The 112517-nt window shown below is 64.5% G+C and carries 104 protein-coding genes and 2 pseudogenes (2 of these 106 cut by a window edge); 71 read left to right on the top strand and 35 right to left on the bottom strand.

Annotation, left to right across the window (positions count from 1 at the left end):
* The 5 genes in view from CBY09_RS09895 to CBY09_RS09875 are tightly spaced (at most 52 nt apart) and all read right to left on the bottom strand, a layout consistent with a single transcriptional unit that may run on beyond the window.
* Positions 1 to 430: the 5' end (the start) of an ethanolamine ammonia-lyase subunit EutB gene (locus tag CBY09_RS09895; protein WP_094289005.1), read on the bottom strand. 965 nt of this gene lie to the left of the window's left edge; 430 of the gene's 1395 nt are visible here — the first part of the coding sequence; the start codon lies at positions 428 to 430; its stop codon lies off the left edge, out of view.
* 26 nt (positions 431 to 456) lie between these two features.
* On the bottom strand, positions 457 to 1233 hold the full coding sequence (locus tag CBY09_RS09890) for a DeoR/GlpR family DNA-binding transcription regulator (RefSeq protein WP_094289003.1): 777 nt from the start codon (positions 1231 to 1233) through the stop codon (positions 457 to 459).
* Between the two features lie 10 nt (positions 1234 to 1243).
* Positions 1244 to 2911 (bottom strand): ABC transporter permease subunit, encoded by a 1668-nt coding sequence (locus CBY09_RS09885; RefSeq protein ID WP_094289001.1) that lies wholly within the window; start codon positions 2909 to 2911, stop codon positions 1244 to 1246.
* A complete protein-coding gene (locus CBY09_RS09880; RefSeq protein WP_094288999.1) occupies positions 2908 to 3915 on the bottom strand; it encodes an ABC transporter ATP-binding protein in 1008 nt (335 codons plus the stop codon). Before CBY09_RS09880 ends, CBY09_RS09885 begins: the two co-directional genes overlap by 4 nt.
* Positions 3916 to 3967: 52 nt before the next feature.
* Complete coding sequence (locus tag CBY09_RS09875) at positions 3968 to 4993, bottom strand: ABC transporter substrate-binding protein (RefSeq protein ID WP_094288997.1); 1026 nt, start codon at positions 4991 to 4993, stop codon at positions 3968 to 3970.
* Between the two features lie 217 nt (positions 4994 to 5210).
* Here CBY09_RS09875 and hisN point away from each other — a divergent pair, with 217 nt between their 5' ends.
* From hisN to trxC, 3 genes are all read left to right on the top strand, one after another.
* The gene (gene hisN / locus CBY09_RS09870) at positions 5211 to 6035 is read left to right on the top strand and encodes a histidinol-phosphatase (protein WP_094288995.1); all 825 of its coding nucleotides are present in this window, start codon (positions 5211 to 5213) and stop codon (positions 6033 to 6035) included.
* A 32-nt stretch (positions 6036 to 6067) separates the two neighbouring features.
* A complete protein-coding gene (locus CBY09_RS09865) occupies positions 6068 to 6262 on the top strand; it encodes a DUF2905 domain-containing protein (RefSeq protein ID WP_094288993.1) in 195 nt (64 codons plus the stop codon).
* A 72-nt stretch (positions 6263 to 6334) separates the two neighbouring features.
* The gene (gene trxC, locus CBY09_RS09860; protein WP_094288991.1) at positions 6335 to 6772 is read left to right on the top strand and encodes a thioredoxin TrxC; all 438 of its coding nucleotides are present in this window, start codon (positions 6335 to 6337) and stop codon (positions 6770 to 6772) included.
* Between the two features lie 21 nt (positions 6773 to 6793).
* Here the strand turns inward: trxC and CBY09_RS09855 are convergent, their stop codons facing one another.
* The 4 genes from CBY09_RS09855 to CBY09_RS09840 form a co-directional block, all read right to left on the bottom strand.
* Positions 6794 to 7219 carry a DoxX family protein gene (locus tag CBY09_RS09855; protein ID WP_240515678.1) on the bottom strand — a complete coding sequence of 142 codons (426 nt, stop codon included), beginning with the start codon at positions 7217 to 7219 and terminating at the stop codon, positions 6794 to 6796.
* 70 nt (positions 7220 to 7289) lie between these two features.
* Positions 7290 to 8060, bottom strand: a complete 771-nt coding sequence (locus CBY09_RS09850) for an HvfC/BufC N-terminal domain-containing protein (protein WP_094288987.1) — start codon at positions 8058 to 8060, stop codon at positions 7290 to 7292.
* Positions 8051 to 8902, bottom strand: a complete 852-nt coding sequence (gene bufB / locus CBY09_RS09845) for an MNIO family bufferin maturase (RefSeq protein WP_094288985.1) — start codon at positions 8900 to 8902, stop codon at positions 8051 to 8053. Before bufB ends, CBY09_RS09850 begins: the two co-directional genes overlap by 10 nt.
* Before the next feature lie 3 nt (positions 8903 to 8905).
* Positions 8906 to 9199 carry a BufA1 family periplasmic bufferin-type metallophore gene (locus tag CBY09_RS09840; protein WP_094288983.1) on the bottom strand — a complete coding sequence of 98 codons (294 nt, stop codon included), beginning with the start codon at positions 9197 to 9199 and terminating at the stop codon, positions 8906 to 8908.
* Between the two features lie 211 nt (positions 9200 to 9410).
* Here CBY09_RS09840 and CBY09_RS09835 point away from each other — a divergent pair, with 211 nt between their 5' ends.
* Positions 9411 to 10055, top strand: a complete 645-nt coding sequence (locus CBY09_RS09835; protein WP_276208272.1) for a sigma-70 family RNA polymerase sigma factor — start codon at positions 9411 to 9413, stop codon at positions 10053 to 10055.
* Between the two features lies 1 nt (position 10056).
* The gene (locus CBY09_RS09830) at positions 10057 to 10698 is read left to right on the top strand and encodes an NrsF family protein (protein WP_094288979.1); all 642 of its coding nucleotides are present in this window, start codon (positions 10057 to 10059) and stop codon (positions 10696 to 10698) included.
* 28 nt (positions 10699 to 10726) lie between these two features.
* Here CBY09_RS09830 and CBY09_RS09825 read toward each other — a convergent pair whose 3' ends face one another.
* A complete protein-coding gene (locus CBY09_RS09825) occupies positions 10727 to 11977 on the bottom strand; it encodes a multifunctional CCA addition/repair protein (RefSeq protein WP_094288977.1) in 1251 nt (416 codons plus the stop codon).
* 44 nt (positions 11978 to 12021) lie between these two features.
* Here CBY09_RS09825 and CBY09_RS09820 point away from each other — a divergent pair, with 44 nt between their 5' ends.
* Positions 12022 to 12477 (top strand): hypothetical protein, encoded by a 456-nt coding sequence (locus CBY09_RS09820; protein ID WP_094288975.1) that lies wholly within the window; start codon positions 12022 to 12024, stop codon positions 12475 to 12477.
* Positions 12478 to 12501: 24 nt separating this feature from the next.
* Here the strand turns inward: CBY09_RS09820 and CBY09_RS09815 are convergent, their stop codons facing one another.
* From CBY09_RS09815 to CBY09_RS09805, 3 genes are all read right to left on the bottom strand, one after another.
* Positions 12502 to 12810, bottom strand: a complete 309-nt coding sequence (locus tag CBY09_RS09815) for an NIPSNAP family protein (protein ID WP_094288973.1) — start codon at positions 12808 to 12810, stop codon at positions 12502 to 12504.
* A gap of 8 nt (positions 12811 to 12818) precedes the next feature.
* Positions 12819 to 13511, bottom strand: coding sequence for a glutathione S-transferase family protein (locus tag CBY09_RS09810; protein ID WP_094288971.1), 693 nt, complete (start codon positions 13509 to 13511; stop codon positions 12819 to 12821).
* A 170-nt stretch (positions 13512 to 13681) separates the two neighbouring features.
* The gene (locus CBY09_RS09805; RefSeq protein ID WP_094288969.1) at positions 13682 to 14254 is read right to left on the bottom strand and encodes a 5-formyltetrahydrofolate cyclo-ligase; all 573 of its coding nucleotides are present in this window, start codon (positions 14252 to 14254) and stop codon (positions 13682 to 13684) included.
* A gap of 14 nt (positions 14255 to 14268) precedes the next feature.
* On the opposite strand from CBY09_RS09805, the gene CBY09_RS09800 reads away from it, so the two are divergent.
* The 3 genes from CBY09_RS09800 (at position 14269) to CBY09_RS23680 (ending at position 17329) form a co-directional block, all read left to right on the top strand.
* Positions 14269 to 16254, top strand: coding sequence for a lytic transglycosylase domain-containing protein (locus CBY09_RS09800; RefSeq protein WP_094288967.1), 1986 nt, complete (start codon positions 14269 to 14271; stop codon positions 16252 to 16254).
* Between the two features lie 142 nt (positions 16255 to 16396).
* Positions 16397 to 16966 carry a DUF4124 domain-containing protein gene (locus tag CBY09_RS09795; RefSeq protein ID WP_094288965.1) on the top strand — a complete coding sequence of 190 codons (570 nt, stop codon included), beginning with the start codon at positions 16397 to 16399 and terminating at the stop codon, positions 16964 to 16966.
* 117 nt (positions 16967 to 17083) lie between these two features.
* Entirely contained in the window at positions 17084 to 17329 is a 246-nt protein-coding gene (locus CBY09_RS23680) for a hypothetical protein (protein WP_133066270.1), read from the top strand.
* 50 nt (positions 17330 to 17379) lie between these two features.
* On the opposite strand, the gene CBY09_RS09790 is transcribed toward CBY09_RS23680, so the two are convergent.
* The 9 genes from CBY09_RS09790 to CBY09_RS09750 all read right to left on the bottom strand — a co-directional run bounded on the left by CBY09_RS09790 (position 17380) and on the right by CBY09_RS09750 (position 27319).
* Positions 17380 to 18312: an MBL fold metallo-hydrolase gene (locus CBY09_RS09790; protein WP_094288963.1), complete on the bottom strand. Its 933-nt coding sequence runs from the start codon at positions 18310 to 18312 to the stop codon at positions 17380 to 17382.
* A 99-nt stretch (positions 18313 to 18411) separates the two neighbouring features.
* Positions 18412 to 18801: a D-ribose pyranase gene (gene rbsD / locus CBY09_RS09785; protein WP_094288961.1), complete on the bottom strand. Its 390-nt coding sequence runs from the start codon at positions 18799 to 18801 to the stop codon at positions 18412 to 18414.
* On the bottom strand, positions 18798 to 19742 hold the full coding sequence (gene rbsK / locus CBY09_RS09780) for a ribokinase (protein ID WP_094288959.1): 945 nt from the start codon (positions 19740 to 19742) through the stop codon (positions 18798 to 18800). The genes rbsD and rbsK overlap by 4 nt, the downstream gene beginning before the upstream one ends.
* Positions 19739 to 20761, bottom strand: a complete 1023-nt coding sequence (locus CBY09_RS09775; protein ID WP_094288957.1) for a LacI family DNA-binding transcriptional regulator — start codon at positions 20759 to 20761, stop codon at positions 19739 to 19741. The genes rbsK and CBY09_RS09775 overlap by 4 nt, the downstream gene beginning before the upstream one ends.
* A gap of 56 nt (positions 20762 to 20817) precedes the next feature.
* Positions 20818 to 21810: an ABC transporter permease gene (locus CBY09_RS09770; RefSeq protein ID WP_094288955.1), complete on the bottom strand. Its 993-nt coding sequence runs from the start codon at positions 21808 to 21810 to the stop codon at positions 20818 to 20820.
* Entirely contained in the window at positions 21807 to 23468 is a 1662-nt protein-coding gene (locus CBY09_RS09765) for a sugar ABC transporter ATP-binding protein (RefSeq protein WP_094288953.1), read from the bottom strand. Before CBY09_RS09765 ends, CBY09_RS09770 begins: the two co-directional genes overlap by 4 nt.
* Before the next feature lie 87 nt (positions 23469 to 23555).
* Positions 23556 to 24509, bottom strand: coding sequence for a sugar ABC transporter substrate-binding protein (locus CBY09_RS09760; protein WP_094288951.1), 954 nt, complete (start codon positions 24507 to 24509; stop codon positions 23556 to 23558).
* Between the two features lie 301 nt (positions 24510 to 24810).
* Positions 24811 to 26493, bottom strand: coding sequence for an AMP-binding protein (locus tag CBY09_RS09755; RefSeq protein WP_094288949.1), 1683 nt, complete (start codon positions 26491 to 26493; stop codon positions 24811 to 24813).
* Positions 26494 to 26572: 79 nt separating this feature from the next.
* Positions 26573 to 27319 (bottom strand): FFLEELY motif protein, encoded by a 747-nt coding sequence (locus tag CBY09_RS09750; protein WP_094288947.1) that lies wholly within the window; start codon positions 27317 to 27319, stop codon positions 26573 to 26575.
* Between the two features lie 97 nt (positions 27320 to 27416).
* Here CBY09_RS09750 and CBY09_RS09745 point away from each other — a divergent pair, with 97 nt between their 5' ends.
* Entirely contained in the window at positions 27417 to 28313 is an 897-nt protein-coding gene (locus CBY09_RS09745) for an esterase/lipase family protein (RefSeq protein ID WP_094288945.1), read from the top strand.
* Positions 28314 to 29259: 946 nt separating this feature from the next.
* Here the strand turns inward: CBY09_RS09745 and phhA are convergent.
* From phhA to CBY09_RS09720, 5 genes are all read right to left on the bottom strand, one after another.
* A complete protein-coding gene (gene phhA / locus CBY09_RS09740) occupies positions 29260 to 30099 on the bottom strand; it encodes a phenylalanine 4-monooxygenase (RefSeq protein WP_094289407.1) in 840 nt (279 codons plus the stop codon).
* A 61-nt stretch (positions 30100 to 30160) separates the two neighbouring features.
* Positions 30161 to 31129, bottom strand: coding sequence for a Bug family tripartite tricarboxylate transporter substrate binding protein (locus tag CBY09_RS09735; protein ID WP_094288943.1), 969 nt, complete (start codon positions 31127 to 31129; stop codon positions 30161 to 30163).
* A 73-nt stretch (positions 31130 to 31202) separates the two neighbouring features.
* Positions 31203 to 32315: a 4-hydroxyphenylpyruvate dioxygenase gene (gene hppD, locus CBY09_RS09730; RefSeq protein WP_094288941.1), complete on the bottom strand. Its 1113-nt coding sequence runs from the start codon at positions 32313 to 32315 to the stop codon at positions 31203 to 31205.
* Positions 32316 to 32511: 196 nt separating this feature from the next.
* Positions 32512 to 33501, bottom strand: coding sequence for a lipase secretion chaperone (locus CBY09_RS09725; RefSeq protein ID WP_094288939.1), 990 nt, complete (start codon positions 33499 to 33501; stop codon positions 32512 to 32514).
* A 3-nt stretch (positions 33502 to 33504) separates the two neighbouring features.
* Positions 33505 to 34446, bottom strand: a complete 942-nt coding sequence (locus tag CBY09_RS09720; RefSeq protein ID WP_094288937.1) for an esterase/lipase family protein — start codon at positions 34444 to 34446, stop codon at positions 33505 to 33507.
* A gap of 165 nt (positions 34447 to 34611) precedes the next feature.
* Here CBY09_RS09720 and CBY09_RS09715 point away from each other — a divergent pair, with 165 nt between their 5' ends.
* The 6 genes from CBY09_RS09715 (at position 34612) to fabB (ending at position 40676) form a co-directional block, all read left to right on the top strand.
* Positions 34612 to 35094: an Lrp/AsnC family transcriptional regulator gene (locus CBY09_RS09715; protein WP_094288935.1), complete on the top strand. Its 483-nt coding sequence runs from the start codon at positions 34612 to 34614 to the stop codon at positions 35092 to 35094.
* Between the two features lie 341 nt (positions 35095 to 35435).
* Positions 35436 to 36176: a GNAT family N-acetyltransferase gene (locus tag CBY09_RS09710; RefSeq protein ID WP_094288933.1), complete on the top strand. Its 741-nt coding sequence runs from the start codon at positions 35436 to 35438 to the stop codon at positions 36174 to 36176.
* 100 nt (positions 36177 to 36276) lie between these two features.
* The gene (locus CBY09_RS09705) at positions 36277 to 37152 is read left to right on the top strand and encodes an HlyC/CorC family transporter (protein WP_094288931.1); all 876 of its coding nucleotides are present in this window, start codon (positions 36277 to 36279) and stop codon (positions 37150 to 37152) included.
* Complete coding sequence (lnt, locus tag CBY09_RS09700; protein WP_094288929.1) at positions 37152 to 38765, top strand: apolipoprotein N-acyltransferase; 1614 nt, start codon at positions 37152 to 37154, stop codon at positions 38763 to 38765. The genes CBY09_RS09705 and lnt overlap by 1 nt, the downstream gene beginning before the upstream one ends.
* Positions 38766 to 38925: 160 nt before the next feature.
* A complete protein-coding gene (gene fabA / locus CBY09_RS09695) occupies positions 38926 to 39450 on the top strand; it encodes a 3-hydroxyacyl-[acyl-carrier-protein] dehydratase FabA (protein ID WP_094288927.1) in 525 nt (174 codons plus the stop codon).
* The gene (gene fabB / locus CBY09_RS09690) at positions 39447 to 40676 is read left to right on the top strand and encodes a beta-ketoacyl-ACP synthase I (protein ID WP_094288925.1); all 1230 of its coding nucleotides are present in this window, start codon (positions 39447 to 39449) and stop codon (positions 40674 to 40676) included. Before fabA ends, fabB begins: the two co-directional genes overlap by 4 nt.
* A 74-nt stretch (positions 40677 to 40750) precedes the next feature.
* Here the strand turns inward: fabB and CBY09_RS09685 are convergent, their stop codons facing one another.
* Positions 40751 to 41659: a LysR family transcriptional regulator gene (locus CBY09_RS09685; RefSeq protein ID WP_094288923.1), complete on the bottom strand. Its 909-nt coding sequence runs from the start codon at positions 41657 to 41659 to the stop codon at positions 40751 to 40753.
* Between the two features lie 179 nt (positions 41660 to 41838).
* Here CBY09_RS09685 and CBY09_RS09680 point away from each other — a divergent pair, with 179 nt between their 5' ends.
* From CBY09_RS09680 to CBY09_RS09650, 7 genes are all read left to right on the top strand, one after another.
* Positions 41839 to 42927: a type II asparaginase gene (locus CBY09_RS09680; protein WP_094288921.1), complete on the top strand. Its 1089-nt coding sequence runs from the start codon at positions 41839 to 41841 to the stop codon at positions 42925 to 42927.
* A gap of 241 nt (positions 42928 to 43168) precedes the next feature.
* Entirely contained in the window at positions 43169 to 44074 is a 906-nt protein-coding gene (gene glyQ / locus CBY09_RS09675) for a glycine--tRNA ligase subunit alpha (protein ID WP_094288919.1), read from the top strand.
* Between the two features lie 11 nt (positions 44075 to 44085).
* Positions 44086 to 46227: a glycine--tRNA ligase subunit beta gene (glyS, locus tag CBY09_RS09670; RefSeq protein ID WP_094288917.1), complete on the top strand. Its 2142-nt coding sequence runs from the start codon at positions 44086 to 44088 to the stop codon at positions 46225 to 46227.
* Positions 46228 to 46276: 49 nt separating this feature from the next.
* Complete coding sequence (gene gmhB / locus CBY09_RS09665) at positions 46277 to 46888, top strand: D-glycero-beta-D-manno-heptose 1,7-bisphosphate 7-phosphatase (protein WP_094288915.1); 612 nt, start codon at positions 46277 to 46279, stop codon at positions 46886 to 46888.
* 66 nt (positions 46889 to 46954) lie between these two features.
* Positions 46955 to 47740, top strand: coding sequence for a lysophospholipid acyltransferase family protein (locus tag CBY09_RS09660; RefSeq protein ID WP_094288913.1), 786 nt, complete (start codon positions 46955 to 46957; stop codon positions 47738 to 47740).
* Between the two features lie 10 nt (positions 47741 to 47750).
* A complete protein-coding gene (locus tag CBY09_RS09655; RefSeq protein WP_094288908.1) occupies positions 47751 to 48707 on the top strand; it encodes a M48 family metallopeptidase in 957 nt (318 codons plus the stop codon).
* Between the two features lie 16 nt (positions 48708 to 48723).
* Positions 48724 to 49140: a rhodanese-like domain-containing protein gene (locus CBY09_RS09650; protein WP_094288906.1), complete on the top strand. Its 417-nt coding sequence runs from the start codon at positions 48724 to 48726 to the stop codon at positions 49138 to 49140.
* Positions 49141 to 49341: 201 nt separating this feature from the next.
* Here CBY09_RS09650 and lysM read toward each other — a convergent pair whose 3' ends face one another.
* Positions 49342 to 49827 carry a peptidoglycan-binding protein LysM gene (lysM, locus tag CBY09_RS09645; RefSeq protein WP_094288904.1) on the bottom strand — a complete coding sequence of 162 codons (486 nt, stop codon included), beginning with the start codon at positions 49825 to 49827 and terminating at the stop codon, positions 49342 to 49344.
* A 173-nt stretch (positions 49828 to 50000) separates the two neighbouring features.
* On the opposite strand from lysM, the gene CBY09_RS09640 reads away from it, so the two are divergent.
* Positions 50001 to 50768 carry a type III pantothenate kinase gene (locus CBY09_RS09640; RefSeq protein WP_094288902.1) on the top strand — a complete coding sequence of 256 codons (768 nt, stop codon included), beginning with the start codon at positions 50001 to 50003 and terminating at the stop codon, positions 50766 to 50768.
* A 192-nt stretch (positions 50769 to 50960) separates the two neighbouring features.
* On the opposite strand, the gene CBY09_RS09635 is transcribed toward CBY09_RS09640, so the two are convergent.
* From CBY09_RS09635 to CBY09_RS09625, 3 genes are all read right to left on the bottom strand, one after another.
* A complete protein-coding gene (locus tag CBY09_RS09635; protein WP_094289405.1) occupies positions 50961 to 51737 on the bottom strand; it encodes a tetratricopeptide repeat protein in 777 nt (258 codons plus the stop codon).
* Between the two features lie 52 nt (positions 51738 to 51789).
* Positions 51790 to 52452 carry a TetR/AcrR family transcriptional regulator gene (locus CBY09_RS09630; protein ID WP_094288900.1) on the bottom strand — a complete coding sequence of 221 codons (663 nt, stop codon included), beginning with the start codon at positions 52450 to 52452 and terminating at the stop codon, positions 51790 to 51792.
* 239 nt (positions 52453 to 52691) lie between these two features.
* Positions 52692 to 53285 (bottom strand): phasin family protein, encoded by a 594-nt coding sequence (locus CBY09_RS09625; RefSeq protein ID WP_094288898.1) that lies wholly within the window; start codon positions 53283 to 53285, stop codon positions 52692 to 52694.
* A gap of 227 nt (positions 53286 to 53512) precedes the next feature.
* Between CBY09_RS09625 and CBY09_RS09620 the strand changes: the two genes are divergently transcribed.
* The 5 genes from CBY09_RS09620 (at position 53513) to rfbC (ending at position 59054) form a co-directional block, all read left to right on the top strand.
* Complete coding sequence (locus tag CBY09_RS09620) at positions 53513 to 55501, top strand: SDR family oxidoreductase (RefSeq protein ID WP_094288896.1); 1989 nt, start codon at positions 53513 to 53515, stop codon at positions 55499 to 55501.
* A gap of 110 nt (positions 55502 to 55611) precedes the next feature.
* Entirely contained in the window at positions 55612 to 56700 is a 1089-nt protein-coding gene (gene rfbB, locus CBY09_RS09615) for a dTDP-glucose 4,6-dehydratase (RefSeq protein ID WP_094288894.1), read from the top strand.
* The gene (rfbD, locus tag CBY09_RS09610; protein WP_094288892.1) at positions 56697 to 57587 is read left to right on the top strand and encodes a dTDP-4-dehydrorhamnose reductase; all 891 of its coding nucleotides are present in this window, start codon (positions 56697 to 56699) and stop codon (positions 57585 to 57587) included. Before rfbB ends, rfbD begins: the two co-directional genes overlap by 4 nt.
* 13 nt (positions 57588 to 57600) lie before the next feature.
* Positions 57601 to 58485, top strand: a complete 885-nt coding sequence (gene rfbA / locus CBY09_RS09605; protein ID WP_094288890.1) for a glucose-1-phosphate thymidylyltransferase RfbA — start codon at positions 57601 to 57603, stop codon at positions 58483 to 58485.
* Between the two features lie 20 nt (positions 58486 to 58505).
* On the top strand, positions 58506 to 59054 hold the full coding sequence (gene rfbC, locus CBY09_RS09600; RefSeq protein ID WP_094288888.1) for a dTDP-4-dehydrorhamnose 3,5-epimerase: 549 nt from the start codon (positions 58506 to 58508) through the stop codon (positions 59052 to 59054).
* Positions 59055 to 59107: 53 nt separating this feature from the next.
* Here rfbC and CBY09_RS09595 read toward each other — a convergent pair whose 3' ends face one another.
* On the bottom strand, positions 59108 to 61036 hold the full coding sequence (locus CBY09_RS09595; protein WP_240515659.1) for a hypothetical protein: 1929 nt from the start codon (positions 61034 to 61036) through the stop codon (positions 59108 to 59110).
* 300 nt (positions 61037 to 61336) lie between these two features.
* Here CBY09_RS09595 and CBY09_RS09590 point away from each other — a divergent pair, with 300 nt between their 5' ends.
* From CBY09_RS09590 to CBY09_RS09495, 19 genes and pseudogenes are all read left to right on the top strand, one after another.
* Positions 61337 to 63007: a GspE/PulE family protein gene (locus tag CBY09_RS09590; protein ID WP_240515677.1), complete on the top strand. Its 1671-nt coding sequence runs from the start codon at positions 61337 to 61339 to the stop codon at positions 63005 to 63007.
* Positions 63000 to 64253 (top strand): type II secretion system F family protein, encoded by a 1254-nt coding sequence (locus CBY09_RS09585; protein ID WP_094288886.1) that lies wholly within the window; start codon positions 63000 to 63002, stop codon positions 64251 to 64253. The genes CBY09_RS09590 and CBY09_RS09585 overlap by 8 nt, the downstream gene beginning before the upstream one ends.
* Positions 64254 to 64329: 76 nt before the next feature.
* On the top strand, positions 64330 to 64743 hold the full coding sequence (gene gspG, locus CBY09_RS09580) for a type II secretion system major pseudopilin GspG (protein WP_094288884.1): 414 nt from the start codon (positions 64330 to 64332) through the stop codon (positions 64741 to 64743).
* A 68-nt stretch (positions 64744 to 64811) separates the two neighbouring features.
* On the top strand, positions 64812 to 65276 hold the full coding sequence (locus tag CBY09_RS09575) for a GspH/FimT family pseudopilin (RefSeq protein WP_094288882.1): 465 nt from the start codon (positions 64812 to 64814) through the stop codon (positions 65274 to 65276).
* Complete coding sequence (locus tag CBY09_RS09570; protein ID WP_094288880.1) at positions 65273 to 65713, top strand: type II secretion system protein; 441 nt, start codon at positions 65273 to 65275, stop codon at positions 65711 to 65713. The genes CBY09_RS09575 and CBY09_RS09570 overlap by 4 nt, the downstream gene beginning before the upstream one ends.
* A complete protein-coding gene (locus CBY09_RS09565) occupies positions 65713 to 66423 on the top strand; it encodes a prepilin-type N-terminal cleavage/methylation domain-containing protein (protein WP_094288879.1) in 711 nt (236 codons plus the stop codon). Before CBY09_RS09570 ends, CBY09_RS09565 begins: the two co-directional genes overlap by 1 nt.
* A 92-nt stretch (positions 66424 to 66515) precedes the next feature.
* Complete coding sequence (locus tag CBY09_RS09560) at positions 66516 to 67331, top strand: type II secretion system minor pseudopilin (protein ID WP_094288877.1); 816 nt, start codon at positions 66516 to 66518, stop codon at positions 67329 to 67331.
* 15 nt (positions 67332 to 67346) lie between these two features.
* Positions 67347 to 68519 carry a PilN domain-containing protein gene (locus tag CBY09_RS23485; protein ID WP_108723915.1) on the top strand — a complete coding sequence of 391 codons (1173 nt, stop codon included), beginning with the start codon at positions 67347 to 67349 and terminating at the stop codon, positions 68517 to 68519.
* Entirely contained in the window at positions 68516 to 69085 is a 570-nt protein-coding gene (gspM, locus tag CBY09_RS09550; protein WP_094288873.1) for a type II secretion system protein GspM, read from the top strand. The genes CBY09_RS23485 and gspM overlap by 4 nt, the downstream gene beginning before the upstream one ends.
* Positions 69086 to 69788: 703 nt before the next feature.
* Positions 69789 to 72134 carry a type II secretion system secretin GspD gene (gene gspD / locus CBY09_RS09540; RefSeq protein WP_094288869.1) on the top strand — a complete coding sequence of 782 codons (2346 nt, stop codon included), beginning with the start codon at positions 69789 to 69791 and terminating at the stop codon, positions 72132 to 72134.
* Positions 72135 to 72263: 129 nt separating this feature from the next.
* Positions 72264 to 72725: a hypothetical protein gene (locus tag CBY09_RS09535; RefSeq protein ID WP_205734120.1), complete on the top strand. Its 462-nt coding sequence runs from the start codon at positions 72264 to 72266 to the stop codon at positions 72723 to 72725.
* Between the two features lie 293 nt (positions 72726 to 73018).
* Complete coding sequence (locus tag CBY09_RS09530) at positions 73019 to 74767, top strand: hypothetical protein (RefSeq protein ID WP_094288865.1); 1749 nt, start codon at positions 73019 to 73021, stop codon at positions 74765 to 74767.
* Positions 74768 to 74988: 221 nt separating this feature from the next.
* Positions 74989 to 75879 carry a peptidylprolyl isomerase gene (locus tag CBY09_RS09525; RefSeq protein WP_240515657.1) on the top strand — a complete coding sequence of 297 codons (891 nt, stop codon included), beginning with the start codon at positions 74989 to 74991 and terminating at the stop codon, positions 75877 to 75879.
* A gap of 152 nt (positions 75880 to 76031) precedes the next feature.
* Positions 76032 to 76835 carry an ABC transporter permease gene (locus tag CBY09_RS09520; protein ID WP_205734119.1) on the top strand — a complete coding sequence of 268 codons (804 nt, stop codon included), beginning with the start codon at positions 76032 to 76034 and terminating at the stop codon, positions 76833 to 76835.
* A complete protein-coding gene (locus CBY09_RS09515; protein WP_094288863.1) occupies positions 76832 to 78100 on the top strand; it encodes an ABC transporter ATP-binding protein in 1269 nt (422 codons plus the stop codon). Before CBY09_RS09520 ends, CBY09_RS09515 begins: the two co-directional genes overlap by 4 nt.
* 106 nt (positions 78101 to 78206) lie before the next feature.
* The gene (locus tag CBY09_RS09510) at positions 78207 to 79106 is read left to right on the top strand and encodes a class I SAM-dependent methyltransferase (RefSeq protein WP_094288861.1); all 900 of its coding nucleotides are present in this window, start codon (positions 78207 to 78209) and stop codon (positions 79104 to 79106) included.
* Complete coding sequence (locus CBY09_RS09505; RefSeq protein ID WP_094288859.1) at positions 79103 to 79987, top strand: class I SAM-dependent methyltransferase; 885 nt, start codon at positions 79103 to 79105, stop codon at positions 79985 to 79987. Before CBY09_RS09510 ends, CBY09_RS09505 begins: the two co-directional genes overlap by 4 nt.
* Complete coding sequence (locus CBY09_RS09500; protein ID WP_094288857.1) at positions 79987 to 81057, top strand: acyltransferase family protein; 1071 nt, start codon at positions 79987 to 79989, stop codon at positions 81055 to 81057. The genes CBY09_RS09505 and CBY09_RS09500 overlap by 1 nt, the downstream gene beginning before the upstream one ends.
* A 30-nt stretch (positions 81058 to 81087) precedes the next feature.
* Positions 81088 to 81462 (top strand): annotated as a pseudogene (locus CBY09_RS09495) (DDE-type integrase/transposase/recombinase); the annotation flags it as partial.
* Between the two features lie 72 nt (positions 81463 to 81534).
* On the opposite strand, the pseudogene CBY09_RS09490 reads toward CBY09_RS09495, so the two are convergent.
* Positions 81535 to 81859 (bottom strand): annotated as a pseudogene (locus CBY09_RS09490) (IS21 family transposase); the annotation flags it as partial.
* A gap of 122 nt (positions 81860 to 81981) precedes the next feature.
* Positions 81982 to 85764: a methyltransferase domain-containing protein gene (locus tag CBY09_RS09485; RefSeq protein WP_094288855.1), complete on the bottom strand. Its 3783-nt coding sequence runs from the start codon at positions 85762 to 85764 to the stop codon at positions 81982 to 81984.
* A 37-nt stretch (positions 85765 to 85801) separates the two neighbouring features.
* On the opposite strand from CBY09_RS09485, the gene CBY09_RS09480 reads away from it, so the two are divergent.
* From CBY09_RS09480 to CBY09_RS09370, 23 genes are all read left to right on the top strand, one after another.
* Positions 85802 to 86632: a glycosyltransferase family 2 protein gene (locus CBY09_RS09480; protein ID WP_094289395.1), complete on the top strand. Its 831-nt coding sequence runs from the start codon at positions 85802 to 85804 to the stop codon at positions 86630 to 86632.
* A complete protein-coding gene (locus CBY09_RS09475) occupies positions 86629 to 87732 on the top strand; it encodes an MraY family glycosyltransferase (protein ID WP_094288853.1) in 1104 nt (367 codons plus the stop codon). The genes CBY09_RS09480 and CBY09_RS09475 overlap by 4 nt, the downstream gene beginning before the upstream one ends.
* Before the next feature lie 148 nt (positions 87733 to 87880).
* Positions 87881 to 88771, top strand: coding sequence for an acetylglutamate kinase (gene argB, locus CBY09_RS09470; RefSeq protein ID WP_094288851.1), 891 nt, complete (start codon positions 87881 to 87883; stop codon positions 88769 to 88771).
* A gap of 24 nt (positions 88772 to 88795) precedes the next feature.
* Positions 88796 to 89488 carry a response regulator transcription factor gene (locus CBY09_RS09465; protein ID WP_063459990.1) on the top strand — a complete coding sequence of 231 codons (693 nt, stop codon included), beginning with the start codon at positions 88796 to 88798 and terminating at the stop codon, positions 89486 to 89488.
* Positions 89489 to 89577: 89 nt separating this feature from the next.
* Complete coding sequence (locus CBY09_RS09460; RefSeq protein ID WP_094288849.1) at positions 89578 to 91029, top strand: sensor histidine kinase; 1452 nt, start codon at positions 89578 to 89580, stop codon at positions 91027 to 91029.
* A gap of 232 nt (positions 91030 to 91261) precedes the next feature.
* Entirely contained in the window at positions 91262 to 91936 is a 675-nt protein-coding gene (gene slmA, locus CBY09_RS09455) for a nucleoid occlusion factor SlmA (protein ID WP_094288847.1), read from the top strand.
* 182 nt (positions 91937 to 92118) lie between these two features.
* Positions 92119 to 92865: a TetR/AcrR family transcriptional regulator gene (locus CBY09_RS09450; RefSeq protein WP_094288845.1), complete on the top strand. Its 747-nt coding sequence runs from the start codon at positions 92119 to 92121 to the stop codon at positions 92863 to 92865.
* A 5-nt stretch (positions 92866 to 92870) separates the two neighbouring features.
* Positions 92871 to 94667: an acyl-CoA dehydrogenase C-terminal domain-containing protein gene (locus CBY09_RS09445; RefSeq protein WP_094288843.1), complete on the top strand. Its 1797-nt coding sequence runs from the start codon at positions 92871 to 92873 to the stop codon at positions 94665 to 94667.
* Between the two features lie 44 nt (positions 94668 to 94711).
* Positions 94712 to 95149 carry a DUF2147 domain-containing protein gene (locus tag CBY09_RS09440; RefSeq protein WP_094288841.1) on the top strand — a complete coding sequence of 146 codons (438 nt, stop codon included), beginning with the start codon at positions 94712 to 94714 and terminating at the stop codon, positions 95147 to 95149.
* Between the two features lie 67 nt (positions 95150 to 95216).
* Positions 95217 to 97619: a 3-hydroxyacyl-CoA dehydrogenase/enoyl-CoA hydratase family protein gene (locus CBY09_RS09435; RefSeq protein WP_094288839.1), complete on the top strand. Its 2403-nt coding sequence runs from the start codon at positions 95217 to 95219 to the stop codon at positions 97617 to 97619.
* 11 nt (positions 97620 to 97630) lie between these two features.
* On the top strand, positions 97631 to 98140 hold the full coding sequence (locus CBY09_RS09430) for a DUF4442 domain-containing protein (protein ID WP_094289393.1): 510 nt from the start codon (positions 97631 to 97633) through the stop codon (positions 98138 to 98140).
* A 12-nt stretch (positions 98141 to 98152) separates the two neighbouring features.
* Positions 98153 to 99352 carry an acetyl-CoA C-acyltransferase gene (locus CBY09_RS09425; RefSeq protein WP_094288837.1) on the top strand — a complete coding sequence of 400 codons (1200 nt, stop codon included), beginning with the start codon at positions 98153 to 98155 and terminating at the stop codon, positions 99350 to 99352.
* 276 nt (positions 99353 to 99628) lie between these two features.
* Entirely contained in the window at positions 99629 to 100519 is an 891-nt protein-coding gene (locus CBY09_RS09420; protein ID WP_094288835.1) for an alpha/beta hydrolase family protein, read from the top strand.
* 27 nt (positions 100520 to 100546) lie between these two features.
* A complete protein-coding gene (locus CBY09_RS09415) occupies positions 100547 to 101404 on the top strand; it encodes an acyl-CoA thioesterase (protein WP_094288833.1) in 858 nt (285 codons plus the stop codon).
* Positions 101405 to 101479: 75 nt separating this feature from the next.
* The gene (locus CBY09_RS09410; RefSeq protein ID WP_094288831.1) at positions 101480 to 102256 is read left to right on the top strand and encodes an enoyl-CoA hydratase; all 777 of its coding nucleotides are present in this window, start codon (positions 101480 to 101482) and stop codon (positions 102254 to 102256) included.
* Between the two features lie 998 nt (positions 102257 to 103254).
* Positions 103255 to 104004, top strand: coding sequence for a TetR/AcrR family transcriptional regulator (locus tag CBY09_RS09405; protein WP_094288829.1), 750 nt, complete (start codon positions 103255 to 103257; stop codon positions 104002 to 104004).
* 28 nt (positions 104005 to 104032) lie between these two features.
* The gene (locus CBY09_RS09400; protein WP_094288827.1) at positions 104033 to 104962 is read left to right on the top strand and encodes an SDR family oxidoreductase; all 930 of its coding nucleotides are present in this window, start codon (positions 104033 to 104035) and stop codon (positions 104960 to 104962) included.
* Positions 104959 to 106572, top strand: coding sequence for an acyl-CoA carboxylase subunit beta (locus CBY09_RS09395; RefSeq protein ID WP_094288825.1), 1614 nt, complete (start codon positions 104959 to 104961; stop codon positions 106570 to 106572). The genes CBY09_RS09400 and CBY09_RS09395 overlap by 4 nt, the downstream gene beginning before the upstream one ends.
* Positions 106573 to 106595: 23 nt before the next feature.
* The gene (locus CBY09_RS09390; RefSeq protein ID WP_094288823.1) at positions 106596 to 107726 is read left to right on the top strand and encodes a DNA alkylation repair protein; all 1131 of its coding nucleotides are present in this window, start codon (positions 106596 to 106598) and stop codon (positions 107724 to 107726) included.
* Between the two features lie 53 nt (positions 107727 to 107779).
* Entirely contained in the window at positions 107780 to 108949 is a 1170-nt protein-coding gene (locus CBY09_RS09385) for an acyl-CoA dehydrogenase family protein (protein ID WP_094288821.1), read from the top strand.
* A 171-nt stretch (positions 108950 to 109120) separates the two neighbouring features.
* Entirely contained in the window at positions 109121 to 109924 is an 804-nt protein-coding gene (locus CBY09_RS09380) for an enoyl-CoA hydratase/isomerase family protein (protein ID WP_094288819.1), read from the top strand.
* 109 nt (positions 109925 to 110033) lie between these two features.
* A complete protein-coding gene (locus CBY09_RS09375) occupies positions 110034 to 111968 on the top strand; it encodes an ATP-binding protein (RefSeq protein WP_094288817.1) in 1935 nt (644 codons plus the stop codon).
* Positions 111965 to 112517, top strand: partial view of an acyl-CoA dehydrogenase family protein gene (locus tag CBY09_RS09370; protein ID WP_094288815.1) — the 5' portion only. 620 nt of this gene lie beyond the right edge of the window; 553 of the gene's 1173 nt are visible here — the first part of the coding sequence; its start codon is at positions 111965 to 111967; its stop codon lies beyond the right edge, outside the window. The genes CBY09_RS09375 and CBY09_RS09370 overlap by 4 nt, the downstream gene beginning before the upstream one ends.

The following is a 112517-nucleotide window of genomic DNA, read 5'->3' as shown; positions in this document are numbered from 1 at the left end:
CCACGCGGCATTTGCGCGCCACGGCGATCAAGTCCTGGTTGCGCATCAGCTTGCTCACGGCGGCCGCCATCTCGGGTGTGATGCCGGGCGCCACGGCGGCGAGCAGGGCGCTGTCGGTGCTGTGGGCCAGCAGCCAGTTGCGGAAGTCGCCCACGGTGAGGTGCGCGATGGGCGCGAACGCGGCAGCGTTGTGGGTGTCGAGGATGAGGCGCGTGACCTCGTCGCTTTCGTAGGGGATGAGCGCCTCGCTCAGAAAACGCGACAGGGGGATGTCGGCCAGGCACAGGCGCGCGGCCATGCGCTCCACCGCCGATGTGGCTGCCACGCCCGCCAGGGCATCGCCCGAGCGCAGCGGTGTGGCCTTGGCCATCACCTCGCGCAGGTCGCTGAACTGCCAGCGCTCGCCGCCAATCGTGTGCTGGTAGGCCATGGTGTGCTCCGCCCCTTCTGAATTGATCAGGCCACCACGATGTGGCAGCCCGCTGCCTGCAGTGCCGAGAAGGCGGGCAGGGCGCGGGCGCCTGCGTCGGTGACCAGTGTGCCCACATCGACCAGGCTGGCATAGGTCACGCGGCTGGCTTGCCCCACCTTGCTGTGGTCGGCCAGCAAGATCAGCTCCTTGGCCTGCGCGGCCATGGCGCGGGCCACGGCGGCCTCGTGGTGTTCAAAGCTGGTGGCGCCACTGTGCACGCTGATGCCCACGGGCGAGAGCAGGGCCACATCGGCGCGGTAGCGGTGGATTTCGGCCACGGTGGTGTCGCCGTGCGTGGCCTGTACGGCAGGGTCGGTGCGGCCTCCGAGCAGGATCACGTCGTTGCGTGCGCTGCGCCCGGCGTCGGCCGCAGCGAGCTTGAGCGCCACGTTCAGCCCGTTGGTGATGATGGTCAGGCCCGACAGGCTGGACAACGCTTCGGCCAGCAGGGTGGTGGTGCTGCCCGCATCAATGAACAGCGTTTGCCCCGGCTGCAGCAGCTGCAGGGCGGCGCGGGCGATGGCGCGTTTTTCGCGCTCGCGCACCGCCTGGCGCACGGCCAGCGGGGGTTCGGGCTCTGGCCCCTGGGCCACCACGCCGCCGTGCACGCGCCGCAAAATGCCCTGCGACTCCAGGGCCAGGATGTCGCGGCGCACGGTCTCGCGCGACACATCCAGGTCTTGTGCAATGCGCTCCGTGCTCACACGCGAGAGCGTGGACAGCAGGGTGCGGATGCGGAGGAAACGTTCTTCTTGCAGCATGGTGGCGATGTTAGGCGGGCTTGGAACCTGGTTTTCGGCGCTGCGTGCCAACGTGCAGCAGCAGCGCCAGCGACCCCACCACCGCCATGATGCAGGTAGAGAACGCTGCCGCCTGCGAGGTCAGCCCCGCTTCATCCAGCCGCATCACCGTCACCGCCCCCATGGGCAGCGAGGGCGTGATGAGGAAGATCACCGCCGACAGCGTGACCATGGAGCGCATGAACAAGAACACCAGCACCGCCAGCAGCGTGGGCAGCAGCGCGGGCAGGTACACATCGCGCAGCACGCGGGCGGTGCTGCCGCCCAGCACGGTGGTGGCGTCTTCCAGCGTGGTGGGCACGTTGCGCATGCCGGTCATCATGGTCATGAAGCCCTGCGTGTGGTAGTGGTAGTAGTTGCACAGCGCCAGCAAGATGGCCGTGCCATACAGCATGCCCCAGGGCCAGGTGGCCGTGTTGAAGGTGAACACATAGGCCAGCCCCAGCACCAGCCCGGGCACGCCCACCGGCAAGGCCGACAGCGCCGTGGCCGCCTGCGCCAGCCGCCCCGGCATGCGGCGGATGCCAAAGCACAGCACAAACAGCATCACCGTGCCCACACTGGCGGCCAGGGCCGACACCCAGACGGAGGTCCACAGCGGCGCATAGCCCCCTGCAATGGTGATGTCGTAGTGCTTGAGCGTGAGGTCCAGCCGGTAGGGCCACAGCCGGATGAAGCTGGCCACCACCACCGTGAGCACCAGGGCCACGATGCTGCCCGCAATGCCCATGCAGGCGATGAAGAACGCGGTGTCGCGCCCCGGGCTGCGTGCGGGTGTGGGCGGCAGGGCCGATTCGGCCCCCGCCCCGGCACGCTGTGCGGCCATGCGTTCGATGAACACCGACAACGCGGCAGGTGCCAGCAGGAGCATGCCCACCACCGCGCCCATGCCAAACTTCATCTGCCCGCTGACCTGGTTGTAGATCTCGGTGGCCAGCACGGCAAAGTTGCCGCCAATGACCACGGCGTTGCCAAAGTCGGTGATGGTGATGGTGAACACCACAAACCCCGCGCTCAGCAGGCCGTAGCGGGCCTGCGGCAGCGTGATGTCGCAAAACTGCCGCCACGGCGTGGCGCCCAGCACCTCGGCCGCGTCGTACTGCCGGGCATCGCCCTGGCGCAGCGCGGTGCGCACGATGAGCACGGCCTGCGGCAGCGCATAGAGAACGTCTGCGATCAGCAGGCCCCAAAAGCCATATATCTCGGGCCGCACACCCAGCATCTTGCCAACGATGCCGTTGCGTCCCAGCAGGAAGATCAAGCCCAGCCCCAGCACCAGCGAGGGCGCCAGCATGGGCAGGGCCAGTGCCCCGGCCACAAAGCGGCGGCCCGGCATGCCGGTGCGCTCCAGCCCAAACGCCACCACAAAGGCCAGCACCAGCGTGACGGCCGTGGTCACGGCACCCAGCAGCAGGCTGTTGGCCAGGGCCCGCCAAACGCCGGGGGTGTCGAGCAGCGCGGCGTAATTGCCCCAGCCGATGCCACCCGTGTCCTGCACCAGGCTGCGCCAGGCAATGGCCAGCATGGGCACGCCAAAGAACAGCACCAGCGCGGCAAGCGGCAGCAGCAGGCAGGCGCGCAGCAGCCAGCGCTCGCTGGCATGCATGGGTGGCAGTTGGGGGGAGGCAGTGGTGCTCATGCGTGCACCCAGGCGCAGTCCTGTGCGCCCACCGAGATGTCTACGTTCTGGCCTGCCTCCCAGGTGCTGGCGCTGCTGGATTCGGCCAGCAGGTCCAGGTCGTTCCAGCGCAATTGCACCCGCTGGATGCTGCCCAGGAACGTGGTGCCGGTGACGCGGCCCGTGCCCTGCGCGCTGGCCTGCAGTTGCAGCCGTTCGGGGCGGATGCACAGCAGGGCCGATTCGGGCGCCATGCCTTCGGGCGCATCGCCCAGCGCGGGCTGCAGCAGCCGTGCCTGGGCAGGCGGCAGCAGGTTGCTGTGCCCCATGAAGTTGGCCACAAAGCGGGTGCGCGGCGCCAGGTACAGCTCGCGCGGCGAGCCCGCCTGTGCAATGCGCCCGCCCTGCATGCAGACGATGCGGTCGGCCATGGCCAGGGCTTCTTCCTGGTCGTGCGTGACCATGATGGTGGGAATGCCCAGGCGGCGCTGCACCTCGCGCAGTTCGTGGCGCAGGTCGGCGCGCACGCGGGCGTCCAGCGCCGACAGGGGCTCGTCGAGCAGCAGCAGCGAAGGGTTCACCGCCAGTGCCCGCGCAATGGCCACACGCTGCTGCTGGCCGCCCGACAGCTGCGCCGGGTAGCGCGTGCCATAGTCGGCCAGCTTCACCATGTCCAGCAGCTCGGCCGTGCGCGCCTGCACCACATCGGGCGGTGTGCGGCGGATGGCCAGGCCGTAGCCCACGTTCTGCGCCACCGTCATGTGCGGGAACAGCGAGTACGACTGGAACACGATGCCAAAGCCCCGGTCGCGCGCCGGCAGCGTGGCCAGGTCGCGGCCGCCCAGCGTGATGCGGCCGCCATCGGCAGGCAGCAGCCCAGCGATGATGCGCAGCAGCGTGGTCTTGCCGCAGCCGCTGGGGCCCAGCAGGCACACGAACTCCGAAGCACCCACGGCAAGGTGGATGCGTTCGAGCGCGACCTGGCCGTCAAAGCTCTTGTGCAGGTCGGTGATCTGCAGGGACATGGTGTGTGGTCCTCGGGGAGTGCGGTTCAGTACAGCGGTTCAGGAATGCGGCTCAGCGGCCGATGGTCTTTTGCCAGGTGCCCAGGATCGCGTCGCGTTCCTTGGCGGACTTGGCAAAGTCCACGGGGTAGAGCACCTTGGAGAGGTCGGCGGGCAGGCCTGCTGCCGCAGCGGCCTTGGATTGCGGCACGCCGGGCACGGTGACGATTTCCTTGTACTTGGTGTAGAGCTGCGCCGCGCCGGGCGACAGCGTCCAGTCCAGAAAACGCTTGGCATCGGCCTTGTTCTTGGCGCTGGCCATCAGGCCCGAGGCTTCCAATTCATAGCCTGCACCGTCGGTGGGGATCACCATCTTGACCGGGTAGCCCTCGTCCACCGACTGCATGGCCGCAAACGCCAGCGAGGTACCAATCGCAAACTCACCCGCCCGCGCGGCCTTGCAGGGGCGCGAGCCCGACTTGATGTACTGCGCCACGTTGCCGTCCATGGCCTTGATGAGCTTCCAGCCCTCATCATTGCCACGCGACTGAATCAGCGCGGCAATCTGCAGGTAGCCCGTGCCCGAGGACACCGGGTTGGGCATGACGACCTCGCCCTTGTAGACGGGGTTGGTAAGGTCCTTCCACGACGTGGGCATGGGCAGCTTCTTGGCCTTGAGCACCTCGGTGTTCACGCAGAACGCGGCCATGTAGCCGGTGGTCGTGAACCATTTGCCATCGGCGGCCTTGTCCTTGGCGGCCAGCCTGTCGCTGCCTTTGGGGCTGTAGGGCTCCAGCAGGGCGGTGATGCGTGGGTCCAGCGTGTTGGTCAGCGCCCAGCCCCAGATCACATCGTGCTGCGGGTTGGCGGCTTCGGCCAGGATGCGTGCACCCAGGTCGCCGGTGGACAGGCGCAGCACCTTCACATCCACATCGGGCAAGTCCTTTTTGGCCGCCGCCAGGTATTCCTTGATCTCGTCTTCTTCGAGCGCGGTGTAGGCCGTGACGGTGCCCGCCTGGGCGGTGGTCAGCCCGCAGGCCAAGGCGCCCAGCACGGGCAGCAGGCGCAGGGCGGCAAAGAGGGAGGAGCGAGTGCGCATGAATTTCTCCAGAACGGTGCGTTGCCAAAAAACAGTGCGGGGTCGCCGCAGGCCAGGGAATTTGTTCACCAAAATTGTGCGTTTTATTGCACTTGTGCAAATTATTGTTTTTGCACGAAAATACACAAGCACTAAATATGCCAACCCGTTCATGCCGAGCGGCAGGCCCTTCTTCATTGCCCAACCACTGCCCGGACCTCTTTCCTTGACCATTCCCATGACCACTTTGCCCACCCCCGTTTCCCCCTTCCTGGCCCTGGCGCACGCCCTGGCCGATGCGGCTCGCGTCCACTCGCTGCGGTACTTCCGCACCCCGCTGGATGTGCTGACCAAATCGGACGAGAGCCCGGTCACCATTGCCGACCGCGAGGCCGAGGCCGCGATGCGCGCGGTGTTGCAGGCGCAGGCACCCATGCACGGCATCCTGGGCGAGGAGCATGGCCGCGAGCGGCTGGACGCCGAGTACGTGTGGGTGATCGACCCCATCGACGGCACCAAGAGCTTCATCACCGGATCGCCGCTGTGGGGCACGCTGGTGGCCCTGCTGCACCAGGGCCAGCCCGTGCTGGGGCTCATGGATTTGCCGGTGCTGGGTGAGCGCTGGACGGGGATGGCAGGCCAGCAGGCGCAGTGCAATGGCCAGCCCGTGCGGGCCAGCGGGTGCGAGCAACTGACGCAGGCCCGCATCTACACCACGTCGCCGGACGCCTTTGGTGCGGCCGACTGGCAGTGTTTTGACGCGCTGAGCCGCCAGTGCGCGCTGCGCCGTTTTGGCGGCGACTGCTATGCCTATGCCCAGCTGGCGGGGGGGCATGTGGATCTGGTGGTGGAGGCGGGGCTGCAGCCCTACGACTACCTCTCGCTGGTCTGCCTGGTGGAGGGCGCGGGCGGGCGCATTACCGACTGGCAGGGCCGCGCGCTCACGGTGGCATCGGATGGGCGGGTGGTAGCTGCTGCCACGCCCCAGTTGCATGCCCAGGCGCTGGCCCTGCTGGCTGACCGGGCCAAACGGGACGAACGGGGCGAACTGGCCAAGGCGTAGCCGAATGCGGTGGCGCCTACACTCGGCGCACCATGTTCCGCTGGCTCCTCGTTATCTTCCTGGCCCTGATGCTCATCAGCTGGCTGTCGCCACTGCTGCGTCGCCTGGGCTTTGGGCGCCTGCCGGGGGACTTCCGGTTTCGCTGGCTGGGGCGCGACTGGGATGTGCCGCTCGCGTCCACGCTGCTGCTGAGTTTTGTGGTGAGCCTGCTGACCAAGCTGCTTTAGAGCCTGCTGCCGGCCCTTGAAACGCCACGCGGTGGACGCCATGTGGTTTGTCAGAAAACCCCTGACCTGCCCATGACCGAAGCCCTGCACATCGTCTGCCCCCATTGCCACACCACCAACCGCGTGCAGGCCGCCCAGCTGGGCAGCGCGCCCGACTGCGGCAGCTGCCACCGCGCCCTGTTTGTGGGCGCCCCGCTGGAGCTGGATGCCACCAGCTTCGACAAGCAGCTGGCGCGCAACCACATCCCGGTGCTGGTGGACTTCTGGGCCCCGTGGTGCGGGCCCTGCCGCCAGATGGCGCCCGCCTTTGCGCAGGCTGCCCGTGAGCTGGAACCCCGCGTGCGCCTGGCCAAGCTCAACACCGAAGACCAGCAGGCCATTGCGGCGCGCTATGCCGTCCGCAGCATTCCGACCATGATCCTGTTCCAGCAAGGGAGTGAAGTGGCGCGCATTTCGGGCGCGCTGGGGGCGGCAGACATCGTGCGGTGGGTGCGTACGGCCGGTGGTTGAAGAGACTATCGCTTCAACGGATCAACGGACTCCGAACGCGCGGTCCAGCGACACGTTGCCGGCACCGCGCCCCACCAGATACAGCATCAGCCCCGCCCATGACAGGTGGGTGGGCCAGGCGTCCGGGTAGACAAACAGCTGAATTGTCAGCGTCATGCCCAGCAGCGCCAGGGCCGACAGGCGTGTGAACAGGCCCAGCACCAGCAGCACCGGAAACAGGTGCTCGGCCACGATGGCCATCTGCGCCGCCAGCTCGGGCGGCAGCACGGGCAGTTTGTACTCGTCGCGGAACAGCGTGTAGGCGCTGTCGGAGATGGTGAACCAGCCCTCGACCTTGGTGCGGGCCGACAGCCAGAAGATGCCTGCAATGGCCACGCGGTTGACCAGTGCCAGCAGGCTGTGCGGGGTGAGCCAGGTGGCTGCATCGGCCAGGCGCGCCCACAGCATGCGCGGGCCTGTGGCGGGGGGCGTGTGGACGTGGGTGGCCGGGGTGTTGGGGATGTGCATGGTGGGCTCCTCAGCCGGTGTGGGTGGTGTGTGGGTTGATGGTCGCCAAGGCGCCCGCGTCGAGCAGGCTGGTCATCAGGGCGGCAAAGTCGGTCGCCGGGTCGGCCACCAGGGCGCGGGTGGCGGCAGTCTCCAGCGGCAGGCCTTGGGCGCAGGCGTCCAGAAGCGCCACGCCGGAGCGGGACAGGGGCCGCCATATCACTTCCGCATGGGGCCGGGTGAGCAGTGCGCCGTCGCCGTGCCAGTCCAAGGCACCGGGCAGGGCCAGGCCCTCGCGGTGGTGGTGCCACAGCGCATAGGCGGGAAAGTCTTCACACCAGGCCCAGCGCGCGGCGGGGTGCGGCTGCAGTGATGCGTGGGGCAAGGTGGCAGGGGCCTGCTGTGCCAGCCAGTGGCGGTCCACGGCGGTGGCGTCTGCCGCCAGATGGCATGCGGTCCAGCAGCGGTCCAGGTGCGCCACGGCGCTCAGGTAGGGCAGTTCGGCCGCCGGTGCAAAACCGGCCAGAAAGTCGGCAAACCCCGCGCCATAGTCCACCAGCAGGCCGTCACGCGGCGGCTGCGCGCGGGCAAACACCGCCGCAGCGGCGCGGAACCAGTCTTCGCCCACCAGCTGGCACACCGTGGGGTAATTGGCCTGCAGCGCATCAATGCAGCCCTTGAGCACGGTGTTGCGGTACACGGCAAAACCGGGCTGAGCTTCCAATGCAGACAGCCACGGTGCATCTGCTGCCTGGCCGAGCAACGCGGCAGAGAAGCCGTCCTGAAAGGTGCTCAGCTGCATGCAACCTCCCGGGGCTGTGCATGGGCGAGCGCACGGTGGGCCTGCTCCCGCTCGGCCAGCAGTTCATTGAAGGTAGGCAACTGGTCGTCGCGTTCGATCAGGGTGGGCACGGGGCCGGTGCGCGCCATCACCTGCTCGTACAGCGCCCACACCGCTGGCGCGATGGGCGCATCGTGGCTGTCGATCAGCAGAGCATTGCCATGCACCGGGTCGGCATGGTGGCCTGCCAGGTGGATCTCTGCCACAGCGTGCAGGGGGAAAGCTTCGAGGTAGGCCTGTGCGCTAAATCCCAGGTTGTTGGCGCTGATGTACACGTTGTTCACGTCCAGCAGCAGGGTGCAACCAGTGCGCAGCACCAGCTCGGCCAGAAAATCGGTTTCCGCCCAGTCGTGGCCGTCGATGTGCAGGTAATGCGTGGGGTTCTCGATGGCGATGGGGCGCTGCAGCACATCTTGCGTGCGGGCGATGTTGCCGGCGATGCGGTGCAGTGCCGCGTGCGTGCGCGGAAACGGCAACAGGTCGGGCAGGTACTGCCCGCGCCAGGTGGACCAGGCCAGGTGCTCCGAGACGATCACCGGCTCCACGCGCCTTGCCAGGGCGGCCAGCCGCGCCAGGTGTGTGGCATCGGGCGGCGCATCGGCTGCGAGCGACAGCGACACGCCATGCAGTGCCACGGGGTGGCGCGCGCGGATGGCCTCCAGCCAGGCCAGGCGCGGGCCGCCGTCGGCCAGGTAGTTCTCGGGGTGCACCTCCCACCACAGGCCGGGGGCGGTGCACCGCAGCGCCTCGTCGTAGTGCTGGGGCTTGAGGCCCAGGCCAGCGGTGAGAAGGTGCGGGGCCATGGGTCAGGCCTTGATGGGTGCCAGCGAGCCCATGCCCTTGGGCGTCTTGATGGTGGTGCAGGTGCCTGCAGGCACAAACTTCCAGGCGTTGCCCTGGTAGTCCACCTTGGACGAGCCCGCGCAGGTGGTGCCGGGGCCCGCAGCGCAGTCGTTCTTGCCTGCCATCGACACGCCATAGCATTTCTCCATGGCGGGCTTGGCGCCATCCATGGGGGCGGAGCTGGACTGGGCCATGGCGGCACCAGAAGTGAGGGCAACAAGGGCGAGGGCGCCAAGGCTGAGGGAGCGGGTGGTCATGGTACGGTTCTCCGAAGTTGGGGTAAGGGTTGAATCCGACCGGGGTGCTGCACAGAAGAAGCCCAAAGGCCGCGTTGCACTGCCCGATCTGCGTTGTAATTCGCGCTGCGCAGCGGGCGGGTTACAACGCTGTGCAAAAAAAGATCGCGGCGGTTGTGCAAAGAATTTTTCTGCGCTGCCTGTAACCCGTGGGCCTCTGGAGACGAATACCTTGCAGGGAGACACCATGGAGACTGTGGAAGAGCGCTTGCGGGCCTTGCTGCTGCAGGGGCTGGATGCGGACGCTGCCGCCTACCAGCGCTTTCTGAGGGAGCTGAGCGCCCACTTGCGCGCGTTTTTGCGCCGCCGCCTCGCGCAGCGGCCCGACGAGGTGGAGGACCTGGTGCAGGAGACGCTGCTGGCCGTGCACAACCAGCGCCACACCTATCGGCCCGAGATGCCGGTGACGGCCTGGGCGCACGCGATTGCGCGCTACAAGCTCATCGACTGGTTGCGCTCGCACGCCGCCAAAGAGGCGCGCAACGACCCGCTGGACGATGCGAGCGAGCTGTTTGCCAGCAGCGATAGCGAGGCCGCCGAGGCGCGGCGTGACCTGGGGCAGTTGCTGCAGACCCTGCCGGACAAGCAGCGCCTGCCGATCGAGTACGTGAAGCTGGAAGGGTTGTCGGTGGTCGAGACGGCGCGCCTTACGGGGCTGTCGGAGTCGGCCGTCAAAGTCGGCGTGCACCGGGGGCTCAAGGCCCTGGCCGCCAGGATCAGGGACATGACTTACGCACAAAGGGGTTCAGGCAAGTCGCAGGGGGCCGCCGAACGGCCGTTGTTGCATCCTGATGTGCGCAAGTCCAAGGGGGAATGACATGAAAACCGATGAATTGATCCACCTGCTGGCTGCGGACGAGCGGCCTGTGCAGCGCACCGCCATCGAGCAGCGGTTTGCCGTGGCCACCGCAGTGGGTATTGCGGGTGCCGGGGTGCTGATGCTGGCCCTGTTTGGCCTGCGCCCCGACCTGCTGGCGACCATGGCGCTGCCCATGTTCTGGGGCAAGCTGGTGTTTGCGGCGGCCCTGGCTGCGGCCGGGGTGGCCTTGCTGCGCCGCATGGCCCGCCCGGGCATGCAGGTCGGCCATGCCGCCCTGTGGCTGGCCGTGCCGCCGCTGGTGCTTTGGGCCCTGGCCCTGGTGGCACTGGCGCAGGTGCCTGCGGCAGAGCGTGCCCCGCTCATCCTGGGCAGCACCTGGCGCACCTGCCCGTTCAACATCGCAGCGCTGTCGGTGCCCGCGTTCGTGGCCGGGTTCTGGGCGCTCAAGGGCGCAGCCCCCACCCGCCTGGCCTGGGCGGGCGCCGGTGCGGGCCTGCTGGCCGGGGCGCTGGGCGCCTTGGTCTATGCCTTGCACTGCCCTGAGATGGCTACACCCTTCCTGGCCGTGTGGTACCTGGCGGGCATCGCCATCCCCACCGCGCTGGGCGCCGTGCTGGGGCCGCGCCTGCTGCGCTGGTAAGAGCCGCTTTCAGCGTGCTGTGGTCGGTTCAGAGCGCGGTGGGCGCCTTGAGCCACTGCGCCACGGCCTCCACCCGCGCCTGGTGGATCAGCGCACCCACCTGCGGGCCGCTCTGGCCCTTGGCCGCGGCCTGTGCCGCAATCTCGCGCGTGACCACCGACTGCACGGCGCCCAGCACGGCCAGCAGGCGCGGGCGCTGCGGGTAGGCAGACTCTTCAAACCCCAGCCGCCCGCGTGCGTCGCATTCGCAGGCCAGCAGGATCTCGGCAAATCGCGCGGGCTTGCGGATCGCGTCGCAACGCTCCAGCAGGCGCACCAGCGCGGCGGGGGATAACTCGGTGCTGCGGTGGATGTGGCCATGTTCACGCGCCACCACATCGGCCGTCTCGCGGCAGTCCACCGGCACGCGCAGGCGCTCGGCCACGTCTTTCAGCAACTCGGCGCTGCGGGTTTCGTGGTCGATGTGGCGCGGCAGCACGTCGGCGGGCGTGGTGCCCTTGCCCAGGTCGTGCGCCAGGCAGGCAAACCGCACGGTGAGCGGCGCCGAGAGCCGCGCGGCCATGTCCAGCACCATCATCAGGTGCACGCCGGTGTCCACCTCGGGGTGGTAGTCGGCCCGCTGGGGCACGCCCCACAGGCGCGCCACCTCGGGCAGCAGCACCTGCAGCGCGCCACATTCGCGCAGCACCTCGAGCATGCGCGAGGGTTGTTCCTCCATCAGCCCGCGCGCCAGCTCCTGCCACACGCGCTCGGGCACCAGGTGGTCCACCTCGCCGTGTTCCACCATCTCGCGCATCAGCTGCATGGTTTCGGGCGCCACGCTGAAGTCGGTGAAGCGCGCCGCAAAGCGCGCCACGCGCAGGATGCGCACAGGGTCTTCGCGGAACGCGTCGGTCACATGGCGCAGCACGCGCGCCTCAATGTCCTGGGCACCAGAATAGGGGTCAAAAACGCCCTCTGCGCTCGTCCCGTCTACGCTTTCAGCTATCGCATTGATAGTAAGGTCACGGCGAGAGAGGTCTTCTTCCAGCGTCACATCCGGCGCGCTGTGCACCACAAACCCCCTGTAGCCGCGCCCGCTCTTGCGCTCGGTGCGGGCCAGGGCGTATTCCTCGCGCGTTTCGGGGTGTAAAAAAACGGGGAAATCGCGCCCCACGGGCAGGTAGCCCAGCGCCAGCATCTGCTCGGGCGTGGCGCCCACCACCACCCAGTCGCGGTCATTCACCGGCCGACCCAGCAGCTTGTCGCGGACCGCGCCGCCCACCATGTAGATTTGCATCGGGCTAGTTTAGAACCTGTGCTGCGCCGTATATTCAACCCACCATGTCCCTCTCGTCCGACCTCACCATCGCCCAGCTCAACCCCGACGGCAGCGTGCCCGTGCCCCAGGCACCTGACGCCGCCGCCAACGCGGCCGCCGAGGCCCTGCAGCGCGAAGCGCAGTTCGAGGCCCTGAAGGCCCAGGTGGAAGGCTTGCAGGAGATCCTGGCCAAACCGCTCAACGACATCCTGGCCGAACACGACAAGTTCAAGGAGATGGCGGCCGCGTGGGATTCCTTTGGCGCCATGTGGATGCTGTCGCAGCGCGCCATGCGCCGAGTGGCTATGGACCTCGCGGCCCCGCAGGGCGTGAGCGAAGACGAGGTGGTGGCCCGTGCGCTGGCCTATGCCAACCAGGTGCTCAACACCGAGGACGAAGACCTGGGCGGCACCATCGCCCCCGCCCAGCTGGCCCACATCGCGCGGCACAAGGCGTTTTTGCGCAAGCAGTTCCGTTAAAGGACCGCCTGTGCGCGGCTTCATTCAGGCGAATACCGGCCTGAAGAAGCTCCGCTCATAGCTCACGATGCACCCCGTCTCCTCGGCGTAGCGGAACGCCGCTTGGCACTCCGCGTCCTGCATCGACGCCTCGCGGTAGCGCTCATAGGCCGCGAGGCTCTCGAACGTGAACAGCGCCAGCGCGATGTTGTTGGCCCCTTCGCTAGGTAGGAAGTAGCCGTGGTGCTGGCCGCCGAACTTCTCGACCAGCGGGATCCACAGTTTTCCGTAGTGCTCAAACTCCTTGAGCTTGCTCGTGTTGAGCACGTAGCGCAGGTAGATGGTGACGGCCATGGCGGTGCTCAGTCCTCGGTGTGGCGCAGGCGGTAGGGTTCTTCGAAGGCCAGGAAGTCCTTCTCGCCCAGGGCTTCGGCGATCCAGTCCTGCACGCCGGGCAGGGCGCGCACGCGGTTCACATAGGCGGTGATGTGGGCGGGCACGGGCAGGGCGTAGGTGTGCAGGCGCATGCACACGGGGGCAAAGTAGGCGTCGGCCACGCTGAACTGGCCAAACAGCAGGGGGCCGCCGTGTTCCTGCAGCAAAGCGCTCCACATGTCCACCAGGCGCTGCACATCGGCGCGCACGCCGGGCTTGTCGCGCCAGATCAGCGCGCCAGTGTCGGCCAGGTCGGCCTCGATGTTCATGGGGCAGTTACTGCGCAGGGCGGTGAAGCCGCTGTGCATTTCGGCGCAGACGCTGCGGGCGCGCGCACGGGCCTTGGCGTCCTGGGGCCAGAGCTGCTTGTCGGCCCAGGTCTCGGCCACATATTCCGCAATCGCCAGGGTGTCCCACACCACCAGGTCGCCATCGACCAGCACCGGCACCTTGCCGGTGGGGCTCACGGGGCCGATGACACGCTTGAACTCCGAGTCGGCCTCGAAGCTGTCGAAGCGCACGCGCACTTCCTCAAACGGGATGCCGGCCTGCTTGAGCAGCACCCAGGGGCGCATGGACCAGGACGAATAGTTCTTGTTGCCGATGTAGAGCTTTGGCATGGTGGACACCTGAAAAAAAGAGGTCAGCCCGCCATGCTAGCGGCTGCGCAGCGCGCCAGCGATGCGAAAAACCGGCTCGAATGATGCGCGGCGAGCATCACAGGCCTTCGTGCCGACCGGCTAGCGCCCGTTGGCAGCCTGCCGCGCGGTCGCCAACGGGCTCCGAGGGATCAGACCGGCCAGACCACGCCGTTGTCGTTCAGGATGGCGTCGAGCGGCAGGTCGAACTCTTCGGGCTCGAAGTCGTCCAGGAAGCCGTGGGTGAACCCCAGCCCCACGGTGAACGGCTTGGGCTGCAGCGTGGCCAGGGTGCGGTCGTAAAAGCCGCCGCCATAGCCCAGGCGGTAGCCTCCAGCCGCGTAGCCCACGCAGGGCACAAACAGCAGCGTGGGCACGATGACTTCGGTGTCCTTGGGCTTGGGGATGCCGTAGGCGTCTTCTTCCATGGGGCAGCCGGGGTACCAGGCGTGGAAGGTGAGCGTCTTGTGCTGCTTGTTGACCACCGGCAGGCCGATGCGGCGCAACTGGGGCTCGTCCAGCAGTTCGCCGTCTTCCTTCCAGCGGTGCAGGGCAGGCAGGGGGTCGAACTCGCCCTTGATGGGCCAATAGGCGCCGATCACGGTGTCGGGCCGGTTCACCAGCCAGATGCGCATCACCTGCTGTAACAGGTCGGACCGCTGTAGGCGGTCGGGCAGATTGAGGCGTTCTTCTATCAATGCGCGCCGAAGGGCTGCTTTGTCCATCACATAATTCCCCCATGCAATTGTTTCGAATTCTGACACCGCTTGTCGCCAGTGCCCTGCTTGCCATGGCGGCCCCCCTTGTCCAGGCGCAAAACAGCAAGGGGGACGACACCCTGCTGGAGATGCAGCAGGCCTTCCGCAAGGGCGACCGCAAGCGGCTGGAGCAACTGCTGCCTTCCGCCCGTGGCCATGCGCTGGAGCCCTGGGCCGCCTACTGGGAACTGCGCGTGCGCCTGGCCGAGGCCCAGCCCGCAGAAATCCAGTCCTTCATGCAGCGCTACGCCGGCAGCTACCAGGAGGACCGCATGCGCAACGACTGGCTGCTGCTGCTGGGCCAGCGGCGCAACTGGGCGCAGTTTGCCGAGCAGCACCCCGCCTACCGCATGTCGGACGACCGTGAAGTGCGCTGCTACGCGCTGCTGATCGACACCCTGAAAGGCTCCGCACCCGCCACCGTGGCCGACGATGTGCGCAGCAACTGGTATGCCATCCGCGATGCCGACGACGGCTGCACCCATGCCGCCAGCGAGCTGTACAGCTACAAGAAGCTCAGCGCGCTCGACATCTGGCGCAAGGCGCGACTGGGCGTGGAGGCCAACCGCCCGCGTGTGGTGCGCAACGCGGTCGAAATCGTCTCGCCCGACGCGCTGCCGCAGCTCAAGGAGGTGCTGGACGCGCCCACCAAGTTCCTGCTCTCACGCGCCACGGCACGCGGCAACGCCCGGCAAGAGCTGGTGCTGCTGGCCCTGATCAAGCTCGCAGGCAGCGACCCGGACGGCGCCGCGCAGCAGCTGGACAACAAATGGGGCGTGCACCTCTCGGCCGAAGAGCGCAACTGGGCCTGGGGCGTGATCGGCAAGGCGGCCGCACAAAAGCTCTCGTCCAACGCGGCGGGCTACTTTGCCAACGTCACCAAGGACACCGACCTGAACGACGACCTGCTGGGCTGGAAGGTGCGCGCGGCCTTGCGCGCCGGGCAGTGGAAAGCCGTGGGCAAGGCTGTCGATGCGATGGGCCCCGACGCCCGCCAGGACAGCACCTGGGTGTACTGGAAGGCGCGCGCACTGTTGTCGGGCCGCGTGACCGACGCCGAGCGCGCAGAAGCGCGCCAGCTGCTCGAAGGCATTGCCAGCACGCGGGGCTTCTACGAAATGCTGGCCATGGAAGAGCTGGGCCAGCGCATCACCACGCCCCCCGCCCCGGCGCCCCTTACCGCTGAAGAAAAAGCGGGTGCCCGCGCCAACCCGGGCCTGAACCGTGCCCTGTACGCCATCCTGCTGGGCCTGCGCAGCGAAGGCGTGCGCGAGTGGAACTACACCACCAACCTGCACCAGAGCGGCGGCATGGGCGACCGCGAACTGCTGGCCGCTGCCGACTTCGCCTGCCAGCGCGAGGTGTGGGACCGCTGCATCAACACCAGCGAGCGCACCAAAAGCGTGGTGGATGCCACGCAGCGCTTTCCCACCCCCTTCCGCAGCGCAGTGGTCGAGCGCGCCAACGGCATTGGGCTGGACCCGGCCTATGTGTATGGCCTGATCCGCCAGGAAAGCCGCTTCATCATGGACGCACGTTCGCATGTGGGCGCCTCGGGCCTCATGCAGGTCATGCCCGCCACCGCGCGCTGGACGGCCAAGAAGATCGGCCTGAACAACTTCACCGCCGACCAGATCAACGACCGCGACACCAACATCACCATCGGCACCGCCTACCTCAAGCTCGCATTGGACGACTTTGCAGGCTCCATGCCCATGGCGGCTGCCGCCTACAACGCGGGCCCTGGCCGCCCGCGCAGCTGGCGCAACGGCCCCGTGCTGGACGCCGCCATCTGGGCTGAAAACGTGCCCTTTGCCGAAACCCGCGACTACGTGAAGAAGGTGCTGGCCAATACCACCAACTACGCCGCCATGCTCACCGGCCAGCCCCAGTCGCTCAAGGGCCGCCTGGGCACCATCGGCCCGCGCGATGCATCGGCGCCCGAGGTGAACAAGGACCTGCCCTGATGCCTCCATCCGCATCTGCCGCAGCACCCGCTGCTGCAGATGGAAGCGGGTGGGCGAGTGTTTGCTATAAATAGAGTAGCTATAAGCGCATGGTGGAAGCGCGCAAAGCACCGATTTGATTCATATTTTTGGAGGGAAAACCATGAACAAGCTGTGTGGGGTGGCCCTGGCCGCCATGGTGTGCTGGGCGCTGGGCACGGCCCAGGCGCAGCCCGTGTACAAGTGGGTGGATGCCGACGGCAAGACCCACTACGGATCACAACCTCCGCCTGCCAAGCAGGACGCCGAGCCCCTCAAGCTGCAAAGCAACAACGGCAGCACCCGGAGCGCATCGCAGTCCGCCAAGCCCGCCCAGCAGTACAACCCCGACGGCACCAAGAAGATCCCCAAAGACGTGGAGGAGTTTGGCCAGGGCATGAAGAAGGCGCTGGAAAAGGTGGACAGCAAACAGGTGCCCCTGAACTGCGCCGCCGCCGTGGACAACATCCACTACCAGGCCGACCAGATGCTGGAGGTGGGCCAGAAAAACGTGCGCGACGGCTACATGGCCCAGGCCGAATACGACAAGGCAGCCCCCAAGATCCGCGAGGCCCGGGGCAAATACAGCGTGTCAGACTGCCAGGCGTCGTCGGGCAACAAGAAATTGTTCTACCAGTGCATGTCGAGCAGCTACAACCATGTGATGGGGTGCGACAAGCAGTTCAAGCATTGATGGGGAGATGCGGGGCTGGGGGCTGGAAACATACACCGGCGCCTGCTTGAGGCCAGGAACGGACATATGCCGAGACGTCTTATCGAAGTGGAGTTGACCATCGAAGGTCGTACAAAGATGCCTGTCCTCACCGGCGGCATCTATCGTCCACACTTGCGTGTCCAAGGTGGTGAATACCTTGGCGTCTCGTTTGTTGATGGTCAACTGGTTAGTCCCGGGTCCACAGCCCGTTCTGTAGCTGCGCTGATTTATGAGCCCGGTGTCGATTATTCTGCGCTGATGGTCGGCACTCATTTCGACGTTCTTGAAGGACAAACGCTCGTCGGTTCTGGCCGAGTCTTGAGAGGACCGTTTGCTGCCTAGGTACTCGCCGCTGTGGGTTCAACGCTGTCCCCCACCCTGACCAAGCCACATCACACGTTGTGCAGCACATCCCCTTGCCGCACCGCCGCCCCCGACCTTACGAGGTCATCCACCAGGCTCAATAGCCACTCCCCCTCGGGCTGATCGCCGAAATGGCGCTGGTGCAGCATGCCGAAATACGGCGTGCCTTGCGCCCAGGCCGTGAGGTCGGTCATGGTGATCTGCTGCCATTCCAGCAGCTTGTATTTCAGCAGCACCTTGGCCGCATACAGCGCATGTTTGCCGGGGTTGCGCACAAAACCATCCAGGCGGCGGCGGGCGCCGTCGATGGCGCGGGGGGCGTCGGCAAACACGGGGCCGTGGCCGGGGATGACGACCTGGGGTGACAGTTTTTCGATCACATCCAGCGTGGCGGCGACTTCGGCAAACGCTTTGTCGCCCTCCAGCTCGGGGAACACCACGCCAAAGCCGTTTTCCCACAGCGCATCGGCGGATATCAGCACCCGGCCCTGGGGCTCGAACAGCACCACCGAGTGGGGGTCGTGCCCAGGCGCGGCATGCACCTGCCAGGGCTTGTCGCCCAGCAGCACGCACGAGTCCGGCATCAGCAAGGTGTCGGCCCGAAACGGCGGGCATTCCTGCCCCGTGGGGGTGTAGCTGAGCGCATAGGCGTCCCACTGGCGCACATGGTCGGCCTGGCCGGGCGGGATGGCGGTGAGCACACCGGGCCAGGCCTTTTGCAGCGCGGCATTGCCGCCGCAGTGGTCGCTGTGCAGGTGGGTGTTGAGCACGCGGTCCAGCGCGCGCCCTTCCAAGGCGCCACGCACCAGGTCCACGGTCTGGTCGGCATGGCTGCAGTAGCCGGTGTCCACGATGGCCGTGTCGTGGTGGCCGATGAAGAGGATGTTGTTGGCAGACAGCCAGCCGCGCTCCAGGACGGTGATTTCGGGGGGGAGCAGGTCGTGGGGGGCGGAACTGGGCATGGGGCAGGCAAACGGTGACAGTCCAGCGTACCGCAGCTGGGCACTGTCAGGCGTTCTCCAAAACCCGCACGCGAACACTCCCCGTCGGGGTGTGGTGTGTCAGAACGTGACGCCCGCCACCAGGATCACATTGGCATACGGCGTGCACTCGCCGGTGCGCACCATCACGCGGGCCTGCTGGGTCAGGCGCTTGAACTCGTCGTGCGAAACCGCCTGCGGTGTGACCGGTAGCTGGCACCAGGCGGGCAACTGGCCCCCGTTGCGTTCCATCGCCTCCGTGGCGATCACGGCTTTCTCGATCTGCATTTCTTCCAGCACCACGCGCAGCACATCGGCCACGGCCGGGATGCCGGGCGTGAGGGCCAGGTCGATGCGGCGCGGGCCGGGGGGGATGGGCAGGCCCACATCGCCAATCACCAGCATGTCGCCATGGCCCAGGGTGGCGATGGCGTGGGAGAGTTCGGCGTGCAGCAGGGCGGTGCGTTTCACAGGGGGCTCCAGGCGGGCGGTTGGGGGCTTTGCGCCACGGCGGCGCGGGTGGGGATGGAAGGCTGGGCGCCCGGTTGGGTGACGCACAGCGCCGATGCGCGGATGCCTTCGCGCACGGCGGCGTCCAGCGGCTCGCCGCGTGCCAGCGCCACGGCCAGTGCCCCCAGGAAGGTGTCGCCTGCGGCCGTGGTGTCCACGGCTTTCACGACCAGGCCGGGGTGGTAGCGGTTGCCCGCCGCATCGGCGGCCACGGCGCCCGCAGCGCCCAGAGTTACTACGACCTGTGCGGGGCCCTTGGCGCGCAGGGCTTGTGCGGCCTGCGCGGCATCGGCGGGGGTGTCCACGTTCTGGCCTGCCAGCGCGGCGGCTTCCACCTCGTTCACCACCAGTGTGTGCACCAGCGGCCACATCGCTTCGGGCAGGGGCTGGATGGGGGAGGGGTTCAGCACCACGGGGCAGCCAGCGGCATGGGCCATCGCGGCGGCGGCCAGCACCTGGGGCAGGGGCGTTTCAAACTGCAGCACCAGACCGCCTGCGCCTTGCAGCGCAGCGCCCAGCGCGGCGGCGTCCAGCACAAAGCGGCCATTGGCGCCGGGCACGACCACGATGCGGTTCTGCCCTGTGGCCTCCACGGTGATGGCGGCGACGCCGGTGGTGGTGTCGGTGTCGGTCTGCACGCCGCTGTGGTCGATGCCGTCGGCATCGAGCCCGGCGCGCAGCGTGTGGCCGTAGCCGTCGTCGCCCACGCGGCCGAACAAGGCCACTTGGGCGCCCTGGCGCGCGCAGGCCACGGCCTGGTTGCCGCCTTTGCCGCCGGGCACCAGGTGCAGGGCGTCGGCCAGCACGGTCTCGCCAGGGCCCGGCGCGTGTTGCACCTGCAGCACTAGGTCCATGTTCAGGCTGCCGACGACGGCGATGCGGGGAGCGTGATTAGTGCTCATGCAGCACCTCCGGGCGCATGGGCCGTGGAGGCGCGCACGCGCAGCTCGGGCTGCAGCATCACCTTGCGCGCGTCCTGGCGCTTGCCGTCGATGCGCTCCAGCAGCATGTCCACGGCCAGCGCGCCGATGCGCTGCTTGGGCTGGGCCACGGTGGTCAGCGGCGGGCTGGTGAAGGCGGTGAGTTCGATGTCGTCAAAACCCACGATGGACAGTGCCTCGGGCACGCGCAGGTCGCGTTCGTGCGCGGCACACAGTGCGCCCATGGCCATGAGGTCGTTACACACGAAGACGGCAGTGGGCTGCTCGGGAGCGCGCAGCACGGCGTGCATGGCTTCGTAGCCGCCCTGGCTGGTGAAGTTGCCGTGCCACAGCAGGCCCTCGCCGGTGCCGCAGCCCGCATCGGCCAGCGCGGTGCGCCAGCCGGCAATGCGCTGCTCGCTGGGGGCAATGCCTTCGGGGCCGCCAATGCAGGCAATGCGCCGGTGGCCCAGCGACAGCAGGTGGCGCGTGGCCAGCAGGCCACCCTGCATGTGGGCGGTTTCCACCAGGTCGCAGGGCTGCTGTCCGGCGATGTCGATTTCGCGGTCCACCAGCACGGTGGGGATGGACAGGCCCGCGAGCTGCGTGGCCAGCGTGGCGTCATGCCCGGTGGAGACCACGATGAGCCCGTCGATGCGCCGCTCGGCCAGCACCTGCAGGTAGGTGCCCTGGCGGTGCGCCTCGTCGTTGGTGTTGCACAGGATGACGTTGTAGCCCGCGCCAAAGCAGCGGTCTTCCACGCTGTGCACGATCTCGGCAAAGTAGGGGTTGGAGCTGTTGGGGATCAGCATACCCAGCGTGCGCGTGTTGTTGCTCTTGAGGCTGCGCGCAATGGCGCTGGGCACATAGCCCAGGGCGCGGATGGCGGCCTCGACCCGCTCGCGCCCCTCGGGGCTCACGCGGCGTGTGCCGTTGACCACGTGCGACACCGTGGTGACCGACACCTCGGCGTGGCGCGCAACGTCCTTGATAGTAGCCATGCAAAAAGAAGAATGAGGTCGTGGGTGGTGGGGCGGCTGGATGCGGGGGCAGTCTCTCAGACCTTGGCGCGGCGCTGGCGCAGCGTGTCCACAATGACGGCCGCCACAATCACAAAACCCGTGATGATGCGCTTGCTGGGCTCGCTGGCGCCCACCTGGGCCAGGCCCGCTTCGAGCACCGCGATGATCAGCACGCCAAAGGCCGTGTTCACCACCGAGCCGCGCCCGCCCATCAGGCTGGTGCCGCCAATCACCACGGCCGCAATCACCTGCAGCTCCATGCCGGTTCCGGCGTTGGGGTCGGCGGCTTCCAGCCGGGCCGACTGCATCAGACCCGCCAGGCCTGCGAGCAGCCCGGTCATGGCAAACACGATGACACGGATGGGGCGCGGGTCCACACCGGCCAGGCGCATGGCTTCTTCATTGGTGCCAATGCCCACCACGCAGCGGCCAAACACCGTGCGCGACAGCACCAGCTGCGCCACCACCACCAGCACCACGGCCAGCAAGAAGGCGAACGAGATGCCGCCAAAGAAGGGTGCCGACAGCCAGGAGATCGCATCGCCCACGTACTGCGTGCGCGAGTCGGTCACCACATACGCACTGCCGCGCACGGCTTCGAGCATGCCCAGTGACACGATGAACGAGGGCAACCGCCACGCCACCGAAATGGTCCCGGTGATGGTGCCGCACACCAGGCCCGTGGCCAGGGCCAGCGCAGCGGCGGCGGGTACCGTCCAGCCCCATTGCAGGATGGCGGCGGCCGAGGTGGCGGCGGCCAGCGCCATCACCGAGCCCACCGACAGGTCGATGCCCGCGATGATGAGCACAAAGGTCATGCCCACCGCCATCACCGCCAGGGCCGGGATTTCGTTGGCGATGGTGATGAAGGTCTCGGCGCTCCAGAAGTATTCGGACAGCGACGAGAACAGCGCCACCATGCCCGCCAGCACGGCCAGCAGGCCCAGGTAGGTGCCCAGCTGGCTGCGCCAGACCGAGGCGGAAGAAGGCGCCGCAGCGGGCGCGGCAGGTGCGGTGGGGACGTTCATGCGGTCACAGGAGAAGGGGTTGAAGGGGTGGTGCTGGTGCGCCCGCCGGGCTCGGAGAACGCGGCCGCCAGCAGCGATTGCTCGGACCACTCGCCGCGCTCGAACACGGCCACCAGGCGGCCTGCGCTCATCACGCCGATGCGGTCGGCCATGGCCATGAGTTCGCGCAGGTCGGACGACACCATGAGCAGCGCGCGGCCTTCTGCGGCCATGCGGTCCAGCTCGCCATACAGCTCGGCGCGCGCGCCCACGTCCACGCCGCGCGTGGGTTCGTCGAGCAGCAGCACGCGGCCTTCGCGGTGCAGCCATCGGGCGAAGACCACCTTTTGCTGATTGCCGCCCGAGAGTTGGCCCACGGGCTGTTCCGGGCCGTGGCAGCGCACGCGCAGGGTGCGGATGAATCCCTGCACCAGGCGGCTTTCGAGCCCGCGCTGCAGCCAGCCGCCGCGCGACACGGCCGACAGGTCGGACAGCGTGGCGTTGATGCGGATGGGTTGCGAGAGGAGCAGGCCCTGGGACTTGCGGTCTTCGGTGACCAGGCCGACTCCGGCGGCGATGGCCTGCAGCGGCGAAGCAAAGCCCCGCTGCCAGGTGCGGGGTGCAGCCGTGGCGGGGTTTGGTGTGTTTGCTATCTTATGTATAGCTGCTTGCGCTTGTCCGTCGGGCGGTAGGGCCTGTTTTTGTTCAAAATCCGGGTGTAATGTGACGCTGCCGCGGTCTGCCCGGTCGGCGCCGAACAGCAGGCGGACCAGCTCGGTGCGGCCCGATCCGACCAGCCCGGCAATGCCAAAGATCTCGCCCGCGCGCAGCTCCAGGCTCACGTCCTGCACGGCGGTGCCCCGGCCCAGGTTGTCAGCGCTCATCACCACGGGGCCGACGGGGCGGCGCGGGCGGTGGTCCAGGTCGCTCACCACGCGGCCCACCATGCGCTGCACCAGGTCGTCTTCGCTCATGCCCGCCATGGGGCGCACATCCACCAGTCGGCCATCGCGCAGCACGGCCACGCGGTCGGCAATGCGGCGCAGCTCTTCGAGCCGGTGTGACACATAGATGATGGCCACGCCGCGTGCGGTGAGGTGGGCGATCTGCTCGAACAGGTAATTGGTCTCGCGCGGCGTGAGCATGGCCGTGGGCTCGTCGAGCACCAGGATGCGTGTGTCGTCCTGCAGGTTGCGCGCAATCTCCACCATCTGCTGCTGGCCAATGCCCAGCTGCGAGACCGGGGTGGCGGGGTCGATGGTGTCGAGCCCGATCTTGGCCAGCTGCGCACGGGCGGCGGCGTGCAGCACATCGCGCTGCAGCCAGCCCAGGCGGTGCGGCAGGCGGCCCATCAGTAAATTCTCGGCCACGGTGAGCGTGGGCACCAGGCCCAGCTCCTGCATCACCATGCGCACGCCGTGGCGCTCGGCATCGCGGCGCGACGTGGGGGCGTAGGCCTGACCCGCCAGCGCCATGCCGCCGCGTGTGGGCTGTTCCAGCCCGCAGAGGATCTTGGACAGCGTGCTCTTGCCCGCGCCGTTCTCCCCGGTCAACGCCAGCACCTCGCCCGCAAACAGCTCCACGTTCACGCCATCGAGCACGGTGGCGGTGTAGTCCTTGCCCACGGCCTGGATGGCGAGCAAGGGCGGGGACTGAGGAGCGGGCGAGCGACTGGGCATGGGGGCTTGAAGTGGGCGGCTGCAGGGCGGGGTTTATCGGTTGAGCGGCGAACAACGCCAGAAGGGCCTTGTTCGCCGCTCTCGGATTTACTTGCTGTCTTTCGTCACCAGCACCACATCCGTCTTCACCGTGGCGGGCAGCTGGTTCTGTGGCGTCTTGGCGGCCAGGGCCTTCTGTGCCAGTTCGATACCAAACACGGCCTGCTTGGCGGCGTACTGGTCGGCGGTGGCCAGCACGCGGCCGTCGGCCAGCATGGGCTTGATGGCGCCGATGTTGTCGTAGCCCACCACCTGCACCTTGCCGGTCTTGCCTGCAGCCTTCACGGCGGCCACGGCGCCCAGGGCCATGCTGTCATTACCGGCCAGCAGGGCCACCAGGTCAGGGTGCTCGCGCATCATGCCGGCGGCCACGGTGTTGCCCTTTTCGATCTCCCAGTTGCCGGACTGCACGCCCACCACGGTGATGTTGGCGGCTTTCATGGCATCCTGGTAGCCCAGGGTGCGCTGCTGCGCATTGAAGGTGGTGGACACGCCTTCGATGATGCCGACCTTGTCGCCCGCCTTCAGCGTCTTGGCCAGGTGGTCGCCCACCAGCTTGGCGCCTGCACGGTTGTCCGGGCCCACAAAGGGCACGGTGATGTTCTTCTCCTTCAGCGCATCGGCATCGAGCTGGTTGTCGATGTTGACCACGATGATGCCCTTGTCGATGGCGGACTTGACCACGGGCACCAGCGCCTTCGAATCCGCTGGGGCCAGCACGATGGCGTTGACCTTCTGCGCCACGGCCTGCTCGATCATCTTGATCTGCGCCGCCGTGTCGGTCTCGTTCTTGATGCCGTTGGCCACCAGCGTGTATTCCTTGGCGTGGGCCTTCTGGTGCGCCTTGGCGCCGTCTTCCATGGTGCGGAAGAACTCGTTGGCCAGCGACTTCATGATGAGCGCGATCTTGGGCTTGTCTTGCGCAAACGCAGGGCTGGCCAGCAGGCTGCCCACAACGGCGAGGGCGGCGGCGGTCTGAACGGAACGGCGGGTGAACTGCATGGGTGTTGTCTCCAGGTTGGAATGTGGACCAAGGCGACCGACAGCGTGAAGGGAAATCCCCGGCAGCGTCCCTCAAAAGGGGCGCCTGCGGATGCCCGGTGCCTTGTCGCGATCGGGATGATAGCGAAAGCAAACGTTTGCGCAAACGTTTGCTAATTGGTAAAAACCCGGGGATGCAGACATCGAAGGACCTGGTGTGCGCGGGCGGCTTGCAGTGTTTGCGCCCAAGAAAAAGGGCGCCGAAGCGCCCTGGGGGAGGTTGCCGGGTGCGGCGTTCGGGCCGCCGCACCCATGAACAAGGTCAGGCCTTGCGCAGTTCCCTGCGCAGAATCTTGCCCACGTTGCTCTTGGGCAGCTCGTCGCGGAACTCGATGTACTTGGGGCGCTTGTAGCCGGTGAGGTTCTGGTGGCAGTAGTTCGCCACTTCGTCCTCCGTCAGGGCCGGGTCGCTCTTGATGATGAACACTTTGATGGCCTCGCCCTGTTTCTCGTCGGGCACGCCAATGGCCGCGCATTCGACCACGCCGGGGCACAGGCTGATGACCTGCTCCAGCTCGTTGGGGAACACGTTGAAGCCGCTCACCAGGATCATGTCCTTCTTGCGGTCGATGATGCGAGTGTAGCCCTGCGGGTCCATGATGCCGATGTCGCCCGTGCGCATGAAGCCGTCGGGCGTGAAGGCCTTGGCGTTTTCTTCAGGCTGGTTGTAGTAGCCCGTCATCACATTGGGGCCGCGGATGCAGATCTCGCCCGACTCGCCCTGGGGCAGGCTGTTGCCCTCGTCGTCCTTGATGGCAATGTCGATGCCCGGCAGCGGCAGGCCGATGTTGCCGCTGAAGGTGGTGCTGATCACCGGGTTGTTGGTGCCGATGGCGCAGGTCTCGCTCATGCCCCAGCCTTCGATCATGGTGCTGCCGGTGACCTTCTGCCATTGCTTGGCCGTGCCCTCGCTGGCTGCCATGCCCCCGGCCTGCGACACGCACAGGTGCGAAAAATCCAGCGTCTTGAACTGAGGGTTTTGCAGCAGCGCGTTGAACAGCGTGTTCACCGCAGGCAGCATGTGGAAGGGGCGCTTCTTGAGTTCGGCCACGAACTTCGGGATGTCGCGCGGGTTGGGGATCAGCGTCATGCTGGAGCCTTGGCGGATGGCCAGCAGGCACAGCGTGAGCGCGAAGATGTGGTACAGCGGCAGTGCGGCAATGCTGTTGGCCTTGCTCAGGTCGCCCACTTTGGACAGAGCGGGCGTGAACCACGCCTCGGCCTGCAGCGTGGCGGCCACGATGTTGCGGTGGGTGAGCACTGCGCCCTTGGACAGGCCCGTGGTGCCACCGGTGTATTGCAGGAAGGCAATCGAATCCAGCGTGGCCTGACTGGGTGCGAGCGACTTGTGTTCGCCCAGCGACAGCGCCTTTTTGAACGTGACGACCTTGCGCCCGTTGGACAGCGGCAGGTCGTACGCGGGCACCATCTTGGCCAGGTGGCGCACGGCAAAGGTGATCCATTTGCCAAACCAGAAGCCCAGCAGGTCCCCCATGGAGGCCATCACCACGTGCTTGACGGCCGTGTGGTCGATCACATCGGCCAGCGTGTGGGCAAAGTTCTCCAGGATCACGATGGCGGTGGCGCCCGAGTCCTTGAGCTGGTGCTCCAGCTCGCGCGCGGTGTACAGCGGGTTCACGTTCACGCAGGTGTAGCCCGCGCGCAGCACGGCGGCCATGGTCACGCCAAACTGCGGAATGTTGGGCAGCATGATGGCAACGCGCGCACCGGGCTCCAGCCCCAGGCTTTGCAGATAGGCGCCCAGCGCAGCGGAGCGGCGTTCCAGCTCGCCATAGGTCATCCACTGGTCCATGCAGACCGAGAACGGGCTGGATGCGTGTTTGCGGAACGACTCTTCCAGCAGGTGGGCCACAGAGCGGTATTGCTCGGGCTTCACGTCGTGTGGGACGCCCGGGGGGTAGCTCTTGAGCCAGATCTTTTCCATGCGCGTGTTTCCTTCCCTTGTGCTCGCCAAATGCCATTGATAGGTGGGCACAGATTGTGGAAGGCGGGCGCGTTGCGGGCTATCGGGCTTGTCCTAGTGTGTGGTTAAGCTGGGTCCCGCAGGTGACAGGGTCGGCATCGAAGAGCAAATCCATCAGCGCCCGCTCACGCTGCTCGATGGTGGCCAGGAACTGCTCCACCCCGCCGCGCTGGCGAGCGAGCTGGCCGAAGGTGTCGAACCCCGCCTCCAGAAACTTTTGCAGTGCGCCCATGCCCGCTGCGTTGGCCGGGCCGCGCATCATGCGCAGCATCATCCGCAGGCCGGGCGTGCGCGTGAGGCGCGCCAGGTCATTGCCCATGGCCAGCACGCGCTGTAACTGCTGCTGGCGCGCGTGGCGCTGGCCTACGGTGCGCCAGGCAGCGGTGTAGCGGGCGGGGTCGTTGGCCGCATCGACGCCTTTATGCGCGAGCCAGGCGCGGCCCATGTCCTGGTCCAGTTCCTCGGTCTGCGCGTGCAGCACGGCCAGGGCCACGGCGGTGGTCACGACCGGCTGGGGGAACATGGTCTGCAGCGTGCCCGCGATGCGGCCAAACTGCTGGTCGCGGTCTGTGTAGTCGGTGTCGCTGTACAGCTCTTCCAGAAAAAAGCGCGCTGCGGGCCCGAACGCGGGCGATGCCATCAGGTCGGCATAGGTGCCGCGAAAGCGCCGCGCCTGAAAGGTCTTGACGCTGCCCACCGCCGCCCCCAGCGCCGGGTCCCCCGTGCGGTGCAGGCGCAGGGCGGTCACGTCGGCAATGGCATCGCGGATGGTCTGGGCGGCATCCATGGGGTGGTGTCCTTTCAGCGTTCTGCGGGGTGCGGTGTCGGGCGGTGGTCAGACCGCACAATGCGGCTGGTCGATTACAACATTTGCCATCACCACCATGATCGCGCGCTGGCAACGAATCCTTCTTCTGTGCATCTTGCTGGCCATGGCCGCCTGGCTGGTGTGGCAATGGCCCCATTCACCGTTGCGTGCTGTGCTGGGGGCACTGGTGCCGCTCAGCATTTACCTGGTGGTGATGGCGGTGGAGTTTGTGCTGATGCACATCACCAACCGTACCGACGCTGCGCCCCGTGCTCGCTTGTCACAGGTGGTGGGTGCCTGGTGGGCCGAGGTGTGGGTGGCGTTGATGGTGTTCTGCTGGCGTCAGCCGTTTCGCCACCAGTCATTGCCCGATTGGCTGCCTGCGCAGCCCACCGAAAAGCGCGGCGTGGTGCTGGTGCATGGCTTCATGTGCAACCGGGGCCTGTGGCTACCGTGGTTTGCGCAGCTGCAGGCGCGGGGGCATGCCTATGTGGCGGTCAATCTGGAGCCGGTGATGGGCTCGATAGACGAGTATGCGGACATCATCGAAGACGCCGTGCGCCAAGTGACGGCGGCCACGGGGCAGGCGCCGGTGTTGTTGTGCCACAGCATGGGGGGCTTGGCGGTGCGGGCGTGGCTGCGGGCGCACCAGGCGGACGGGCGGGTGCACCGGGTGTTGACGCTGGGCACGCCACATGGCGGCACGTGGCTGGGGCGTTTCAGCCGCGCGGTGAATGGGCGGCAGATGAGCCTGGCGGGCGACTGGGTGGTGGCATTGCAGCGGGCGGAGCCTGCGGGGCGGGCCGCGTTGTTTACCTGCTGGTATTCGAACTGCGACAACATTGTGTTTCCTGCGACCACGGCGGCTTTGGCGGGGGCGGAGCACCGGTTGGTGGAAGGGGTTGCGCACGTGCAGATGGCGTTTGACCCTGGGGTGATGGAGGCTTGTCTGGAGGAGATAGGTCGAGTGTGATTCTTTGGTTTTTTGGAGCGCCAGCCGCTTTCTTTTTGTAGCTGTGCTTAGTTTTGATTTCCCGTTTGGGCTGGGTTTGTCGAAGCCTTGGCGTGCTGGTTTGGAAGGCGTGCTTGGGTTGCGGGCGGGAGCCGGGTTGTCGCCCCGGCAGGCGACTCACTTTCTTTTGCTTCGCCAAAAGAAATTAAGCAAAGAAAAGGCGCCCCCCAGTCTGCGGCCCCTGCGCTGCGCTCCGGGGCAAACCTGCGTCGGGGCGGTTGCGGGGTGCGCCGTGGAACTCGCTTTGCGCTGCGCGCGCCGCTCGGACAACCACGGCGAGTCAGTTAACGAGGCATGGGCGCTTCGACGCCCATGCCACCCCGCAACCGCCCCGCCGCAGGCGCAGCCAGCAGGGGGTGGGCAGCCGAACATCCAACAGCCGAACTGCCCCACGGGCCATTGCTTCGCTCGGCCCCGCCTGCGCAGCGCGTGGCGCTTGCGCCCGCGAGAGGGGGCCAAGCGCAGCGATGGCCCGTGTGGATGTCCGATTCGCGGGTTCCCTTCTGGATGCGCCTGGGGCGCGCAGGGCGCGGGGTGGCATGCGCGCCTTCGCGCGCATGCTTCGTGAACTGACTCACCGCAGTTGTCCGAGCGCAGCGCCGCAGGCGCGCAGCGAGTTCTGCGGTGCACCCCGTGACCGAGCACCCCAGGTTGCCCCGTAGCGCAGCGAAGGGGTCGCAGACAGCAGGGTCGCCCTTTCTTTGGTGACTTTCGTTTGGCGAGACGAAAGAAAGTTACTGCGCCGCCGGGCGCACACCTCGGCCTCCGCCCTCAACCCAAGCACGCCATTCAAACCAGTACGCCAAGGCTTCGACAGGCTCAGCCCGAACGGTCACTGTAGTGCTATAAAAATAGTAGCTGTCAGCGCTTTTTAGACAGGCGGAGGCAGCCAATTTCTTTCAAAACATCAAGCCGCCACAGCCTCCCGCTCATCCGCAGCAAACTCCGGCAACCCCCGCAGCCGCTCATAGATCGGCGCAAAGTCCGCCGCCGTCATCTCAAACAACTGCTCAAAACTATCGATCACAAAGTACGTCTGCTGGTACGTATCGATCTTGTAGCGCGTGCGCATGGTGCGCTCCAGTTGTAGCGGAATGCGCTGCGGCTCCGGGCTCTGCACCGAGTACGCCAGTTCGCCCGACGAACTCAGGATGCCCGCGCCATACGCCCGCAACTGCCCCGCCTCGCGGATCAGCCCGAACTCGATCGTGTACCAGTACAAGCGAGAGAGCATCTCGCACGACCCCAGCCCCTGCGCCTTCAGCCCGCCCTGGCCGTAGCGCTGCACATAGTCGGCAAACACCGGGTTGAACAGCAGCGGCACATGCCCGAACAGGTCGTGAAAGATGTCGGGCTCGACGATGTATTCGAACTCCTCGGGCTTGCGGATCCAGTCCGTCACCGGGAACTTGCGGTTGGCCAGCAGGGTGAAAAAGGGCACCTCGGGGATCAGCCCCGGCACGCCCACCAGCTCCCAGCCGGTCGCTTTGTAGAGGCGCTCGTTCACCTCTTCAAAACGCGGGATGCGGTCGCTGGCGCCCATCGAGGGCAGGGCGTCGATGAACGCCTGGCTGGCCAGACCCGGCAGCAGGGCGCGCTGGCGCTCGTACAGACGGCGGTAGGTGTCGTGGTCGGCGTCGGTGTAGCTCGCATAGTCCTGCGGGCAGGTGTAGTCCGCGTTGGCACGCGAATAGTCGCCACGGGGTGGGCGGGTGGATTGGCCATAGACGACAGGGGCTTGTCCCATTTTTTTCTCCTTTGCCGCCATGACCTTGCGCACCGACCGGCGCGCATTTGACCGGCGGCTGTTAATCGATCTTGATCTTTGCGGCCCGGATCAGAAATTCGTACTTGCTGTTTTCCGAGCGCACAAACTGCGCAAACCCGTCGAGCGTCAGCTCTTCGGGCGTGACGCCCATCTTCTTGAACTTCTCCTTGCCAGCGGGCGAGTGCATCGCGGCGCTGAACGCGTTGGCATAGCGGCGCGCGTCCGCATCAGGCAGCGAGGTCGGCGCGAACAGGCCGAACCATGTGGACACATTGAAGCCCTGCACGCTGTCGTTGATGCTGGGCACGTTGGGCAGCGCTTCGTTGCGGCTGAGCGTGGTCACACCCAGCGCCAGCAGCTTGCCCGACTGGATCTGCGGCAGCGCCGAGGCCAGGTTGTCAAACACCATCAGTACCTGGCCGGATTCCAGTGCGGCCAGCGCGGGCTTGGAGCCCTGGAAGGGCGTGTGGCCCATCTTGGTGTTGGTGAGCGACTTGAACATCTCGGCCGAGATGTGGCCGATGCTGCCGTTGCCACCCGAGCCGTACTTGGCCTGGTCCGGGTTCTTCTTGAGGTACTGCACCAGGTCGGGCGTGGTCTTGATGCCCAGCTTGGCTGCTTGCGCCGCACTCACCACCAGCACATTGGGCGTGCGCGCCACGAGGGCGATGGGCTTGAAGTCCTTGAGTGCGTTGTAGGGGAAGTTCTTGTACAGCCAGGGATTGACGGCGTGGGTGGCCACGGCGCCCATCAGCACCTGGTTGCTGGTCTTGGGAGATTTGGCGACCTGATCGGCGCCGGTACTACCACCCGCCCCCGGTTTGTTCTCCACGGTAATGGAGCCCAACTGGGCGGCAGCACCGTCGGCCACGATGCGGGCCGAGGTGTCCAGCGGACCACCAGCGGGGTAGGGAACCACGATGGTGAGCGGGGCAGAGGGGCTTTGGGCCATGGCAAAGGTGGCCACACAGGTCAGGCCAACACTGAACAGGGTGCTACGGAGCGACATCGGGATCCTTTTGAGTTCCGGGGAGCGCGCAGTATAGGCACCTGTTCAGGGTTAACCCTGGATGTCTGATGACTTAGGTGTTCAGCACGCCACGGCGGATCTGGTCGCGCTCCAGCGACTCGAACAGCGCCTTGAAGTTGCCTTCGCCAAAGCCGTCGCGGTAGTCGCCTTCGCGCTGGATGAATTCGAAGAACACCGGGCCTAGCATGGGCGTGGAGAAGATCTGCAGCAGCAGGCGGGGCGTGCCGTCAGCGGTGGATCCATCAAGCAGGATGCCGCGCGACTGCAGCTCGGGCACGGGCTGGCCGTGACCGGGCAAACGGGTGTCCAGCATTTCGTAGTAGACCTCGTTGGGTGCCGTGGCCAGGGGCACGCCGGCCATGCCCAGCTTGTCCACCACGTCCAGCAGGTTGTCGCAGATCAGCGCGATGTGCTGGATGCCTTCGCCATTGAACTGCATCAAAAATTCTTCGATCTGGCCGCCGCCCTGCTTGGCTTCTTCGTTCAGCGGGATGCGGATCATGCCGTCGGGCGCTGTCATGGCCTTGGAGGTCAGGCCCGTGTATTCGCCCTGGATGTCGAAGTAGCGGATCTCACGGAAGTTGAACAGCTTCTCGTAGAAGTTGGCCCAGAAGCCCATGCGGCCCCGGTACACGTTGTGGGTGAGGTGGTCGATGAGGTTCAGGCCATGGCCCACAGGGCGGCGGTCCACACCTTCGATGAATTCGAAGTCGATGTCGTAGATGGACTTGCCGTCTTCAAAGCGGTCGATCAAGTACAGCGGTGCACCGCCAATGCCCTTGATGGCGGGCAGGCGCAGTTCCATGGGGCCGGTGGGGATGTCAATAGGCTGGGCGCCCAGTTCCAGTGCGCGGTTGTAAGCCTTGTGCGCATCCTTCACGCGGAAGGCCAGGCCGCAGGCGGAGGGGCCATGCTCTGCGCCGAAGTAAGCCGCCTGGCTGTGGGGCTCGCGGTTCAGGATGAAGTTGATGCCGTTCTGGCGGTACAGCACCACGTCCTTGGAGCGGTGCTTGGCGACCAGCGTGAAACCCAGCTTTTCAAACACCGCCTCCAGCACGCCGGGCTGGGGCGAGGTGAATTCGACGAACTCGAAGCCCATCAGGCCCATGGGGTTGTCCCAGGCAGCGAGCTGGGCGGTGGTTTCTTGCGGCAAGGCGGCGTTCATGGGGTGTCTCCGGCATTCGTTGATGAATGTCATGGACTGTAGGCGTGGCCTGCCTCATGTTTCTGGCGAAATCAAGAGGCTTTGCCGCTTGATTTGCAGGAATCTTGTGAATGATCAAAATTTCGCGCAATCAGGCGGCGCTTCGGGCAGGGAGGGTCGCCGCGCCGATACGGCGTCTCCAGGTGCCTGCAGAGCGCTAGGAGCCCGAAGCGCCCGCGCTAAGCCGGCGCAGCGCCAGCGCGGCGTCGATGCGTTGTTGCTCCTCGGGCGAGAAAAGCTGCTGGCGCAATTGCTGCAGGCCAGGGCCTTCGCCCTGTTGCGTGCGGGCTTGGCTGTACTGGTCCAGGCGCTGGTTCCAGTGCTGTTCCTCCCGGTCCAGCTGGGCCATGGCCCGGGCGGCTGCCGGGCCGTATTGCGCGCTGCGGGCGGCGTAGCGGGTGCGCTCGTCGGCATTGCTGGTGTTGAACGCGGCCGTCTGCGCGGCGGCAGCCATGTGTTCGGTGGCGGCGCTGCGTTCGGCGCGGCGCTCGGCGGAGAGTTCGTTGTCAGCCGCCTGCAGCGCCTGGGCGCGCTGCTCGGGGCTGAGCTGGGTGTTGCGCTCAATCTCCAGGCGTGCCAGGGTGTAGCGGTCCAGGTCGGCCTCGCGGGCGAACAGGGCGTCGTATTCGGCGTCGTCAAAAAACTGCAGGCGCACCTTGTGGCGTGCCTCCAGTGCGTCGCGCAGTGCGCGTGGGTCGGTCAGGTCCTGCGGCGCGCGCAAGCTGCCCAGGGCCACGCGATAGTCCACATAGCGCTCGGCCAAGGCCAGCGCACGGGTGGCCAGGGTGGCGGGGAAATGTTGGTTCACCAGTGCGGCCAGGCGCTGCTTGAGCACGGCCGGGTCGCTGGCGTCGCCCGCTTCCATCAACAGGGCTTCCAGCGTGTCGCGCAGGCCGTGCACCAGCAGCGGGTCGGCCGAGCCGTCGGTGGCAATCGCACGGCGGCGGGCAAAAAAGCTGTTGTCCGCGCCCTGTGCTGGCGAGGGTTGTACCTGGGCACTGGTGGCGGCGGCGATCGCCCCCACGGGTGGCTGATGTGTATCCCCCGCGCCCAACCCGGCAGGGCCTCCCAGCCACCAGACCACGGCGGCCGTGGTGAAGGCCAGGAGTGCGGCGGCAACCGCCCAGGTGCGCAAGGGTTGGGCCATGGCTTACAGGCCTTGCTGCTTGAGGCGGTTGGCGTGCTGGCGGTACAGCGTCACCGGGTCGGTGGAGAACCAGTCGCGCAGGCCCAGCAACTGGTTCACTTCATCAAGGTGGTTCTGGCGGTAGTCGCCCAGGTGTTTGCCCAGGCGCGACGAGCAGGCTGACACCAGGCCGTCGTTGGCTTCGCCAAAGGTCAGGCTCAGCGTGGTCAGCAATGCGTCGCTGGCGTCGAGCACGTTGGTCAGGGGCAGGGTGCCGGTCCAGGAGTAGTAGCGCACGCCATTCACCAGCTCAGCACCATTGCCGCAGCCGGAGGTGGGCACCCCCTGTGGGAAGCGGCTGTTGAACTTGGCGGAGCCTGCGGTGGTCAGCGAGTCCAGCGCCGCCGTGGGCATCTGGGGCAAGCCCGTGCCGCCCGAGGTCAGGTTGATCAAACCCACCAGCGCCTTGGCCGCCGCATTGGCCACGGCCTCGGACACCGAGCCTGCAGGCGCCACGCCGCGCAGGATATCGGCCACGCGCGAACCCCGGTTCACGCCCCCGATGGATGTGACCGAGGCCACCAACTGCGGCGCCACACCCGCCACATAGCGCGTGGTGGGGCCGCCGTGCGAGTGGCCCACTAGGTTCACTTTGGCCGCGCCGGTGATGGCCAGGATGGTCTTGACCTGGGCCAGCAGCTGCTCGCCCCGCACCTCGGTGCTGTTGGCGGCTGACACCTGGGCCACGTAGACCTTGGCGCCACCCTGGCGCAGTGCGTCGGGAATGCCGTAGAAGTAATCGATGCCCAGCGCCGAGTCAAAGCCAAAAAGCCCGTGCACCAGCACGATGGGATACCGCGTTTGCGTGTAGCCCGTTTGCGCTTGCGCGCCCCCGCCCACCAGCAGCAACCCCGCCGTTGCTGCCAGCACCAGTCGCCGCAACAAGCGGCTGAAAAATCCGGTCATGTGTTTGTCTCCGTTGATGTGATTTCTTATGTTTGCAAAATAGAACGGTCGTTCGTTTTTGCGGTGTTTATTTTTTGGGGAGATGGCTGCTGTCACTATCGGGACATACCCGTGCCTGCAATGTGGTCGGCGGGAAATTGCCTGAGTTCCGTAAAATCCTGCGTCATGAGAGCTTTTGACGCATTGGACAAGCTGGATCGCGCCATCCTGCGCCGTCTGCAAGAAAACGGCCGCGAGACCTACGACGTGATCGGCGAGCAGGTGGGCCTGTCGCCCAGCGCCGTGCTGCGCCGCGTCAAGCGGCTGGAGGACAGCGGCGTGATCGACCGCTATGTGGCCCTGGTGCCGCCCGAAGCGGTGGGGCTGGGGCTCACGGCCTACCTCAACGTGCGCCTCGAAAAACACACCGAAAGCCACAAGCGCAACCCCATGGACCTGTTCCGCGCCAGCGTGCAGACCTGGCCCGAGGTGGTGGAGTGCGCCTCGCTGACCGGCGAGATGGACTACCTGCTGCGCGTGGTCGTGGCCGACATGGCGCACTACAGCCGCTTCATCATGGACACCCTGCTCAAGCACCCCAGCGTGCAGGATTGCAAGACCAGCTTTGTGCTCGACCGCGTGAAAGCGACCACGGCCGTGCCGGTGTAGCCCGGCACCTTCGTCCTCGGATGCGCCTGTGCATGTCGCAGGCGTGATTTCTTTGCGTGCCTGTCGGTGCGGCGGCGGTTGCTGCCAGGCGCGCCGCGCTATACGCTCCGGTGGGTGCTAAGGGGGCATGGTGCAGACGGCAGTCCAGCCACCCAGCCGTCGCATGTGCGACCCCTGCGGAGGAGTTTTAGAGCATGATTGCTCTTAAATTGATAGCTTTTGAGGCTTTTTCATCAGGCGCTTGGAGCCGATTCCTTTGCCTTTTGAGTAGTGTCACTATTTTGCTGCGGCGCAGCAATTTGGACTGGAAAAAATGAGGGAAAACCCTTATATTTGGCTGCATGTTCGCAACCAAAGACTGGCTCAAGGCATCCTGGTACGCAGGCCGGGACATGCTGCGCCCGGTAACGGGCGGCTCCTCTGCCTCTGACATTCACATCCACCAGCAGGAGACGCCCGTGATGGTTCCTATCCGCTCCCTGGGCCCCTCCTATCGGGAGCGGATCACCCAGCACCTGCTGCAGCTGGAGCCTGCAGACCGCTACCTGCGTTTTGGCTACGCCGCCAACGACGAGCAGATCCGCCGCTATGCCGAGCAGCTGGATTTCAACCGTGACGAAATCTTCGGCATCTACAACCGCCGCCTCGAACTGATCGCCATGGCCCACTTGGCGTTTTCCGAGCACCCTGAGCACAAGCAGTGCGCCGAGTTCGGCGTGTCGGTGCTCAAGCAGGCCCGGGGCCGTGGTTTTGGCGCCCGCCTGTTCGAGCGTGCCGTGATGCATGCCCGCAATGAAGGCGTGAACATGGTGTTCATCCATGCGCTGTCCGAGAACACGGCCATGCTCAAGATCGCGCGCAACGCGGGTGCCACAGTGCGCCGCGATGGCTCAGAGTCCGAGGCCTACCTGCAGATCCCGCCGGCCAGCCTCGACACGCGCATGGCCGAGATCGTGGAGCAGCAGTTTGCCGAGGTGGACTACCAGCTCAAGAAGCAGGCCAAACAGTTCTGGGACTTTCTGGCCAACGTGCAGGAAGTGCGCAGCGGCGTGCAGCACGCGCGCCACCAGTCGGCCGAGTAAGGCCTGGCTGGGCACGGGGCGGGGCCGGTGCGGGCCCTGTCACCACAATCCGCTATCCTAGGGGCCCGATCCACTACCGCACGTCCTGCACTCCACGACAGTGTCTGATCCGCATCCCGGGCGCCCGCCCGAAAAGGAAGACAAACGCACCTTCCTGCAGAAGGTGGCAGAGTTCATCCACCCTGGCCCCGACTCGACCCAGGAATTGATCGAGACCCTGGCCGAAGCCGAGGACAACCAGGTCATTGGCGCCGAGTCGCGCGTGATGCTGGAGCGTGTGATCCGCATGGCCGACATGACGGCGGGCGACGTGATGGTGGCTGCGCCGCGCATGGATCTGGTCAACATCGACTCGCCGTTCGACGATTTGCTGCATCTGGTCATCAACACCGCGCATTCTCGGTTTCCGGTGTACCAGGGCGAACGCGACAACATCATCGGCATCCTTATGGCCAAGGACCTGCTCAAGCTGCAGCGCGCGCCTGAGCTGAACATCCGCGCCCTGCTGCGCCCGGCGGTGTTTGTGCCCGAGAGCAAGGGCCTGAACGACCTGCTGCGCGAGTTCCGGGGCAACCGCAACCACCTGGCCATCGTGATCGACGAGTTTGGCCGCATGGCCGGGCTGGTCACCATCGAGGATGTGCTGGAGCAGATCGTGGGCGAGATCGAGGACGAGTTCGACATCCCCGAGGACGACGGCGACATCTTCGGCCTGGCCGACCGCACCTACCGCGTGAGCGGCGACACCTCGGTCGAGCGCGTCTGTGAAGCCTTTGATGTACTGATCCAGAGCAGCGATCCCGGCGAAAGTTTTGACACCATTGGTGGCCTGATTGCCCACGAAATGGGCCATGTGCCCAAGCGCGGCGAGCAGCTGCAGCTGGGTGGCCTGCAGTTTGTGGTGCTGCACACCAAGGGCGGCGCCGTGCGCTGGTTCAAGGTGTCCAAGGCCGAAGACGGCAGCGCTGCCGCTTGATGGCGCGGGCTTCCCTGACGATGCGCTGGCCCCTGCAGGCGCTGATGGCGCTGGCCGCCGGGCTGGCGCAGGCGGCCTCCCTGGCCTGGCCGGGCCATGGCCAGCCCTTGTGGTGGCTGCAGCTGCTATCTCTGGCCGTGCTGGCGCGCCTGGTGCGGCCGGGTGCGGGGGCGGTGGTGTCCTGGCAGCGGGGGGCGCTGATTGGCGGCGTGTTTGCCACGGCCTGGCTTTCGGGCACCTTCTGGTGGCTGTTCATTTCCATGCACACCTATGGCGGCCTGCCTGCGCCGCTGGCGGTGGCCGCCGTGTTGGCGCTGGCCGCGTTTCTGGGCAGCTACTACGCCGTTGTTTTAGGCCTTTTTTGCCGCCTTGCGCCCGTCCATCAAGGTGGAGCTGCTCTTTTTTTTGGAGCGCTCTGGCTGCTGGCCGAGCTAGCGCGGGGCATTTGGTGGACGGGCTTTCCCTGGGGGGCGGGGGGCTATGCCCATGTGGACGGGCCGCTGGCGCCGTTGGCACGGTATGTGGGGGTCTATGGCCTGGGCGCCGTGGCGGCAGCGCTGGCCATGGGGGTGGTGCAACTGCGCCTCGCCGACCTGCGCCGGTGGCGCATTTTGGCGCTGCTGCTGGCCCTGGCAGCTGTGCTGGCCGGGGCCACGGCGCAGCGCTTCTGTGCGGTCAACCTGTGCCACACGCCCTCACAACCCCAGCCGCCCGCGCTGAGCCTGGAGCTCCTCCAAGGCAACATCCCGCAGGACGAGAAATTCCAGCCGGGCAGTGGTGTGCCCGTGGCCCTTCAGTGGTACGCCGCCGTGCTGCGCGATGCCAAGGCCGACCTGGTGGTGGCGCCCGAAACCGCGATTCCGCTGCTGCCGCAGCAGCTCATTCCGGGGTACCTCGAGGGCATCCAGCAGCGCTACGCACAAGGCCCGCAGGCCGCGTTGGTGGGGATTCCGCTGGGGGATGAAACGCTGGGCTACACCAACTCGGTGCTTGGCATGGGGCCCGCCACCCAGGCCACGCCCTACCGCTATGACAAGCACCATCTGGTGCCTTTTGGCGAATTCATTCCGCCCTTCTTCAAGTGGTTCACGGCCATGATGGACATCCCGCTGGGCGACTTCAACCGGGGCTCCGTGGGTCAGGCGTCTTTCGTGTGGAAGGGGCAGCGGATTGCGCCCAACATCTGCTACGAGGATCTGTTTGGCGAGGAGTTGGGCGCGCGTTTCATCGACCCGGCCCAGGCGCCCACCGTGTTCGTGAACTTCAGCAACATCGGCTGGTTTGGCAATTCGGTGGCGATTGACCAGCACCTGCACATCAGCCGCATGCGCGCGCTGGAGTTCGAGCGCCCCATGGTGCGTGCCACCAACACAGGCGCCACGGCCATCATCGACCACCGGGGCGTGGTCACGCACCAGCTGGAGCGCCACACCCGGGGCGTGCTCCGGGGCGACGTGCAAGGCCGCGGGCTCAGCGCACAAACCGGCTGGGCGATCACGCCCTATGCATGGTGGGTGGCGCGCTGGGGACTGTGGCCGCTGTGGGCCCTGGGGGGGCTGGCGCTGGTTGCGGCCCTGCTGGCACGGGGTGTGCACAGGGCGCGAGGCGGTTGATTTAGGTCATCCGCCTGTGGAGCCGCCAGAGGGCCGGACAATCCCTTCTTTAGAGGCTCCTCCCTATGCCTTGATAATAGAGCCCCGCAAGCGGGGGCTTGTTTTGCGGACAACGATGATTTGAGGCGGGCGAACCCGCCGTTCTGGAGCACGACTGAAAATGGCAGATTCCTTTTCCTACGAACAACTGATCGCCTCGGGCGAAGGCCGGCTGTTCGGCGCTGACAGCGGGCGTCTGCCGCTGCCACCCATGCTGATGTTTGACCGCATCACGCACATCGACAGTGATGGGGGGGCGCACGGGCTGGGAAAAATCCGCGCTGAACTGGATGTCAAGCCTGACCTGTGGTTTTTTGCCTGCCATTTCCAGGGCGACCCGGTCATGCCCGGCTGCCTGGGGCTCGATGCCATGTGGCAGCTCATCGGTTTTTACCTGACCTGGCTGCAACTGCCCGGCCGGGGCCGCGCCCTGGGCGCGGGTGAGGTCAAGTTCACCGGCGAAGTGGGCCCGGACGTGAAGCTGGTCACCTACGAAATCGACATCAAGCGCGTGATCAAGCGCAAGCTGGTGATGGCCATTGGCGACGCCCGCTTGCTGGCCGATGGCAAGGAAATTTACGTCGCCAACGACCTGCGCGTAGGTTTGTTCAAGCGCGAGGGCGACGACAAGGACGTAGCAGCATGACGACGACCAAGAAGCGTGTAGTCATCACCGGTGCGGGCATCGTCTCGTGCATCGGTAACGACCTGGCCACAGTGGAGGCCTCGCTGCGTGCGGGCACCAGTGGCATCAAGGCCGTGGAAAAGTTCAAGGAACTGGGCCTGCGCAGCCAGGTGGGCGGCGCGCCCGAGATCGACATCGAAGCGCGCATCGACCGCAAGCAGCTGCGCTTCATGGGCGACGCGGCGGCCTATGCACAGATCGCGCTCGAAGACGCGATCCAGCAAGCCGGTCTCACGCCCGAGCAGGTCAGCCACCCGCGCACCGGCCTCATCATGGGCTCGGGCGGTGGCTCGCCTGCCAACCAGATCGAAGCGGCCGACACGCTGCGCGAAAAGGGCATCCGCCGTGTGGGGCCGTACCAGGTCACGCGCTGCATGAGCTCCACGGTTTCTGCCTGCCTGGCGACCAACTTCAAGGTCAAGGGCATCAACTACTCCATCACCTCGGCCTGCTCGACCTCGGCGCACTGCATCGGCGCAGCTGCGCAGCAGATCGCCTGGGGCGTGCAGGACGTGATGTTCGCGGGCGGCGGTGAAGAGCTGAGCTGGGGCATGTCGCTGCTGTTTGACGGCATGGGCGCGATGTCCAGCAAATACAACGAAACGCCCGGGAGAGCCTCGCGCGCCTACGACGCGAACCGTGATGGTTTTGTGATTGCAGGCGGCGGTGGCGCGGTGGTGTTGGAGAGCCTGGAGCATGCCCAGGCACGCGGCGCCACCATCCTGGCCGAGGTGGTGGGCTTTGGTGCCACCAGTGATGGCGAAGACATGGTGGCTCCGTCGGGCGATGGCGCCATTGCGTGCATGCAACAGGCGATGGAAGGCCTGGACGGCTCCATCGACTACATCAACACCCATGGCACTTCCACGCCGGTGGGTGACATGCAGGAAGTGCGCGCCATGAAGGCCCTGTTCGGCGACAAGGTGCCGCCGTTCTCGTCCACCAAATCGCTCACCGGCCACTCGCTGGGTGCGACCGGGGTGCAGGAGGCGATCTACTGCATGATCATGCTGAACCAGGGCTTCATCGCGGGATCGGCCAATGTGGAAACGCCCGATCCGGCCCTGGGCGACATGCCCCTGGTCACGCAGACGCGCGACGCGCAGCTGACCACGGTGCTGTCCAACAGCTTTGGCTTTGGCGGCACCAACGCCAGCCTGGTGCTGCGCCGCTGGATGGGCGCCTGACGCGGTAGGCATTGCCGCTGCGTCCCAACCCGCCCCCGCGTTTGCGGCGGCGGGTTTTTTTGTGGCTGCGGGGGCTACTTGCGCGGCCTGGGCGACAGCGCCTCATGCAGCAGCGCAGGCAGCATGGCCAGCATGCGCGTGGCCTGCAGACCCGGTGGGTGGTTGCCCGCGTGGTAGCTGTACAGCGACATGGGCGGCAGGTCGGGCAGTTCCACTGCCACCATGTGCGCCGGGTCCAGGCGGATGGCGGTGAGGAAGTCCACCACCGTCCAGCCCATGCCCAGCCGCACCAGTTCCAGCGCCAGGCGCGATGTCTGCACCTGGATGCCTGGCCCGCCCGGTGTGCCCAGGCGGTCGGCCGTGTGGTCGATGGATTGCCGCATCGGGTCGTCGCCCACCAGCCGGATGGCGGGCACCTGCGCCAGGCGCGCAGCGGTGCTGGCGGCACGTGGAGCGCGGTCCCACAGGGTGCGGGCCACGGCCAGCGACAGGCGCCCGCTCACCAGCAGCTCGCTATGCACCTGCGGGTGCGGATGCTCGAAGAAACCCAGCCCAAAGTCCACGCTGCGCGTGAGCAGTGCCTGCGTCATCTGGTCCTGGTGGATGGTGCGCACCTCCACCCCCACCTGTGGGTGCTTTTGCGCATGGCGATGCAGCAGCGTGGGCAGAAATTCGTGGGTGATGGACGGGATGGCTGCCAGCCGCACATCGCCCAGCTCGGTGGTCGCCAGGTTGCGCGCCGTGCGCTGCAGCGCATCCAGCTGGCGGTGGATGCTGCCGGATTCCACGGCCAGCACCTGCGCCTCGGGCGTGGGCGTCAGGCCCGCTGGCGTGCGGTTGAACAGCCGGTAGCCCAGCTGCAGCTCCGTGTGGGCCACGGCCTTGCTCACGGCCGAGGGCGTGATGCACAGCAGACGGCCTGCCGCGCTCATGCTGCCGGTCTGCAAAACGGCCTGGAACACTTCGAGCTGGCGCAGGTTCATGGGAATTCCGGGAAGAAGGGGTGTGAATTCAATTCACAGGGTGGCGGCAATTATTCCACTTGGCTGTGTGTGGATTTCTCATAGGATGCCGCACCGTCCGACACCCGCGCACCGGGGCGGACGGCAGCAGGGCGCCGCACTACCCCGCAGCGCCCGGAGAATGACCCGGAGACACAACCATGCGAATTTTTTCTGCTTCTTCTTCCTCGTCCATCACGCGCCGCTGGTTTGCGGGCGTCGTGCTCTCGGCCCTGTCCACGGTCGCCCTGGCCCAGGCGGCCAAGCCCCATGTGGTCGTGCTCGCCACGGGCGGCACCATTGCCGGTGCGGGCGCTTCGGCTGCCAACAGCGCGACCTATGCCGCCGCCAAGGTGCCGGTCGATAAGCTGCTGGCGGGCCTGCCCGAGCTGGCCAATGTAGCCAAGGTGTCTGGTGAGCAGGTGTTCCAGATTGCCTCCGAGAGCTTCACCAACGAGCACCTGCTGCGCCTGGGCCAGCGTGTCTCCGCCCTGTCCAAGCAGGCTGACGTGGACGGCATCGTCATCACCCACGGCACCGACACGCTGGAAGAAACCGCGTACTTCCTGAACCTCACCGTGCGCACCGCCAAGCCCATCGTGGTGGTGGGCTCCATGCGCCCCGGCACAGCCCTGTCGGCCGACGGCGCACTGAACCTGTACGACGCCGTGACCGTGGCCGCCAGCAAGGACGCTGCCGGCAAGGGCGTGCTGGTCACGATGAACGACGAGATCCAGAGCGGTCGCGACGTGAGCAAGACCATCAACATCAAGACCGAGGCCTTCAAGAGCCAGTGGGGCCCGCTGGGCATGGTGGTGGAAGGCAAGAACTACTGGTTCCGCGCGCCGGTCAAGCGCCACACTACGCAATCCGAGTTCAACATCGACGACATCAAGGCGCTGCCTGCTGTGGACATCGTGTACGGCTACGGCAACATGAACACCACCGGCATCGAGGCCTACGGCAAGGCGGGCGTGAAGGCGCTGATCCATGCTGGCACCGGCAACGGCTCGGTGGCTGCTCAGGCGGTGGAATCGCTCAAGGCCCTGCGCGCCTCGGGCGTGCAGATCATCCGCTCGGCCCGCGTGCCCGATGGTTTTGTGCTGCGCAATGCCGAGCAGCCTGACGACAAATACGACTGGGTGGTGGCGCATGACCTGCGTCCGCAAAAGGCCCGCATCCTTGCCATGGTGGCTTTGACCAAGACCCAGGACAGCAAGGAACTCCAGCGCATTTTCTGGGAATACTGATCTCCCGAACTGCGCACCAACCGCTCGCCAGAGCGCACTGCACGCGATACCGGTTGCCGAGGCCGGGGCTCCACAAGGGCCCCGGCCTTTGTTCTTGGCGGGGCGCCGTAAAATCACTGGTTTCGCCCTGGCACAACGCCGTTTCTTCTTGAGAGACAGCGGGCCCGGGCACCGGCTTGATCCCGTTGTTGTTTCACCTTCCTCATTGCCCGGCCCTGGCCCTGCCAGTGCCCCGAACCTCATGTTGACCTTCCAGCAAATCATCCTGAAGCTGCAGTCCTACTGGGACGCGCAGGGTTGCGCACTCTTGCAGCCCTATGACATGGAAGTGGGCGCAGGCACCTCGCACACCGCCACCTTCCTGCGCGCCATCGGCCCCGAGCCCTGGAAGGCCGCCTACGTGCAGCCCAGCCGCCGCCCCAAGGACGGCCGCTATGGCGAGAACCCCAACCGCCTGCAGCACTACTACCAGTACCAGGTGGTGCTCAAGCCCGCTCCGGCCAACATCCTGGAGCTGTACCTGGGCTCGCTGGAAGCCCTGGGCTTTGATCTGAAAAAGAACGACATCCGCTTTGTCGAAGACGACTGGGAGAACCCCACGCTCGGCGCCTGGGGCCTGGGCTGGGAAGTGTGGCTCAACGGCATGGAAGTGACGCAGTTCACCTACTTCCAGCAAGTGGGCGGCATCGACTGCAAGCCCGCTACGGGCGAGATCACCTACGGCCTGGAGCGCCTGGCCATGTACCTGCAGGGCGTGGACAACGTCTACAACCTGAAGTGGACCGACACCCTGAGCTACGGTGACGTGTACAAGCAAAACGAGGTGGAGCAGTCCACCTACAACTTCGAGCACAGCGACGCCGACTTCCTGTTTACCGCCTTCAACGCACACGAAAAGCAGGCCAAGTACCTCATGGAACAACAGCTGGCGCTGCCTGCGTATGAGCAAGTGCTCAAGGCCGCACACAGCTTCAACCTGCTGGATGCGCGCGGTGCCATCAGCGTGACGGAACGCGCTGCCTATATCGGCCGCATCCGCAACCTGGCCCGCAGCGTGGCACAGAGCTACTACGAGAGCCGCGAACGCCTGGGCTTCCCCATGGCGCCGCGCGAGTGGGTGGAACAGATGGCGAAGAAGGCTGCGTGAGAGAAATGACGATGACAACCCAAAACCTCCTCGTTGAACTGTTTGTCGAAGAGCTGCCTCCCAAGGCGCTGCAGAAGCTGGGCGATGCCTTTGCCACCGTGCTGGGCGACCAGCTCAAGGCCCAGGGCCTGGCCACAGCCGCTTCGGTGGTCACCCCTTTTGCATCGCCCCGCCGCCTGGCTGCGCATGTGACGGCCGTGGCCGACAAGGCCGCCGACAAGGCCGTGCAGCAAAAGCTGATGCCCGTGACCGTGGGCTTGGACAAGGACGGCAACGCCACGCCCGCGCTACTGAAAAAGCTGCAGGCGCTGGGTGCGGACGTGTCCGACCCCGCAGCCGCAGTGGCCGCGCTCAAGCGCGCGCAGGACGGCAAGGCCGAAGCCCTGTTCTACGACAGCGTGGTACCCGGTGCCACATTGGCGGCGGGCCTGCAAAAGGCGCTGGATGAAGCCATTGCCAAGCTGCCCATCCCCAAGGTCATGAGCTACCAGCTCGAAACGGACTGCGAGCTGCCCGGCTGGACCAGCGTGAACTTTGTGCGCCCAGCGCACGGCCTGGTGGCACTGCATGGCAGCACCGTGGTGCCCGTCAAGGCGCTGGGTCTCACGGCGGGCAACAGCACCACCGGCCACCGTTTTGAAGCCGCCGTGTCGCCCGTGGTGCTGGCCGATGCCGACAGCTACGCCGCCACGCTGAAGAAGGACGGTGCCGTGATCGCCAGCTTTGCCGAGCGCAAGGCCGAGATCGCCCGCCAGCTCGCTGCTGCTGCCGCCAAGGTGGGCAATGGCGCCCGCCCCATCGAAGACGATGCCCTGCTGGACGAAGTGACCGCGCTGGTCGAGCGCCCCAACGTGGTCATCTGCCAGTTTGAAGAGCAGTTCCTGGGCGTGCCGCAAGAGTGTCTCATCCTCACGATGAAGGCCAACCAGAAGTACTTCCCGCTGCTGGACGCCGCAGGCAAGCTGACCAACAAGTTCCTCGTGGTCAGCAACATCAGCCCCGAAGACACCAGCTTTGTCACCGGCGGCAACGAGCGCGTGGTGCGCCCGCGCCTTGCCGATGCCAAGTTCTTCTTTGATCAAGACCGCAAGAAGACCCTGGCGTCGCGCGTCGATGGTCTGGGCAAGGTCGTGTACCACAACAAGCTGGGCACGCAGGGCGAGCGCGTGGAGCGCGTGCGCGCCATTGCCAAGGCCATCGCCACGCAACTGGGCGACGCCGCCCTGGTGGCCGATGCCGATCTGGCCGCGCAACTGGCCAAGACCGATCTCGTGACCGACATGGTGGGCGAGTTTCCTGAGCTGCAGGGCATCATGGGCGGCTACTACGCCCTGAACGACGGCCTGGGCGAGACCGTGGCGCACGCGATCGAAGACCACTACAAGCCGCGCTTTGCGGGCGACGCGCTGCCGCGCAACACCGCTGGCGTCGTGGTGGCCCTGGCCGACAAGCTGGAAACCCTTGTCGGCATGTTCGGCATTGGCAACCTGCCCACCGGCGACCGCGACCCATTCGCGCTGCGCCGCCATGCGCTGGGCGTGATCCGCATGCTGGTCGAGAAAGACCTGCCGCTGGATCTGACGGCACTGCTGGCCGGTGCCGTGCCCGCCTTTGGCGACAAGATCACCGACGCCTCGGCAGCCCTGGCTGAATTCATCTATGACCGCCTCGCTGGCAGTCTGCGCGAGCAAGGCTACAGCGCGCAAGAAGTGGACGCCGTGCTGGCCCTGCGCCCGCAGCGCCTGGCCCTGGTCGAGAAGCAGCTGGCGGCTGTGCGCGCCTTTGCGTCGCTGCCCGAAGCGCCTGCACTGGCCGCAGCCAACAAACGCGTCGGCAATATCCTGAAAAAAGCCGAGGTCGAAGGCCCCGTGGACGCCCACGTCAACCCCGAGCTGCTGCAGGAAAAGGCCGAGCAGGACCTGTTCGCCGCCCTGCAGCGCTTTGTGCCCGAGGCCAATGCGCAGTTCGACGCGGGCGACTACACCGCCAGCCTGCAGACACTGGCCGTGCTGCGCGCGCCGGTGGATGCGTTCTTTGACGATGTAATGGTCAACGCCGAGCAACTGGACGTGCGCATGAACCGCCTGGGCCTGCTCAAGATGTTGCACAACGCGATGAACCGCGTGGCCGACCTGTCCCGCTTGGCGGTGTGACCCCGGGGCTGATAGGCTGGCGGTCTGTTTCCACAAGGTACCCCCTCCTATGAAACTCGTCATCCTGGACCGCGACGGCACCCTCAACCCGCTGGGGGAGGACTTCATCACCTCGGCCGACGAGTGGACCGCCGTGCCCGGCGCGCTCGAAGCGATTGCGCGGCTCAACCACGCGGGCTGGCATGTGGTGGTGGCCACGAATCAGCCGGGGCTGGGGCGCGGGCTGTTTGATGTGGTGGCGCTCAATGCCATCCACGCCAAAATGCACCGCCAGGTGGCGGCCGTGGGTGGGCGCATCGACGCTGTTTTTTACTGTCCCCATGCGGCCGACGAGGAATGCGCCTGCCGCAAACCCGCTCCCGGCCTGCTGGAGCAGATCAGCGACCGCTACGGGGTGGAGCGCCACGACGTGCAGGTAGTGGGCAGCTGCGCCGCGCACCTGCAGGCCGGGGCTGCGCTGGGTGCGCAGTTGCACCTGGTATGCACGGGGCAGTCGGCGCAGGTGCACCCGATGGGGCCGCTGCCTGCAGGGCTGCCACCGGGCCTGCGCGTGCATGCCAGCCTGGGCGATTTTGTGGACCAGCTGTTGCCTGCAGTGCCCGCCACGGCGCCACCGCTGGCGGCAATGCCCTTGCCTGCGGTGGGTGGGCTGGTCTCCTGATACTATCAATTCAATAGCTGTAATCGCTTGATTGACAGGCGGTAGCGGCCTAAAACCCATCAAAAAATGGCCTTTCTCCGTTCTGTCATTCACCTTCTCTGGATGGGCATCACCGTGGTGCCTTACGCCCTGACCATCATGCTGGGCACATTGCTGGGGGTGCGCGGCCTGCCGCTGTACCGCATCGCGCGGGCCTGGCTTTCGCTGTGCATCAGCGGTGCGCGGACCATCCTGGGCATCCGGGTGGAGATCTCCGGCATGGAGCATCTGCCGCAGGGCGACAACGCAGGTGCGGTGCTGCTGGTCAAGCACCAGTCCACGTTCGAGACGTTTCTGATGCCCACGATCATGCCGCACCCCCTGGCCTACGTGTTCAAGAAGGAGCTGCTTTACGTGCCCTTCTTCGGCTGGGCCATCGGGCGCTTGGACATGATCCACATCGACCGCAGCCAGCGCACCCAGGCCTTCAACAAGGTGGTGCAGCAGGGCAAGGACCTGCTGGCCAAGGGCATCTGGATCATCATGTTCCCCGAAGGCACGCGCATCGCGCGCGGGCAAAAGGGCCAGTACAAGACCGGCGGTACGCGCCTGGCCATCGACACGGGTGCGCCCGTGATTCCGATTGCCGTGACCTCGGCCAAGGTGTGGCCGCGCAAGGCCTTCATCAAGCGCCCCGGCGTGGTGGACGTGTCGATCGGCCAACCCATCTCCAGCGTGGGGCGCGAGCCCGATGAGCTGATGCGCGAGGTCGAAGCCTGGATCGAGGCCGAGATGCGCCGCCTGGACCCCGGGGCCTACCCGCAAGCCCCCGCTGCCCCTGCGGCCGACACAACCACCCAAAGCGGGAAATAAGCCCATCGTGATGCAGCGGCTTGTGCAACTGGCGCTGGACTTGTTTGACCCGCCGGCCGCTGCGGCACCTGCACCCGTGGCACCGGCGGCCGGGGTGCCCGATACCAAACAAAAAATGCCCTCTGCGCCCGATGGGCAAGCGTTGGTGCCTCCTAAAACGATAGTAAGCCGCCCTGCAGCGCCCGCCGTGCCGCTGCCCTCTCTGCTGTCCCCCGCCGAGTTTCGCCATCCCCAGGCCAACCGCGAGGTGCTGCTGGGCCATGCCGTGGTGGCCTACGCGCTGCAGCGCGCGCGGCGCCGCAGCATCGGCTTCTCGGTGGGGCCCGACGGCCTGTCGGTGCGGGCACCGAGCTGGGTCACGCTGGGCGCGGTGGATTCTGCGCTGCGCGAAAAATCCGACTGGATCCTGCGCAAGCTGGGCGAGGCGCGCGAGCGCCAGCAGCGCATGGAGGGCGGCCGCATCGTGTGGGCGCATGGTGCCGTGCTGCCCTACCTGGGCGAGCCTTTGACGGTGGTGCTGGACCCGAGCCACGGCTTTGCGGGCAAGGGCGGGGCGCTGGTCACTGCAACGGATCAGCCCAGCCTGCACATCGGCCTGCCCCACAGCGCCAGCCCCGCGCAGATCCGTGACGCCGTGCAGGCCTGGCTCATGCGTGACGCGCGCCGCCACTTCACAGAGCGACTGGACCACTTTGCGCCGCTCTTGGGCGTGCGCTGGGCCAGCCTGCGCCTGTCCAGCGCCAACACCCGCTGGGGCAGCGCCAAGGCCGACGGCTCCATCCGCCTGAACTGGCGCCTGCTGCACTACCGCCCGGCCATCATCGACTACGTGGTGGCGCACGAACTGGCCCACCTGCGCGTGATGGACCACAGCCCCCGCTTCTGGGACACCGTGGCCACCGTGGTGCCCGACTACGCGCAGCTACGCAGCCATCTCCGTGACGAACCCGCCCCTTTGTGGGACTGAAAGAAGGACCTTGACGATGACCGAAGCCAAGATTTCTCCCGCCGACGGCTACGCCGGTGACGTGACGCCCCAACAGGCCTGGCAATGGGTGCAGGCCGGGCAGGCCGTGCTGGTGGACGTGCGCAGCGACGCCGAACGCGAGTGGGTCGGCTACGTGCCTGGCGCCGCCGCCGTGGCCTGGAAACAATGGCCGGGCATGGCGATGAACGCCGACTTTGATGCCCAGATGCGCGCCGCCGTACCCGAGGGCGCGCGGGCCGTGCTGCTGTGCCGCAGCGGCGTGCGCTCCATTGCCGCCGCGCGCCGTGCCACCGAGCTGGGCATCACGGCCTACAACATTCTTGAGGGGTTTGAGGGCGATGCGGATGCGCAAAGCCAGCGCGGCAAGAAGGGCGGCTGGCGCTTTCATGGCCTGCCGTGGAAGCAGGGTTGATGCTCCTAAAAAAATAGCTGCTAGCGCCTGTTTATCAAGCGGTAGCAGCTACTTTTCCTGAATTCGCGGGAGCCGCGCGCTGCGCGCGGACTCGGGCGTCAAATACCCCCCCGCTCCCGCCGGTGCACCCGTGGAACCGGCTTTGCCGGGCCACCGGGTGTGTCCCCCTGGGGGGAAGGCGCCGCAGGCGACTCAGGGGGGTTACTTCAGTGCAGGGATGCGCAGCTTCTGGCCGGGGTAGATCTTGTCGGGGTGGCTCAGCATGGGCTTGTTGGCCTCGAAGATCACGGGGTACTTGTTGGCATCGCCATAGAACTTCTTGGCGATCGCGCTGAGCGTGTCGCCGCGCACCACGTCGTGGTACTGGGCTTCGGGCTCGGGGTTGGTGACCTCCATCAGGTTCTCGACGCTGGTCACACCGGCCACGTTGCCGCAGCACAGGGTGATCTTTTCCTTGGCGGCTTGCGTGGGGGCTGCGCCTTTGACTGTGACCTTGCCTTCGGGGCCCTGGAAGGCCACCTGCACGTTGCTGGCGCCCAGGTTCTGGGCGGCGATGTAGGTCTCGATGGCCTTGCCGGCCTTGGTGTTGAGCTCATCCTGCGTGGGGGCGGCGGCGGTGGCAGCCTGCGCGTCCTTGCCGCCAAACAGCTTTTCACCGGCTTCCTTGATGAAACTGAAAAGACCCATGTCGTACCTCCTGAGGTTGCAGAAAGAAAAAGGAACGACCACTGTAGCGGCAATGCGAGGCCACCCCGTGTCAGACAGCGGCGCGAAACGATTTTTCACAATCCCGCCAGGGCGGCTGGAGGGCTGTCGCAGCGGGATCAGCCCGGATGCCAAAACTCGGGATAATCCGCCGCATGACTTTTCTGGCCATCGACGTCGGTAACACCCGTCTCAAATGGGCGTTGTACGACGCTCCCCGCCCCGGGGCTGCGCTGATGGCGCATGGCGCCGAGTTCCTCGACCACATTGACCGCCTGGCCGAAGGCAGCTGGGCCCCGCTGATCCACCCGGAGCACATGCTGGGTTGTGTGGTGGCGGGCGATGCCGTCAAACGCCGGGTGCAGGAGCAAATGGAACTGTGGGACGTGGCACCCTCCTGGGTCGTGTCATCCGCGCAGGAGGCGGGTCTCACCAACGGCTACGACCACCCCTCGCGCCTGGGCTCGGACCGCTGGGTGGCCATGATCGGCGCGCGCCACCATGTGCTGGCCCGAGGCCCTGCGCGGCCGCTGATTGTGGTGATGGTGGGCACGGCCGTCACGGTCGAGTGCATCGACGCTGAAGGCCGTTTCATGGGGGGCCTCATCCTGCCCGGCCACGGCATCATGCTGCGGGCGCTGGAGACCGGTACCGCCGGTCTGCATGTGCCCACGGGCGAAGTGCGCCTGTTCCCGACCAACACCAGCGACGCGTTGACCAGCGGTGGCACCTATGCCATTGCCGGAGCGGTGGAGCGCATGTACCAGCACCTGCTGCAGCACTGCGGCCAGGAGCCCGCCTGCATCATGACGGGCGGGGCGGGCTGGAAGATGGCGCCCAGCATGACCCGGCCTTTCGAGCTGGTGGACAACCTGATTTTTGACGGCTTGCTGGAGATTGCCGCGCGGCGGTTTGGGGGCTGAGGGCCTTGCAACGCAGTCGCTGCATCAGTGCGAAGCGGTTTTCTATGCCCATCGACCTGCAAAACTGGCGCTGCCCACGCCTGGGACACCGAGCAAGGGCCGCCCCGCAGCGAGGGTGTCGTCCCCCTTCCCGAATGGCGTAGCCAGTCGAGAGAAGGGGGAAGGCGCGAAGCGCCTCAGGGGGATGCCCCCTTACTCTTCCTCTAGTTCACTCCGTGCCATTTCCACATCCAGCCGCTCCATGGCGTCCATGGGCTCTGCTGCGGCGGCCTTTTCGTAGAGCGCGGTGGCTTCCTTCATCTTCTTGTCGCCTTCCAGCATCACGAGGGCGTTGGCGTACTCGATCATGGCGATGGCCGAGCCCGGGTTGAGCTTGAGGGCTTCCTGGAACAGCTTGAGGCCCGCGTCCTTCTTGGCGCCATAAGTCATACCGCCAATCAGCGAGCCCACCTTGTCGATCACCTCGGCATGGAAGGCGCCCAGTGCGATGCGCGCGTCGGCATGTTTGGGTGACAGGGCGATGGCTTTCTCCAGCGATTCCTTCACCTTGCCGCCCAGGCCCTGCGCCAGCGCCTTGGCGACGCTGATGCCCTGGCTGTAGCGGCCCAGCGCGTAGGCATGCCAGTACCAGGCGTTGGCGTTGCTGGGGTCTTCGCCCGCCTGGGCCTCGGCACGCTCGGCCACCTGGGTGAACAGGTCCAGGCGCGTTTTCTCTTTGGGTTCCAGGTAGTTGGCGTAGATGGACGTGGCCTTGTTGGCCACGGTGATGCCTGCGCCACCGGCGGCCAGGCCTGCAGCGGCGGCCTTTTCAAAGTCGCCGTTGTGGAACAGTGCCCAGGCTTCCAGCACGGCGGTGTCCTTGGGGCAGGGTTCGGCGTCCCCGCCATGCAGCCGGGCCCAGTGCTTTTTGACGCTCGCGGCGTCAAAGCGGTAGTCGCCCGCGTGGGGGAAGGGGGTCCATTTGGCCATGGTGTGTCTCCGGAAGTTCTTGTTGGTGGATGTCTGTGGCGGGTGGGCGGTATCAGCCGGGCGCTGCTGCATAAGCGCCGACCAGCTGCAGCAGGTGGGCCCGCTGGCCGCTTTCGAGGTAGGGCATGAGCAGATTCAGCACATGGTGGGCACCACGCAGCAATGCGGCCTGGGCGCTTTCGGGCTCCAGTGCGCGGCGCGGGTCGCGCACGTATTCAAAGCTGAGCCAGTAGGTCAGCACCACCACCATGCTGGTGGCGGTGGCCTCCAGCTCGCGCGAGTCGATGTGCAGGGATTCCGCGCGGCCCATGCCATCGAGCATGGCGCGCACGGCCCGGGTCTTGTTCTTGAGGATGGCCTGGAAGTGGGTCTCCAGGCGCCGGTTTTTGGACAGCAGGTCGTTGAGGTCGCGGTACAGGAAGCGGTACTGCCAGATCAGCTCAAACAGCGTGTGCATGAAGAACCAGGCGTCTTCCACATTGCGCACGCCGTCGGCGGCGGCCAGCAACTCGGTGAGCGAGCGCTCATAGCGATCAAACAGCGCGTTGATCAGCTCGTCCTTGGCGGGATAGTGGTAGTACAGGTTGCCGGGGCTGATGCGCAGCTCGGCCGAAATCAGGGTGGTGGAGACGTTGGGTTCGCCGAACCGGTTAAACAGGTCCAGCGTGACTTCCAGAATGCGTTCTGCGGTGCGGCGTGGCGCTTTCTTCACCATGTGTGCAGGCCCTTCGCGTCGTTGTGCTTCGTTGTTTCGGTGTCTCTCTGATGCCTACTCTAACCCACGCAGTCATGCTGCAGTGCGGCATGCCGTCTTGCGGCAAACCCTTGCTGCAGTTGCTTGTAACGCACTTCATGGGTTTCACCAAAAAAAGAAAAGCGGCCAGCGCGCTGTTGCACGTGGGCCGCTTTCAGCGGGCGGGCTGCTGCCCGCCTGCGCCAGTGGGTGGTGAGCGATCAGCTGGCCGATGGAGTGCTGGCGCCGGTGTCGGCTGCGGCACGGGCTGCGGGCTTCTTGGCTGCAGCTTTCTTGGCGGGTGCCTTGGCTGCGGGCTTGGCGGCTGCCTTGGCAGGAGCGGCCTTCTTGGCTGCGGCTTTCTTGGCAGGGGCCTTGGCGGCTGGCTTGGCTGCAGCCTTGGCGGGAGCTGCCTTGCTGCCCTTGGCCAGGGCGTCCACACGGGCGCTCAGGGCTTCCAGGTCGCGGGCCGAGGGCACGCCCAGCTTGGCCAGGGCCTTGGCCACGCGGTCTTCAAAGATGTTTTCGAGCTTGTCCCATTGGCCCTGGGCCTTGGAGCCGATGTCGCTGGCCATAGTGGTTACGCGGCTGGTGGCTTCGGTGATCTTTTCTTCGGCCACGGCCTGGGTCTTGCGCTGGATGGTCAGGCCTTCCTTGACCAGGGCTTCAAACACCTTGCCGCCTTCTTCCTGTGCCTTGGAGAAGGCGCCCAGGCCCGCCAGCCAGATCTGCTGTGCGGAGTCCTTGACGGTGCTGGACAGTTGGGCGTTGCTCTTCTTTTTGTCAGCGCTGAGTTTCTGCAGTTTCTTGACCATAAGGCCTCCGTGGTGCGGTTGGTTGGGGTTGTCGGGGCGATTTTGCCTTCGACGCATGGCCGCACTGTACGCCGCACGGTCCGCAAGGTGTAGGCGCGCGCTCCTAAAAATGTAGAGCGTGCCATCTAGCCTGTGGATCGTTGGCCGCCTAGTATCGGCGCGGGTTTCTGCTGAATCGGGGTGCGCAGGCCTTGCGCAAGAATGAAGTTATCTCAGAGGAGTTATCCATGCAGTATTTCGTGACGGGGGCAACGGGGTTCATTGGCAAGCGGCTTGTGAAGAAGCTGCTGGAGCGCAAGGGCGCTGTGGTCCACTTCCTGATTCGCAAGGAGAGTGCCGACAAGGTGGCCGACCTGCGCAGCTTCTGGGGTGTGGGGCCCACGCGTGCGATTCCCGTGTTTGGCGACCTTACCGCCAAGAAGCTAGGCGTGGCGGCCGATGATGTGAAGAAGCTCAAGGGCCAGATCGACCACTTCTACCACCTGGCAGCGGTGTACGACCTGGCTGCCGATGAGGAAACCCAGGTGGCCGTGAACATCGAGGGCACGCGCAACACGGTGGATCTGGCCAAGGCGATTGATGCCGGGCATTTCCACCATGTCTCTTCCATCGCGGCTGCGGGCCTGTACGAAGGCGTGTTCCGTGAGGACATGTTCGACGAGGCAGAGGGCCTGGACCACCCGTACTTCCAGACCAAACACGAGAGCGAGAAGATCGTGCGCCAGGACTGCAAGGTGCCCTGGACGGTGTACCGCCCGGCCATGGTGGTGGGTGACAGCACCACCGGCGAGATGGACAAGATCGACGGCCCCTACTACTTCTTCAAACTCATCCAGCGCCTGCGCCAGCTGCTGCCGCCCTGGATGCCCACGGTGGGACTGGAAGGCGGGCGCGTGAACATCGTGCCTGTGGACTTTGTGGTGAACGCGCTCAACGTCATCAGCCACCAGAAGGACATCGGCAAGAAGTGCTACCACCTGGTGGACCCGGTGGGCTACCGCGTGGGCGATGTGCTCGACATCTTCAGCCGCGCCGCCCATGCACCGCGCATGAACCTGTTCGTCAACGCTGCGCTGCTGGGCTTCATTCCCAAGAGCGTGAAGAAAAGCCTGATGGCGCTGGCGCCCGTGCGCCGTGTGCGCAATGCGGTGATGAAGGACCTGGGCCTGCCCGAGGACATGCTGACCTTCGTGAACTACCCCACGCGCTTCGATTGCCGCGAAACCATGGCGGCGCTCAAGGGTTCGGGCGTGGCCTGCCCCAACCTCAAGGACTACGCCTGGCGCCTGTGGGACTACTGGGAGCGCAACCTCGACCCCGAGCTGTTTATCGACCGCACGCTCAAGGGCACGGTGGCGGGCAAGGTGGTGCTGATCACGGGTGGGTCGTCCGGCATTGGCCTGGCCGCAGCGCACAAGTTTGCCGAGGCGGGCGCCACCACCATCATCTGCGGCCGAGACCAGGACAAGCTGGACGAAGCCTGCGCCGAAGCCAAGGCCAAGGGCTACCAGTTCATCGCCTATTCGGCCGACATTGCCGACATGGCCGACTGCGACCGTTTTGTGCAGCTGCTCATCGACAACCATGGCGGTGTGGATTTCCTGATCAACAACGCAGGCCGCTCCATCCGCCGCGCCATCGAGTCGAGCTACGACCGCTTCCACGACTACGAGCGCACCATGCAGCTCAATTACTTTGGCTGCCTGCGCGTGACCATGGGCTTCCTGCCCGGCATGGTGGAAAAGCGCAAGGGCCATGTGGTCAACATCAGCTCCATCGGCGTGCTGACCAACGCGCCGCGTTTTTCGGCCTATGTGGCCAGCAAGGCGGCGCTGGACGCCTGGACGCGTTGTGCCTCCAGCGAGTTTGCCGACCAGGGCATCACCTTCACCACCATCAATATGCCGCTGGTGCGCACGCCCATGATCGCGCCCACCAAGATCTACAACAATGTCCCCACGCTGAGCCCCGAAGAGGCAGCCGACATGATCGCCCAGGCCTGCATCTTCAAGCCGGTGCGCATCGCCACACGCCTGGGCATCACGGGGCAGCTGCTGCACGCGCTGGTGCCGCGCGTGGCGCAGATCACCATGAACACCAGTTTTCGGATGTTCCCGGATTCCACGGCCGCCAAGGGCGGTGGCAAGGACGCCAAGCCACAGCTCTCGGCCGAGGCGGTGGCGCTGCAGCAGATGATGCGTGGTATCCACTTTTGAAGCTGCGCCGCTTCGCTCGGATCGGCCCGTGTTGAACTCTGTTACTCAGAGGTTAGGCGGGCAGGGATAATCATAGGCTTTGCCAAGTTGGCATTTCACACAGCCTCCCTATGATTCTGGTAACTGGCGGCGCAGGTTTCATTGGCGCCAACTTCGTTCTTGACTGGCTCGCTGCTACCAGCGAGCCCCTGGTCAACCTCGACAAGCTCACCTACGCGGGCAACCTGCACAACCTGGACAGTGTGCAGGGTGATGCGCGCCACATCTTTGTGCAGGGCGACATTGGCGACACCGCATTGCTCGCCCGGCTGCTGGCCGAGCACAAGCCCCGCGCCGTGGTCAACTTTGCGGCCGAGTCGCATGTGGACCGCTCGATCCACGGGCCCGAGGACTTCATCCAGACCAACATCGTCGGATCGTTCCGCCTGCTCGAAGCCGTGCGTGCCTACTGGGGCGTATTGCCCGAGGGCGACCGTGCCGCTTTCCGCTTCCTGCACGTGTCCACCGACGAGGTGTACGGTTCGCTCGCACCGACCGACCCGGCCTTCGCTGAGACGCGCGGCTTCGAGCCCAACAGCCCCTACAGCGCCAGCAAGGCCGCCAGCGACCACCTGGTGCGCGCCTGGCACCACACCTACGGCCTGCCGGTGCTCACTACCAACTGCAGCAACAACTACGGGCCCTACCACTTCCCCGAGAAGCTGATCCCGCTGATGATCGTCAACGCCCTGGCTGGCAAGAACCTGCCGGTGTATGGCGATGGCATGCAGGTGCGCGACTGGCTGTACGTGAAGGACCACTGCAGCGCCATCCGCCGCGTGCTGGAGGCGGGCGCCCCTGGCGAAACGTACAACGTGGGTGGCTGGAACGAGAAGCCCAACATCGAGATCGTGAACATGGTCTGCAGCCTGCTCGACGAGCTGCGCCCCCGCGCCGACGGCCAGAGCTACCGCAGCCAGATCACCTACGTGAAGGACCGCCCCGGCCACGACCGCCGCTACGCGATCGACGCCCGCAAGATCGAGCGCGAGCTGGGCTGGAAACCCGCCGAGACCTTCGACACCGGCATCCGCAAGACCGTGCAGTGGTACCTGGAGCATGCCGACTGGGTGGCCAACGTGCAGACCGGCGCGTACCGCGACTGGGTGGAGACCCAGTACGAGCAGCAGCCCGTCCCCGCAGTGGGCGCCAGCGCATGAACATCCTGCTCTTCGGCAAGGGCGGCCAGGTCGGCTGGGAGTTGCAGCGCAGCCTTTCGGTGCTGGGCACTGTCACCGCGCTGGACCACGACAGCACCGAGCACTGTGGTGACTTTGCCAACCCCGCTGGCGTGGCCGAGACGGTGCGCGCCCTGCGCCCCGATGTGATCGTCAATGCCGCCGCGCACACCGCCGTGGACAGGGCCGAGAGCGAGGCCGACTTCGCCCGCACGCTGAACGCCACCACCCCCGGCGTCATCGCGCAGGAAGCCGCCAAGCTGGGCGCCTGGCTGGTGCACTACAGCACCGACTACGTGTTCGATGGCAGCGGCAGTCGGCCCTGGGTGGAGACCGACACGCCCGCCCCGCTGAGCGTGTACGGCCGCACCAAGCTCGAAGGCGAGCAGCTGATCGCCCAATCCGGCGCCAAGCACCTGATTCTGCGCACCAGCTGGGTGTACGCCGCACGCGGTGGCAACTTTGCCAAGACCATGCTGCGCCTGGCGCAGGAGCGTGAACGCCTGACGGTGATCGATGACCAGTGGGGCGCGCCCACCGGCGCCGATGTGCTGGCCGATGTGACGGCCCACGCCATCCGCCACCTGCAGCAGAACCCCGAGCACGCGGGCCTGTACCACTGCGTTGCCGCAGGCGAAACGACCTGGAATGCGTATGCAAAATACGTGCTGTCGCGCGCCAATATTGAAAATTCAGCTATTAAAATAATAGCAAAAGAGGTGGCGCCTGTGCCCACCAGTGCTTTCCCGACCCCGGCGGCCCGCCCGCACAACTCGCGCCTGAGCACGGCCAAGCTGCAGACCACCTTTGGTCTGCAGATGCCGCACTGGCAGGCCGGTGTGGCGCGCATGCTGGCTGAAATTCTCTGAACGGCACCCTCACATGACGCAACGCAAAGGCATCATCCTAGCCGGAGGCTCCGGCACCCGGCTGCACCCGGCCACCCTTGCCATCAGCAAGCAACTGCTGCCGGTGTACGACAAGCCCATGATCTATTACCCGCTGAGCACGCTGATGCTGGCGGGCATCCGCGACATCCTCATCATCAGCACCCCGCAGGACACGCCACGTTTCGAGCAGTTGCTCGGGGATGGCAGTCAGTGGGGAATTTGCCTCGAATACGCGGTGCAACCCCGTCCTGAAGGTCTGGCCCAGGCATTCATCATCGGCGAGGAATTTCTCGGCGACGCGCCCAGCGCGCTGGTGCTGGGCGACAACATTTTTTACGGTCACCATTTCCACGAGTTGCTGGGCCACGCTATGGGGCGCTCCGAGGGAGCCAGTGTGTTTGCTTATCACGTGCACGATCCCGAGCGTTACGGCGTTGCAGAGTTCGATGCGCAGGGCAAGGTCCTCTCGCTGGAGGAAAAGCCTTCGGTCCCTAAGTCAAGCTACGCTGTCACGGGTCTGTACTTCTACGATCACCGTGTGGTCGAGCTGGCAAAAAGCCTCAAGCCCTCTGCCCGGGGTGAATATGAAATTACCGACCTGAATCGTCTGTATCTGGAGAAGGCACAACTGAACGTTGAGATTATGGGTCGTGGCTACGCGTGGCTGGATACTGGCACCCACGAAAGTCTTTTGGAGGCGGGGCAGTTCATCGCCACGCTGGAGCACCGGCAGGGTTTGAAAATCGCTTGCCCGGAAGAGATAGCTTGGCGCCATCAATGGATTGATCAGGCGCAACTGGAGCGGCTAGCGCAGCCGCTCTTCAAGAGCGGCTACGGGCAGTACTTGCTGCGTCTGCTGAAAGAAAAAATCTACTGACACCCACCGTTTTCCCAGCCATGCAAGCAATCCGACTGACCATTCCCGACGTCGTGCTGATCGAGCCTAAAGTGTTCGGTGATGCACGTGGCTTTTTTTTTGAGAGCTTCAACCAACGTGCCTTCAACGAGGCCACTGGTACAGATCATCAGTTCGTGCAAGACAATCACAGCCGCAGTACCAGGGGTGTGCTGCGCGGGCTTCACTATCAAATACAGCAACCTCAAGGAAAGCTGGTCCGTGTGGTGCGCGGAGCCGTATTTGACGTCGCCGTGGACATTCGGCGCAGTTCCCCGACGTTCGGGCGCTGGGTTGGCGAAGAGCTGAGCGAGGACAACCATCGGCAGCTGTGGGTACCGCCGGGCTTTGCACATGGCTTCGTGGTGCTCAGCGAAACCGCAGAATTCCTATACAAGACCACGGACTACTATGCCCCCACCTACGAGCGTTGCATTGCATGGAACGACCCGGCCCTAGCGATTGATTGGCGTCTGGGAAGTGCCACGCCTCAGCTGTCTAGCAAGGATGCAGCGGGCCTGCTGTTGGACGCCGCAGAGTTGTTTTCCTGAGGCCCCTGAGCCGGTGTCGCGGACGCCGGATTGATAGAACCAGCCGGTTCGCATTACTGAGGCTGCGCGAGATGCTGCCGCATTGCGTCGTAGAGCTTGTCGGCCCCGAATTTTCGATTTTCCGGATCGAATGAGAACAAGTTGTGGCCGCGTGCCACCACCTTTCCTTGCCAATAGGGCTCTATGAAAAACGAGAGAAAGTCTGCGCCCTTCCGCTCGTGCCGGTCCAGTGTCTGGCGCAGTTCTTCTGTGCTCATCGGCTTGAGCGGATGAAACTCCGTCACTCCATAGCTATGGTGGCCAGTCGACGCATACCACTTGTGAAACCCGGCTCCATAGGATGCATGTCCATATAGACTCACCCCCAGCTTGAGTCCGCCGGACGTCTGCTTTTGCAATGACGCTTGAATGGCAAACTTGTTGGCGTCCCAACTGGGATTGGTGAACGGAATGATCTGATGGGTGTAATGGGGCACGGCCTTCAGGCACGATGCATTGACCACTTGATCAAAAAAACGCAGGTATTCAGTGACCTGTCTCCCGCGAAATGTGTGCCACAGTGGAACAAGCGGGTTGTAGTAATAGGAGGCCTGTTCCACAGGTTGGTCGATGTGAAACTGTACAGAAGTGCTGAGCTGTGCGTGTGGTGGTAGTGGCTTTTGAGGATGTAGAACAGGCGTTTTCTGTTGCCTGTCCATGATGGCAATTTGGCGTGTTCCCATCAGCGAAATCTGTCCTGGAGCATTTTCCATAAACACATCGATCCGATGAAGACCAGGGGCCAGAGTTCGGAAATCCAGGTCCATGCGCCAGCCGGTGTTTGCAAAGCCGAATTCGGGTTTGGCCTCCAATACGTCCTGTCGCCCCTGCTCCACGGGTGTTTTGCCCATGAAAATACCATCGGCGTACACATGTACCCAAGCCGGGTATGTGCTGCGCTTCGGTGCATCTGAAAACACCCAGCCGGAAACAGGTAGGGTGCCGTGTGCGAAGGAGTCGATGTGCTCGGTGTAACGCTGCAGTGGCTCGGACCGTATGTCGCGCCCCGGCGGCAGCACTTCGTCAAAAGACCGGTATTCCGAGCCCAGCACCCTGTTCAACCGCGCAATGCTGGTGAATTCCTGTTTCAGGAATTGCTGAAAGCCAGCGGTGGAATGTGGACCATAGTCCGTGACGCGATAAGGGCGGTCAAACCCCATCCCCGCTTCGAAATCCGGGAACAAATGGTGCAGTTCTCCTAGCAGCGTGACACCCTGGATCTTGGCGAGGTCGGCTGCAGGTAATCTGCACAGCTCGGAAAGCAACGCTCGAGCGGCTTGCACGCGGCGCGCGGTCAGGTCTGTGGCCGTACTGGCCAGAGACCAATTGTTGACTGCTGAGTCGTAGTAACGGCCCTGCGCCATTGGACCGTCGCGCGTCTGCGCCAGATTCGTTGAATCGGATGCTAGTGCAGCCTCCAGGGGCGCATCGGTGGCGAAATGCGTGGCGAAGAGGTAGAGAATGACTGGGCGGCTCGTGTCCCGTATGGTCCGGGCGATGCGCTGGACCCGTTCGGTATCTATGGCCCAGTTATCGTCTTCCGGCCGGAACAGTTGCAGCAAGGGCGCTGCAAGCGTATATCCCAGGAGCTGGGGCGTTGTCGCAACGGTAGTTCCGCGGGGCTGCAATGTAGAAAGAGTGGACTCCACAAGTTGGGCTGCGGATCCATCGGGGCCTGTGCAGGACCTTGCCAGAGCGTCCACGCGAGCGTCACCTGTGGCTGCCGGCTGCTGCGGCTGCATGATGCAGGGGTCGGCCACTGCAATCATGGGCGCCAGCAGCATCCTGCCAACCCGGTGCTTTTCGGCGGGCGCGTGGAGGCTCAGCAGACGTGTACCGCCCCAGCCAGCCAGCAAGACAGCGGCGGCAGCGATGTAAATGACAACAGGAGCCGTTTTGCCTTGCGGTGGCGTTTCCATCTTTTTTTGCGGGCTGAGATTCATAGACTGTGCGACTTTAAAGGACGTTTGCTGCACTTTTGCGCACTGCCACCGTTGCAGAGGTAGGAGGCGCATCGGCAAGAATGAAAGTTCCGGCGCCCCAGGGGCCAAGTCTGTGAGGCCCATGGGCAAGCTTCGGGATGAGGCAATGTCTCCCGGATACACTCAGCGCTTCTGTTTCAGCCTTTGGCGTTGTCGGCAGCAGGCATCATGCCCGCTGTCCAGTGCGCTCTCCGAGCAGTCATGATCACCACCAATACACATTCCTTCGCAGCCGAGGCGCTTGCCGACGCCGATGCGCGCATGCGCATTGGCGACCTGCTGGTGCAGGCCGGGAAACTGAGCGCCCGCGATCTGGAACGTGCGCTTTCTGCGCAGCAAGAAATGGGTGGCATGATCGGGCGGGTGCTGGTGCGGCTCGGGCTTGTCTCCGATGCAGATGTGGCGGGGGCGCTGTCGATCCAGCTTAATGTCCCGCTGGTTCTCGCAGAGGGGTTCCCCGATCTCATGCCCGAGGTTAAAGGGCTGTTGCCGGAGTTTCTCCAAGCCAATGCCGTCTATCCCTTGAGATTGGAGGATGGTCAACTGTATGTGGCCATGGCTGTCCCTCAGGATGCCTTTGTGGTCAAGGCGCTGCGTCTGGCAACCGGCTATGTTATCCACCCTCATCTGGCTTTGGAATCCGACATCGAGAAAGCGCTTGCTGAGCCGGTTGAGGAGCCTGAGGAGGATGGAAACGATGGCTTTGGCGACGGCTCCGATGGCGGCGACTTTGTTGAGCATCTGAAGGACTTGGCCAGCGAGGCGCCGGTGATCCGTCTGGTCAATACAATCATTGGTCGGGTCACGGACTTGAGAGCGTCCGACATCCATCTGGAACCATTCGACGACGGCCTGCACGTTCGCTACCGCGTGGATGGCGTGATTCACGCGGGCGAACTGGTCCCTCCGCGGCTAAGCGCAGCGGTAAACTCGCGGGTCAAGCTGCTGGCGCACCTAGATATCGCGGAGCGGCGGCTCCCTCAGGACGGGCGCATAAAGACGCGCGTTAAGGGGCGGGAGCTTGATCTGCGTGTCTCCACCGTTCCCACAGTGCATGGCGAGAGCGTGGTGATGCGGGTGCTGGATCGCGCAAGCGTTCGCTTGAACCTGGAAAAGATGGGTTTTGAGAAAGACACGCTGGAGCGGTTTAATCATCTGCTCGCCAAACCCCATGGCATCCTGTTGGTCACCGGTCCTACCGGCTCCGGAAAAACCACCACGCTTTACGCTGCGCTTTCAAAAATCGATGCGGATTCCAACAAGATCATCACGGTCGAAGATCCGGTGGAATACCAGTTGGAAGGGATCAACCAGATTCAGGTTCATCCCCAGATCAACCTTACATTTGCGAACGCGCTGCGCTCCATTCTTCGGCAAGATCCGGACATCATCATGATCGGGGAAATGCGTGATGGAGAAACTGCCCAGATTGCCGTGCAGTCCGCTCTCACCGGCCACTTGGTCCTCTCGACGCTCCACACCAATACCGCTGCCGGCGCAGTGATACGGATGCAGGACATGGGCGTGGAGAGCTACCTGATCACTTCTGCAGTCAATGGGGTGTTGGCTCAACGGCTGGTGCGTACTCTTTGCGGCAACTGCAAGGAAACCTACGATCCTGGGCCGGACGTACGCGAACGCACGGGGCTAATCCGCTTCTCGGAACCTGGAAGGCCGATCTACCGCGCCCGGGGCTGCGAACAATGTCGCAACACCGGCTACCGGGGCCGCACCGGAATTCACGAGTTGCTCACTCTCGACGAGCCCATGCGTCGGGCCATCATTGACGGCTTGGATGCCAACGCGTTGAATGCCTTGGCGGCACAGCAAGGAATGCTGAATCTTTACGAGGACGGATTGCGTAAGGTGGCTGCAGGCGTGACCACGTTGGATGAATTAGCGCGTGTAACGCAGGACCAGTCCGATGCCTGACTACGCATGGCGCGCAGCCTCCGCGACCGGAAAAATCGCAGAGGGGCAACTGAGTGCAGCCAGCGAGTCGGCTGCGCTGAAGCAACTGCGCGAGCAGGGATTGACGCCGCTTAGCCTGGTCGAAGGGGTGGGCACGGTAGCCCGCGTGCCTGCTGCTGGCGGCGCGGCTTCCATCATTCACGCATCTTCCGGCAAGCGGGTTGAAAAAGGACCGGTCAAGCTGTCGGATGTGCAGGCCTTGACGACCGAGCTGTCCATCATGCTCAAGGCCGGCCTCGCTCTGGGCAACGCCTTGCGCGTTCTCATCGACATGAGCTACAAGCCAAGTGTGGCTGCATTGCTTCAAGGGGTGCTCGACGCCGTGAAGGGCGGGACGCCATTGAGCCGCGCGCTGGTTGCGCACCGTGAGCTGTTTGGTGATTTCTACATCAATATGATCCGCTCCGGAGAGGCCAGCGGCCAGATGTCCGCAGTGATGGAGCGTCTGGTGGAGCACATGGAGCGTCAGCGTGCGCTGCGTGAAAGTGTGGTGTCTGCCACCATCTATCCTGCCATCTTGCTGGCGGTTGCTGTGCTGTCTCTAGTCGCGATGCTGGGTTTCGTGGTTCCCCAGTTTGAGAAACTGTTCACCGACATGGGTGATGCACTGCCGTTGCCAACGCAGTGGGTCATGGCTTTGGGGCATGCCTTCAAGAAGTATGGCGTCGTAATTGCAGCAGCGGCATTCGGTTTGGGCATTGTGCTGCGGCGCTGGGTGCGTTCACCTGGGGGGCGCCACTGGTGGCAGGCACGCCTTCTCAGGTTGCCACTGGTCGGCCGATTGACACTGAAATACCAGCTCACACTATTCTCCCGCTCTTTGGGAACTCTGCTTGGAAATGGAGTTCCGATGCTGACCGCGCTGCACATTGCAACGGAAACGGTGGGGAATGCTGTGCTTCAGCAGGCCCTTGTGAAAGTAGCGCCCATCGTCAAGGAGGGTGGAAAGGTCGTGCAGGCCATTTCTGCCACGGGAATTTTCGAGCCCCTGGCGATCAATCTGATTCGTGTGGGAGAGGAGACTGGTCGCATCGGCCCCATGATGCTGGAGCTCTCCAATATATTGAACCGGGAGGTCGAAACCGGCATCAAACGACTGCTCACGCTGGTGGAGCCGGTACTCATTCTGGTGCTGGGCATATTGATAGCGGCCATCATCGTCTCCATCCTGCTGGGGATCCTGTCGGTCAATGACTTGGCCGTATAATTTTTTTGCTTTGGAGGTTAAGTTGATGGTCTACCAAACTGCTTGGGCAGGCTTGCGTCAGCATTTGAGGGGCAATATGCGCAAAAGCGTGAGAACCAGAGGGTTCACGCTGATCGAACTGCTGGTGGTTTTGGCGATCCTCACCATGCTCGCCGGCTTGGTGGGCCCCAAGGTACTTGGCTCTCTGGGGGGGGCGAAATCCAAGACGGCTGCTGTTCAGATTGCTGACCTTGACAAGTCGTTGGAGCTCTTCAAACTGGATGTCGGACGTTACCCAACCACCGAGGAGGGCCTGAACGCACTCGTCACCAAGCCGGCCTCCGCCAATGGTTGGAATGGCCCCTACCTGAAGGGTGGACTGCCCTCGGACCCCTGGGGCAATGCCTATCGCTACTCCACGTTGTCGGCTGGAATCGAGATCCTCTCGCTGGGCTCCGACAACGCTGCAGGTGGTGAGGGCGAAGCTGCGGACGTGCGCAACACCAAGTAGTACGCACAGTGCCCCTCGCGCCGTTTTAGCGGAGGATCGGGGTGCTTTGTGGAAGGCAATCAAGAGTGATGGGCGCATACCGCCGCGCGAGCGGCTTCACTTTGATCGAGCTGTTGGTTGTCTTTGCAGTCATGGCGCTCGTCGTGGGGCTGGTGCCAGTAGCGATGGACCGCATGCGCGAAGGCGCTCAGTATCGTGATGTCGTACGGACCATGATGGGTCAACTGAGGTCGGCCCGAGACCAGGCTGTGGCCTCCGGACAGGATGTCCAATTCACAGTAGACATTGCCCAGCGGCGCTACGGCCTTGGGGTTGATCCAGTATATGGGCTGCCTGATACCTTGCAGATGAAGGCAGTGACAGCCGAGTTGGAGGGTGATGAGCCGTCGACCGGAAAATTGAGCATCAGGTTCCTCCCATCGGGCGGATCTTCTGGCGGCAGTGTTCAGATACTGCGCCGGTCCGGAGACGGTGTCCGCTTGCGTGTGGATTGGTTGTCCGGACGGGTCACGCAGGAGGCCCCTATTCCATGAATACGCTTGTTCGTGCCACACGGCGGCAACGCACCGCACCCGGTACGCGTGCAGCCTCCGGTTTCACGCTGCTGGAACTCCTGGTGGCCTTCTCCATCATGGCCTTGTCTTTGGGTCTGTTCTACCGCGCCTTGGGCGGCAACGCCAGAGCAATCGACCAGGTGCAGCGCTATCAGGGCGCCGTTGTGCTGGGCCAGTCACTCCTTGCTCTGCGCGACTCGGTGCCCGCAGGGGGGTGGAACGACGAAGGTGACAGCGGCGGGTACCACTGGCGGGTGCAGTCGCAGCCCTACGGGACCGATGCACAAGGCCCTAGAGTGCCTGTTCTTTACCAGGTCTCCATAGTCATCAATTGGGGTCAGGGAGAAGGTGTTCGCACCCTCGCTTTGAGCACGCTCAGGCCTGAGCGCCTTCCTCCTGTGGGAGTGCGTCCGTGATGAGGTTGTCCTGCCGTCTGTTGCCGAAGACCCCCGCCTTGGGCGCTCGAACGCTGCGCTTGATGGCGGGCTTTACGCTCCTTGAGCTCTTGGTGGTGATGTCGCTGATGTCGCTGCTGATTCTCGCGATGGCCTCGGCGCTTCAGACCACCTCGCAGACCAGTGAGCGCGTGGATCTCGCGCTGACTCGTTCGGACGACTTGCGCATCGTGTCCGGTTTCTTGCAATCTACTGTGGGCCGTATATCGATGCAAAGGCGCGGCTATCCCTACAAGGAGGGAGCAAGCCAGTTCTTCTTCGAAGGGCAGGAGTCGCAATTGACTTGGCTTGGAGTCATGCCTGCCGGGTACGCGGCGAGCGGGCGCAGCCTTATGCGGCTGCGCCAGGAGGTGACCGAACAAGGAAGTCCTGCCCTCATGCTGCAGTATCTTCCCTTCAAGGGGGCTTCGGTCGAGCCGGATTGGAGCCAAGCGGTCAGTCACGTGCTGTTGAGCGGGGTCACCCGGTTGCAGATCCTATACCAGGACGCGCGTCCCGAGCCCCCCGTCTGGTCGCCGGTCTGGATGTTGGCGGACCAAGTGCCGCAGCGTGTTCGGATTGTCTTGCAAACGGAGCGCGGCCCATTGCCGGACCTTGTTGTGGCGCTGCGCCCCCTGCCCGCCAGCGATCCTCGAGCTCAAGGCCCAATTTTCGGGGGGAGCATTCGTTGATCAAGAGTTATCCGCATCGAGGTGCGAGGGGGCTATTGTTGGCCACTCGCCCAATCAAGCGACCGGAAACCATAAGGGACTCTTTTCGTGGTATGGCCTTGATTGCTGTGCTGTGGCTGGTGGCGGCCCTCAGTATTGTGTTGGGGAGTCTTTCTGCGGCGATGCGCCAAGAAACTCGGATGATGTCTGCAAAGCGTGAAATGGTGGTCGCGCAAGCGTTCGGCGATGCTGCCATTCAGTTAGTGCTTCAGAAGCTTCGTGCGGCTGATCGGGCGCCTGATACGTGGGCTCAGGTAGCCGTGGAGTACGAAGGGCGTCAGGTGCAGGTGCAGATTGTCCCTCTGAGTGGGTTGATTGACCTCAATCGTGCCGATGCTCCACTGCTCTCGCGCATGCTGAGCGTCGCAGGAGGGTTATCTCCAGATGGCGCTCTGACGACTGCGCAGGCAATCATAGCTGCGCGACAACAGCGAGACAGCGCGGGTGCGTTGTTTCGATTCGAGGCTGAAGAGGATCTAATGAAGGTGCCTGGCATCACTTACGACCTCTATGCTAGACTGATACCCCTTCTCACCGTGGAGGGGCGGGGATCGAGCAAAGTCAATCCCAATGCTGCCCCGGTTCCGGTTCTTGCTGTGTTGGCCCATGGCAATCAGCGTGTCGCTGAAGTGATTCACTCAAAACGAATCGAAGGGGCCGTTGGTATTGACATGTCTGGGCTGGATGCCAGTCTAACGGATACGTCGGTTTCTTCTCGTGCCAAGCTTACAGCCATCATTCCTCTAGACTCGGTGAGCTTTGCGCATGTGTCTCGTGTTGTCGATGTGGCGACGGTAGCTGCTGATGGCAGTCCTTGGGTCACATTTCGCCTCTCCTCCAGCTTGAAGATCGCGCCCTCCAGAAACTGAAAACACTGTACGTACATGCCAGCCCTTTCATCTGAGGCCCGCTTTTTGGGCGTTGATCTGACGATGGTGATCCAAGATGTTCGCCAAGCTTGGTCGCGCGCTCAAACTTGGCCTCTTTTTTCTTGGCTGACGCCCTCGCCGCCTGTTGTGCTTTTTCAAGCAGATGGCAGTAAGTCGATTTTTCAAGCGAGTTTGACGACTCGGTTTGCGGTACGAAAGAATGGGGCGTTGCGCGCGCGGATCAATTTCGCCGCGCTCGAACTGCCTGCTGGCATGGTGCTCACTCGAGATGTGCACTTGCCGGCCGCGATGAGGCCTATTGATGTGCGGAGTGCGCTGGAACTGCAGGTTCACACTTTCAGTCCATTTCCGAAGAGCGACCTCATATGGGGCAGTACATCTTTGTCTGGCGTGAAAATTCCGCCGGACTGTGTTGGGTTTTCAGTGGTGTTGGCCGCTCGTAGTCAGGTCGACCAATATGTTCAGGGCTGGCTCGAGCGACAGACTTCAGGGGCAGTTCCCCAGTTCCCAGAGGTTTGGGCTTCGACGGGCTCTGGTAGTTATGTCTCGTTGCCTGGGCCTGGGTTAGTTTTGCGCGAACGCTTGATTCGCCGTCAGCGCAATTTTGGCTATGCCTTACTGCTCTGTGTACTAGTTTTGGCGACAATGATTGCTATCACTCCCACAATCAAACTGCGTATGCAGGCACTGCAAGCCGCTACCAAATATGAAGAGACGATGCGGCGTGTTGAACCTGTTTTGCGTGATCGAGAGAACTTGGTGAAGGCCGCAGGCAAGCTAAACGCTCTATCTGGCATCCTGAGGGAGCGCATTGAGCCGCTGCGTGTTATTGATACTTTGACGCAGATTCTGCCTGATGACGCAGCTTTGCAATCGTTGCATCTGAGCGGCACGAAGGTGTCGATGAGCGGTCAGGCGGCGGACTCTGCTCAACTCATGCAAAAGCTTGGACAACATCCGGGCATTCGTGAGGTCAAGGCTCCGTCTCCAGCTATCCGCCTGCAAACCTCCAGCAAGGAAAGCTTCTCGATCGAGTTTGTACTGGATCCGGCTTATTTTGGCACGTCGGAGTTGCAAGCCGCGGAGGGAGGGGCATCAGGTGATGCATCTGCCGTGACGGTCTCCCCCACTCCTCGCCCCCCTGCGTCCGTGAGGGGGGCTCCATGAAGCAACTGCGTGTTCATCATGACGTGATTGTGGTTTGTGCGTCCGTGTTCGTATTGCTCTTGCCACTACTGGTTGGTGGGGTCTATGTGTATCAGAAGCATCGCTGGGCTCAAGGACTGTTGTCTCAGCTTGAACCCAGATATGCGCGGCTGATTGGTTTGGAGCAGCAGAGAATCGAACTTAGTGAATCCAGTGCACGTGTGCTCCTTGCTCAGCAGCAATATGTCTACCCTGCAGACATGGATGTCAGTCAGGCGGGAAATGCTGCGCAGCAGCAGATTCGCGAAATTTTTGCTGCGGCAGGTCTGCAAATCAGTAGCAGCCAAGTAATGCAGCCTCAAGATGAAAAGGGCTATGACCGTATAGTGCTTAAGGTGCAGGCTGAAGGTGATTTGCTTTCATTGCAGAGCGTTCTAATGGTCCTCGGAAGACAAAAGCCCTCAGTCATGATCGATGCGCTCAACGTTCAGTTGATCGGCAGCCTGCAGATGGTGAGTGCTGGTAAACAGCCTCCGGTGAGGTTGACAACACAGTTCTCTCTCAGCGTGTTGAAAGACCGTCGATGAGGAACCGCGTACTACTTTCTTTAGTCGTCGTCAATCTGCTCCTGATGGGCGTGTGTGCGCTACTTTGGGTCACGCCTAGCGGAGCCGTCCGCGAAAACGGCTGGCATGAGCCTGCCCCTATCAGGGCGGACATTCGCGGTCTGGTGCCGTCGGTGCTGGGGGATAGGCCTATGGAGGTTGGGCGCTTTCTGGCAATGTTGGAAAGGCCGCTATTTGCTGCAACGCGCAGACCACCACCGCCACCTCCTCCGGAGGCGCCGCCCCCACCACCTGATCATCTGGGGTCAGCACGAGTGACTGGTATCGTGGCGGGGGATGGAACTGGCTACGTGATACTGCTGGTCAATGGCAAGCAGCGCAGAGTCCAGATGAATCAGGGTGTTGAAGGATGGACCTTGAAGAGCCTGGGTGATCGTCAGGTAACGTTTGTTCAAGGGGAGCAATCCCGGGTGCTATCGATGCAGCGTGCAGATGTTAGCAAGTTTGCAGGTGTTGCGCAGCCGACTCCACGGGGTGTCCCGCAAGCGCAATCGGCGCCAGTTGCTGATGTTTCCGGCGGAGTTTCTAGTGGCGGCAGCGCTGCCTCTCCCGCTGTTGGGGCTGGTCAAGCATCTGCGCTTCCACGCCCACCACCTCCCCGATTTGGCCCTTGAGGCAACAAGGGGTCGTTTTTTGAATAAGTATTTGTAGGTTCAATAACGTAATGATTTTCCATCGCTTCGGCCATTCCGTGCTTACCTGTGCAGCATTGCACGTGCTCGTGAGCACTGCGTGGGCTCAACCCGCCATAGGAGGCGGTGAGTCTGGCGCTGCCTCGTCAGCCCGTGTGGTCCCGCCTCCCGTAGAGCCAAGACGGGAAGAGTCGATTGATGCTGAGAGGCAGTCTAAGCCGCGGATTTTTCGGGGGAATGATCAGGTCGTGGCCACTGCTCGGCCTGCTACAGTGCCGGCGGGCGGTCCTTTAACATTTAGTTTTGAGGATGCACCGGTTGCTGATGTTGTGCGCACAGTGCTGGGAGACATCATGGGCGTGCCGTACGTAATGCACCCTCCTATAGCGGGCACAGTGACCTTGGCGAGTCGCAGTGCAATTCCTCCTGATCAAGCGGTTTTCCTGCTTGAGAGTGCTTTGCAGGCCAACGGACTCGCTCTGGCCCGTGATGCGCGCGGCACTTACCACGTTGGGCGGGCGGATATGTTGCGCAACTTGGGTTCTGACGTCCGGCAGGCCAGCCCGCGAGTTCCACTGTCGCCGGGGTTTGGGGCAATCGTTATCCCACTCAACTACATTGGGGCCGGGGAGATGGCCGCGATCTTGCGGCCTATGGTGCCTGGCGATGCCATTGTGCGGGTTGACACCGTGCGCAATCTACTGGTGATGTCGGGAACGCGGACTCAGGCGGAGGGGTGGCTTGAGCTCGTTAACACTTTTGATGTGGACCTTCTTAAAGGAATGTCGGTGGGGGTGTTCCCGCTCAAGCATGCCAGCGTCAAGGATATTGAAGCGGCCTTGAGGTTGGTTGGGGGTGGGGGGGGGGCTTCTGCTCCATCTTTGCCCGGTACTGGCGCAGTGGCGCAGGCACCGCGAACCCAGGCGCCGGCTTCCTTGGGGGAGGGAAATCCGCTGTTTGGTGCATTGCGCATCATGCCGATCGAGAGCATCAACAGTATCTTGGTCGTAACGCCTCGGGCGTCTTACCTGGATGAGGCTCGGCGATGGATTGAGCGTTTGGACCAGCCAAGTGACAATGGCGCCGAAGCTCAGTTGCATATTTTTAAAGTGCAAAACGGCAACGCTCGGCACCTTGCCTCGGTTCTGAGTGGGATATTTGGCGGAGCGAGTAATGCAACCTCCGGAAGCAACAGTGGCGTTGCTCCTGGCCTCTCCAGCACGACGGGCTCTACTTTTGGCCAAGGGGCTGCGGCCAGTGCGTTCGGAAACACGGGGTCATTGCTTGGCGGAGCATCTAGTGGTCGGTCTGGCACTGGCCTTTTGGGGGGGGGCTCACTGGGGGGGGCGGTGGGGGGGCGAACGACGAATATGTCGGGTGGCGTTGCTCAAGGTTCGCAAAACGCTCAGCAGGTAGGTCAGGTGGTTACTGCCATTGGCAACATCAGAGTGATGGCTGATGAGCTCAACAACGCGGTGTTGGTGTGGGGTACGCGTGGGGACTACCTCAGGATTGAGGCGACGCTCAAGCGTCTCGACCTGCCCCCCACGCAGGTACTCATTGAAGCCACCATTGTCGAGGTGACCTTGGGGGACAACCTCAACTACGGAGTCCAATGGGGCTTTAAAGATAGTCGAGAGGGGAGTAGCTACACGGGGGCCGGTAATATTAGCAGCTTGACAGGTGGTGATCTGGGGGGGGTGGCTCAGGGTTTTTCGTACATCTTGCGCAACGGGGGGACTACGCGGGCGGTTCTTCGGGCCTTGTCAGACAAGTCTCAGCTCAAAGTGATTTCCAGTCCGTCCCTGATGGTGCTTGACAACCACACGGCGGCTATCACGGTGGGCAATCAGCAGCCCATTCGCAGTGCTACGACTGCCAATGACACCAACAGCACGACAACCAGCACTATTCAATATAAGGACACTGGGGTTGGCCTGACTGTGACTCCATCTGTCAATTCCGGCAATCTCGTCACGATGCAGGTGGATCAGGCCGTGACGGAGGTGGGTGATGCGGTTGCGGGAGCCGATGGGCAGCCAGCCTTTCTGCAGCGGCAAATCAGCAGCAAGGTTGCGGTTCGCTCGGGTGAATCCATTGTGTTGGGGGGGTTGATTCGGGACAACAGCAACTCAGGAAAGACGGGGGTGCCTATATTGCAGGATATCCCCTTGGTGGGGAAGCTCTTTGGAACCAACCGAGCCAACAACACCCGGACAGAGTTGCTTGTCGTGCTGACACCCAGGGTGGTTCGTAGTGACATTGACATTCGCGAGGTCAGCGAAGATCTTCGCGATCGCCTTAAGGGGTTGAGCGTCCCATCGCTGCGCAAATCCGCAGAAGGGGCTGAGGCGAAACCCCCGGCATCATCCCAGTGATTGAATTCTTGCTGGGCTCGCATGTAAGTTGAACTTGTGGGCACGCGCGGGTACCGATGAATGTGCAGGCCTGAGAGATTTGGGCCTGCGCAATCAGCGAACCAGTTGTTTAAAACTTTTTATCACACCATGAGCATGGCAACTTTTTCCTTTTCTGGGGCTTCATTCCACCGAGGCGATCGCCCGGTGCATCGGGCTATCAAATCGACGGGCGTGGTTTGTTTGATCGCAGCCTTGTCAGCTTGCGCGTCCATTGCACCGCGAGCGCCTGAGCAGCAGGTGCAAGCCCGCGCGGAGACATATTGGCGGGCGCGGATTGCGGGGGACGTTAAGGCTGCCTATGCGTTGTTGACGCCCGCCTACCGGAGTTTGCGCGACGAGCAGGCGTTTCAGCGGCAGTTTGGAGCGCAGATCGCTGTGCTGGAAAGCAAGGTAACAAATGTCGCGTGCGAGGCTGAAAAGTGCATAGCGCGCGTGGGCTTGACGACCAAGCCCGTAGTTCCCGGGCTGGGTCTTCCAACCGTGACAGCCTATCTGGATGAAACCTGGTTGCTGGTCGATGGCCAGTGGTGGCGTCACGAAGCGCCATGAATGGCGCGATGAGAGCTGGGCTCGCAATCAAGAAACAACACTTGTGCGCCTCTGTCAAAAAAAGTGATGGCGGCTTGGCAGGGCTTGGGTATAGTGAGAGTCGCTGATTAGGAGTCCGCAAACACCATATGGTGGCGCTCTGCACTCGGTGTTCTAGGTCTTCGGTGTTGCGGCATGGCAACAGGTGGGCCGGGGTGCTGGAATCTTGGGAAGGTTTGAAAAAGACTGTGCTAGGATTCGCGGGCGTAATCAATCGTGGTAGTTGCGCTTATTTTTTTAACTGGAGTTAAAGCATGAGAAAGAATGTATTGGCACTGAGCATTGCTGCCATGGTTGGTGGCTTCGCCGGCGTCGCCCAGGCTAGCGTTATTTCTGCCCCTGGTGGTGCTGCCAGCGGTACCGTTCTGGGTACCAACGTTGCTAGCGAGCCCAATGTGGTTGGTGCTACCGCTGCTGCCGCCACGGTGCTGGAAGTTAATTCCAACAACGTCGGTCATATGCTGGTGGTGCCCTACTACACCGTGCAGAACGGCAACATGTCCGTGATCCACCTGAGCAACACCGACCGCGCCAACGGCAAGGCTGTGAAGATCCGCTTCCGTGGCGCAGCCAACTCCGACGACGTGAAGGATTTCCAGATCTTCATGTCGCCTGGTGACGTTTGGACTGGTGCTGTGCTGCAAGGCGCTGACGGCGCAGCGGTGCTGTACTCTGCTGACAAGACCTGCACGGTGCCCGCCATTCCTGCCACGGGTACGGCCTTCTCTACCGCACGCCTGAACACGGTGAGCAATGTGAATGGCACGCGTGAAGGTTATGTTGAAATCTTCAACATGGCTGACATCCCATCGACCAGCCTGTACAGCAGCACGGTGAGCGCTGCCGGTTCTGCTGGTGGTGCTGCAGGTACTGCCAAGTCGATTCTGTACTCGGCAATCAAGCACTCCTCCGGCGCTGCGCCTTGCTACACCGAAGGTTCTGCCGCTCGCACGCTGCTGAACGACATCGCGATGAACAACTTCACCGACGCTGGTGCAGCCGCTTCGGTGGGCTACGCTTCGTCCACGACGGGTCTGTCGGCTGACTGGTACATTCTGAACCTGACGCAATCGACCGCCTTCTCGGGTGCTGCTACGGCTATTGAAGCTCGTACGGGTGCTGGTCTCGCTGCAGGTGCTGCCAACTTTGTGCAGTTCCCTCAGACCGATGCTGGCTCCGGCACGTTCTTTGCTGGCACGTCGATCGACAACTTCACGGCCGACCCTCTGCTGCGTACCGTGGCTATTGACCAAGCCAAGGCTGCTGTCGCTGGCCCGGTGGTGACGCCTCTGTTCATCGATCTGCCCGACATGTCCACGCCTTACCTGCCTGGAGCTGTTGATGCCAATTCGCCTAAGCTGCAAGCTGTTCGTCTGACTAACGCTCTGTCGCGTACGTCGGTGTCCAACCAGTACGCTCTGGATGCTGGTATTTCGGCTGCTACGGACTGGGTGTTCTCCATGCCCACCCGTCGTTACAGCGTGGCTGCCAACTACAAGGCTGCTACGACCAGCGCTGCCACCTACCGTCTGTACTCTGACCTGAGCGTGACTGGTTCTACTTCTGTGGGTGTTGGTGCTGTGGACGAGTGGTTCCACCAAGCTAATACGGCTGTGGACACCCGCGGCAACATCTGCGTGAACGCCGATTCGATGCGCTTCTTCGACCGTGAAGAAACCACGACTGGCAACGCGCCGATCTTCTCGCCTTCCGTGGCTAGCCAGTTGAGCTTCTGCGGCGAAACCAGCGTGCTGTCGTTCTCGAGCAGCAAGGTGCTGAGCTCCAGCACCGATCTGACGGCGTCCACGATGACGACCCCATACGTCAACGGCTGGACTGTTGTGACCACCACGAACGCGTTCACTGGTGCAAACAACACCAACACCTTCACGGGTGGCCTGCCAATCATTGGCGACGCGTTCCTGAAGCTGAACAACACCAACGGTGGTACGGGCTTCGCCAGCACCTTCGGCGTGACTTGGTCGCACCGTTTCGGCCGCTAATCACGGGCTGAACTTTTCGCAGCAATGCGAAACCAAAAAAGGCGGGGTAACCCGCCTTTTTTTATTTCCCCCTATTGTTCTTTGGCCCATGGTGAATGGGCGTGTCTATCTTCTCAGTACATATGCGTCATTCAGGTCAAATTGTTCAAGCTTGTCAATCTCAATGGAGCGCTTCTGCTTCTGGATTCACAGCCCCGCGATGGATCGCTGCGGCTTGCGTGATGCCGTTTCTCATGGCAATGGCGCAGGCGCAGGCGGCGGGGCCGTCATTGGCTCATGGCACAGTGCCAGGCGCGGGTGAGGTGAGGGTGAGTGCCGATGACGTGGAGGCGGATGTGCAGAGGATTCCGCCGGACGCACGCGCCCGGATTGTCAAGCAGCCCAACACCATGCGGCAGTTGGTGACCAATCTCTATACCCGTAGGGCATTGGCGCAGCGCGCGCAAGCGCAGGGCCTTGCACAAAAGCCTGAAGTGGTGGCTGCGCTTGCGCTGGCTCGGGACAAGGTGTTGTCCGACGCTTTGTTGGTAGAAGTCGATCAGTCGAACACGCCTTCCGACGCGCGGCTATTGAGCATGGCGCGCACGATGTACCAGGCGAGCCCTGCGGACTTTCATATGCCTGAGCAGGTTCACATTCGCCACATTCTGGTTTCCACCAGGGAAGGTGATGCCGAAACTGCCAAGGCCAAAGCACAAGATATCTTGGTCAAGTTGCGGGCTGGCGCGGACTTCGCAGCGCTCGCAAAGCAACACTCGGCAGACCCTGGCAGTGCTGACAAGGGGGGTGATCTGGGATTTTTTGCTAAGGGGCGCATGGTGCCGGAGTTCGATGAGGCCGCCTTCGCGTTGCAAAAAGCCGGAGACTTGACCGAGGTGATCAAGACCCAATTTGGCTACCATGTGCTCCAGCTCGTGGCGCGCAAACCTGCGGGACCGATGCCGTTTGAAGAGGCGAAAGAGGCGTTGTTGGCCAAGGTCCGGCAGTCCGAGCAGCAACGGGGGCGCATCGAATTGGCCAAAACGCTCGAAGACACCATGAAACTGGATGAGTCGGCTATTCTCGGTACAGTGGAAAAGCTGTTGGCACCTGTTGTGCCCGCCAAACCCTGAGCGGGTGATGGAAGTTGAGGTCACGTCGGCCCTTCCTGGGTCGGCGTTTCTTCTTTTGATGCACGCTAATTGCGCGGCAACGGCGTAATACGCAACCATTTGGCGCATCTGCCGAACCAACCCGACTGCAAGCCGTAAGGCAGACAACCGATATGCTGCTAGCATTGAGCCATGAACTGCGCTCGCTATGGAGTGCCCGTTCACTTGTATGGGTGCTCACCCGCCGCGAAGTTGCTGCCCGCCACGCTGGCACGGCGGCGGGTATCGTATGGCCCTACCTGCAGCCGTTGCTAACGGTGGCGGCGTATTACCTCGTGTTCGACGTGGTGTTCGGTATGCGCCTGGGTGAGCATGCGCCCACGCGCGCCGTAGGTGCGTTTCTGGTTGTGGGGGCGCTGCCTTGGATGGCGTTTTGTGATGCAGTGCAGCGCGGTATGACCAGTCTGATCGACGCAGGCGGGCTTTTGCACAAAAATCCGCTGCCGCCCGTGCTGTTCTCCGCACGTGCAGTGCTGGCGAGCGCGCTGATTTACGGCCCTTTGTTGTTGTTGCTGGCATTGGCCTATGTGCCCGCGCACGGCCTTCGGCTTGCCGTGCTGGCATTGCTGCCCCTGCTGGTGCTGCAGTTGCTGTTGTGCCTGGTGCTGGCCCATTTGCTTGCCATACTAGCAGCTGCGCTGCGGGATGTGGTGCAGATGGTGGGGTTCCTGCTGTCCGTGGGCATTTATCTTTCCCCCATTCTGTTTCCCTTGTCGCTCTTCCCTGAGAACTGGCGCTGGGTGCTGTGGCTCAACCCCATGACAGGGCTGGTGCAGGGCTACCAGCAGGTGCTGCTGCTGGGGGCATGGCCGCCTGCGAGCGTATGGGGCGTCTCGGTGGTATGGATTGCCGTGTTGGCCTGTGCGCTGAATGTGCTGGTGGCGCGTAGCCGGGACCAGTTGGTGGACTGGATATGATGAGCGTGGATCCGGATCTGGTGCTTAGTGTTCAGAGTGTGGGCAAAGAGTACAAGCTCTATGCATCCCCTCGCGCACGCCTGAAGGCGCTGCTCACAGGGCGCGCTACGCACCGCAGCCATTGGGCGCTGCGGGAGGTGTCGTTCGATCTGCGGCGCGGAGAATGCATCGGGGTGATTGGAGACAATGGCGCTGGCAAGAGCACGTTGCTCAAACTGCTGGCGGGTACCTTGCACCCATCGCGCGGTCATATCGCGCGGGTGGGACGTGTCACCGCGATCTTGGAGTTGGGAGCGGGTTTCCACCCCGATTTCAGTGGTCGCGACAATCTGTACTTCGGTGGCAGCCTGATCGGTATCGACCACGATGAAATGGTTCGCCTGGAGCCTGAGATCGTCGCCTTTTGCGAGTTGGGCGAAGCGCTTGACAGGCCGGTCAAGACATATTCGTCGGGCATGACGGTACGGTTGGCGTTTGCGCTGGTCACGGCGGTGCAGCCGGATGTGTTGATCATTGACGAAGCGCTGGCCGTGGGCGACCAGAATTTCCAGAAGAAGTGCGTGGAGCGCATCACGGCGTTTCGCAACAGTGGGTGCACCATCTTGTTTTGTTCGCACAGTCCTTACCACATCCGACATCTGTGCGACAGAGCTCTGTGGCTCAAAGCCGGGCGCGTGGAGCAGTTTGGCGAAACCGAGGGCGTGCTGGCTGCTTATGACGTGTACATCCGAGAACGCGAGGCCGCGGCACAGCAAACATTTGATGCCGAGGAGCCGTCTGCAGTTGTGGAGGGGGTTGTGTCGGAATGCTCGCCCTCGGCTGTCTCATCCGCTCGCAAAGTCGACGCCCTTGGTGCGGGCGCCTGCATCCTGACGGTTGAGGTAGCAGACCTGTCCGAGCCGATGGGCGACCAGCCTGCGGTATTGCAAGGGCAGGATTTGGTGGTGACGATCACCGCCCGGGGGCGGGGGGACGAGCGGCCCAACATCGGCTTCATGATCGAGCAGTCCAAGGGCGTGGGGATCACGTCCTTGGCGACGCACGAGGATGGTGCCGTACCCACTAAGTTGGGTGATGGGACGTGGCGGTCCGTGCTGCGCTTCCCCGACCTGCCGCTGCACAGCGGTGACTATGTGATCAGTGCGTTCCTATTCGACGAAACCGGTTTGGCTGTGTACGACGAGTGGTTTCAGTTCAAGCACTTCCGCTTCATCTTTCCCAAGCCGCTGCCTGGGCTCGTGCGCCTGCCGCACCACTGGAGCTAGGGCTTGTTAGTGCGATCTCCTTCCAGAGCGTGAACAGGCCCTAGACTGCCAAGGCACCCTGCGTGGGCCCGGATAATTAGCCTACTCTCAACCTATACACAACGATATGACTGCAATTTCCGATGGGGGCCTGTCCCGTGGCGCTCAACTGCTGGAGGAGGGCAGGGCACTGCTGGCGCGAGGGGACCGTACGGGGGCGGCGCAGGTGCTGGTACGCGCGCGGGACGAGCGCGATGTGGTACTCGATGCCCATGCCCTAATAGAAGCACACGATCTGGTCGGCTCTTTTCGCAACGTGATGGGATTGGACTGCACGATCTCGGCGCAGGACGACATCTTTGGTTTTTTTCAGAATCACCACTCGTGCCGCAACCCGCTGCGGGACTATCTGGCGGACGGCTGGCGCACCCTTTCCGAACTGATGCTGCTTTTGGAGGCTGTGGACCAGCCTCTGCTGCGCACGCCCAGAGTGCTGGAGTTCGCGAGCGGCCACGGCCGGTTCACGCGCCATCTGGTCAAGGCGGTGGGAGCGGAGCGGGTGGCAGTGTCGGATGTGGTGCCGGGTGCGGTGGAGTTCGCCAGGGCTACCTTTGGCGTGGACGGTTTCCAGTCGGCCAGCGTGCCCGAGGCGGTGCGGTGGCCGGGGCAGTACGACCTAGTGTTTGTGCTATCTTTGTTTAGCCACCTGCCTAGAGCGACATGGGCTCGCTGGCTGCAGGCCCTATATGGGGCTGTGGCGCCGGGTGGGCTGCTGGTGTTCAGCACCCATGGTCTCAAAGCCGCGCGCTTTGACAATGTTGTTCTGGACGACGAAGGCTTCTTCTTTGCGGCGTCCAGCGAGTCGCAGGCCATCGATGTCCAAGAATACGGTACCACATTCACCTCGCCCGGCTTCGTGCGCGCATGCATTGCAGGCACGGTGGGGGCTGATAGGCTTGTGCACGAAGCCCCTGTGCATTTCTGGAATCACCAGGATGCTTATGTTCTGCGAAAGGGCGCGGCATGAACCGCTGGATGATTCGAGCCCGGGAGCGTGTATTCGGGATGGCGCCGTGGGATGCTGCGTATATCACGGATGAATGGTTTCGGGCCCACTTTGAGTACGCCGCAGATGTGGTTCATCAATGGATGGGAGGGGCGCTGGATCTGCGTGCCGCCAAGCTCTTGAACTTTGGCTGCGGTGACGGTATTACCGATCTGGCGTTGGTGTTGCGGCATGGTGCAGGTTCGATTCACGGCGTGGACATCCGCCGCGAGTATGCCAAGTTGCCCCGCATTGCTCGTGAGCAACTGGGCATGGCTCGCATCCCGGCGGCGTTGACCTTCGAGACCATCGAGCCCTGCGCGCCCCTTGCGGGGCGCCATCAGCAGGTGGATGGCATCATGAGCTGGTCTACTTTCGAGCACGTTAAGCGCGATCAACTGCTCCCCATACTGCGCGACCTGCACCAGTGCCTGCGGCCTGGGGGCGTGTTTTTTCTGCAAATCGAGCCCTTGTTCTATTCGCCTTTTGGTTCGCATCTGCGCCGGTACGATGACGTGCCATGGCACCATTTGCTTGCTAGCGAGGACGACCTGTGGAGGATCATCGAAACTCACGAGGGCCCGCTTGACTCCTCCGAGGTTGACTTCGGATTTGCTGACTTTGGCGTGGATGGCTACAAGCGGTTTGTATTCGAGGAATACCAAGCGCTGAACCGTCTAACGGCTGACGAACTCGTGGATGTGGTGCAGCGCGCAGGATTTAGCGTGGAGAGACAGGAGCGGCGAAGCGTAGATCTGCCGCCGCCCCTCGAGTTGCTGGAGCGGTACCCCCCTGAAGTGCTTTGCAACAACGAGGTGTTCCTGCTGCTGCGTAAAGAGGCGGAGCAGTCGTCGCTAGCCTGATGGCCCCAATCCGAGACATTGCGAACCGATTCGATCTGTTGCGCCTAGCAGCCGCGCTGGCGGTCTTTGTCGCGCACGGCGACTTTCTCTATCGCTTGCACCTGCCAGTGCCGTTCCCAGGCCATAGTCTCGGATCTTTGGCGGTGTATGTGTTTTTCTTTGTCAGCGGCTATCTCGTCTGCCAGAGTTGGGCGCGAGAACCTGTGTGGCGGTTATTCTGGATCAAGCGGCTGACCCGTATTTTTCCCGGGCTGGTAGTGGCTGTGGCGTTCTCGGTAGCGGTGGTGGGCTGGGCGACGACGACGTTGCCCAGTGCGCAGTACTGGGGGGCATCGACAACCTGGTTGGCCTTGCTCAACAACGCGGCCGGGCTCGCCACCCTCCAAACGCTTCCAGGAGTGTTCGAGTCCAATCCGTTTGCTCGGACGGTCAACGGTTCACTGTGGACGATTCGTTATGAGCTGGCGATGTACAGCATGCTGGCGGTGCTGGCTTGGTCGTTTCGCGGAAGGCGTTGGGTCTATCCGCTGGCGGCCGGAGCGTTGGCTGCGACGTGGCTGCTGGCACGTGCTGGAGGCTGGGACGCCAGACTGGAGGCTGCGGGCGACAGAGGGTGGACGGATGTTTTCCGCTGGCGGGACTTCTGCGGATTTGGCGTTCCCTTCTTTTTGGGCAGTACCTTTGCGGCCTATGGGCTGCGTTTCAGGCCCTGGATGGTGGGCATTGCCATGGCGGCAGCCGGCGTTGCGCTGTGGGCAGGAAGTGAGGTCGCCCGGCAGGCTGCCGTATGGCTTCTCATCGCCTTTGGTGCGTTGGCTGTTGCGTTTGGGGGGCAACCGGCTGGCGTTGCGAACCCGAGCACGACGCGTACTGACATCTCCTACGGGGTGTACATCTATGCCTTCCCAATCCAACAGGCAATGACGCAATGGTGCCTTGCTCTGGGGTGGCCACTGGTGGTCTGTATGGCGTTGGCTCTCACCCTGGTGCTGCCGCTGGCCTGGCTGTCGTGGTATTGGATCGAGCACCCCTGCCTCCGGTTTGCGCAACGGATGATTCGAAAAGCATAGCTGCCCGAATCGCCCTGATTGAACTAGACAGTCAACCTGTTCTCGCGCCAAGTAGTGGGCTGGTCCATGGGCAGCCGCATTGACACGAGCTTGGTCCTCGATGCACTGCTGATGGCGCTATGGCGCCGCCAGCCGCATGCGCCTGTCATGGTTCATTCCAATCCGGGCTGTTAGTTCACGGGCCACGAGTGGCAGACCTTCCTGCACGACCACAACCTGGTCAGCAGCATGAGCCGCCGTGGCAACTACCACGACAACGCAGTGGCCGAGGGCTCCTTCGGACTGCTCAAGCGCGAGCGCATCCGCAGGCGGGTCTGCGACACCCGTGACGATGCGCGAGCTGAAGTCTTCAACTACATTGAAATGTTCTACAACTCAAAGCGCCGTCATTCATCGGCAGCGTGACTATCACCTGTAGAGTTCGAACAGCAACATTCCCAACAACTCAAAAGTGTCTAGGAATACCGGGGGGATTCACCAGGCACGAACGAAGTTGGTGATGGCCGAGTACCCACCGCTATAGCCTACGGCCTTGATTTCAGCATGCAGTGCAAGTGCCGTGCGCCTTCGGTTCTTAGGCCGCCTGGCGTCGGCCGTCAGGGCCTGCGCGAGGGCCGCTACATACGGACTGAGCTTGTTGGGGCGTGGCTCGCGCAGGTGTACTGGTGGGGCGCCTCGTTCACCAGCGCGCGAAGCCACGTGGATAGAGAGTGCTGCGCGACAACCCCGTCTTACATGCTATTTCCAGCTCCGACAGCTTGTCCTTTGCGTGCAGTCGCCGGATCTTGCCAATCATGTCCATGGTGATCACTCCTTGAACCCGCTACATAAAAGAACAGCAGAGTATGTTGAGCACCTGGCTCATCTTTACTTCGGCACTACCCGAAAAAGTGGCTCAAATTCCGGTCGGCGCCAACAGCCAATCTAGTTCAGAAGCCAAGTTTTCACTCTGCGCTGGAATGACGCAGGTATCGCGCGGGCGATTCCGCGCAGCAGTGGGTGAGACCGTAAATACACCAACATGCCCAGGGCTCCTGAGCGCGCGTTACGGATATCGGCCGACTGCGGCAGAAAGGCTGCCAGATCGTTGGCGCCGAGCGGATCGGGGGCTGGCATCGGCTTCTCTGCAATGTCGTCATTTAGGTAATCACCAGCATAGCTCCAAGCGGTGGGGCTTTGATCTGCGCTTGCTGGGATCGGCTCAGGGGCGTGTGCGGTGGCGAAATGTTCCTCGCGCAGCCGCACGAAGTGATCCACCCACTCCGTGCTTGTAGAGTCCCAAGGCAAAACCCAACTCCAGGGGCGACCCGCCACCCGCTCTGCAAAGGCGCCCAGGTTGGGGGCTACGACGGGCAGTCCTGCCTGCAGGGCCGCACTCAAGGTGTAGCTGTACGTCTCGGGCCACTGTGCGGGGAACCACACGAGATCGGGCTGCAGCCATTCAAGCAACCCGGGAAGATCTTGATCATCATATGCCCCATGCACGGTCAACCGCGCCCGCGGCTGGCTCTGCAGATGCCGGTATCCGTAGCCCAGAAGGTGAAATTCCACCGGCGCATTGCGCTTGGCGGACTCCATGGCCACGGCCTCCAGGAGGTCCGCGCCTTTGATGGCGCTCAGGGCTCCCAGCACGGCTATTTTGAGCGGTGCATGGGGCGGGCGCTTTGAGGGTGGTGGCGGCTCCGGAAGCTTGGCTGCCGGGCCGACGCCGAGGTCGGTATGCGGAACCACTAGCATCCGCGCGCCCGGCACGAATGCGGAAATGCGTCGTGCCGTATCGTGGCTGGGAGTGAAGACGTAGCGCGCCGCCATCAGCAGGTGTTGATTGCGGTGGCGCCAATCTGCCACGGTGCCGTGGCCCACGGGGGCCGCTTCGTAGACGGAGCAACAGGCGCATTCGCCCGGCCGGGAGCTTTCGACGTACTTGTTGTCCTTGCCCGTCAGGCTGATATGGGTGCAATAGCTGTAGTAGTCGTGGGCGGTGAAGTCGTAGGCGACGCCGAGTTGATGCGGAATGTCGGTGATTACCGGGTCATGGCCCAGCAAATGGTGGAAATGTACGTGGCGGACGCCCAGTCGGCGCAGCACAGCTACCAGATCCGCGTATTGATCGACAAGGCGGAAGATCAGTTCAAATCCTTCGTCCTTGCCTGCCAGCTGCAAGGAGACGCTGCGTCCCGGCGCGGGCTTGAGAGTTAGAAAAGAAGCCTGGTGCGCTAGGTGCGATGCAAGCTCGCGCACATGGCGCAAAGTGCCGCCAGCACGGTCATGAATCACCGACAGGATGATCGGCAACCCGGCCATGGCAAGGCGAGCAGCGTCCAAGGCTAGGCGATAGGGTTGTGCGGGATCTGACTGCACGAAGGCCATTACGTCGCGTTCGTATCGCGGATGCAGGCGGCGCAGGGTCTCCATTGCCGCTCGTTCCCTGGGGCTCTTGCTGTCGCCAAAACTGACCCCACCGGTGTGGAGAACAAAGGTGTCAAGTAGGTGCAGGTTGCGCCAGCCGGCACTGGCGGCTCGCTGGCAGAAGTCGTTTTCTTCGCCATAGCCTTTGCCGAAGTTCTCGGTGTCGAACAGGCCGATTTCGGCAAGGCAGTCCCGGCGGATGTACATGCAAAAGCCCACGCCGGTGGGGACGTCCACGACCACACCCGGGTTGGTTTGCGCACATAGCGCATCCAGCCGGGCGGTGTCATAGCCTTTGGGAAGGTCGTTGCCTTCACAAAAGCGCGGATAGCTGCAGATGGTGGCGTTGTTGGAGAAGGGGGTTACAGATGCCACCTTGGTGTCGCCGTAAGCGGCTCGGCGGATGCGGTCCAGCCAGTCGTTGGCGACTTCGGTGTCGCTGTTGAGCAGTAGCACGTCGTTGGTGTCGCTGAGCGCCATGCCGCGGTTCACCGTTCCTACAAAACCCAGGTTTTCGGAGTTTTCCAGCAGGGTGACGCGGCTGTCCTGGGCGGCTTTCTCGCGCAACCACTCGGTGACCTCCGGCTCGGGGCTCGCATCATTGATCACGATGAGGCGGTAGGAGGTGGTGAACGCACTGGCCAGCACCGACTCGATACAAAGCCGCGTGTCAGCGAGCCCGCGGTACACCGGAACAATGATGTCCACCGGATGACCCGGTGCGGGAATTGGCTGGGCGACGGGTGCGGCAGCGGCGCTGCTGTTCTTGGGCGCACGGCCTAGCAATCGGTCGATGCGCATTTTTGCGTGTACCAAGGGGCGGGTGGCGCGAAAGACGGTGGACGCCTCGATGTTCTTCAGATGTCGGGCCAGCTCGTCATAGTCCCTCTGCACGCGCGTGGCTTCTAGCTGCCAGGTGGCCCGTTGGTGGGTCGTGGCGCGGTTGCTTTCCTCCAGGAGGGCGTTGCGGCTGCGGGCGGTCAACAGATCCATGGTCAGGCTGGTCTGCACCTGGTGCAGATGGGCTTGCGTGTTCCTGACAGTATTTTCCAGTTGTTCAATGCGATCGTGCAGCGGCTGCACCGTGGCCGCAAGTGCCAAGTAATCCGTGGACATCGGCCAGCCCAGCTCAATCTCGAACGCCAAGCTGCTGCGGGAGCGGGACTTCAGAATCTCCGCAGGGATGGGTACCTCGAACCACGGATCTTCGCCAGACATCAGCAGCAAGGTCGCGCCGCTGGCGGCAGGCAGGGGGGCCTGCCAGACGATGTTGTGGTGGGGGGTTGTCGCCAGCAACGATCGCTGGCTGGTCTGCGCGTCCCACTTCCACAGTTCATCGCCCTGGGTGTCGTCCTTCAGGGTGATCCTGTAAAGATGCAGGTAGCCCGCCCGATCTGCGGGATCGAACCGCAGTTGGGTGCAGGGCGCTCCAGTGGGGGGAATGTCAAAGCGTACTGTCTGCCGCTCTTGGCCGATGACCCCAGCCGCGGTGAGCTTGTCGGTTTCGCGGTATTGGCCATCGCGCCCCAGGTACAACTCGGCCGAGAAGTGGGCCTTTCCAGCGGCCGGAAACGACTCCTGGGCGACCGCGGCGGCATCCGCAGATTCCACTGGACGAGCGGCCCCAACAAATTGATAGCTCAGGGCATCCTGCCCGGAGAGAATGAAACGGGCTACCGAGGGGGGCAGTTCGTCGAACTCCACCTGGAACTCCGATTCCGGGATTGGTCGCTCAATGACTTCCAGTGTGTCGATGGTCCAGCGCTGCTCCGTCATGAAGCGCACCAGCGACCGGCGCGTGAAAAAGCGCAGGTGGGTCTCATCCAGTAGCCCTTCCTTGCGGTACCTGAATTCACCTTTGAGCAATTCGGCGATCAGGCCGCTGTAACCAGCATTAGGGACGGAGATGAGCAGCCTCCCTTCGACCGTCAACATGCTGCGGCAGGCCGTGAGCACGAACTCAGGGTGCCGCAGGTGCTCCAGAACATCTGCACAGACGATGGCGTCATAGCGCTGGCCTGCGAACAGGGTGTGCAAGTCAGCAGTTTCCAGATCTGCAACGTGGATCTGCCGGTAGTGAGGCCTGGCGTGGGCTGCCTCCGCTTCACTCCAGGTGACGCCATCGCTGATACAGGCACGGGTTTCTGCGAGGTATTGGCCGAGCGCACCGCTGCCGCAGCCCAGGTCAAGGACCCTGGAGTTCTGGGGGATCATCTCGGCAAGCGTGGAAAGCGAGGTTCGTTCTTCGGGACGGATGCTACGTAGATAGACGTGCAAGTCCTCAATTGTTTGCGTCATCCCGGGATTATGACGGCCTCTCCAGGGCTTGCCCCAGATGTTGTTACAACCATGGGTGCATCCGAACGACAATAGACAGGTGCTACCCATTGCCCCCAGCCATCCTCCCGCGGTCGTCGTGTCCATTGTCAGTCACGCGCACGGCCACCAAATTCAGTCCCTGCTCGAAGCGTTGGTGCGTCTCAATTCCCAGGTGGTATCGCGGGTGGTGCTCACACTCAACGTCCCGGAGCCTGCGCCGCTACTGGGGGCGGCGCAATCCCTCCCGTTCGCGCTGGAAATCGTCCAGAACGAATTGCCCTTGGGGTTCGGCGCCAATCACAATAAGGCATTGGTCGGTGCTGAGGAAGAGTTTGTTTGTGTGCTCAACCCGGACGTGACGCTGAACGCAGACCCGTTTGCGCCATTGGTCCATGCCCTGGCAGGGCAGGCCACCGCTTGTGCATACCCCGTCCAGGTGGATGAAAACGGCTCTGTGCAGGATAGCGAACGCGAAATCCCGTCGCCTGGGACCCTGCTTCGTCGGCGGCTGCTCGGACGCATTGAGCGGCGCGTCGACTGGGTCAATGCTGCTTGCTTGCTGCTGCCCACCTCGGTGTGGCGGGATTTGGGGGGGTTTGATGAGCGCTACTTTATGTACTGCGAAGATGTGGATTTCTGCCTGCGTCTCCGGCTGAAGGGGGGGCGGCTGCTCCGAGCGCCCGTGAAGATCGTTCATGCGGGCCAGCGGGCCAGCGGGCGCCGACTCAATCACCTCGCTTGGCATGTTCGCAGCCTGTTACGGTTGTGGATGTCGCCGGTGTACAGGCAGGCGCAACAGTTGCTAACGGCGACCCCGCCCGTCAAAGGTACTATCGGAACTCCATGATCTGGTTGTCTGTAGTTGGTTTTTTGGTGGCGGCGCTGGCTGCAGGCCTCGTTGTACGATGGGGGAATGAGCACGCACTGGTCTATGGTGAAGCCATGCCGCAGCGCTTCCACCTGGGTGCCGTACCACGCATAGGGGGCGGTGCGCTACTGGTGGGAATGTGTGTGAGCTGGGGGCTTGGTGTCTGGCAGACGCTTGGTTGGGGTGATCCGGGGTCCTTGCGCCTGGGGCCATGGGTGGGCGCCTGGTTAGTGACGGTGCTACCAGCCGCCCTGGGCGGCATTGCTGAAGACATGACGCAGCGCCTGTCGGTGCGTTATCGGCTGGCACTCACGGGCGCATCGGGAGCACTGGCCGTGCTTCTGTTGGATTTGACCTTGCCTCGATTAGGGTGGCCGTGGCTCGATTCCTGGCTGGTGATAGCCCCATGGCTGGGATGGTGCGTTGTTGTGCTGGCCGTTGCCGGTCTGCCCCATGCCTTCAACATCATCGATGGCTACAACGGCCTGGCTGGCATGGTGGCCCTGATCGTCTGCCTCGCGCTGGCCCATGTGGCCCTGCAGGTGGGGGACCGCGCGCTGGCTGCGCTGCTGGTGTCCACGGCGGCGGCGACGGGGGGGTTCCTGGTCTGGAACTACCCGCGGGGCATGCTGTTTGCGGGGGATGGCGGGGCCTATGTATGGGGCGTGGTGATTGCCATGGCCAGCATTTCCCTGGTGCAGCGCAATGCGGATGTGTCGCCGTGGTTTCCCATGCTGCTGCTGATCTACCCCGTCTGGGAGACGATTTTCTCGATCTATCGCAAGGCGGTGCGGGGGGTGTCGCCGGGGGTGGCCGATGCCCTGCATTTTCACCAGCTCATCTACCGCCGCATTGTGCGCGGGGTTTTCCACGACGATGAGTCGCGCCGCATGCTGATGCGCAACAACCGCACTTCGCCCTACCTGTGGGGTTTTACCCTGCTGACCGTGGTGCCCGCTGTGCTGTTCTGGAACAACACGCTGCTGCTGATGGCGTTCTGTGGGCTGTTTGTGGTCAGCTATGTGATGGCCTATCTGGCCATCGTGCGCTTCAAGGTGCCGCACTGGCTGCGCCACTGACCAGCCCGGAGCCACCGGTTTCTGCCGGTCGCCCGGCAACCGGGTTTGTGGAGCGTTCTTCAACCTCCCGACAGCTGTGCGCCCCGTGAATGCGGCACAATTTGCGTTTCACCCTGTTTGTTTTTCTTCTTTCGGATGGCACGCCCCCATGACCGACCTTCTTTCGATTGCCCCGCGCGACAAGGCTGAAATCCTGGCCCAGGCGCTGCCTTACATCCGCAAGTTCCATGGCAAGACCATGGTCATCAAGTACGGCGGCAACGCCATGACTGACCCGGCCCTGCAGGCGGACTTTGCCGAGGATGTGGTGCTGCTCAAGCTGGTGGGCATGAACCCCGTGGTGGTGCACGGTGGCGGCCCGCAGATTGAGACGGCGCTCAACCGCCTGGGCAAGAAGGGCGAGTTCATTCAGGGCATGCGCGTGACCGATGCCGAGACCATGGAAGTGGTCGAATGGGTGCTGGCGGGCGAGGTGCAGCAGGACATCGTGGGCCTGATCAACCAGGCGGGTGGCAAGGCTGTGGGCCTGACCGGCCGCGACGGCGGCATGATCCGCGCCCAGAAGCTCAAGATGGTGGACAACAAGAACCCCGCCATCGAACACGACGTCGGCCAGGTGGGCGACATCGTCTCCATTGACCCGAGCGTGGTGAAGGCGCTGCAGGACGACGCGTTCATCCCCGTCATCAGCCCCATCGGCTTTGGTGAGAACAACGAGAGCTACAACATCAACGCCGACGTGGTGGCGAGCAAGCTGGCCGAGGTGCTCAAGGCCGAGAAGCTGGTGCTGCTCACCAACACCCCGGGCGTGCTGGACAAGGCGGGCAACCTGCTGACCGACCTGACGGCCCGCCGCATTGATGAGCTGTTCGCTGACGGCACGATCTCCGGCGGCATGCTGCCCAAGATTGCCGGTGCGCTGGATGCCGCCAAGGCCGGTGTCAACGCCGTGCACATCATCGACGGTCGGGTGCCGCATGCCATGCTGCTGGAGATCCTGACCGAGCAGGCCTACGGCACGATGATCCGGTCGCACTGATTTTTGATACTTCGGCAGCCCGCCATGCGCTTGCTCTTGGTCGAAGACGATGTGATGGTGGCCAGCGGCATCAAGCTGGGGCTGACCGATGCGGGTTATGCCGTGGACTGGGTCGGCAGTGGTGAGCGTGCCGAAGAGGTGTTGCGCACCGAGTCGTTCGACGCGGCCATCATCGACATTGGCTTGCCAGCCATGGACGGCCTGGAGCTGACGCGCCGCCTGCGGCGCCCGGACATGGCGAGCCCCGCCATGCCGGTGCTCATCCTCACGGCGCGCGATGCTTTGCATGATCGGGTCCAGGGGCTGGATCTGGGCGCAGACGACTACATGGTCAAGCCCTTCGAGCTGCCCGAGTTGCTGGCGCGCCTGCGGGCCCTGCTGCGCCGCTCGCAGGCCGCCACCACGGCGGTGCTGAGCTTCGGCCCGCTGGAGCTGGACACCGCCGGTCGCCGCGCAAGCATCCGCAGCGATGCGGGCGAGCAGGTGATCGAGCTGGGGCCGCGTGAGTGGACGGTGCTGGAGTACCTGCTCATCAACGCCCCCAAACCCGCCAGCAAAGACAAACTCCTGCAGGCGCTGACGGGCTGGGACAAGGAGATCACGCCCAACGCGGTCGAGGTCTATGTCTCCCGCCTGCGCGGCAAGCTGGAACCCCACGGTGTGGCGCTGCGGTCGATCCGGGGGTTCGGCTACCGGCTCGAACTCCAGAACCCTTGACGGGGCAGCGGCCCCGGTCTCTTTCCTCTTCTCCTGCGCCCGCCATGCTGCTTCGGAACCCTTCCCCCAAGCGGCCCGGTTTGCGCGCCATGACGTCCGACCTGCGGACCCGCCTGCTGCTGATGCTGGTGCTGCCGCTGTGTGCACTGGCGCTGGTGGGTGTCTGGCTGGACTACCGCTCGGCCGACGAGGCCGCCGTCCAGCACGACCAGCGCCTGGTGCGCCTGCTGCCCGCGCTGGCCGATTCGGTGCTGGCGCCACCCATCCGCGACAACGCTTCGCCCTTGCTGCTGCTCGCGCCGCCAATCGAGGAGTTCCTGCGCCAGAACGTCGGGTTTTCTGCTTACAGCGTGCGCGACACCTCAGGGCGGCTGCTGCTGGGGGACAGCTGGGTGCATGGGGCGGTTCCTACCACGCAGGCCCCTGAGTTCCACAGCGTGGAGTTTGGCGGTGTGACCTACCGGGTGGCCGTGCAGCGCGGCCGCACGGGCGCGGGCGAGCTGGTGGTGGCATTGGCCGATGGCTCCGACCCGCGCCAGAAATGGGCCCAGCAACTGCTGCTCAGGGTGCTGTTGCCCAACCTGGTGCTGCTGCTGGCGGCGGGTTTTGCGATCCACTGGGCGGTGCGACAGGCGTTCAAGCCTCTGGTGGGTCTGGCCGAGGCGGTGGAGCGCCGCTCGCCGCGCGACCTGAGCCCCATCGACGAGGCCGCCTCGCCCGACGAGGTGCGTCCGCTGGTGCATTCGCTCAACCGCCTGTTTGCCCTGGTCAATGCCCAGGCCGAAGGGCAGCGCCGGTTTGTGGCTGATGCGGCCCACCAGTTGCGCACGCCGCTGGCGGGGCTGCAGGCGCAGGTCGAAGCCTGGGCCATGATGGCCAAGGCGGCGGCTCCACCGCAGGTTTCGTTCCCGGATTTCGATCGAAAAATGCCGTTTGCGCGCGAGGACAGGGCGCAAGGTGCTATTGTTTTAGGAGTCGATCAGATCGAGAAGCTGCGCAACGCCACGCGCCGCACCTCGCAGCTGGCGCACCAGCTGCTGGCACTGTCCCGTGCCGATGCACGCAGCCTCGATGCCCAGCCGCCACAGCGGGTGGACCTGAAGGACCTGTGCGAATCCCTGCTGGAGAACTTCCTGGACGCGGCCACCGGCAAGGGGCTGGACCTGGGGCTGGACGTGCAGCTAGTCCATGTCACCGGCCACGGCTGGCTGCTGCGCGAGCTGCTGTCCAACCTGGTGGACAACGCCATCAAGTACACGCCGCCGGGCGGTGTCGTCACCATCCGCTGCGGACTGCGCCAAGGCCGCGGCGGCCCGCCGCGTGCCTATGTCGAGGTGGAGGACGACGGCCCCGGCGTGCCCGAGGCCGAGCGCACCCGGGTGCTGCAGCGCTTCTACCGCGTGCCGGGTGCGGGTGGCGAGGGCACGGGCCTGGGGCTGGCGATTGCGGACGAGATCGCGCGCGTGCACCGGGCGGCGCTCACGCTGGGCGCTGGCCCACAGGGGCGCGGGCTGCTGGTGACGGTCGTGTTCCCCCTGTAGCCCGCCCTGGCAAGCCGGGGCCGCCGGGCCCCGGAGGGCTGTGCGAGAATCATTTCCATACACGATTGACTTGTGCAAACAGGTGGGGCGACAGTGCTCCCCTGGCGCTGGTGGCCTGCCTTCCATTGCCAGTGACTGCACCAGCCGTGACGATTCTTCCTGCCCCGTCGCCCCTGCGCATGCCTTGCTGGCAGGTGGTGGGCGCCAGGCCTTACCGGAGCCCCTGTCCCGCATGTCCGAACTCTCGCCCCAGCCCGAGCCCGCGTCCACCGACGACGCAGGGGATGCCCCCGTCGCACGCAAGCGGCCCAAGCCGGGCGAGCGCCGCGTGCAGATCCTGCAGGCGCTGGCGGCCATGCTGGAGCAGCCGGGTGCCGAGCGCATCACCACCGCCGCACTGGCCGCGCGCCTGTCGGTGAGCGAGGCGGCGCTGTATCGCCATTTCGCGAGCAAGGCGCAGATGTTTGAGGGTCTGATCGACTTCATCGAGCAGACCGTGTTCACCCTGGTGGCGCAGATCACCGGCCGCGATACCGGGGGCGGGGTGCCCGACCCGGCGCAGTCGGCCGAGGTGGGCGCCCGGCAGGCGGCGCGCATCGTGGCGCTGCTGCTGCAGTTTGGCGAGCGCAACCCCGGCATGGTGCGCGTGATGGTGGGCGACGCCCTGGTGTTTGAGCACGAGCGTCTGCAGCAGCGCATGAACCAGTTTTTTGACCGCATCGAATCCACGCTGCGCCAGTGCCTGCGCCCGGCCACGGCGGCATCGGCCACGCCTACGGTGGATGCGCAGGTGGCGGCCAGCGTGCTCACGGCGTTTGCGCTGGGGCGGCTGCAGCGGTATGCGCGCTCGGGGTTCAAGCGCCTGCCGTCGGAACACCTGGATGCCAGCCTGGCGCTGATCTTGTAGAGCACTTTTTGCCCACGCCCGCCGCTGCGGGCTGAGGCAGAGGGGGCAGGGCAGGGTGGCCTGCCGCGCGGTGGTACCGCCGCAACGCGCGTTTGGGTGGCCCTCCCTATTTTTTCCAGGGGTTTTGGCCATGCCCTGAAATTGCTGCAGAATAGAACGAACGTTCGTTTTTATTTGTCAGCATGCCCGCCACCTCAGAATCCAGCCAAGCCAGCCGCAGCCCGCGCGCGCGCAGCAGCACGGGCCGCGCCCTGCAAAAGGGCCAGCAAACCAAGGCGGCCATCGTCGAGGCGGCGCTGGGCCTGGCCACGCACATCGGGCTTGAAGGCCTGTCGATTGGCGCGTTGGCCGATGTCACGGGCATGAGCAAGTCGGGCGTGTTTGCCCATTTTGGCTCGCGCGAAGAGCTGCAGATCTCCGTCATCCGCGAATACCACACCCGCTTCGAGCAGGAAGTGTTCTACCCCGCCATGTCCGCCCCGCGCGGCGTGGCGCGTTTGTCGGCGCTGTTCGACAACTGGATGAAGCGCACCTCCATCGAAATCGACTCAGGTTGTATCTACATCAGCGGCGCCGTCGAATTTGATGACCGCACCGGCCCCGTGCGCGATGCGCTGGCCAGCTCGGTGCTGACCTGGCACGCTGCCATGCGCCGTGCCATCGAGCAGTGCAAGGTGTTGGAAGAGCTGCGCGCAGACACCAATGCCGAGCAGATGCTGTTCGAGATCCACGGCCTCATCCTCGCGCTGCACTACGAAGCGCGGTTCCTGCAGACCCCGGGCTCCATGGCCCGGGCGGTGCAGGGCTTTCACAACATCCTGGCGCGCTACAGCGCCACACAACCAGGCGCCAGCGCAGAAGCAGCACCCGTTGCTGCTGCTGCCAAACGCCGCAAAGTTTCCAACCAAACCACCACCTCCAAGGAGTAAACCCCATGCCTATGTACACGCCGCCCCTGCGCGACATGCAATTCGTCATGCACGAAGTGCTCAAGGTCAGCGATGAATTCAAGGCCATGCCGCCCCACGCCGAGGTGGATGTGGACACCATCAACGCCGTGCTCGAAGAAGCCGGCAAGTTCACTGCCGAAGTGACCTTCCCGCTGAACATCAGCGGCGACACCGAAGGCTGCGTGCTCAACAAGGCCACCCACGAAGTGAAGACCCCCACGGGCTTCAAGGACGCCTATGCCAAGTACGTCGAAGGTGGCTGGGCGGCACTGTCGTGCGACCCTGCCTACGGCGGCCAGGGCCTGCCTTTTGTGCTGAACCAGTGCCTGTACGAGATGATGAACTCGGCCAACCAGGCCTGGACCATGTACCCCGGCCTGTCGCACGGCGCGTACGAAGCCCTGCACGCCCACGGCACCGAAGAGCAAAAGAAGATCTACCTGCCCAAGCTGACCAGCGGCGAGTGGACCGGCACCATGTGCCTGACCGAACCCCACTGCGGCACCGACCTGGGCCTGCTGCGCACCAAGGCCGAACCCCAGGCCGACGGCACCTACAAGATCACCGGCAACAAGATCTTCATCAGCGCGGGTGAACATGACATGGCCGCCAACATCGTGCACCTGGTGCTGGCCCGCCTCCCCGACGCGCCCAAGGGCAGCAAGGGCATCAGCCTGTTTGTGGTGCCCAAGTTCAACATCAAGGCCGACGGTTCGCTGGGCGAGCGCAACCCCATCTTCTGCACGGGCCTGGAGCACAAGATGGGCATCCACGGCAACGCAACCGCGCAGATCGCCATCGACGGCGCCATCGGCACCATGGTGGGCCAGCCCAACAAGGGCCTGGCTGCCATGTTCGTCATGATGAACGCCGCCCGCCTGGGCGTGGGCAACCAGTCGCTGGGCCTGACCGAAGTGGCGTACCAAAATGCGCTGGCTTACGCCAAGGACCGCATCCAGATGCGCAGCCTGTCGGGCGTGAAGGCCAAGGACAAGGACGCCGACCCCATCATCGTGCACCCCGACGTGCGCAAGATGCTGCTCACCGCCAAGGCCTACGCCGAAGGCGGCCGCGCGCTGCAGATCTTCTGCACGCTGCTGCTGGACAAGGTGCACAGCCACCCCGATGAAAAGGTGCGTGCCGAATCCGAAGAGATGGTGGCGCTGCTCACCCCCATCGTGAAGGCCTTCATCACCGACAACGGCCACATCTCCACCAACGCCTGCATGCAGGTCTTCGGCGGCCACGGCTTCATCAAGGAATGGGGCATGGAGCAGTACGTGCGCGACAACCGCATCAACATGATCTACGAAGGCACGAACACCGTGCAGTCGCTGGACCTGCTGGGCCGCAAGATCCTGGGCAACAACGGCGCCACGCTCAAGAAGCTGGGCAAGCTGATCGGCAAGCTGGTGGAAGAAGAAGGCGTGAACGAGAAGATGGCCGAGTTCATCAACCCGGTGGCCATGCTGGGTGACCAGATGACCAAGTTCACCACCGAGATCGGCTTCAAGGGCATGCAGAACCCCGACGAAGTGGGCGCAGCCGCCGTGGACTACCTGCGCGTGGCCGGTCACCTGGTGTTCGGCTACCTGTTCGCCCGCATGGCCCAGGTGGCCCTGCGCGAGATCGCCGCTGGCAACACCGACCCGTTCTACGGCGCCAAGCTGCAGACGGCCCGCTTCTACTTCGCCAAGCTGTTCCCCGAGACCGTCACGCTGATGCGCACGGCCCGTGCTGGCAGCAAGGTGCTGATGGATACCGATCTGGCCCTGGCCTGATCGGTAGATCTGCGGATTTCAAGCTTTTTTGGCACGGAGCGCCTATGTATCAAGCGGTAGCAGCTATTGTTTTTGTAGCGTCTGCGGCGCCCGTCTGGGCGCAGGCGACGCCCGAAGGCCTGTGGCGCAACATCGACGACAAGACCGGCGAGGCCAAGGCCGAAATCCGCATCCGCGACATCGGCGGCGGCGTGCTGAACGGTGCGCTGGAAAAGCGCCTGTCCAAGGACGCCAAGCCCGACGAGGTCTGCGACGAATGCTCGGATGACCGCAAGGGCAAGCCCATCCTGGGCCTGGAGATCATCCGTGGCGCCAAGAAGGCTGACGGCAAAGAGGTGTGGGAGGGCGGCAAGATTCTCGACCCCGAGAACGGCCGCAACTACACCCTGCGCATGACCCCCGTCGAAGGCGGCAAGAAGCTCGAAGTGCGGGGCTCCATCGGCCCGTTTGGCCGCACGCAAACCTGGATCCGCATCCAGTAAACCCCATTCCCGTGGCCTTGCGCGCGCCATGCGGTGTTGCGCAACGCCCCAACCAGGAACCTAACCCATGTCCCGATTCCAAGTGAAGAAAGTCGCCGTGCTCGGCGCAGGCGTGATGGGCGCGCAGATCGCCGCCCACCTCGTCAACGTGAAGGTGCCCGTGGTGCTGTTCGATCTGCCTGCCAAGGAAGGCCCCAAGAACGGCATCGTCATCAAGGCCGTCGAAGGCCTGAAGAAGCTCAAGCCCTCGCCCCTGGGTGTGGCCGACGACGCGGCGCTGATCCAGCAGGCCAACTACGAAGAGCACATGCACCTGCTCAAGGAATGCGACCTCGTGATCGAGGCCATTGCCGAGCGCATGGACTGGAAGCTCGACCTGTACACCAAGATCGCGCCCCATGTGGCCAAGCACGCCATTCTGGCGTCCAACACCTCGGGCCTGTCGATCACCAAGCTGTCCGAAGTGCTGCCCGAGAGCATCAAGCCGCGCTTCTGCGGCATCCACTTCTTCAACCCCCCGCGCTACATGACGCTGGTGGAGCTGATCAACACGCCCACCACCCAGCCTGAAGTGCTGGACCAGCTCGAAGCCTTCGTCACCAGCGGCCTGGGCAAGGGCGTGGTGCGCGCGCACGATACCCCCAACTTCGTGGCCAACCGCGTCGGCATCGCCGGCATGCTGGCCACGATGAAGGAAGTCGAGAACTTTGGCCTGACCTATGACGTGGTGGACGACCTCACAGGCAAGAAGCTGGGCCGCGCATCGAGCGGCACCTTCCGCACCGCTGACGTGGTGGGCCTGGACACCATGGCCCACGTGATCAAGACGCTGCAGGACAACCTGAGCATCGAGACCGACCCCTTCTACGAAAGCTTTGGCACGCCCGCCGTGCTGAAGAAGCTGCTGGAGCTGGGCAATCTGGGCCAGAAGACCAAGGCCGGTTTCTTCAAGAAGGTCGGCCGCGACGTGATGCGCTTCGAGCTGGAAAGCGAAGAGTACGTGCCCGCAGGCCAGAAGGCCGACGAGGTGTATGCGCGCATGCTCAAGAAGCCTGCGGCCGAACGCCTGCGCCTGCTGCGCAACGCCGAAGGTGCGCCCGGCCAGTTCCTCTGGGCCATCCTGCGCAACAGCTTCCACTACGCTGCCGTGCACCTGGGCACCATCGCCGACAACGCCCGCGACGTGGACCAGGCCATGCGCTGGGGCTTCGGCATGAAGCAGGGCCCCTTCGAGCTGTGGCAGGAAGCAGGCTGGCTGGAAGTGGCGAAGATGATCCAGGAAGACATCGACGCTGGCAAAGCGCTGTGCAAGGCACCGCTGCCCGAGTGGGTCTTCAAGGGCCCCGTGGCCGACGCCGGTGGCGTGCACACCGCGCAAGGTTCGTGGAGTGCATCGCAGAACAAGTTTGTGCCCCGCCGCCAGCTGCCCGTGTACGAGCGCCAAATCTTCCCCGAGGCCCTGCTGGGCGAGACCAGCCTGCCCGACTGGCGCACCGCTGGCACCACCATTGCGGAATCGAAAGCCCTGCGCACCTGGACGCTCGATGGCCAAGTGCTTATCGCCAGCATCAAGAACAAGATGCACGCCATCAGCCCCGAGGTGATGGAAGCGCTGATGGAAGCGCTGGAACTGGCCGAGTCTGAGTACCAGGGCATGGTCATCTGGTCCGGCGACGCGCCTTTCAGCGTGGGGGCCGACCTGGAAGCCACGATGCCCGCGTTCATGGTCGGCGGCGCCGATGCGGTGGAAAGCATCGAGCAGGAGCTGCAGAACCTGATGCTGCGCATCCGCTACGCCCAGGTGCCGGTGGTGGCTGCCATCCATGGCATGGCGCTGGGCGGTGGCTGCGAACTGGCCGTGTATTCGGCCAAGCGTGTGGCGCACATGGAAAGCTACATCGGCCTGGTCGAAGTGGGCGTGGGCCTGGTGCCCGGCGCGGGCGGCCTGACCTACATCGCCCGCCGCGCGGCCGAGAACATGGCCGCTTCGACCAGCAAGGACATCCTGCCTTTCCTGACCGAAGGCTTCACCGCCGCGGCCATGGCCAAGGTGGGTACCAGTGCCATCGAATCGCGCAAGCTGGGCTTCCTGCTGGACAGCGACGTGATCGTGCCCCATAAGGACGAGCTGCTGTTCGTCGCCATCAACGAAGCCAAGTCCATGGCTGCGAGCGGATGGCGTGCACCGCACAAGCGCCTGTTCCCCGTGGCGGGCCGCAGCGGCCTGGCCACCATCAAGGCCCAGCTGGTGAACATGCGCGACGGCGGCTTCATCAGCGCCTACGACTTCAAGATCGGCGCCATGATCGCCGAGGTGGTCTGTGGCGGCGATGTGGATGCGGGCTCGATGGTGAGCGAGGAATACCTGCTCACGCTGGAGCGCAAGGTGTTCTGCCACCTGATTGCCCAGCCCAAGACGCACGAGCGCATTCTCGGAATGCTCTCCACGGGCAAGCCTGTCCGCAATTGATCGGCATCACCATGACGAGCCAAGCCCCCAACAAACTCCAGCGCTCGCTGATGCGCCTGGACGAGGCGCCCGCCTTCATGCGCGGCTTCGTGCAGAACATCATCCTGCGCCGCGCTGTGCCCTTCACCGGTACGGCCGGGGTGCGGTTCGTGTCGCTCACGCCCGAGCGTGTCGAGGTGCACGTGGCCAACGAGCGCCGCGTGCAGAACCACATCGGCGGTGTGCACGCCTCGGCCATGAACCTGCTGGCCGAAACGGCCACCGGCATGGTCGTGGGCATGAACGTGCGCGACGACTGCCTGCCGCTGGCCAAGGAGCTCTCCATGGCGTTCAAGAAGCGTGCCACGGGCGGCCTCAAGGCTGTGGCCACGCTCACCGCCGAGCAGCGCGCCGCCATGTTGGCCAGCGACAAGGGCGAGGTGCAGGTGAAAGTCACCGTGACCGACGAAGCCGGCGTGGAGCCGGTCGAATGTGTATTTACGTGGGCCTGGGTTCCTTCCAGCCGCCCCCCCAAGAATTGAAGGAGTTTCACCATGGCTCAAAAACAAGTCCAGGACGCCTACATCGTCGCCGCCACGCGCACGCCCATCGGGCGCTCGGGCCGCGGATATTTCAAGAACACCCGCCCCGACGACCTGCTGGTCGCCGCCATCAAGAGCGCCATGCTGCAGGTGCCCACGCTGGACCCCAAGGCGATTGAAGACGCCATCATCGGCTGCTCCTTCCCCGAGGGCGAGCAGGGCATGAACATGGCCCGCATTGCCGTGGGTCTGGCGTTCGACCACCCCGTGGGCGGCGTGACCGTGAACCGCTTTTGCGCATCGGGCATCACCGCGCTGCAGATGGCTGCCGACCGCATCCGCGTGGGCGAGGCCGACGTGTTGATCGCCGGTGGCGCCGAGTCCATGAGCCTGGTGCCCATGGGCGGCAACAAGCCCTCGTTCAACGCCGAGGTGTTCGCCCGCGACGAGGACGTGGGCATCGCCTACGGCATGGGCCTGACCGCCGAAAAGGTCGCCCAGCAGTGGAAGGTGAGCCGCGAAGCGCAAGATGCGTTCGCCCTCGAATCGCACCTGCGTGCCATCAAGGCGCAAAAGGCTGGTGAGTTCAGCGACGAAATCACCCCCATCGAGATCGTGGAGCGCTCGCCCAACCTCGCCACCGGCGAAGTGGTGGAAAAGCGCCGCACCGTGAGCCTGGACGAAGGCCCTCGCCCTGACACATCCCTGGAAGGCCTGGCCAAGCTCAAGCCCGTGTTTGCGGCACGGGGCAGCGTCACGGCGGGCAACAGCTCGCAGACCAGCGATGGCGCGGGTGCCCTCATCGTGGCCAGCGAAAAGGCGGTGAAGCAGTTTGGCCTGACGCCCCTGGCGCGCTTTGTCAGCTATGCCGCGCGGGGCGTGCCGCCCGAGATCATGGGCATTGGGCCCATCGAGGCGATTCCTGCGGCGCTGCGTTATGCGGGCTTGAAGAGCGATGACATCGGCTGGTATGAGCTGAACGAAGCGTTTGCGGCGCAGTCGCTCGCCGTGATCAACACGCTGGGGCTGAACCCTGCCAACGTGAATCCGATGGGTGGCGCGATTGCATTGGGGCACCCATTGGGGGCCACCGGTGCGATTCGTGCGGCGACGGTGGTGCATGCGCTGCGTCGGCACAAGCTGAAGTACGGCATGGTCACGATGTGCGTAGGTACTGGCCAAGGCGCCTCCGGCATCATCGAGGCGTTGTAATTGGCTACTGCGCGTCTTTCAGGCGTCGTTGGGCAGTGCTCGCAATCCTCACGTACCGCAAGTACGTTCCGGTTGCTGCGCTCCGTCCGCCTAGCCTGAAAGCCGCTCGCTACGCCCTGGAGGGTGGGGTGTGAGGCAGGGGAACGGGCGGGGCAACACTTGATTGCTCTCACCCAAACCGTTCGGGCTAAGCTTGTCGAAGCCAGGGTTCTGCCCCCTCAGCGATAGTTTTCTTTTCAAGCCGGCGCAGATCGGTTTCGAACCAAGGAGACAGACATGAACAAGCAAACTTTGCAGGTCAACGGGGCAGTGTCTTTGGCGCTGCGTGTCTACGAACCCGAGGGCGCGCAGCGCGCCAGCGTTGTCATCGGCGGCGCGATGGGGGTGCGGCAGTCGTATTACGAGGCCTTTGCGCTGTGGATGGCGCAGCAGGGGTTTCGGGTCACCACCTTCGACTACCGGGGCCACGGCGACTCGCTGCAGGGCGCCATGCGTGATGTGAAGGCGGATCTGTTTGACTGGGCGCAGGACTACGAGGCGGTGATCACAGCCGCCAAGGCCGCGCTGCCGTCGCTGCCGCTGTACTTGCTGGGCCACAGCCTGGGCGCGCAGTTGCCGGGCTTGTTCAAGAAGCCTGAGCAGGTGGCGGGCCTGCTCAGCGTGGCCGCAGGCAGTGGCTACTGGCGCGACAACGCGCCGCAGCTCAAGCGCATCGTTCCGTACTTCTGGTGGGTGCTGGTGCCGCTGGCCACGCGGCTGTGCGGGTACTTCCCGGGGCGCACGCTCAAGAAGGTGGGCGACCTGCCTGCGGGGGTGATCCTGCAGTGGCGGCGCTGGTGTCTGGACCCGGCCTACAGCGTCGGCGCCGAAGGGCCAGCGGTGGCGCAGAGTTACGGTGCGGTGCGGTTCCCGGTGCTCGCCTTGTCGATGGCCGACGACGAGCTGATGACCTTGCGCGGCACACACAACCTGGTGAACCTGTACGCCAACACCGAGCGCCGGGTGGAGAGCATCACGCCGGCTGATCTGCAGGTGCGGCGTATCGGCCATTTCGGGTTCTTTCGCGACCAGTTCCAGCAGAGCCTGTGGCCGCGTGCTGCGGCTGCGCTGGCCGCCCTGGGCGGGGGTGGAATGCCCCGCAGCGAAGTCTCCGGCACGACGGCCTGAGGGGGCGTTTCGCGGCACACTCGCAGCATGACCTCCTCTGCTTCCACTTCTTCGTCTTCATCCATCCACCCGCTGGACGAAGCGCTGCAACTGACGGCCTCGTCCGCCGCGACGGGTCAGTACGAAGGGCAGACCCACCCCGGTTACTGGAACATGGTGGGCCCGTTCGGTGGCATCACCGCCGCCACGCTGCTGCAGGCCATCCTGCAGCACCCCGACCGGCTGGGCGATCCGCTGTCGCTCACCGTCAACTACGCGGGCGCGCTGACCTCGGGCGCATTCACCGTGCAGGCGACGCCCGTGCGTACCAACCGGTCCACCCAGCACTGGACGCTGTCGATCCTGCAGGCCGGTGCCGACGGCGCACAGGTGGTCACCACCACGGCCACGGCCGTCACGGCGGTGCGCCGTGAGACCTGGAGCGTGGGCGATGTGCCCATGCCCGAAGTCCCTGCGCCCTCAGCGCAGCCTGCCATTCCCCCGGGTTTTGGCGTGGAGTGGCTCAACCGCTACGAGATGCGCCCCATCACCGGCGCCATTCCGCGCCAGTGGGATGGCAGCGGCGATCACAGCCTCACACAGCTGTGGATGCGCGACACACCAGCCCGGCCGCTCGACTTTGTTGCACTGACCGCACTGGCCGATGTGTTCTTCCCCCGCGTGTGGCTGCGCCGCGCGCGCCAGGTGCCAGCGGGCACGGTGTCCATCACCGTGTACTTCCATGCCACGGCAGAGCAGCTGCAGGCCACGGGCACTGGCTTCCTGCTCGGCCAGGCGCGCGGGCAGGAGTTCCGCAACGGTTTCTTCGACCAGACTGTGCAGCTCTGGAACGAAGCGGGCACCATGCTGGCCACCAGCCACCAGATCGTTTACTACAAGGAATAGGACGTAGGCCTGTTGCTCAGCGCCGTACCGCATTCCTCTTGTCCCAATCCATCAGACCCCGGAGCCTTCACCACCATGACCGAAGCCACCCAAGACATTCTTGCCCACACCGAAGCGGGCGTGACCACCATCACCTTCAACCGTGTGGACAAGAAGAACTCCATCACGCGCGACATGTACGCCGCCATGGCCGATGCGCTCGATGCCGCCAAGGCCGATGCCAGCGTGCGCGTGGTGGTGTTCCAGGGCGACGTGGCGATCTTCAGCGCAGGCAACGACATCGGTGACTTTCTGCAGCAGCCGCCCGCCACGCAGGACTCGCCCGTGTTCCGTTTTCTGCGCGGCATCGCCACCTTCCCCAAGCCCGTGATCGCAGCGGTCTGCGGCCCGGCCGTGGGCATTGGCACGACCATGCTGTTCCATTGCGACCTGGTCTATGCGGGCGACAACGCGGCGTTCTCCATGCCGTTCGTCAACCTGGGCCTGTGCCCCGAGGCCGCATCCAGCCTGTTGGTGCCGCAGATGCTGGGGTACCACCGCGCTGCGGAAGCCTTGCTGTTGGGCGAGCCGTTCATGGCCGAAGCCGCGTTGGAAGTGGGGCTGGTGAACCGCGTGGTGCCGCCCACCGAGTGCAATGGGGTGGCACAGGCGCAGGCGAAGAAGCTGGCAGCCAAGCCGTTGTCGTCGCTCATCGAAACCAAGCGGTTGATGAAGGGCGGGCAGCAGGCGAAGGTGCTGGAGGTGATGGCGGAAGAGGGCGAGAGCTTTGGGCGCATGCTGCGCGAGCCTGCGGCGCGGGAGGCGTTTTCGGCTTTTATGGAGAAGCGCCGTCCCGACTTCAGCGCGGTTTGAGTCGTTGGTTCTGAGGGGTTTTTGGCTGCTTGCGCTTCTACACAAAGCGCTGGCAGCTATTGTTTTTATAGTTCGTTCTCGCCCCGTCCGTTTGGGTTGAGCCTGTCGAAGCTTTTGTGCGGTGGCTACTGCATGCCCGTGTTGAGTGCGGGAGCCGGGAGTCGCCCGGCATGCGAGTAACTTTCTTTTGCTTCGCCAAAAGAAAGTCACCAAAGAAAAGGCGACCCCCAGTCTGCGACCCCTTCGCTGTGCGAAGGGGCAAACCTGCGGCGGGGCGCTTGCGGGGTGCGCCGTGGAACTCGCTTTGCTGCTACGCAGCGCCGCTCGGACAACCACGGCGAGTCAGTTCACGAGGCATGGGCGCTTCGACGCCCATGCTCACCCCACAACCGCCCCGCCGCAGGCGCAGCCAGCAGGGGTGAGGAGCCGAACATCTAACAGCCGAACAGCCACACGGGCCATCGCTGCGCTCGGCCCAGCTTTCGCAGCGTGTGGCGCTTGCGCCCGCGTGAGGGGGCCGAGCGCAGCGTAGCGAAGCAATGGCCCGAGTGGATGTCCCTCGGGTTCCCTTCTGCGCGTGCCGAGAAGCGCAGGGCAGGGGGTGCGTGCGTGTGCCGAAGGACACACGCACTTCGTGCTCTGACTTGCCGCAGTTGTTTGAGCGGAGCGCGTAGCGCGCAGTGAGTTCTGCGGCGCACCCCCTGTGCGAGCATCGCAGGTTGCCCGTAGCGCAGCGAAGGGACGCGCGCAGTAGAGTCGCCCTTTCTTTGGTGACTTTCTTTCGGCGACGCGAAAGAAAGTTACTCGCATGCCGGGCGACTCCCGGCCTCCGCTCTTCGCATGGGCATGTCATCCGCTTCCAAATGGATAGCAAACCCGGCAATAGATACAAGCGCTTCACCTCGAATAGCACTCCATAGCAATCATGATGGGACAAGCCAGCCATTTTTACAAAGCACTTGCTTGCTAAAAATAAACAGTTTTGCTATCGTGCCCGCATGGATTCACCCGTGCCGCGCACCAGCGCTATCGCCCCCGCTCCCAAGAAACCCCCGGCCCGCCCCCGCAGCAAGGCCGCAGCCTCCTCCAGCGCCAATTCCGCACCCAAAGCAACCCTTTCCTCCGAAGATCCCACCCGCCGCCCGCGCGGCCGCCCCCGCAAGACCGCCGAAGAACTCGACGACGGCAACCGCCGTCGCAAACTCATGGACGGCGCTGCCAAACTCTTCCGCACCCAGGGCTTTGCCGCCACCAGCACGCGCGACATTGCGGCGGCGGCGGGCATGCACAGCGGCTCGCCCTTCTACCACTTCGAAAGCAAAAGCGCGCTGCTCTATGCCGTGATGAGCGAGGGCATGACCATGGCTGCGCAAAGCCAGCAGCAGGCACTCGATGCACTGCCCGCCAAGGCCACACCACGCGAACAGCTGCACACACTCATTCGCCACCATTTCGAGATCCTGCTCGGCCCGCGCAGCAGCTTCATCCCGGTGATGCTGTACGAGTGGCGTTCGCTCACGCCCGCGCAGCGCAAGGGCATTGCCCGCATCAAGGACAGCTACGAGGCCACCTGGATGCCCGTGCTGGAAGCGCTGGCACAGCAGGGCGCACTGCAGGCCGAGCCCGGTGTGGCGCGGTTGTTCATCTTTGGGGCGCTCAACTGGGCGGTGCAATGGTTCTCGCCCAAGAAGGGCAAGTCGCTCGACGCGCTCACCGACGAGGCACTCGCCTTGTTTATCCGTTCATAACAAACAACCCCATCAAGGCAGAGTCACCATGGTCCCCACAGCGCGCAACGCCTACCAGTCTGTGTTTGCTCCGGGCCTGTTCCTGGGCCAGGTGGTGGTGGTCACCGGCGGCGGCTCCGGCATTGGCCGGTGCACGGCACACGAACTGGCTCACCTGGGCGCGCATGTGGTGCTGGTGGGGCGCAAGCCTGAAAAGCTGCTGGCCGTGGCTGAAGAGATCACTGCCGATGGCGGCCTTGTGTCCTGTGAGGTGTGCGACATCCGCTCTCAAGAAGGCGTGGTGGCGCTGGTGCAGCAGATCGTTGCTGCGCAGGGGCGCATCGATGCGCTGGTCAACAACGCGGGCGGGCAGTTCATGTCGCCGCTTGAATCCATCAGCGCCAAGGGCTGGGAGGCGGTGCTGCACACCAACCTCACGGGTGGCTTCTTGATGGCGCGCGAGTGCTACCGGCAGTGGATGGCGCAGCACGGGGGCTCCATCGTCAACATCGTGGCCGACATGTGGGGCTCCATGCCGGGCATGGGGCACAGCGGGGCTGCGCGCGCTGGCATGGTCAGCTTCACCGAAACCGCTGCGCTGGAATGGGCGCACAGCGGCGTGCGCGTGAACGCCGTGGCGCCGGGTTACATCGCCTCCAGCGGCATGGACAACTACCCGCCCGAGGCGGGCGACATGCTGCGTGCCATGCCGCGCACGGTGCCGCTTGGCCGCTTTGGCAACGAGGCCGAGGTGTCGGCGGCCATCACCTTCTTGCTCAGCCCGGCAGCCAGCTTCATCAGCGGAACCACGCTGCGGGTGGACGGCGCACGGCCCCAGGTGCGCATGGGCTGGCCGCAGCGCCCGCCTGGTGCCACCGCCGCAGCACACCCGGCCGTGCGGCCGTTTGACGGCTTTCACCGCGCGCAGGTGCCGCAGGTGTTTGCACCTTCCCATACCCCCAAGCCCGAGGCCGCATGACCGCCGTCTTCACTTCCCGATTCAACCCAGGCAGCGCCGAGGCCACGCAGCGCCGCGCAGCGCTGCAGGCCCGGCTGGACGCCCTGCGCGCGTTGGAAGAGCGCGCCGCCGCCGCCTCGGCCCGGTCGCTGCCCCAGTTTGAAAAGCGCGGTCAGCTACTGCCGCGCCAGCGTGTGGCGCTGCTGCTGGATACCGGTGCGCCCTGGCTGCCGCTGTGCACGCTGGCGGGCTACCTGCAGGACGTGAAAGACCCCGGGAAGTCCGTGCCCGGCGGCGGCATGGTCGCGGGCATTGGCTTTGTGAGCGGCGTGCGCTGCATGGTGGTGGCCAGCGACTCGGGCATTGAGGCCGGCGCCATCCAGCCCATGGGCCTGGAAAAGATCCTGCGCGTGCAGGAGATCGCGCTGCAAAACCGCTTGCCGTTCATCCACCTGGTGGAGAGCGCAGGTGCCAACCTCATGCGCTACCGGGTGGAGGGCTTCGTGCACGGCGGCACACTGTTCCGCAACCTCGCGCTGCTGTCGGCGGCGGGCATTCCGGTGATCACCGTGCAGCACGGCTCGGGCACGGCGGGCGGGGCCTACATGCCCGGCTTGTCGGACGTGGTGATCATGGTGCAGGGCCGCTCACGCGCCTTTCTGGCCGGGCCGCCGCTGCTCAAGGCCGCGACCGGCGAGATAGCGACGGAGGAAGAGCTGGGCGGGGCCGAGATGCACACCGCCGTCTCGGGCCTGGGCGAATACCTAGCGCAGGACGACCGTGAGGCGATTGGCCTGGCACGCGATGTGGTCGCGCAGCTGGGGTGGAACATGCCCCGGCGACCCAGCGCACCTGGGCCCACCTTGCCCGCAGACGATCTGCTCTCCCTGATGTCTTCCGACCTGCGCCAGCCCGTGGACATGCGCGAGGTGATGGCGCGGCTGGTGGACGGCTCGGAACTGCTCGAATTCAAGGCCCGCTACGGCATGGCCACCGTCTGCGCACAGGGCCACATCCAGGGCCATGCGGTGGGCTTCATCAGCAATAACGGCCCCATCGACGTGGCGGGCGCGAACAAGGCCACCCACTTCATCCAGTGGATGTGCCAGCTGGGCCACCCCATCATCTACCTGCAGAACACCACGGGCTACATGGTGGGCAAGGACAGCGAGCAGGGCGGCATGATCAAGCACGGCAGCAAGATGATCCAGGCCGTGACCAACGCCACCGTGCCGCAGATCACTATCCAGTGCGGCGCCAGCTTTGGCGCGGGCAACTACGGCATGTGCGGGCGGGGCTATGCGCCGCGCTTCCTGTTCAGCTGGCCGGGCGCCAAGACGGCGGTGATGGGCGGCGAGCAAGCCGCGCGCACCATGCAGATCGTGACCGAAGCGGCGCTGGCGCGCAAAGGCATCACGCCCGACCCGGCCGAATCGCAGGCCCAGTTCGGCAAGATCGTCGCCATGTTCGAGGCCCAGGCCGATGCGTTCTACACCAGCGGTCTGCTGCTGGACGACGGCGTGATCGACCCGCGCGACACGCGCGCCGTGCTGGCGTTTTGCCTGGACACCTGCGCTGAAGCACAGGCCCGCACGCTGCGGCCCCTGAGCTTTGGCGTGGCGCGGATGTAAGCGCTTCGCACGCAATCCCTACGATGGCCGAGCCTCTCAAATACCTGCTGAACGACACCGTGCCCCCGCGCATCGCGGCCATGGTGCGGCGCGCGTGGCGCAAATTCGATACCACCGCGTTTCTGCAGCAGGTACAGCCCGGCTACGAATCGCTGGAGCTGATGGCGCGCGGCCAGCGCATTGCGCAGGCCCTGCAGACCCACCTGCCGCAAGACGTGCCGCGCGCGCTGGGTGTGCTGGTCGAATCGATGGACCCACCCATGGGCCTCGATGCGGTGGGCGAGCCCGACGCGGGTGACCGCCCCTACAGCGCCTTCCTGTACCTGCCGCACAGCATCTACATCGGCACACACGGCCTGCCGCATTTCGAGGCGGCCATGGCCGCGCAGCACGCGCTCACCCAGCGCTTTACCGCCGAGTTCTGCATACGCCCCTACCTGTTGCACCACCAGGGCGCCACACTCGCGCGGCTGCGCGACTGGGCGCAGGATGGCAACGCCCATGTGCGCCGTCTGGTGAGCGAAGGCACGCGGCCGCGCCTGCCCTGGGCGCCGCGTTTGCCTGCCTTCCAGGCGAACCCGCAACTGGCCCTGCCGTTGCTCGATGCGCTCAAGGACGACCCATCGTCTTACGTGCGTCGCTCCGTGGCCAACCACCTGGGCGACATCGCCAAGGACCACCCCGATCTCGCCGTGGGCACCGCGCGCGCCTGGCTGCAGAGCGCACCTGCGCCGCGCGAAGCACTGGTGCGCCACGGCCTGCGTTTTCTTATCAAACGCGGTGACGCTGGCGCGCTCGATGCCCTGGGCGTGGGCCATGCCGTGGCGCTGGATGTGCGGGCCGCGCGCGTGCTGCCCGCCCGCGCACGCATTGGCGACAAGGTGCGCATCGAGGCCGAACTGCACAACCCCACACCCCAGCCCCAGCGCGTGCTGGCCGACCTCAAGGTGCACTACGTCAAGGCCCACGGCGGCGCGGCGCCCAAGGTGTTCAAGCTGCAGACGCTGGACATACCGCCCGGCGCCACCGTAGCGGTGGGCAAGACGCTGTCGCTGCAGCAGATGACCACACGCACCCACTACCCCGGCGCGCACCAGGTGGAGCTGGTGCTCAACGGGCGGCCACAGCCGCTGGGGCAGTTTCAGCTTTCGTGATCGAGGTTTGCAGGCACACGAACACACAAACGCAACAGCAGGAGACAAGCACCATGCAGTTCACGCACGAGCACCGCGAGATCCAGAAGACCCTCAAGCGTTTCATCGATGAAGAGATCAACCCCCATGTGGACGAGTGGGAGGCGGCCGAGATCTTCCCCGCGCACGAGGTTTTCAAGAAGATGGGCAACCTGGGCCTGCTGGGCCTGTGCAAGCCCGAGGAATACGGCGGGCAGGGGCTGGACTACTCGTACAGCCTGGCTATGGCCGAGGCGCTGGGCCACATCCACTGCGGCGGCGTGCCCATGGCCATCGGCGTGCAGACCGACATGTGCACCCCGGCGCTGGCGCGCTACGGCAGCGAAGAACTCAAGCGCCAGTTTCTGGCCCCCGCCATCGCGGGCGACATGGTGGGCTGCATCGGCGTGAGCGAGCCGGCGGCGGGCAGCGACGTGTCAGGCATCAAAAGCGTGGCGCGCAAGGACGGCGACGACTACGTGATCACCGGCCAGAAAATGTGGATCACCAACAGCCTGCAGGCCGACTGGATGTGCATGCTGGTCAACACGGGCGAAGGCCCCGTGCACAAGAACAAGAGCCTGGTGATGGTGCCCATGCGGGATGGCCCGGGCGGCAAGCTCACCAAGGGCATCGAGGTGGCGCAGAAGATCCGCAAGATCGGCATGCACAGCAGCGACACGGGGCTGATCTACTTCGACGAGGTGCGCGTGCCGCAACGCTACCGCATCGGTGCCGAAGGGCAGGGCTTCATCTACCAGATGCAGCAGTTCCAGGAAGAGCGCCTGTGGTGCGCCGCCAGCACGCTCGAATCGCTGAACCACTGCATCCAGTGGACCATCGACTACGCGCAGGAGCGCAAGTTGTTTGGCAGCACGCTGGCCGACCAGCAGTGGGTGCAGTTCAAGCTGGCCGAACTCAAGACCGAGGTGGAAGCGCTGCGCGCGCTCACCTACCGCGCCTGCGACCTGTACGTGAACGGGCAGGACGTGCTGGAGCTGGCCAGCATGGCCAAGCTCAAGGCCGGCCGCCTGAACCGCGAGGTGCCCGACACCTGCCTGCAGTTCTGGGGCGGCATGGGCTTTACGCTGGAGAACAAGGTCTCGCGCATGTACCGCGACGGGCGGCTGGCGTCCATCGGCGGCGGGGCCGACGAAGTGATGCTGGGCATCCTGTCCAAGCTCATGGGCGTCGCCAAGAGATGAGCAACACCCCCCTGAGCGACTTCGTCGCTACCCCCCGCTCTCGCATTGCTGCGCAATGCGGGCAGGGGGACGCAGCCCTCGCTGCGGGGCGGCCCTTGCTCGGCTGCCCTGGCACTGGGCCGCGCCAGTTTCGTATGTCGTGCGTAGCGCGCAGCACGGTGGAGACCTGACATGCCTTTACAGATAACCCGCGCGCCGCTGGCTAGCGGCTGTGTGGAAACCTGGACGCTCAATGACCCGGCCAGCCGCAATGCGCTGTCCGAGGCGATGGTGGACTCCCTGCTGGCCGCGTGCGAGCGGGCTGCAGCCGATGCCGACCTGCGAGGCGTGGTGCTGCGTGGTGCCGGTGGCCACTTTTGCGCGGGGGGCAGCCTGGGTGGCTTTGCCAAGACCATTGGACAGCCCCTGGCCGCCGGCGAGGCTGACCCGCTGGTACCGCTGAACCGCCGATTCGGCACTCTGCTGCAGGCCCTGTGCGCGCTGCCGCAGTGGCTCGTGGTGGCGGTGGAGGGCGCGGCCATGGGCGGCGGCTTTGGCCTGGTGTGCTGCGCCGACCAGGTGCTGGCCCATACCAGCGCGCAGTTCGCCACGCCCGAGGTCACGCTGGGCATCGTGCCTGCGCAGATCGCGCCCTTTGTGGTGCGGCGCCTTGGCCCGTCTGCTGCGCGGCGGTGTTTGCTGACAGGCGAGCGCTGGGATGCCGCTGCCGCCCAGCGCTTGGGCCTGGTCGATGACGTGGTGGAGGGCGACATGGATGCTGCTGTACGGGCTGCCATCGCACGCCACGCCGCCGCCGCACCCCACGCTGTAGCCGCCACCAAACGTTTGTTGCTGGCCCAGCCCGAAACGCCGTTGCCCGCGCTGCTGGACGAAGCGGCAATTGCTTTTTCGCAAGCGCTGCGTGGCCCCGAGGCGCCGCAAGGGCTGGCGGCGTTCGCTGCGCGCAAGGCGCCGCCGTGGAGTGCGAACTCATGAAGAAAATCCTCATTGCCAATCGGGCTGTTCATGCCGCAGGCATGGCGAAGCAGATTGCCCGTGCACGCGCAGCGTGCTGGCGGGCGATGGAGCCGCGAGGGCACAGCCTATGAAAAAGATACTGATCGCCAATCGCGGCGAGATCACTCGCCGGGTGATTCACACCGCCCACCGCATGGGCATCGAAACCGTCGCGGTCTATTCCGATCCCGATGCCAATGCCCTGCATGTGCGCGAAGCCACCCAGGCCCTGGCGCTGAGTGGCGCGGCCAGCGCCGACACCTACTTGCGCATCGATAAGCTGCTGGCCGCCGCCCGTGCCAGCGGCGCAGATGCCGTGCACCCCGGCTATGGCTTCCTCAGCGAGAACGCTGACTTCGCCCGGGCCGTTATCGATGCGGGCCTGACCTGGATCGGTCCGCCGCCCGACGCCATCCGCGCGCTGGGCAGCAAGGCTGGTGCGAAGGCGTTGGCGGTCGCACACGGCGTGCCCTGCTTGCCCGGCTATGCGGGGGAGGATCAGAGCGACGAGCGTTTTGCAGCCGAGGCTGCGCGCATCGGCACGCCCCTCATGGTCAAGGCCGTCGCGGGCGGGGGAGGGCGCGGCATGCGCCTGGTCACCGACCTGGCGCAGTTGCCCGCCGCACTGGCCAGCGCACGGTCGGAGGCGCTGGCGGGTTTTGGTTGTGGCGACCTGCTCATCGAACGCGCACTGTTGCAGCCGCGCCATGTGGAGGTGCAGATCTTTGCCGACGCTCACGGCGGATGCATCCACCTGGGCGAGCGCGATTGCTCGGTACAGCGCCGCCACCAGAAGATCATCGAGGAGTCCCCCAGCCCCGCCGTGGACGCCGCGCTGCGCGAGCGCATGGGCGCCTGCGCCGTGGCGCTGGCTCAGGCTGCTGGCTATGTGGGCGCGGGCACGGTGGAGTTCTTGCTCGACGGCAAAGACTTCTACCTGATGGAGATGAACACCCGCCTGCAGGTGGAGCACCCGGTGACCGAAGCGCTCACGGGGCTGGACCTGGTTGAATGGCAGATCCGCGTGGCGCGGGGTGAGCCGCTGCCGCTCACGCAAGACCAGGTGCATCTGCAAGGCCACGCCATCGAAGTGCGCCTGTGTGCCGAAGACGCGCACTTCCGCCCCCACACCGGCCGCGTGCTGCGGTTCAGCGCGCCGCCCGCCACCGCGTTTGAACGAGCTGCGCCGGGCGCGCTGCGCTTTGACCATGCGCTGGAGGAGGGGGCAGAGGTCACGCCTCACTACGACGCCATGCTGGGCAAGCTCATCGTGCACGCGCCTACGCGGGCCGAGGCCGTCGCCGCGCTGGTGCGTGCGTTGCACAACACCCGCGTGCTGGGCCTGCCCACCAACCGCGCGTTTCTGGCGGCCTGCCTGCAGCACCCCGTGTTTGCCAGCGGCCAAGCGCTGGTGCCGTTCCTGGCGGAGTACGCTGCTGGCCTGCAGGAGTTGCTATTAAATGAAGAGCTATCAGCGCTTGTTCCTCCTGCGCTATCGGCCATTTTTGCTTCAAATCCGACGTCGGACCTGCCTTGTGCCATGGCCCGGCCCCTGCGGCTGCGCCACCAGGGCGAGGTGCACTCCATTGCCGTGCGCGAGCTGGGCGGTGGAAGGCTGCAGGTGGAGCAGGCCGGTGCAGAGCCTGTGACTTTGCAACTGCCCCAGCGCGGTGTGCACTGCGTGGCGGTGGGCCCCCGGCGCTGGCACTGGCAAACCGGCGGCGTGGACGGCTGGGTGGAAGACGCATCGTGGGAACCCGCCGTGCGCGCGGGTGTGGCGGGCGGTGCGACGGAGTTGCGCGCCCCCTTCAACGGCAAGGTGGTCGCGCTGCCCGTGGCTGCAGGCCAGGCGCTGGCGGCGGGCGACACCGTGGTGGTCATCGAATCCATGAAGCTCGAACACAGCCTGGCCAGCCCCGCAGCCGCCACCGTGGCCGAGCTGCTGGTGGCCCCCGGCCAGCAGGTGTCGCCCGGTCAGGTGCTGGCCCGCTTTGCACCCGCCACGCAAGGAGCGCCCGCATGACCGTCACGTCCGACGCAATCACGGCGAGCGAAGAAGACCGCACCGCCCTCGCCGACACCGTCACCCGCTTTGCCCGCACCGAGATCGCGCCGCATGTGGACGCGTGGGACGCTGCGGGTGAATTCCCCCGCAGCCTGTACCGCCGCGCGGCCGACCTGGGCCTGCTGGGCCTGGGCTACCCCGAGCAATACGGCGGCACGCCCGCCAGCTACCAGCTGCGCCTGCCACTGTGGCGCGCGCTCAGCCGCCACGGCGCCAGCGGCGGTGTGCTGGCCAGCCTGCTGTCGCACAACATCGGCCTGCCGCCCGTGCTGGCGCATGGCAGCGATGCCGTGCGTTCCGAGGTCATCCCGCCCGTGCTGGCAGGCGAGCAGATAGCCGCGCTGGCCATTTCAGAGCCCGGGGGCGGGTCCGACGTAGCCCAACTCAAGACCACTGCGCGGCGCGAGGGCGATGAGTACATCGTCAACGGCGAAAAGGTGTTCATCACGTCCGGCATGCGCGCGGACTGGATCACGGTGGCTGTGCGCATTGGCGACGCTGGCAGCA

It is taken from the genome of Acidovorax kalamii, assembly GCF_002245625.1.
GTDB lineage: Bacteria > Pseudomonadota > Gammaproteobacteria > Burkholderiales > Burkholderiaceae_C > Acidovorax > Acidovorax kalamii.
Note: the sequence above shows the minus strand (reverse complement) of the source record. Positions and strands in the feature narration are given on the sequence as shown.

What these genes read in the sequence shown, in the direction of transcription:
- rfbC (WP_094288888.1), top strand. Translation starts at nt 58,506, where the DNA reads ATGCAAGCAATCCGACTGACCATTCCCGACGTCGTGCTGATCGAGCCT.
- CBY09_RS09755 (WP_094288949.1), bottom strand. Translation starts at nt 26,493, where the DNA reads ATGGAAAAGATCTGGCTCAAGAGCTACCCCCCGGGCGTCCCACACGAC.
- rfbB (WP_094288894.1), top strand. Translation starts at nt 55,612, where the DNA reads ATGATTCTGGTAACTGGCGGCGCAGGTTTCATTGGCGCCAACTTCGTT.
- gspD (WP_094288869.1), top strand. Translation starts at nt 69,789, where the DNA reads ATGATTTTCCATCGCTTCGGCCATTCCGTGCTTACCTGTGCAGCATTG.
- lysM (WP_094288904.1), bottom strand. Translation starts at nt 49,827, where the DNA reads ATGGGTCTTTTCAGTTTCATCAAGGAAGCCGGTGAAAAGCTGTTTGGC.
- CBY09_RS09375 (WP_094288817.1), top strand. Translation starts at nt 110,034, where the DNA reads ATGAAAAAGATACTGATCGCCAATCGCGGCGAGATCACTCGCCGGGTG.
- CBY09_RS09830 (WP_094288979.1), top strand. Translation starts at nt 10,057, where the DNA reads ATGAAAACCGATGAATTGATCCACCTGCTGGCTGCGGACGAGCGGCCT.
- CBY09_RS09515 (WP_094288863.1), top strand. Translation starts at nt 76,832, where the DNA reads ATGATGAGCGTGGATCCGGATCTGGTGCTTAGTGTTCAGAGTGTGGGC.
- CBY09_RS09800 (WP_094288967.1), top strand. Translation starts at nt 14,269, where the DNA reads ATGCAATTGTTTCGAATTCTGACACCGCTTGTCGCCAGTGCCCTGCTT.
- CBY09_RS09805 (WP_094288969.1), bottom strand. Translation starts at nt 14,254, where the DNA reads ATGGACAAAGCAGCCCTTCGGCGCGCATTGATAGAAGAACGCCTCAAT.
- CBY09_RS09500 (WP_094288857.1), top strand. Translation starts at nt 79,987, where the DNA reads ATGGCCCCAATCCGAGACATTGCGAACCGATTCGATCTGTTGCGCCTA.
- CBY09_RS09445 (WP_094288843.1), top strand. Translation starts at nt 92,871, where the DNA reads ATGCCTATGTACACGCCGCCCCTGCGCGACATGCAATTCGTCATGCAC.
- lnt (WP_094288929.1), top strand. Translation starts at nt 37,152, where the DNA reads ATGGCGCGGGCTTCCCTGACGATGCGCTGGCCCCTGCAGGCGCTGATG.
- glyS (WP_094288917.1), top strand. Translation starts at nt 44,086, where the DNA reads ATGACAACCCAAAACCTCCTCGTTGAACTGTTTGTCGAAGAGCTGCCT.
- CBY09_RS09660 (WP_094288913.1), top strand. Translation starts at nt 46,955, where the DNA reads ATGGCCTTTCTCCGTTCTGTCATTCACCTTCTCTGGATGGGCATCACC.
- fabB (WP_094288925.1), top strand. Translation starts at nt 39,447, where the DNA reads ATGACGACGACCAAGAAGCGTGTAGTCATCACCGGTGCGGGCATCGTC.
- CBY09_RS09735 (WP_094288943.1), bottom strand. Translation starts at nt 31,129, where the DNA reads ATGTCGCTCCGTAGCACCCTGTTCAGTGTTGGCCTGACCTGTGTGGCC.
- CBY09_RS09525 (WP_240515657.1), top strand. Translation starts at nt 74,989, where the DNA reads ATGCCGTTTCTCATGGCAATGGCGCAGGCGCAGGCGGCGGGGCCGTCA.
- CBY09_RS09790 (WP_094288963.1), bottom strand. Translation starts at nt 18,312, where the DNA reads ATGCCCAGTTCCGCCCCCCACGACCTGCTCCCCCCCGAAATCACCGTC.
- CBY09_RS09450 (WP_094288845.1), top strand. Translation starts at nt 92,119, where the DNA reads ATGCCCGCCACCTCAGAATCCAGCCAAGCCAGCCGCAGCCCGCGCGCG.
- rfbA (WP_094288890.1), top strand. Translation starts at nt 57,601, where the DNA reads ATGACGCAACGCAAAGGCATCATCCTAGCCGGAGGCTCCGGCACCCGG.
- CBY09_RS09595 (WP_240515659.1), bottom strand. Translation starts at nt 61,036, where the DNA reads ATGAATCTCAGCCCGCAAAAAAAGATGGAAACGCCACCGCAAGGCAAA.
- CBY09_RS09875 (WP_094288997.1), bottom strand. Translation starts at nt 4,993, where the DNA reads ATGCGCACTCGCTCCTCCCTCTTTGCCGCCCTGCGCCTGCTGCCCGTG.
- CBY09_RS09765 (WP_094288953.1), bottom strand. Translation starts at nt 23,468, where the DNA reads ATGCCCAGTCGCTCGCCCGCTCCTCAGTCCCCGCCCTTGCTCGCCATC.
- fabA (WP_094288927.1), top strand. Translation starts at nt 38,926, where the DNA reads ATGGCAGATTCCTTTTCCTACGAACAACTGATCGCCTCGGGCGAAGGC.
- gspM (WP_094288873.1), top strand. Translation starts at nt 68,516, where the DNA reads ATGAAGCAACTGCGTGTTCATCATGACGTGATTGTGGTTTGTGCGTCC.
- CBY09_RS09810 (WP_094288971.1), bottom strand. Translation starts at nt 13,511, where the DNA reads ATGCCAAAGCTCTACATCGGCAACAAGAACTATTCGTCCTGGTCCATG.
- CBY09_RS09415 (WP_094288833.1), top strand. Translation starts at nt 100,547, where the DNA reads ATGACCTCCTCTGCTTCCACTTCTTCGTCTTCATCCATCCACCCGCTG.
- CBY09_RS09535 (WP_205734120.1), top strand. Translation starts at nt 72,264, where the DNA reads ATGAGCATGGCAACTTTTTCCTTTTCTGGGGCTTCATTCCACCGAGGC.
- CBY09_RS23680 (WP_133066270.1), top strand. Translation starts at nt 17,084, where the DNA reads ATGCCTGTCCTCACCGGCGGCATCTATCGTCCACACTTGCGTGTCCAA.
- CBY09_RS09485 (WP_094288855.1), bottom strand. Translation starts at nt 85,764, where the DNA reads ATGACGCAAACAATTGAGGACTTGCACGTCTATCTACGTAGCATCCGT.
- CBY09_RS09650 (WP_094288906.1), top strand. Translation starts at nt 48,724, where the DNA reads ATGACCGAAGCCAAGATTTCTCCCGCCGACGGCTACGCCGGTGACGTG.
- CBY09_RS09460 (WP_094288849.1), top strand. Translation starts at nt 89,578, where the DNA reads ATGACGTCCGACCTGCGGACCCGCCTGCTGCTGATGCTGGTGCTGCCG.
- CBY09_RS09630 (WP_094288900.1), bottom strand. Translation starts at nt 52,452, where the DNA reads ATGGTGAAGAAAGCGCCACGCCGCACCGCAGAACGCATTCTGGAAGTC.
- CBY09_RS09795 (WP_094288965.1), top strand. Translation starts at nt 16,397, where the DNA reads ATGAACAAGCTGTGTGGGGTGGCCCTGGCCGCCATGGTGTGCTGGGCG.
- CBY09_RS09395 (WP_094288825.1), top strand. Translation starts at nt 104,959, where the DNA reads ATGACCGCCGTCTTCACTTCCCGATTCAACCCAGGCAGCGCCGAGGCC.
- gspG (WP_094288884.1), top strand. Translation starts at nt 64,330, where the DNA reads ATGCGCAAAAGCGTGAGAACCAGAGGGTTCACGCTGATCGAACTGCTG.
- CBY09_RS09635 (WP_094289405.1), bottom strand. Translation starts at nt 51,737, where the DNA reads ATGGCCAAATGGACCCCCTTCCCCCACGCGGGCGACTACCGCTTTGAC.
- CBY09_RS09505 (WP_094288859.1), top strand. Translation starts at nt 79,103, where the DNA reads ATGAACCGCTGGATGATTCGAGCCCGGGAGCGTGTATTCGGGATGGCG.
- CBY09_RS09410 (WP_094288831.1), top strand. Translation starts at nt 101,480, where the DNA reads ATGACCGAAGCCACCCAAGACATTCTTGCCCACACCGAAGCGGGCGTG.
- CBY09_RS09465 (WP_063459990.1), top strand. Translation starts at nt 88,796, where the DNA reads ATGCGCTTGCTCTTGGTCGAAGACGATGTGATGGTGGCCAGCGGCATC.
- CBY09_RS23485 (WP_108723915.1), top strand. Translation starts at nt 67,347, where the DNA reads ATGCCAGCCCTTTCATCTGAGGCCCGCTTTTTGGGCGTTGATCTGACG.
- CBY09_RS09565 (WP_094288879.1), top strand. Translation starts at nt 65,713, where the DNA reads ATGAGGTTGTCCTGCCGTCTGTTGCCGAAGACCCCCGCCTTGGGCGCT.
- CBY09_RS09715 (WP_094288935.1), top strand. Translation starts at nt 34,612, where the DNA reads ATGAGAGCTTTTGACGCATTGGACAAGCTGGATCGCGCCATCCTGCGC.
- phhA (WP_094289407.1), bottom strand. Translation starts at nt 30,099, where the DNA reads ATGGGACAAGCCCCTGTCGTCTATGGCCAATCCACCCGCCCACCCCGT.
- CBY09_RS09620 (WP_094288896.1), top strand. Translation starts at nt 53,513, where the DNA reads ATGCAGTATTTCGTGACGGGGGCAACGGGGTTCATTGGCAAGCGGCTT.
- CBY09_RS09385 (WP_094288821.1), top strand. Translation starts at nt 107,780, where the DNA reads ATGCAGTTCACGCACGAGCACCGCGAGATCCAGAAGACCCTCAAGCGT.
- CBY09_RS09400 (WP_094288827.1), top strand. Translation starts at nt 104,033, where the DNA reads ATGGTCCCCACAGCGCGCAACGCCTACCAGTCTGTGTTTGCTCCGGGC.
- slmA (WP_094288847.1), top strand. Translation starts at nt 91,262, where the DNA reads ATGTCCGAACTCTCGCCCCAGCCCGAGCCCGCGTCCACCGACGACGCA.
- CBY09_RS09405 (WP_094288829.1), top strand. Translation starts at nt 103,255, where the DNA reads ATGGATTCACCCGTGCCGCGCACCAGCGCTATCGCCCCCGCTCCCAAG.
- CBY09_RS09710 (WP_094288933.1), top strand. Translation starts at nt 35,436, where the DNA reads ATGTTCGCAACCAAAGACTGGCTCAAGGCATCCTGGTACGCAGGCCGG.
- CBY09_RS09575 (WP_094288882.1), top strand. Translation starts at nt 64,812, where the DNA reads ATGGGCGCATACCGCCGCGCGAGCGGCTTCACTTTGATCGAGCTGTTG.
- argB (WP_094288851.1), top strand. Translation starts at nt 87,881, where the DNA reads ATGACCGACCTTCTTTCGATTGCCCCGCGCGACAAGGCTGAAATCCTG.
- CBY09_RS09480 (WP_094289395.1), top strand. Translation starts at nt 85,802, where the DNA reads ATGTTGTTACAACCATGGGTGCATCCGAACGACAATAGACAGGTGCTA.
- CBY09_RS09530 (WP_094288865.1), top strand. Translation starts at nt 73,019, where the DNA reads ATGAGAAAGAATGTATTGGCACTGAGCATTGCTGCCATGGTTGGTGGC.
- CBY09_RS09390 (WP_094288823.1), top strand. Translation starts at nt 106,596, where the DNA reads ATGGCCGAGCCTCTCAAATACCTGCTGAACGACACCGTGCCCCCGCGC.
- CBY09_RS09775 (WP_094288957.1), bottom strand. Translation starts at nt 20,761, where the DNA reads ATGGCTACTATCAAGGACGTTGCGCGCCACGCCGAGGTGTCGGTCACC.
- CBY09_RS09520 (WP_205734119.1), top strand. Translation starts at nt 76,032, where the DNA reads ATGCTGCTAGCATTGAGCCATGAACTGCGCTCGCTATGGAGTGCCCGT.
- hppD (WP_094288941.1), bottom strand. Translation starts at nt 32,315, where the DNA reads ATGAACGCCGCCTTGCCGCAAGAAACCACCGCCCAGCTCGCTGCCTGG.
- CBY09_RS09655 (WP_094288908.1), top strand. Translation starts at nt 47,751, where the DNA reads ATGCAGCGGCTTGTGCAACTGGCGCTGGACTTGTTTGACCCGCCGGCC.
- CBY09_RS09745 (WP_094288945.1), top strand. Translation starts at nt 27,417, where the DNA reads ATGATCGCGCGCTGGCAACGAATCCTTCTTCTGTGCATCTTGCTGGCC.
- CBY09_RS09815 (WP_094288973.1), bottom strand. Translation starts at nt 12,810, where the DNA reads ATGGCCGTCACCATCTACCTGCGCTACGTGCTCAACACGAGCAAGCTC.
- CBY09_RS09435 (WP_094288839.1), top strand. Translation starts at nt 95,217, where the DNA reads ATGTCCCGATTCCAAGTGAAGAAAGTCGCCGTGCTCGGCGCAGGCGTG.
- CBY09_RS09625 (WP_094288898.1), bottom strand. Translation starts at nt 53,285, where the DNA reads ATGGTCAAGAAACTGCAGAAACTCAGCGCTGACAAAAAGAAGAGCAAC.
- CBY09_RS09885 (WP_094289001.1), bottom strand. Translation starts at nt 2,911, where the DNA reads ATGAGCACCACTGCCTCCCCCCAACTGCCACCCATGCATGCCAGCGAG.
- rfbD (WP_094288892.1), top strand. Translation starts at nt 56,697, where the DNA reads ATGAACATCCTGCTCTTCGGCAAGGGCGGCCAGGTCGGCTGGGAGTTG.
- CBY09_RS09560 (WP_094288877.1), top strand. Translation starts at nt 66,516, where the DNA reads ATGGCCTTGATTGCTGTGCTGTGGCTGGTGGCGGCCCTCAGTATTGTG.
- bufB (WP_094288985.1), bottom strand. Translation starts at nt 8,902, where the DNA reads ATGGCCCCGCACCTTCTCACCGCTGGCCTGGGCCTCAAGCCCCAGCAC.
- trxC (WP_094288991.1), top strand. Translation starts at nt 6,335, where the DNA reads ATGACCGAAGCCCTGCACATCGTCTGCCCCCATTGCCACACCACCAAC.
- CBY09_RS09880 (WP_094288999.1), bottom strand. Translation starts at nt 3,915, where the DNA reads ATGTCCCTGCAGATCACCGACCTGCACAAGAGCTTTGACGGCCAGGTC.
- CBY09_RS09430 (WP_094289393.1), top strand. Translation starts at nt 97,631, where the DNA reads ATGACGAGCCAAGCCCCCAACAAACTCCAGCGCTCGCTGATGCGCCTG.
- CBY09_RS09380 (WP_094288819.1), top strand. Translation starts at nt 109,121, where the DNA reads ATGCCTTTACAGATAACCCGCGCGCCGCTGGCTAGCGGCTGTGTGGAA.
- CBY09_RS09770 (WP_094288955.1), bottom strand. Translation starts at nt 21,810, where the DNA reads ATGAACGTCCCCACCGCACCTGCCGCGCCCGCTGCGGCGCCTTCTTCC.
- CBY09_RS09890 (WP_094289003.1), bottom strand. Translation starts at nt 1,233, where the DNA reads ATGCTGCAAGAAGAACGTTTCCTCCGCATCCGCACCCTGCTGTCCACG.
- CBY09_RS09425 (WP_094288837.1), top strand. Translation starts at nt 98,153, where the DNA reads ATGGCTCAAAAACAAGTCCAGGACGCCTACATCGTCGCCGCCACGCGC.
- CBY09_RS09680 (WP_094288921.1), top strand. Translation starts at nt 41,839, where the DNA reads ATGCGAATTTTTTCTGCTTCTTCTTCCTCGTCCATCACGCGCCGCTGG.
- CBY09_RS09590 (WP_240515677.1), top strand. Translation starts at nt 61,337, where the DNA reads ATGCGCATTGGCGACCTGCTGGTGCAGGCCGGGAAACTGAGCGCCCGC.
- CBY09_RS09640 (WP_094288902.1), top strand. Translation starts at nt 50,001, where the DNA reads ATGACTTTTCTGGCCATCGACGTCGGTAACACCCGTCTCAAATGGGCG.
- CBY09_RS09720 (WP_094288937.1), bottom strand. Translation starts at nt 34,446, where the DNA reads ATGACCGGATTTTTCAGCCGCTTGTTGCGGCGACTGGTGCTGGCAGCA.
- glyQ (WP_094288919.1), top strand. Translation starts at nt 43,169, where the DNA reads ATGTTGACCTTCCAGCAAATCATCCTGAAGCTGCAGTCCTACTGGGAC.
- CBY09_RS09475 (WP_094288853.1), top strand. Translation starts at nt 86,629, where the DNA reads ATGATCTGGTTGTCTGTAGTTGGTTTTTTGGTGGCGGCGCTGGCTGCA.
- CBY09_RS09725 (WP_094288939.1), bottom strand. Translation starts at nt 33,501, where the DNA reads ATGGCCCAACCCTTGCGCACCTGGGCGGTTGCCGCCGCACTCCTGGCC.
- hisN (WP_094288995.1), top strand. Translation starts at nt 5,211, where the DNA reads ATGACCACTTTGCCCACCCCCGTTTCCCCCTTCCTGGCCCTGGCGCAC.
- CBY09_RS09850 (WP_094288987.1), bottom strand. Translation starts at nt 8,060, where the DNA reads ATGCAGCTGAGCACCTTTCAGGACGGCTTCTCTGCCGCGTTGCTCGGC.
- gmhB (WP_094288915.1), top strand. Translation starts at nt 46,277, where the DNA reads ATGAAACTCGTCATCCTGGACCGCGACGGCACCCTCAACCCGCTGGGG.
- rbsK (WP_094288959.1), bottom strand. Translation starts at nt 19,742, where the DNA reads ATGAGCACTAATCACGCTCCCCGCATCGCCGTCGTCGGCAGCCTGAAC.
- CBY09_RS09440 (WP_094288841.1), top strand. Translation starts at nt 94,712, where the DNA reads ATGTATCAAGCGGTAGCAGCTATTGTTTTTGTAGCGTCTGCGGCGCCC.
- CBY09_RS09585 (WP_094288886.1), top strand. Translation starts at nt 63,000, where the DNA reads ATGCCTGACTACGCATGGCGCGCAGCCTCCGCGACCGGAAAAATCGCA.
- CBY09_RS09510 (WP_094288861.1), top strand. Translation starts at nt 78,207, where the DNA reads ATGACTGCAATTTCCGATGGGGGCCTGTCCCGTGGCGCTCAACTGCTG.
- CBY09_RS09825 (WP_094288977.1), bottom strand. Translation starts at nt 11,977, where the DNA reads ATGCAAATCTACATGGTGGGCGGCGCGGTCCGCGACAAGCTGCTGGGT.
- CBY09_RS09750 (WP_094288947.1), bottom strand. Translation starts at nt 27,319, where the DNA reads ATGGATGCCGCCCAGACCATCCGCGATGCCATTGCCGACGTGACCGCC.
- CBY09_RS09760 (WP_094288951.1), bottom strand. Translation starts at nt 24,509, where the DNA reads ATGCAGTTCACCCGCCGTTCCGTTCAGACCGCCGCCGCCCTCGCCGTT.
- CBY09_RS09570 (WP_094288880.1), top strand. Translation starts at nt 65,273, where the DNA reads ATGAATACGCTTGTTCGTGCCACACGGCGGCAACGCACCGCACCCGGT.
- CBY09_RS09840 (WP_094288983.1), bottom strand. Translation starts at nt 9,199, where the DNA reads ATGACCACCCGCTCCCTCAGCCTTGGCGCCCTCGCCCTTGTTGCCCTC.
- CBY09_RS09420 (WP_094288835.1), top strand. Translation starts at nt 99,629, where the DNA reads ATGAACAAGCAAACTTTGCAGGTCAACGGGGCAGTGTCTTTGGCGCTG.
- CBY09_RS09855 (WP_240515678.1), bottom strand. Translation starts at nt 7,219, where the DNA reads ATGCTGTGGGCGCGCCTGGCCGATGCAGCCACCTGGCTCACCCCGCAC.
- CBY09_RS09865 (WP_094288993.1), top strand. Translation starts at nt 6,068, where the DNA reads ATGTTCCGCTGGCTCCTCGTTATCTTCCTGGCCCTGATGCTCATCAGC.
- CBY09_RS09820 (WP_094288975.1), top strand. Translation starts at nt 12,022, where the DNA reads ATGTCCCTCTCGTCCGACCTCACCATCGCCCAGCTCAACCCCGACGGC.
- CBY09_RS09685 (WP_094288923.1), bottom strand. Translation starts at nt 41,659, where the DNA reads ATGAACCTGCGCCAGCTCGAAGTGTTCCAGGCCGTTTTGCAGACCGGC.